The 111,257-nt window shown below is 64.1% G+C and carries 109 protein-coding genes, 1 tRNA gene and 1 riboswitch (1 of these 111 running past the window's edge); of the genes, 52 read left to right on the top strand and 58 right to left on the bottom strand.

The window, feature by feature from the left end; all coding sequences use genetic code 11:
- Positions 1-223 precede the first annotated feature (223 nt).
- Positions 224-1,426, bottom strand: a complete 1,203-nt coding sequence (locus FJ425_RS22250) for an aromatic ring-hydroxylating dioxygenase subunit alpha (protein WP_140633086.1) — start codon at positions 1,424-1,426, stop codon at positions 224-226.
- A 440-nt stretch (positions 1,427-1,866) separates the two neighbouring features.
- Between FJ425_RS22250 and FJ425_RS22255 the strand changes: the two genes are divergently transcribed.
- The gene (locus FJ425_RS22255; protein WP_140544281.1) at positions 1,867-2,277 is read left to right on the top strand and encodes a hypothetical protein; all 411 of its coding nucleotides are present in this window, start codon (positions 1,867-1,869) and stop codon (positions 2,275-2,277) included.
- A gap of 274 nt (positions 2,278-2,551) precedes the next feature.
- On the opposite strand, the gene FJ425_RS22260 is transcribed toward FJ425_RS22255, so the two are convergent.
- A complete protein-coding gene (locus FJ425_RS22260) occupies positions 2,552-4,654 on the bottom strand; it encodes an ATP-binding protein (protein ID WP_181176012.1) in 2,103 nt (700 codons plus the stop codon).
- A 139-nt stretch (positions 4,655-4,793) separates the two neighbouring features.
- Positions 4,794-5,522: a response regulator transcription factor gene (locus tag FJ425_RS22265; protein WP_246677982.1), complete on the bottom strand. Its 729-nt coding sequence runs from the start codon at positions 5,520-5,522 to the stop codon at positions 4,794-4,796.
- A gap of 93 nt (positions 5,523-5,615) precedes the next feature.
- On the opposite strand from FJ425_RS22265, the gene FJ425_RS22270 reads away from it, so the two are divergent.
- Positions 5,616-6,317 (top strand): response regulator transcription factor, encoded by a 702-nt coding sequence (locus FJ425_RS22270; protein ID WP_140692892.1) that lies wholly within the window; start codon positions 5,616-5,618, stop codon positions 6,315-6,317.
- Between the two features lie 75 nt (positions 6,318-6,392).
- On the opposite strand, the gene FJ425_RS31640 is transcribed toward FJ425_RS22270, so the two are convergent.
- Positions 6,393-6,557: a hypothetical protein gene (locus FJ425_RS31640; RefSeq protein WP_181164944.1), complete on the bottom strand. Its 165-nt coding sequence runs from the start codon at positions 6,555-6,557 to the stop codon at positions 6,393-6,395.
- A 176-nt stretch (positions 6,558-6,733) separates the two neighbouring features.
- On the opposite strand from FJ425_RS31640, the gene FJ425_RS31645 reads away from it, so the two are divergent.
- The gene (locus tag FJ425_RS31645; protein WP_181176017.1) at positions 6,734-6,961 is read left to right on the top strand and encodes a hypothetical protein; all 228 of its coding nucleotides are present in this window, start codon (positions 6,734-6,736) and stop codon (positions 6,959-6,961) included.
- 308 nt (positions 6,962-7,269) lie between these two features.
- The gene (locus tag FJ425_RS22280; protein WP_140726111.1) at positions 7,270-7,725 is read left to right on the top strand and encodes a L,D-transpeptidase; all 456 of its coding nucleotides are present in this window, start codon (positions 7,270-7,272) and stop codon (positions 7,723-7,725) included.
- Between the two features lie 139 nt (positions 7,726-7,864).
- On the opposite strand, the gene FJ425_RS22285 is transcribed toward FJ425_RS22280, so the two are convergent.
- Complete coding sequence (locus FJ425_RS22285; protein ID WP_140726114.1) at positions 7,865-10,948, bottom strand: efflux RND transporter permease subunit; 3,084 nt, start codon at positions 10,946-10,948, stop codon at positions 7,865-7,867.
- On the bottom strand, positions 10,945-12,246 hold the full coding sequence (locus FJ425_RS22290) for an efflux RND transporter periplasmic adaptor subunit (protein WP_246677983.1): 1,302 nt from the start codon (positions 12,244-12,246) through the stop codon (positions 10,945-10,947). The genes FJ425_RS22285 and FJ425_RS22290 overlap by 4 nt, the downstream gene beginning before the upstream one ends.
- 144 nt (positions 12,247-12,390) lie before the next feature.
- On the opposite strand from FJ425_RS22290, the gene FJ425_RS22295 reads away from it, so the two are divergent.
- The 3 genes from FJ425_RS22295 (at position 12,391) to FJ425_RS22305 (ending at position 15,799) form a co-directional block, all read left to right on the top strand.
- A complete protein-coding gene (locus tag FJ425_RS22295) occupies positions 12,391-12,924 on the top strand; it encodes a TetR family transcriptional regulator (RefSeq protein ID WP_140692872.1) in 534 nt (177 codons plus the stop codon).
- 151 nt (positions 12,925-13,075) lie between these two features.
- On the top strand, positions 13,076-14,686 hold the full coding sequence (locus FJ425_RS22300) for an inorganic phosphate transporter (RefSeq protein WP_140544293.1): 1,611 nt from the start codon (positions 13,076-13,078) through the stop codon (positions 14,684-14,686).
- 84 nt (positions 14,687-14,770) lie between these two features.
- Complete coding sequence (locus FJ425_RS22305; protein ID WP_140633074.1) at positions 14,771-15,799, top strand: transporter; 1,029 nt, start codon at positions 14,771-14,773, stop codon at positions 15,797-15,799.
- 48 nt (positions 15,800-15,847) lie between these two features.
- Here the strand turns inward: FJ425_RS22305 and FJ425_RS22310 are convergent, their stop codons facing one another.
- Both FJ425_RS22310 and FJ425_RS22315 read right to left on the bottom strand, forming a co-directional pair.
- A complete protein-coding gene (locus FJ425_RS22310) occupies positions 15,848-17,008 on the bottom strand; it encodes a patatin-like phospholipase family protein (protein ID WP_140544297.1) in 1,161 nt (386 codons plus the stop codon).
- The gene (locus FJ425_RS22315; protein WP_140633071.1) at positions 17,001-17,789 is read right to left on the bottom strand and encodes an acetoacetate decarboxylase; all 789 of its coding nucleotides are present in this window, start codon (positions 17,787-17,789) and stop codon (positions 17,001-17,003) included. The genes FJ425_RS22310 and FJ425_RS22315 overlap by 8 nt, the downstream gene beginning before the upstream one ends.
- A 241-nt stretch (positions 17,790-18,030) precedes the next feature.
- Here FJ425_RS22315 and FJ425_RS22320 point away from each other — a divergent pair, with 241 nt between their 5' ends.
- The 6 genes from FJ425_RS22320 (at position 18,031) to FJ425_RS22345 (ending at position 24,748) form a co-directional block, all read left to right on the top strand.
- The gene (locus FJ425_RS22320; protein ID WP_140726117.1) at positions 18,031-18,819 is read left to right on the top strand and encodes a 3-hydroxybutyrate dehydrogenase; all 789 of its coding nucleotides are present in this window, start codon (positions 18,031-18,033) and stop codon (positions 18,817-18,819) included.
- A 175-nt stretch (positions 18,820-18,994) separates the two neighbouring features.
- Positions 18,995-19,810 (top strand): sulfurtransferase/chromate resistance protein, encoded by an 816-nt coding sequence (locus tag FJ425_RS22325; RefSeq protein ID WP_140544303.1) that lies wholly within the window; start codon positions 18,995-18,997, stop codon positions 19,808-19,810.
- Positions 19,810-21,195 (top strand): chromate efflux transporter, encoded by a 1,386-nt coding sequence (gene chrA, locus FJ425_RS22330; RefSeq protein ID WP_140726120.1) that lies wholly within the window; start codon positions 19,810-19,812, stop codon positions 21,193-21,195. The genes FJ425_RS22325 and chrA overlap by 1 nt, the downstream gene beginning before the upstream one ends.
- 468 nt (positions 21,196-21,663) lie before the next feature.
- On the top strand, positions 21,664-22,233 hold the full coding sequence (locus tag FJ425_RS22335) for a sigma-70 family RNA polymerase sigma factor (protein WP_140726123.1): 570 nt from the start codon (positions 21,664-21,666) through the stop codon (positions 22,231-22,233).
- Positions 22,220-23,134, top strand: coding sequence for an anti-sigma factor (locus tag FJ425_RS22340; protein WP_140726126.1), 915 nt, complete (start codon positions 22,220-22,222; stop codon positions 23,132-23,134). The genes FJ425_RS22335 and FJ425_RS22340 overlap by 14 nt, the downstream gene beginning before the upstream one ends.
- A 207-nt stretch (positions 23,135-23,341) precedes the next feature.
- Positions 23,342-24,748, top strand: a complete 1,407-nt coding sequence (locus tag FJ425_RS22345) for an NAD(P)-dependent oxidoreductase (RefSeq protein ID WP_246677984.1) — start codon at positions 23,342-23,344, stop codon at positions 24,746-24,748.
- A gap of 43 nt (positions 24,749-24,791) precedes the next feature.
- Here FJ425_RS22345 and FJ425_RS22350 read toward each other — a convergent pair.
- Both FJ425_RS22350 and FJ425_RS22355 read right to left on the bottom strand, forming a co-directional pair.
- Positions 24,792-24,868: transfer RNA gene (locus FJ425_RS22350), tRNA-Arg, on the bottom strand.
- An 86-nt stretch (positions 24,869-24,954) separates the two neighbouring features.
- Positions 24,955-26,118: a M20 aminoacylase family protein gene (locus tag FJ425_RS22355; RefSeq protein WP_140726134.1), complete on the bottom strand. Its 1,164-nt coding sequence runs from the start codon at positions 26,116-26,118 to the stop codon at positions 24,955-24,957.
- Between the two features lie 220 nt (positions 26,119-26,338).
- Here FJ425_RS22355 and FJ425_RS22360 point away from each other — a divergent pair, with 220 nt between their 5' ends.
- A complete protein-coding gene (locus FJ425_RS22360; RefSeq protein ID WP_140726138.1) occupies positions 26,339-27,505 on the top strand; it encodes a D-alanyl-D-alanine carboxypeptidase family protein in 1,167 nt (388 codons plus the stop codon).
- A gap of 8 nt (positions 27,506-27,513) precedes the next feature.
- Positions 27,514-28,620: a GTP-binding protein gene (locus FJ425_RS22365; RefSeq protein WP_140726141.1), complete on the top strand. Its 1,107-nt coding sequence runs from the start codon at positions 27,514-27,516 to the stop codon at positions 28,618-28,620.
- On the opposite strand, the gene FJ425_RS22370 is transcribed toward FJ425_RS22365, so the two are convergent.
- The 5 genes from FJ425_RS22370 to FJ425_RS22390 form a co-directional block, all read right to left on the bottom strand.
- A complete protein-coding gene (locus tag FJ425_RS22370; protein WP_140692794.1) occupies positions 28,617-28,886 on the bottom strand; it encodes a sulfurtransferase TusA family protein in 270 nt (89 codons plus the stop codon). The two genes, FJ425_RS22365 and FJ425_RS22370, sit on opposite strands and share 4 nt — an antisense overlap.
- Before the next feature lie 50 nt (positions 28,887-28,936).
- A complete protein-coding gene (locus FJ425_RS22375; protein WP_140726144.1) occupies positions 28,937-30,232 on the bottom strand; it encodes a murein L,D-transpeptidase family protein in 1,296 nt (431 codons plus the stop codon).
- A gap of 222 nt (positions 30,233-30,454) precedes the next feature.
- A complete protein-coding gene (locus FJ425_RS22380) occupies positions 30,455-31,405 on the bottom strand; it encodes an acetyl-CoA carboxylase carboxyltransferase subunit alpha (RefSeq protein WP_140726147.1) in 951 nt (316 codons plus the stop codon).
- A gap of 99 nt (positions 31,406-31,504) precedes the next feature.
- Positions 31,505-32,419: a site-specific tyrosine recombinase XerD gene (locus FJ425_RS22385; protein WP_140726150.1), complete on the bottom strand. Its 915-nt coding sequence runs from the start codon at positions 32,417-32,419 to the stop codon at positions 31,505-31,507.
- A 36-nt stretch (positions 32,420-32,455) separates the two neighbouring features.
- Positions 32,456-32,608, bottom strand: a complete 153-nt coding sequence (locus FJ425_RS22390; protein WP_042643428.1) for a hypothetical protein — start codon at positions 32,606-32,608, stop codon at positions 32,456-32,458.
- A 190-nt stretch (positions 32,609-32,798) separates the two neighbouring features.
- Between FJ425_RS22390 and FJ425_RS22395 the strand changes: the two genes are divergently transcribed.
- The 3 genes from FJ425_RS22395 to FJ425_RS22405 are packed head-to-tail and all read left to right on the top strand — an operon-like array spanning position 32,799 to position 35,457.
- The gene (locus FJ425_RS22395) at positions 32,799-33,428 is read left to right on the top strand and encodes a shikimate kinase (RefSeq protein WP_140726153.1); all 630 of its coding nucleotides are present in this window, start codon (positions 32,799-32,801) and stop codon (positions 33,426-33,428) included.
- A complete protein-coding gene (gene aroB / locus FJ425_RS22400; protein ID WP_140726156.1) occupies positions 33,425-34,564 on the top strand; it encodes a 3-dehydroquinate synthase in 1,140 nt (379 codons plus the stop codon). Before FJ425_RS22395 ends, aroB begins: the two co-directional genes overlap by 4 nt.
- On the top strand, positions 34,561-35,457 hold the full coding sequence (locus FJ425_RS22405; protein ID WP_140692777.1) for a transporter associated domain-containing protein: 897 nt from the start codon (positions 34,561-34,563) through the stop codon (positions 35,455-35,457). The genes aroB and FJ425_RS22405 overlap by 4 nt, the downstream gene beginning before the upstream one ends.
- Before the next feature lie 408 nt (positions 35,458-35,865).
- Here the strand turns inward: FJ425_RS22405 and FJ425_RS22410 are convergent, their stop codons facing one another.
- Genes FJ425_RS22410 through FJ425_RS22420 form a run of 3 tightly spaced genes read right to left on the bottom strand, consistent with a single transcriptional unit; the run spans position 35,866 to position 40,721 of the window.
- Complete coding sequence (locus tag FJ425_RS22410; RefSeq protein ID WP_140726159.1) at positions 35,866-37,413, bottom strand: SpoVR family protein; 1,548 nt, start codon at positions 37,411-37,413, stop codon at positions 35,866-35,868.
- Positions 37,414-37,441: 28 nt separating this feature from the next.
- Positions 37,442-38,752, bottom strand: a complete 1,311-nt coding sequence (locus FJ425_RS22415) for a YeaH/YhbH family protein (protein ID WP_140726161.1) — start codon at positions 38,750-38,752, stop codon at positions 37,442-37,444.
- Positions 38,753-38,771: 19 nt separating this feature from the next.
- Positions 38,772-40,721 (bottom strand): PrkA family serine protein kinase, encoded by a 1,950-nt coding sequence (locus FJ425_RS22420; RefSeq protein WP_140726164.1) that lies wholly within the window; start codon positions 40,719-40,721, stop codon positions 38,772-38,774.
- 276 nt (positions 40,722-40,997) lie between these two features.
- Between FJ425_RS22420 and FJ425_RS22425 the strand changes: the two genes are divergently transcribed.
- Positions 40,998-41,804 (top strand): alpha/beta hydrolase, encoded by an 807-nt coding sequence (locus FJ425_RS22425; RefSeq protein WP_140726167.1) that lies wholly within the window; start codon positions 40,998-41,000, stop codon positions 41,802-41,804.
- Positions 41,805-41,808: 4 nt separating this feature from the next.
- On the opposite strand, the gene FJ425_RS22430 is transcribed toward FJ425_RS22425, so the two are convergent.
- Positions 41,809-42,111 carry a BolA family protein gene (locus tag FJ425_RS22430; protein ID WP_095767436.1) on the bottom strand — a complete coding sequence of 101 codons (303 nt, stop codon included), beginning with the start codon at positions 42,109-42,111 and terminating at the stop codon, positions 41,809-41,811.
- A 136-nt stretch (positions 42,112-42,247) separates the two neighbouring features.
- On the opposite strand from FJ425_RS22430, the gene FJ425_RS22435 reads away from it, so the two are divergent.
- From FJ425_RS22435 to FJ425_RS22455, 5 genes are all read left to right on the top strand, one after another.
- Positions 42,248-42,871, top strand: a complete 624-nt coding sequence (locus FJ425_RS22435) for a J domain-containing protein (RefSeq protein ID WP_095767437.1) — start codon at positions 42,248-42,250, stop codon at positions 42,869-42,871.
- Between the two features lie 125 nt (positions 42,872-42,996).
- Positions 42,997-43,983 (top strand): cobaltochelatase subunit CobS, encoded by a 987-nt coding sequence (cobS, locus tag FJ425_RS22440; RefSeq protein WP_140726172.1) that lies wholly within the window; start codon positions 42,997-42,999, stop codon positions 43,981-43,983.
- A gap of 9 nt (positions 43,984-43,992) precedes the next feature.
- The gene (locus FJ425_RS22445) at positions 43,993-44,463 is read left to right on the top strand and encodes a hypothetical protein (RefSeq protein ID WP_140726175.1); all 471 of its coding nucleotides are present in this window, start codon (positions 43,993-43,995) and stop codon (positions 44,461-44,463) included.
- Positions 44,464-44,472: 9 nt separating this feature from the next.
- Positions 44,473-46,371, top strand: a complete 1,899-nt coding sequence (gene cobT, locus FJ425_RS22450; RefSeq protein WP_140726178.1) for a cobaltochelatase subunit CobT — start codon at positions 44,473-44,475, stop codon at positions 46,369-46,371.
- A complete protein-coding gene (locus FJ425_RS22455; RefSeq protein WP_140726181.1) occupies positions 46,368-47,384 on the top strand; it encodes an esterase-like activity of phytase family protein in 1,017 nt (338 codons plus the stop codon). The genes cobT and FJ425_RS22455 overlap by 4 nt, the downstream gene beginning before the upstream one ends.
- 51 nt (positions 47,385-47,435) lie before the next feature.
- Here FJ425_RS22455 and FJ425_RS22460 read toward each other — a convergent pair whose 3' ends face one another.
- From FJ425_RS22460 to rpmB, 5 genes are all read right to left on the bottom strand, one after another.
- Complete coding sequence (locus FJ425_RS22460; RefSeq protein WP_140542551.1) at positions 47,436-48,239, bottom strand: hypothetical protein; 804 nt, start codon at positions 48,237-48,239, stop codon at positions 47,436-47,438.
- 220 nt (positions 48,240-48,459) lie between these two features.
- Positions 48,460-50,235, bottom strand: a complete 1,776-nt coding sequence (locus tag FJ425_RS22465) for a GtrA family protein (protein WP_140726184.1) — start codon at positions 50,233-50,235, stop codon at positions 48,460-48,462.
- 114 nt (positions 50,236-50,349) lie between these two features.
- The gene (locus FJ425_RS22470; RefSeq protein WP_140726187.1) at positions 50,350-51,024 is read right to left on the bottom strand and encodes a hypothetical protein; all 675 of its coding nucleotides are present in this window, start codon (positions 51,022-51,024) and stop codon (positions 50,350-50,352) included.
- A 29-nt stretch (positions 51,025-51,053) separates the two neighbouring features.
- Complete coding sequence (locus FJ425_RS22475) at positions 51,054-51,734, bottom strand: queuosine precursor transporter (RefSeq protein WP_140726190.1); 681 nt, start codon at positions 51,732-51,734, stop codon at positions 51,054-51,056.
- Between the two features lie 113 nt (positions 51,735-51,847).
- The gene (gene rpmB, locus FJ425_RS22480; protein ID WP_095767449.1) at positions 51,848-52,144 is read right to left on the bottom strand and encodes a 50S ribosomal protein L28; all 297 of its coding nucleotides are present in this window, start codon (positions 52,142-52,144) and stop codon (positions 51,848-51,850) included.
- Between the two features lie 255 nt (positions 52,145-52,399).
- Here rpmB and FJ425_RS22485 point away from each other — a divergent pair, with 255 nt between their 5' ends.
- Genes FJ425_RS22485 through FJ425_RS22495 form a run of 3 tightly spaced genes read left to right on the top strand, consistent with a single transcriptional unit; the run spans position 52,400 to position 54,776 of the window.
- Positions 52,400-53,188, top strand: a complete 789-nt coding sequence (locus tag FJ425_RS22485) for a DUF3108 domain-containing protein (protein ID WP_140726193.1) — start codon at positions 52,400-52,402, stop codon at positions 53,186-53,188.
- A 32-nt stretch (positions 53,189-53,220) separates the two neighbouring features.
- A complete protein-coding gene (locus tag FJ425_RS22490) occupies positions 53,221-54,108 on the top strand; it encodes an EamA family transporter (protein WP_140726195.1) in 888 nt (295 codons plus the stop codon).
- Positions 54,105-54,776: a lysoplasmalogenase family protein gene (locus FJ425_RS22495; RefSeq protein WP_140726198.1), complete on the top strand. Its 672-nt coding sequence runs from the start codon at positions 54,105-54,107 to the stop codon at positions 54,774-54,776. The genes FJ425_RS22490 and FJ425_RS22495 overlap by 4 nt, the downstream gene beginning before the upstream one ends.
- 97 nt (positions 54,777-54,873) lie before the next feature.
- On the opposite strand, the gene FJ425_RS22500 is transcribed toward FJ425_RS22495, so the two are convergent.
- Both FJ425_RS22500 and gloB read right to left on the bottom strand, forming a co-directional pair.
- Positions 54,874-55,299, bottom strand: a complete 426-nt coding sequence (locus FJ425_RS22500) for a cupin domain-containing protein (RefSeq protein WP_140726201.1) — start codon at positions 55,297-55,299, stop codon at positions 54,874-54,876.
- A 53-nt stretch (positions 55,300-55,352) separates the two neighbouring features.
- On the bottom strand, positions 55,353-56,120 hold the full coding sequence (gene gloB / locus FJ425_RS22505; protein ID WP_140632980.1) for a hydroxyacylglutathione hydrolase: 768 nt from the start codon (positions 56,118-56,120) through the stop codon (positions 55,353-55,355).
- Positions 56,121-56,254: 134 nt separating this feature from the next.
- Between gloB and FJ425_RS22510 the strand changes: the two genes are divergently transcribed.
- From FJ425_RS22510 to FJ425_RS22520, 3 genes are all read left to right on the top strand, one after another.
- The gene (locus tag FJ425_RS22510; protein WP_095767455.1) at positions 56,255-57,031 is read left to right on the top strand and encodes a methyltransferase domain-containing protein; all 777 of its coding nucleotides are present in this window, start codon (positions 56,255-56,257) and stop codon (positions 57,029-57,031) included.
- A gap of 114 nt (positions 57,032-57,145) precedes the next feature.
- Positions 57,146-58,975 carry an ABC transporter ATP-binding protein/permease gene (locus tag FJ425_RS22515; RefSeq protein ID WP_140726204.1) on the top strand — a complete coding sequence of 610 codons (1,830 nt, stop codon included), beginning with the start codon at positions 57,146-57,148 and terminating at the stop codon, positions 58,973-58,975.
- 53 nt (positions 58,976-59,028) lie between these two features.
- A complete protein-coding gene (locus FJ425_RS22520) occupies positions 59,029-59,829 on the top strand; it encodes a DUF1194 domain-containing protein (RefSeq protein ID WP_140726207.1) in 801 nt (266 codons plus the stop codon).
- Positions 59,830-59,845: 16 nt separating this feature from the next.
- Here the strand turns inward: FJ425_RS22520 and FJ425_RS22525 are convergent, their stop codons facing one another.
- Complete coding sequence (locus FJ425_RS22525; protein WP_140542563.1) at positions 59,846-60,775, bottom strand: glycosyltransferase family A protein; 930 nt, start codon at positions 60,773-60,775, stop codon at positions 59,846-59,848.
- Positions 60,776-61,109: 334 nt separating this feature from the next.
- On the opposite strand from FJ425_RS22525, the gene FJ425_RS22530 reads away from it, so the two are divergent.
- Complete coding sequence (locus FJ425_RS22530) at positions 61,110-61,514, top strand: DUF1330 domain-containing protein (protein WP_140632968.1); 405 nt, start codon at positions 61,110-61,112, stop codon at positions 61,512-61,514.
- Here FJ425_RS22530 and FJ425_RS22535 read toward each other — a convergent pair.
- The 4 genes from FJ425_RS22535 to FJ425_RS22550 form a co-directional block, all read right to left on the bottom strand.
- Positions 61,447-62,439 (bottom strand): glycosyltransferase family A protein, encoded by a 993-nt coding sequence (locus FJ425_RS22535; RefSeq protein ID WP_140542565.1) that lies wholly within the window; start codon positions 62,437-62,439, stop codon positions 61,447-61,449. The two genes, FJ425_RS22530 and FJ425_RS22535, sit on opposite strands and share 68 nt — an antisense overlap.
- A gap of 97 nt (positions 62,440-62,536) precedes the next feature.
- Complete coding sequence (locus FJ425_RS22540; RefSeq protein ID WP_140632965.1) at positions 62,537-63,340, bottom strand: Stf0 family sulfotransferase; 804 nt, start codon at positions 63,338-63,340, stop codon at positions 62,537-62,539.
- The gene (gene metW, locus FJ425_RS22545) at positions 63,289-63,903 is read right to left on the bottom strand and encodes a methionine biosynthesis protein MetW (protein WP_095767561.1); all 615 of its coding nucleotides are present in this window, start codon (positions 63,901-63,903) and stop codon (positions 63,289-63,291) included. Before metW ends, FJ425_RS22540 begins: the two co-directional genes overlap by 52 nt.
- A gap of 58 nt (positions 63,904-63,961) precedes the next feature.
- Positions 63,962-65,131: a homoserine O-acetyltransferase gene (locus tag FJ425_RS22550; protein ID WP_140632962.1), complete on the bottom strand. Its 1,170-nt coding sequence runs from the start codon at positions 65,129-65,131 to the stop codon at positions 63,962-63,964.
- Between the two features lie 96 nt (positions 65,132-65,227).
- A riboswitch (SAM riboswitch) is annotated at positions 65,228-65,305 on the bottom strand.
- Positions 65,306-65,451: 146 nt separating this feature from the next.
- Here FJ425_RS22550 and hisC point away from each other — a divergent pair.
- Together hisC and FJ425_RS22560 are read left to right on the top strand one after the other, a co-directional pair.
- Positions 65,452-66,555 carry a histidinol-phosphate transaminase gene (hisC, locus tag FJ425_RS22555; protein WP_140632959.1) on the top strand — a complete coding sequence of 368 codons (1,104 nt, stop codon included), beginning with the start codon at positions 65,452-65,454 and terminating at the stop codon, positions 66,553-66,555.
- Between the two features lie 6 nt (positions 66,556-66,561).
- The gene (locus tag FJ425_RS22560) at positions 66,562-67,497 is read left to right on the top strand and encodes a prephenate/arogenate dehydrogenase family protein (protein WP_181164943.1); all 936 of its coding nucleotides are present in this window, start codon (positions 66,562-66,564) and stop codon (positions 67,495-67,497) included.
- 347 nt (positions 67,498-67,844) lie between these two features.
- On the opposite strand, the gene FJ425_RS22565 is transcribed toward FJ425_RS22560, so the two are convergent.
- The gene (locus tag FJ425_RS22565; protein WP_140633249.1) at positions 67,845-68,777 is read right to left on the bottom strand and encodes a sugar kinase; all 933 of its coding nucleotides are present in this window, start codon (positions 68,775-68,777) and stop codon (positions 67,845-67,847) included.
- Between the two features lie 89 nt (positions 68,778-68,866).
- Positions 68,867-69,865 (bottom strand): DUF2125 domain-containing protein, encoded by a 999-nt coding sequence (locus tag FJ425_RS22570; RefSeq protein ID WP_140632953.1) that lies wholly within the window; start codon positions 69,863-69,865, stop codon positions 68,867-68,869.
- Positions 69,866-69,982: 117 nt separating this feature from the next.
- On the opposite strand from FJ425_RS22570, the gene FJ425_RS22575 reads away from it, so the two are divergent.
- The 3 genes from FJ425_RS22575 to FJ425_RS22585 all read left to right on the top strand — a co-directional run bounded on the left by FJ425_RS22575 (position 69,983) and on the right by FJ425_RS22585 (position 72,359).
- Positions 69,983-70,504, top strand: coding sequence for a gamma-glutamylcyclotransferase (locus FJ425_RS22575; RefSeq protein ID WP_140632950.1), 522 nt, complete (start codon positions 69,983-69,985; stop codon positions 70,502-70,504).
- Positions 70,505-70,707: 203 nt separating this feature from the next.
- A complete protein-coding gene (locus tag FJ425_RS22580) occupies positions 70,708-71,655 on the top strand; it encodes an aldo/keto reductase (protein ID WP_140726210.1) in 948 nt (315 codons plus the stop codon).
- An 83-nt stretch (positions 71,656-71,738) separates the two neighbouring features.
- Positions 71,739-72,359 carry a LysE family transporter gene (locus FJ425_RS22585; protein WP_140632944.1) on the top strand — a complete coding sequence of 207 codons (621 nt, stop codon included), beginning with the start codon at positions 71,739-71,741 and terminating at the stop codon, positions 72,357-72,359.
- A 4-nt stretch (positions 72,360-72,363) separates the two neighbouring features.
- Here the strand turns inward: FJ425_RS22585 and FJ425_RS22590 are convergent, their stop codons facing one another.
- On the bottom strand, positions 72,364-73,158 hold the full coding sequence (locus tag FJ425_RS22590; RefSeq protein ID WP_140632941.1) for a 1-acyl-sn-glycerol-3-phosphate acyltransferase: 795 nt from the start codon (positions 73,156-73,158) through the stop codon (positions 72,364-72,366).
- Between the two features lie 81 nt (positions 73,159-73,239).
- Positions 73,240-74,142 carry a LysR family transcriptional regulator gene (locus FJ425_RS22595; RefSeq protein ID WP_140632938.1) on the bottom strand — a complete coding sequence of 301 codons (903 nt, stop codon included), beginning with the start codon at positions 74,140-74,142 and terminating at the stop codon, positions 73,240-73,242.
- A gap of 101 nt (positions 74,143-74,243) precedes the next feature.
- On the opposite strand from FJ425_RS22595, the gene FJ425_RS22600 reads away from it, so the two are divergent.
- A complete protein-coding gene (locus tag FJ425_RS22600) occupies positions 74,244-74,864 on the top strand; it encodes a pyridoxamine 5'-phosphate oxidase family protein (protein WP_140632935.1) in 621 nt (206 codons plus the stop codon).
- Here the strand turns inward: FJ425_RS22600 and FJ425_RS22605 are convergent.
- The 3 genes from FJ425_RS22605 to ftsE all read right to left on the bottom strand — a co-directional run bounded on the left by FJ425_RS22605 (position 74,861) and on the right by ftsE (position 77,386).
- Positions 74,861-75,535, bottom strand: a complete 675-nt coding sequence (locus FJ425_RS22605; RefSeq protein WP_246673439.1) for a YdcF family protein — start codon at positions 75,533-75,535, stop codon at positions 74,861-74,863. The two genes, FJ425_RS22600 and FJ425_RS22605, sit on opposite strands and share 4 nt — an antisense overlap.
- A 212-nt stretch (positions 75,536-75,747) precedes the next feature.
- Positions 75,748-76,734 (bottom strand): ABC transporter permease, encoded by a 987-nt coding sequence (locus tag FJ425_RS22610; protein WP_140632929.1) that lies wholly within the window; start codon positions 76,732-76,734, stop codon positions 75,748-75,750.
- Positions 76,727-77,386 (bottom strand): cell division ATP-binding protein FtsE, encoded by a 660-nt coding sequence (gene ftsE, locus FJ425_RS22615; RefSeq protein WP_140632926.1) that lies wholly within the window; start codon positions 77,384-77,386, stop codon positions 76,727-76,729. Before ftsE ends, FJ425_RS22610 begins: the two co-directional genes overlap by 8 nt.
- Positions 77,387-77,566: 180 nt before the next feature.
- On the opposite strand from ftsE, the gene FJ425_RS22620 reads away from it, so the two are divergent.
- From FJ425_RS22620 to FJ425_RS22630, 3 genes are all read left to right on the top strand, one after another.
- The gene (locus tag FJ425_RS22620; protein ID WP_140632923.1) at positions 77,567-78,199 is read left to right on the top strand and encodes a hypothetical protein; all 633 of its coding nucleotides are present in this window, start codon (positions 77,567-77,569) and stop codon (positions 78,197-78,199) included.
- Positions 78,200-78,376: 177 nt separating this feature from the next.
- The gene (hpt, locus tag FJ425_RS22625; protein ID WP_140542580.1) at positions 78,377-78,919 is read left to right on the top strand and encodes a hypoxanthine phosphoribosyltransferase; all 543 of its coding nucleotides are present in this window, start codon (positions 78,377-78,379) and stop codon (positions 78,917-78,919) included.
- An 81-nt stretch (positions 78,920-79,000) separates the two neighbouring features.
- The gene (locus tag FJ425_RS22630; RefSeq protein ID WP_140632920.1) at positions 79,001-79,372 is read left to right on the top strand and encodes a response regulator; all 372 of its coding nucleotides are present in this window, start codon (positions 79,001-79,003) and stop codon (positions 79,370-79,372) included.
- On the opposite strand, the gene FJ425_RS22635 is transcribed toward FJ425_RS22630, so the two are convergent.
- Positions 79,355-80,320, bottom strand: a complete 966-nt coding sequence (locus FJ425_RS22635) for a DMT family transporter (protein ID WP_140632918.1) — start codon at positions 80,318-80,320, stop codon at positions 79,355-79,357. The two genes, FJ425_RS22630 and FJ425_RS22635, sit on opposite strands and share 18 nt — an antisense overlap.
- A 188-nt stretch (positions 80,321-80,508) precedes the next feature.
- Between FJ425_RS22635 and FJ425_RS22640 the strand changes: the two genes are divergently transcribed.
- Positions 80,509-81,393, top strand: coding sequence for a LysR substrate-binding domain-containing protein (locus FJ425_RS22640; protein ID WP_140632915.1), 885 nt, complete (start codon positions 80,509-80,511; stop codon positions 81,391-81,393).
- Between the two features lie 51 nt (positions 81,394-81,444).
- Here FJ425_RS22640 and FJ425_RS22645 read toward each other — a convergent pair whose 3' ends face one another.
- Entirely contained in the window at positions 81,445-82,464 is a 1,020-nt protein-coding gene (locus FJ425_RS22645; RefSeq protein WP_210241701.1) for a permease, read from the bottom strand.
- A 73-nt stretch (positions 82,465-82,537) separates the two neighbouring features.
- Between FJ425_RS22645 and FJ425_RS22650 the strand changes: the two genes are divergently transcribed.
- Complete coding sequence (locus FJ425_RS22650; RefSeq protein WP_140632909.1) at positions 82,538-83,410, top strand: LysR family transcriptional regulator; 873 nt, start codon at positions 82,538-82,540, stop codon at positions 83,408-83,410.
- Positions 83,411-83,435: 25 nt separating this feature from the next.
- Here FJ425_RS22650 and FJ425_RS22655 read toward each other — a convergent pair whose 3' ends face one another.
- From FJ425_RS22655 to argH, 5 genes are all read right to left on the bottom strand, one after another.
- A complete protein-coding gene (locus FJ425_RS22655) occupies positions 83,436-86,051 on the bottom strand; it encodes a TIGR02302 family protein (RefSeq protein WP_140632906.1) in 2,616 nt (871 codons plus the stop codon).
- A gap of 115 nt (positions 86,052-86,166) precedes the next feature.
- Positions 86,167-87,108 (bottom strand): threonine/serine dehydratase, encoded by a 942-nt coding sequence (locus tag FJ425_RS22660; protein ID WP_140726212.1) that lies wholly within the window; start codon positions 87,106-87,108, stop codon positions 86,167-86,169.
- A 28-nt stretch (positions 87,109-87,136) separates the two neighbouring features.
- Positions 87,137-88,405 (bottom strand): diaminopimelate decarboxylase, encoded by a 1,269-nt coding sequence (gene lysA, locus FJ425_RS22665; protein WP_140632900.1) that lies wholly within the window; start codon positions 88,403-88,405, stop codon positions 87,137-87,139.
- A gap of 55 nt (positions 88,406-88,460) precedes the next feature.
- Positions 88,461-88,667: a lipoprotein gene (locus FJ425_RS22670; RefSeq protein WP_095767477.1), complete on the bottom strand. Its 207-nt coding sequence runs from the start codon at positions 88,665-88,667 to the stop codon at positions 88,461-88,463.
- Between the two features lie 153 nt (positions 88,668-88,820).
- Entirely contained in the window at positions 88,821-90,221 is a 1,401-nt protein-coding gene (argH, locus tag FJ425_RS22675) for an argininosuccinate lyase (RefSeq protein ID WP_140632897.1), read from the bottom strand.
- 32 nt (positions 90,222-90,253) lie between these two features.
- On the opposite strand from argH, the gene FJ425_RS22680 reads away from it, so the two are divergent.
- The gene (locus FJ425_RS22680; RefSeq protein ID WP_140632894.1) at positions 90,254-90,943 is read left to right on the top strand and encodes a TlpA disulfide reductase family protein; all 690 of its coding nucleotides are present in this window, start codon (positions 90,254-90,256) and stop codon (positions 90,941-90,943) included.
- Between the two features lie 3 nt (positions 90,944-90,946).
- On the opposite strand, the gene FJ425_RS22685 is transcribed toward FJ425_RS22680, so the two are convergent.
- Positions 90,947-91,987, bottom strand: coding sequence for an endonuclease/exonuclease/phosphatase family protein (locus FJ425_RS22685; RefSeq protein WP_140542590.1), 1,041 nt, complete (start codon positions 91,985-91,987; stop codon positions 90,947-90,949).
- Positions 91,988-92,227: 240 nt separating this feature from the next.
- Here FJ425_RS22685 and FJ425_RS22690 point away from each other — a divergent pair, with 240 nt between their 5' ends.
- From FJ425_RS22690 to FJ425_RS22710, 5 genes are all read left to right on the top strand, one after another.
- On the top strand, positions 92,228-93,580 hold the full coding sequence (locus tag FJ425_RS22690; protein ID WP_140632891.1) for an extracellular solute-binding protein: 1,353 nt from the start codon (positions 92,228-92,230) through the stop codon (positions 93,578-93,580).
- A 167-nt stretch (positions 93,581-93,747) separates the two neighbouring features.
- Positions 93,748-94,632 carry an ABC transporter permease subunit gene (locus tag FJ425_RS22695; protein WP_140542592.1) on the top strand — a complete coding sequence of 295 codons (885 nt, stop codon included), beginning with the start codon at positions 93,748-93,750 and terminating at the stop codon, positions 94,630-94,632.
- Between the two features lie 8 nt (positions 94,633-94,640).
- Positions 94,641-95,555, top strand: coding sequence for an ABC transporter permease subunit (locus tag FJ425_RS22700; RefSeq protein WP_140632888.1), 915 nt, complete (start codon positions 94,641-94,643; stop codon positions 95,553-95,555).
- A gap of 11 nt (positions 95,556-95,566) precedes the next feature.
- The gene (ugpC, locus tag FJ425_RS22705) at positions 95,567-96,667 is read left to right on the top strand and encodes a sn-glycerol-3-phosphate ABC transporter ATP-binding protein UgpC (protein ID WP_140542594.1); all 1,101 of its coding nucleotides are present in this window, start codon (positions 95,567-95,569) and stop codon (positions 96,665-96,667) included.
- A gap of 48 nt (positions 96,668-96,715) precedes the next feature.
- Positions 96,716-97,513, top strand: coding sequence for a phosphodiesterase (locus tag FJ425_RS22710; protein ID WP_140542595.1), 798 nt, complete (start codon positions 96,716-96,718; stop codon positions 97,511-97,513).
- A 3-nt stretch (positions 97,514-97,516) separates the two neighbouring features.
- Here the strand turns inward: FJ425_RS22710 and FJ425_RS22715 are convergent, their stop codons facing one another.
- The 5 genes from FJ425_RS22715 to FJ425_RS22735 form a co-directional block, all read right to left on the bottom strand.
- Positions 97,517-97,915 (bottom strand): type II toxin-antitoxin system VapC family toxin, encoded by a 399-nt coding sequence (locus FJ425_RS22715; protein WP_140542596.1) that lies wholly within the window; start codon positions 97,913-97,915, stop codon positions 97,517-97,519.
- On the bottom strand, positions 97,912-98,187 hold the full coding sequence (locus FJ425_RS22720; RefSeq protein ID WP_140542597.1) for an AbrB/MazE/SpoVT family DNA-binding domain-containing protein: 276 nt from the start codon (positions 98,185-98,187) through the stop codon (positions 97,912-97,914). The genes FJ425_RS22715 and FJ425_RS22720 overlap by 4 nt, the downstream gene beginning before the upstream one ends.
- Positions 98,188-98,241: 54 nt before the next feature.
- Positions 98,242-99,324, bottom strand: coding sequence for an ABC transporter ATP-binding protein (locus FJ425_RS22725; protein ID WP_140632885.1), 1,083 nt, complete (start codon positions 99,322-99,324; stop codon positions 98,242-98,244).
- Complete coding sequence (locus FJ425_RS22730; protein ID WP_246677986.1) at positions 99,321-100,877, bottom strand: iron ABC transporter permease; 1,557 nt, start codon at positions 100,875-100,877, stop codon at positions 99,321-99,323. The genes FJ425_RS22725 and FJ425_RS22730 overlap by 4 nt, the downstream gene beginning before the upstream one ends.
- A gap of 193 nt (positions 100,878-101,070) precedes the next feature.
- Positions 101,071-102,075 carry an iron ABC transporter substrate-binding protein gene (locus FJ425_RS22735; RefSeq protein ID WP_140726218.1) on the bottom strand — a complete coding sequence of 335 codons (1,005 nt, stop codon included), beginning with the start codon at positions 102,073-102,075 and terminating at the stop codon, positions 101,071-101,073.
- Between the two features lie 204 nt (positions 102,076-102,279).
- Between FJ425_RS22735 and FJ425_RS22740 the strand changes: the two genes are divergently transcribed.
- The 3 genes from FJ425_RS22740 (at position 102,280) to FJ425_RS22750 (ending at position 105,590) form a co-directional block, all read left to right on the top strand.
- Positions 102,280-102,822 carry a sigma-70 family RNA polymerase sigma factor gene (locus FJ425_RS22740; RefSeq protein WP_140542601.1) on the top strand — a complete coding sequence of 181 codons (543 nt, stop codon included), beginning with the start codon at positions 102,280-102,282 and terminating at the stop codon, positions 102,820-102,822.
- Positions 102,819-103,457 (top strand): NrsF family protein, encoded by a 639-nt coding sequence (locus FJ425_RS22745; RefSeq protein WP_140726220.1) that lies wholly within the window; start codon positions 102,819-102,821, stop codon positions 103,455-103,457. The genes FJ425_RS22740 and FJ425_RS22745 overlap by 4 nt, the downstream gene beginning before the upstream one ends.
- A 243-nt stretch (positions 103,458-103,700) precedes the next feature.
- The gene (locus tag FJ425_RS22750; RefSeq protein ID WP_246677985.1) at positions 103,701-105,590 is read left to right on the top strand and encodes a PAS domain S-box protein; all 1,890 of its coding nucleotides are present in this window, start codon (positions 103,701-103,703) and stop codon (positions 105,588-105,590) included.
- Between the two features lie 30 nt (positions 105,591-105,620).
- On the opposite strand, the gene FJ425_RS22755 is transcribed toward FJ425_RS22750, so the two are convergent.
- The 7 genes from FJ425_RS22755 to FJ425_RS22785 form a co-directional block, all read right to left on the bottom strand.
- Positions 105,621-106,499 carry a 3-hydroxybutyryl-CoA dehydrogenase gene (locus FJ425_RS22755; RefSeq protein WP_140632869.1) on the bottom strand — a complete coding sequence of 293 codons (879 nt, stop codon included), beginning with the start codon at positions 106,497-106,499 and terminating at the stop codon, positions 105,621-105,623.
- Positions 106,500-106,699: 200 nt separating this feature from the next.
- Positions 106,700-107,629, bottom strand: a complete 930-nt coding sequence (locus tag FJ425_RS22760) for an electron transfer flavoprotein subunit alpha/FixB family protein (RefSeq protein WP_140632866.1) — start codon at positions 107,627-107,629, stop codon at positions 106,700-106,702.
- Positions 107,630-107,653: 24 nt separating this feature from the next.
- Complete coding sequence (locus FJ425_RS22765) at positions 107,654-108,403, bottom strand: electron transfer flavoprotein subunit beta/FixA family protein (protein ID WP_140632863.1); 750 nt, start codon at positions 108,401-108,403, stop codon at positions 107,654-107,656.
- A 162-nt stretch (positions 108,404-108,565) separates the two neighbouring features.
- On the bottom strand, positions 108,566-109,369 hold the full coding sequence (locus FJ425_RS22770; RefSeq protein ID WP_140632860.1) for a rhomboid family intramembrane serine protease: 804 nt from the start codon (positions 109,367-109,369) through the stop codon (positions 108,566-108,568).
- Positions 109,370-109,390: 21 nt separating this feature from the next.
- Positions 109,391-109,972 carry a cob(I)yrinic acid a,c-diamide adenosyltransferase gene (locus FJ425_RS22775; protein WP_140632857.1) on the bottom strand — a complete coding sequence of 194 codons (582 nt, stop codon included), beginning with the start codon at positions 109,970-109,972 and terminating at the stop codon, positions 109,391-109,393.
- Between the two features lie 20 nt (positions 109,973-109,992).
- Complete coding sequence (locus tag FJ425_RS22780; protein ID WP_095767495.1) at positions 109,993-110,184, bottom strand: twin transmembrane helix small protein; 192 nt, start codon at positions 110,182-110,184, stop codon at positions 109,993-109,995.
- Positions 110,185-110,209: 25 nt separating this feature from the next.
- Positions 110,210-111,076 carry an SDR family oxidoreductase gene (locus tag FJ425_RS22785; protein WP_140632854.1) on the bottom strand — a complete coding sequence of 289 codons (867 nt, stop codon included), beginning with the start codon at positions 111,074-111,076 and terminating at the stop codon, positions 110,210-110,212.
- A 58-nt stretch (positions 111,077-111,134) separates the two neighbouring features.
- Between FJ425_RS22785 and FJ425_RS22790 the strand changes: the two genes are divergently transcribed.
- A protein-coding gene (locus FJ425_RS22790) for a YihY/virulence factor BrkB family protein (RefSeq protein WP_140632851.1) crosses the window boundary here: on the top strand, positions 111,135-111,257 show its beginning. 729 nt of this gene lie beyond the right edge of the window; the window shows 123 of its 852 coding nt (coding positions 1-123); its start codon is at positions 111,135-111,137; its stop codon lies off the right edge, out of view.

Genomic DNA, 111,257 nt, shown 5'->3' on the forward strand with positions numbered 1-111,257 from the left:
AAGGTGCCCAACGGGCGGATGAGGGGCGGCACCGCCATTGGCGATTGGCCGCACATGAGGGGACTTCATCCTGATCTAACCGGCCTGCGCAGCGCCGGCTTACAAGATTTCAGTCAGACGACACCTTTTTGAGGTCGAGGGCAAGCCAATCGCGAGGCGCTGGCGCCGCCCCTCATCCGCCCTTCGGGCACCTTCTCCCCGTGGAACGGGGAGAAGGAAAGGGCTACCCCCTCGACCGCAGCGCGTCGTTCAATCCCCAAATGTCCTTTTCCTCGGGCGCCGTCTCCAGGTTCAGAACCGGGATCTGCCTGCGCAGGTGGTCGTGGTGGGTGCGCACGCCGTATTCGAGGTCGGAGAGGTAAAAGCCCTCGAAAGCTTCCGACAGCATGGATTCGTTCGACCACACCGAGAGCTGCACGTCCTCGCTCATCGTGTCGCGGTCGATGCGATAAGCGAGGTAGCGGGCCGCTGCCTGTTGGCGCGTCTCGTTCTTGTAGCGGTAGATGGCGCCGCGCAGCAGCGTCTCGCCGGTCGACAGCGGGAACTCCTGATAGAACTGGACGGATTCCGGCATGATCGACAGCGCGTTGTTGGGGAAGATGCCGTAATAGATCCAAGCCTTGCGCAGATGTTCCGGCAGATGCGTGGCCTCAGGCCCGAGCTTGATGTACTCGCGAACGCTCCAGCGCCGTCCGGCGTACGGATTATAGGTGGCGAAGGATCGCGACACGCCATTGATAAAGGGCTCGTCGAAATAGGTCGCGCCATAGAGGTCCTGCAACGCAGGGTGCGCCATGGCGACGTGGTAGCCTTCATTGTCGACGTCGCGCACCGACTTCCAGTTGACGGGCGATTTCTGGGTCCAGATGCCCCAGGACGGGACCATGTCGGCGACATTGTAATGCGCCATCTCGGCCTCGATCGGCTTCAGCAGCTCGGCCACCGAAGGCTGCGGGCCGCCCTTGCGGAAGCGGATGAAAATGAAGCCCATCCAGATTTCGAGGTCGAGCGGCATCAGGCCGAACTCGGTCTTGTCGAGCTCGGGAAAGGAGCGCGGACGGGCAGCACCGCGCAGCGTGCCGTCGAGATTGTAGACCCAGCCATGGAATGGGCACACCAGGGCGTTCTTGCAGGTGCCCTTGCTGTCGGCGACGACGCGGCTGCCGCGGTGGCGGCACATGTTGTTGAAGGCGCGCACGACGCCGTCCTTGCCGCGCACGATCAGTGCGCGCTCGCCGACGACATCCATGGTCAGATAGTCGCCCGGTTTAGGCACGTCGGAAACATGGCCGGCGATCTGCCAGTGGTTGCGGAAGACATATTCCTTCTCGAGCTCGAGAAGGGCGTTGGAATGGTAGCTCCACCCCGGCAAACCCCGCCGGTCCCAATCGTTGGGGATCGCCACGTCACGGAGGTGCGGGTTCATGGATATGCTCTGCTTTTTGTTGAATACTCATTCAATATAAGCATATTTTTCATTGAAATGCAATGGCTTGTGGAAATGTGAAAATTCCATGGCGGCGAATCCGGCCCCGCCCGAGGAAGCGGAACGGCAATTCAGAAGGCGGATACCCGTCTCGGAGAAGGCGTGTTTCGACGGTCACGGGCGTGCATAGACAGCGGCGGAGCGCTCGATTCAGGCGTTGCTGTGTGAGGCTGTTTACAGTCGGGCCGGCGCGGCAGGCGCATATCTGCGCTGACCATTTCGATGGCTGCTCAAATGGTTGCCTCGGATTGGGAAGGCTGGCGCGTCCGGCATCTGTTTCAATCCTGTTACACAGGCAATCATCGCCGACCATCCGGCAGTTACCTGGTGCGATTATGTTCGTTTCATAGCAAAAAGAAAGATAACGAAGGGAACAACCGATGTTTGCGAAAGTTCGCGCCGCCGATGCCAATCGCCGCCTGGCCGCCCCGGAACGCAATGACCGCCGGCCGAAGCTTGCGCTGCGGCAGCGTGCCAGCGACCATCCGATGGCGATGTTCATGCTGATCGGCGCCTGCGCCTTTGTTGCTATGTTGGCCGCGCCTGCCTCAGGGCCGGCTTTCGCCTCGATCAATCCGCCGGCCAATGTCGTCGAGGGCGCGCAGACCACGCTCAAGACCGCCCGTCTGCCGGAATCCACGATCGACTTTGCCTGCAAGGGTCAGAACTGGGGCGCCGAGAGCCTTGAGTGCCTGCGCGCCATCGCCGAACAGTCCGGCCAGCACAGGGAGCGCGCTGTGCGCATGATCGCCAACGCCGCGCCGCTCACCAACACGCCGAACGTTTTTTAAGACCTCCCCTGAGCGCGCCCTCCTGCGCTCCAGTCAGGCTCCCGCCGTGGAAATCGGTTGGGAGCCTCTTTTTTCGGCTCCGTCGATATTCAGGTGAGGCTGGTCTGCAAATGGCGACTTCCTGTGCTTCCGGTACTCACGTACTTAAAGTACGTTCCGTTCCGGTTCTCGGAAGTCACCATTTTCGACTCAGCCTGACCTGAATCTCGACGAAGCCGGCGACGGCGAGTTTAGGTTTACATTCCGCCTACCTGGTGGTCCCAGGCTAACCTGCTCAGATGTGGGCGCTGTTGTCGGCGGCGGCTTCGTCGGCAATGGTCGAGAGGATGCCGCGGACGTCGAGCGTCGAGAATGGCTTTTCCAGGATGTGCGGGCGCTGCTGCTGCGGCAGCGCTTCGATTTCCGCCTTGGCGCCGATCAGATCGCCGGTGACCAGCACGAAGCGCTGCGCCAGCGCGGGCCGCTGAGAAAGCAGTTCGCGGTAGATCGCAATGCCGCTGATGCCCGGCATGCGCAGATCGGAAAAGACGATGTCCGGCGGCATATAACCGTTCAACACGTCAGCCGCCGATGTCCAGCTTGCCACGACGCGCGACTTCACGCCCATCAGTTCGAGTATGTCGGACAACGAGCCGGCGACGTCCGGCTCGTCGTCGATCACCAGTGCATGGCGCAGCCCGCTCGAACGCGCCGGACCTTCGCCGGGCGCGGCGCTGCCGCCCGCGATCGCCGGCAACTGCACGACGAAGCGCGCACCTTGCGGCTCGACCTCCTCGAACCAGATGTTGCCTTTGTGACGCTCGACGATCGATTTCGAGATCGACAGGCCGATGCCGGTGCCGACGCCGACCGGCTTCGTGGTGAAATAGGATTCGAAGATGCGCGAGCGGATCGCCGCGGGGATACCCGGGCCGTTGTCCTCGACGGAGAAGCCCGGATTGCCGTGCTCGTTGCGGAACGTCCGCACCTTGATGCGCCGCTCGCCGGCGATGCCGGCAAGCGCATGCTGGCTGTTGATGAGAAAGTTCGCCGCGACCTGCGTGACGTGGTCGGCGTCGGCCATTGCAAGCAGCGGCCCGCCGGCGAAATCGGTGTCGATGATGATGCCGCTGGAGCGCGCGCCATAGGCGGTGACTTCGAGCGCCGAGCGCACCACCTGGTTGAGATCGGTCTCGGCCTGCTCGGTCGGGTGCAGGCGCACCATCGACAGGAAGCTCTTGACGATGCGGCCGCAACGCTCGGCGGCGGCGCGCACCTTCTCGGCGCGGACCTTGGTCTGCGGATCGCCGGCGAATTCGTGCAGCAGCGTCGACTGCGCCACAACCACCGCCAGCGGGTTGTTGAGCTCATGCGAGACGCCGGCAAGCAGCGAGCCCATCGCCGCCATCTTCTCGTTCTGGTGCAGCTTCTCGCGCTGGCGGTTGATCTCTTCCTCGGCCTGCAGTTTTTCGCGCAGGTCGCGGATCGAGCCGAAGATCAGGCGGCGGTCGGCAACGCGCATCTCGGTCGCCGTCAGCTCGATCGGGAAAATCTCGCCGGCAGCGTTCTGCGTGACGGTCTCCAGCCGCTGGCCGACCATCGGCGCGCCGCGGCCGGCCATGTATTCGGCGCCGGAGGCATAGCCTTTGCGGTAGTATAGCGGAACGATGGTATCGAGCAGGTCCTTGCCGAGGATTGCGCTGCGCTGGAAGCCGAACATCTTCTCGGCGGCCGGATTGAATTCGATGATCGAACCCGTCTCGTCGATGACGATGATGGCGTCCAGTGAGGCCTGCAGCATGGTGCGGCGGATCACTTCACTGGCATGCGCCTCCGATGGCGAGCGCTCGATGGCGTCGCCGATCGCCAAAGCGATGATGTGCAGCGTCGCTTCTTCCTCATCCGTCCATTCGCGCTCAGCGATGCAGTCATTGATGGCCAGCGTGCCCCAAAGGTGGCCATGCGCGAACACGGAGACGGACAGGAACGACTTGATGTTCTGCTTCTCGAAATCGGCTCGCAGGAAGCCGTCGAGGTCGCGCGTGTGGCCGGAGAAAATCTTGCCTTGCCGCTCGTCCTCCTGCAACTGCTCCAGCAGCGAGTCCGAGTTGATGATCGACTGCATGATCACCGTGGGCGAGGCCAGCTCGCCGCCGAAGTCAGGGTCGATCCAATAGGCGGCGACGGACTGGGCGAAGCCTTCGCCCGGCAATTCACGCAGGCGGAAGAGAATGCCGCGCTGGCAATCCATCTTGCGGCACATCGTCCCCAGTATGTCGTCCATCTCGCGCTGCCAGTCGCCTGCCTCGCGCAGGCGGCGCACGACATGGACAGCCGCCATCGCGGCGCCGCCCGGACGCGAGCCATGCATATCGGGGCGTGCTGCATCGGCAGTCATGGTCGGCCGTCTCTCGGAGCCCGCTTAAAACGCGTCGCGTCGAAACGCATTCGAGCGAGGCGCTTCAAGTCTGTATTTTCGATGCATGTCGTTTTTTCAAAACCGCTGCGCGCTTTTGTGCAATATGCATTGGGCTGGTTCAATTGCTGTCGCCGCTCGGCAGCGAGAAGATATAGCCTTCGCCGCGCACCGTGCGCAGGAATTTCGGATTGGCGGGGTCGGCCTCGATCTTCTTTCGCAACCGCATGATGCGGATGTCGACCGCGCGCGAGGATTCCGGATCCTCGACGAAGCCGATCGCTTCCGAAATCGCCGCTCGCGTCAGAAGCCGGTTGGCGCGGGTGAGAAAAACCTCGAGCACGTCGAACTCGCTTTTGGCCATCTCGATGACCGCGCCATTGGCGCCGATGACCAGACGGCCGTCGAAATCGGCCTGAAAGCCGCCGAAATTCACGAAGCGGCGATTGCTGGTTTCGGCCTTCGCCGGCTGCAGCTCGGCCGGCTGCGGCACGCGGCGCAGCACACTGCGCACCCGCGCCAGCACCTCGCGCAATTCGTACGGCTTGACGATATAATCGTCGGCGCCGAGCTCCAGCCCGACGATGCGGTCGAGCGCGGTGCCGGCGGCCGTGGCGTAGATGACGCCGATCTGCGTTTTCGAGCGCAGCCAGCGGCCGAGCGACAGCCCGTCCTCGCCAGGCATGGCGATGTCGAGGATGGCGAGGTGGAAGGACTGCGTCTCGAACAGCATGCGCGCGGCGGCCGCATTCTCAGCCGTGACGACGTCATAGCCGCTGGCGCCGAGATATTCGGCCACAGCCTCCCTCAGGTCCGGTTCGTCCTCGACGACGATGATGCGTGCCTTCACGACGCGCTCGCTCCCGCTTTCAGCGGAAAGTAGATTGGGTATAAACATGATGTCCAGCACTCATCTCGAGTTGTCTGTGGCGGGGTGAAGAAAATGGCCGCACGATCCGTCATTGCGCTTGTGTCCGTCGCCGAGGTGGTGGCCAAAAATCTCGCCGACCATCTCGAACGGCGCGGGCACGATGTGCGCCAGGCGCGCCAGCCCTGGGAGGCGGAGACGCTGCTTTCGGCCGGCGGCATCGATGTCGTGGTCGTCGGCGACGACGTCACCCAGGCCGAGGGCCGCGAACTGCTCAGGCGTTACAGCAGCCAGGGCGGGGGTGGCGAGGGCGGTCCCGACTTCATCCTGATCTGCCGGCCGCGCGACCTCGTAGACAAGGTGCTGGCGCTCGAGCTGGGCGCCGCCGACGTCATCGAAAGCCCGCTCAACGTGCGCGAGCTTGCCGCGCGCATCGGCGGCCTGCTGATGAGACGCGGCAGGGCAGGCGGCGAGCTGATCGTGCTGGAAAACGCCACCGTCGACCTGCGGTCGGCCATGGTGATGCATCGCTCGGGCGCGGAGGAGCAGCTTTCCCCGGGCCAGGTGGCGCTGCTCAAGCTGTTCCTGGCCAGCCCGCGCAAGGTGCTGACGCGCGACGACATCATTGCCGCGGCGCCGGCCGAGAATGCCGACGCTTTCGATCGTTCGATCGATTCGCGCATCGTGCGGCTGCGCCGTAAGCTCGACACCGAGACCATCACCACCATCAGGGGCGCCGGCTATCGTTTCGATCCGCCGGTTCCACGCAACGAGTAAGCTTTGATCAGCGAGGCTTTTGAGCATCGGATTCCCCAAAGCGGTGGTCATTCTGGGTCCGACAACGCCTGGCGTTCAGCGCACGACGATAACCGAGGGTCCAGTTGGAACGTTCGCGCTGACTGTTATCCCGGCCTGGGCGCGCTCCTTTAGCAATACAGTCGCAAGAGCGGCAAAGCCCAGCAAACCCTGCGCGTAAAGCAGCGCGGAAAGCACCGAGGCGGCAAATTTCGTCTTCATCTCTTCAAATCCCTAATCTCGAAATCGTCGGTGCTTCAGGAAACTCCCGAAGCGCCCGCGCCGCTGACGGAGCCCCCCGCTGCGGCGCGGGCCTTCGGTCCTCTCGGCAGCAAGTAGCCGGAGGGGCCGCGCGTCCTCATCAACCGGAGGCCGACCCGCCAGAAGGCCTTCAGCCGGTGGACGCGCAGGCTGGACAAAATCCAGACCGTGGCGATGAACAGAGCCATGTGCAGCGTCGAAACCTCGCCGGAAGTCATCGCCGCCAGCGTCGTCGCCGGCTTGCTACCGAGCCGGCGCCGCCGAGCACGATCGCCGCGACGCTGATCCTGGGAAGCCAGGAGCGGAGTTTCGATTTCCTGCCCACTTTCGTTTGCGGATGTCTGTTCCCGTTGCGTCAAATCTGACGCCGGCCTGTATCCAAATCATGCCGCCGGAGACGCACTTTGTTGCAAGTCGGTTTCGAAAATGAGCCCAAGTCTTTCATATGCGGACGAAATGAACTTTCGTTTTTGGCTTAAGCCGATTGTACGACGCCTGACCGCCACGTCTCGAAGAGATCCGCGGTATCGTTCAACTGGTCCCGTTGTTAATTTGTGGAAACGAATTCGAAACAGAAACGAGCATCAAGCGAAATAGGTCTGAAACGGACGAGCACGATAAGAGCCCATCGAAATTGAAGCCGGACACAACGGCAAAAAACAGAGGGATCGTCATGCACTGCGCCAATTCCGCCAAGCTCATCAACATCACCGCCGCCGCGCTCACTGGCGCGGCGCTGCTCTTCGGCGCCGGCAACGCCGCCCACGCCAACCAGATCGTCGCCAAGGTTTCGCTGTCGCAGCAGATCATGGAAGTCACGGTCGATGGCCGTCCGACCTACACCTGGAAGGTGTCGACCGGCGACAAAAGGCACATCACGCCGACCGGCTCGTTCAAGCCGACCCGCCTGCATGAGATGTGGTATTCGAAAAAATACGACAACGCGCCGATGCCGCATTCGGTGTTCTTCAGCGGCGGCTACGCCGTCCACGCCACCTATGCCATCGGCCGTCTCGGCCGTCCCGCTTCGCATGGCTGCGTGCGGTTGCATCCCGATGCAGCGGCCGATTTCTATCAGTTGGTCGAGGTGTTCGGCCCCGGCAACACCAGCATCGTCATTGTCAAGTAAGGCTTGGCCAAAGTAACCGGCTGGGTAAGAGTAGCAGGCAGGTTGCCGCCTTCCACGATCGCGAAGCTGTGAGGCAGCCGCCAAAAAAAGAGGCCGGAATTTTCCGGCCTCTTTTGTTTTTTTCGCTTCGGTTGCCGTCTCAGCTCGGCAGCGCCGGCATCAGATTCGGATCGGGCTTCTCGGCGAGATGCGGCAGGTCCTTGCTGGCGATGAAGGTGTAGAACATCGGCACGACGAAGAGCGTGAACATGGTGCCGACCAGGATACCGGTGAAGATGACCAGGCCCATCGAATAGCGCGCGGCTGCACCGGCGCCGCTGGAGACGATCAGCGGCACGACGCCGAGCGCCATGGCCGCCGTGGTCATCAGGATCGGCCGCAGGCGCACCTTGGCCGAAGCGATGATGGCGTCGCGGCGCCGCATGCCGTGGATTTCACGCTGCTGGTTGGCGAATTCCACCAGCAGAATGCCATGCTTGGTGATCAGGCCGATCAGCGTGATCAGGCCGACCTGGGTGTAGATGTTCAGCGTCCCCAGGCCGATGTTGAGCGGTACGATCGCGCCGAAGATCGACAGCGGCACCGCCATCATGATGATCAGCGGATCGCGGAAGCTCTCGAACTGGGCCGCCAGCACCAGGTAGATGACGATCACCGCCGCCGCGAAGGCGATCAGGATCGTGTTGCCCTGTTCCTTCTCCTGCCGCGACTGGCCGGAATAGTCGACGAAGAAGGTGTCGGGCAGGGTCTCCTTAGCGAGATCCTCCAGCACCTTCAGGCCGTCGCCGGTGGTCACGCCGGGCAGAGGCAAGGCCGAGATCGTCGAGGAGTTCAGCTGGTTGAACTGCTCGATGGCCGCCGGCGAGGCATTGGTCGAGATCTTCACGACCGCCGACAGCGGCACCATCTTGCCGTCGACGCTGCGCACGAAATACTCGCCGAGCTTGTCGGGATTGTCGCGGAATTCCTGCGGCACCTGCGGGATGATGTCGTAGCTGTTGGAGTCGCGGTCGAACTGCGCCACTTCGGAGCCGCCCACAAGCAGCGTCAGCGTATTGCCGATATCGGCGATCGGCAGGTTCAATGCTGCCGCGCGCTCGCGGTCGATCGTGACGGTCACCTGCGGCGCATCGTAAGACATCGAGTTCTGCACGACGATGAAGCGGCCGGAGGCCTGCGCCTTGCTCTTGATCTTCTCCGCCTGCTCGAAGACCTCCGAGGGAGCTCCGGTGGAGCGCACCACCATGGAAATCGGCAGCCCGCCGCCGGAGCCGGGCAGCGTCGGCGGTGCGAAGACGAAGGCTTCGACACCGGCGACCTTGGCGAGGCGGCCCTGAATGTCGGCCTGGAGCTCCTTCGAACTGCGCTTGCGCTCTGCCCAATCCTTGAAGGCGAAGCCGACGAAGGCGCCGTTGGTCGCGCCGCCGAAGGCGACGGCGGAGAATTGCGCCCTGGTCTCCGGAATGTCCTTCACCAGGCCAAGCATCTGATTGACGTAGGCCTCGGTGTAATCCGATGTGGCATAGCGCGGCGCGGTGACGATCGAAAGCAGGAAGCCCTGATCTTCTTCCGGCGCCAGCTCGGTCGAGGTCTTGGTGAACATGAAGCCGGTCAGCGCGACGAGGGCGATGACGATGATCAGCGTCACCGGGCGGTTCCTGAGCGAAGCGGTGACCGCCCGTTCGTAGACGCGCTCGACGCGGCTGAAGGTTCCGTCGACGATCCGCTGGAAGCGGCCGTGCTGGCCCGGCTTGAGCAGACGAGCCGACATCATCGGCGTGATGGTCATGGCGATGACGCCCGACAGCACCACGGAGCCGGCCAGTGTCACCGCGAATTCGCGGAACAGCGCGCCGGTGAGGCCGCCGGTGAAGGCAAGCGGGGCGAACACGGCGGCCAGCGTGATGGTCATCGCCACGATGGCCGTCGCGATCTCGCGCATGCCGTTGAAGGCCGCCTGCATCGGCGACATGCCGTCTTCCTCCATGTGGCGGTGGATGTTCTCCACCACCACGATGGCGTCGTCGACGACAAGGCCGATCGCCAGCACCATGGCCAGCAGCGACAGAAGGTTGATCGAATAACCGACCGCAAACAGGATGAAGCAGACGCCGATCAGCGACAGCGGGATCGTCACGATCGGCATCATCACCGAGCGGAACGAGCCCAGGAACAGGAGGATGACCACGATAACGATGGCGACCGCCTCGCCGATGGTCTTGAACACTTCCTCGATCGAGGCGCTGATCTGGCCGGTCGCGTCGTAGACGACCTCGATCGTCATGCCTTTCGGCAGCGTATCCTGGATCTGCGGCACGAGCCGGGTGACCGCGGCCGCGGTCGTCAGCGGGTTGGCCGCAGGTGTTGGGAAGATGGCCAGGAAAGTTCCCGGCTTGCCGTTGAAGCTCACCCTGGTGTCGGTGTTTTTCGCGCCGAGCTCGACATGCGCGACATCGCGCAGGCGTACCACCTGGCCATCCGTCGACCGTATCGGGAGCTGGGCGAAGGCCTCGGGCGTCTGCAGGGTCGAATGCACGGTGATCGAGGAGACCACATATTCGTTCTGGGTGTTGCCGGGCGCCGACAGGAAGTTCGAGTTGTTGATCGCGGTCAGCACGTCCACGGCGGTGGCGCCGCGGGCGGCAAGCCTGATCGGGTCGATCCAGACGCGCATGGAATATTCCTGGGCACCGAAGATCTGGACGTCGGCGACACCTTCCACGGTCGAGATGCGAGGCCGGATGACGCGCTCGATATATTCGGTGAGCTGCTCCTTCGTCATGTTCGGGTTCTGCATCGAGATGTACATCATCGCGAACTGCTGGCCGGTGCCTTTGACGATGACCGGATCCTTGGAGGCGTCCGGCAAGGTGCCGCGCACGCCCTGGACCTTGGACAGCACCTCTGCCAGCGCGACGTCCGGATTGGAGCCGAGCTTCATCTGCACCGTGACCGTGCTCGAGGACGGACGGCTGGACGAGGTGACGTAGTCTATGTTTTCGGTCGAGGCGACGGCGCGCGCGATCGGGGCCGATATGAAGCCCTGGATCAGGTCGGCGCTGGCGCCGGGATAGGCCGTGGTAATGGTGATCGCCGTCTCGTCAACCTTGGGATATTGACGGATCGACAGGCCGAAGATGCCCTGGAAACCGAGCAGCAGGATCAGGCAGGCCAGCACCGTCGACAACACGGGCCGGCGGATGAAAAGGTCGGAAAAGCTCATTGCTGAACCTGTTTGTTCGCCGATTTGCTAGGGTCGATGGTGTTGTCGACGGCAACCGACATGCCGTTGAACAGCCGGTTCTGGCCGGCCGTGACGACCTGGTCGCCGTCCTTGAGACCCTCGACGATCTCGACCATGCCGTTGTTGCGGCGGCCGAGCTTGACGAAGACCTGCGAGATGGTGAGCGCAGCCTGCTGCGCGGCCTCGGCCGGCTTGGCGGCGTCGCCGGCCGCTTTGTCGGCCGGCTTCGCATCCGTCGGCTTTGCGGCGTTGTCGGCTGGCTTGGTGGCGTCCGCCTGCGGTTTGGCGGCATCGCCGGCCGCCTTGTCGGCGCCGGCCTTCTGCTCATCCGGCTTCGCCGGCGCAGCAGCGGCAGCGGGCTTCGCCGGCTCGACCACGAAGACATAATCGCCATAGAGGCTGGTCGTCACCGCCGTCTGCGGCACGGAGATGACATTGTTTTCCTGCGGCAGCTCGACACGGATCTGGACGAATTGGCCAGGCGTCAGCTTGCCTTCCGGATTGGCGACCTCGCCGCGTATCGAGACCAGCCGGCTGGCGGGATCGATCTTGGGGTCGATGCCGCGAATGGAGCCGGCAAAGGACATGTCGGCGAGATTGGTGCCGAGCTTGATGGTCTGGCCGATCTTGAGCAGCGGCAGCTGCTGTTCGGGTACCGTGAAGTCGACCCGCATCGTGTCCAGGTCCTGGATCGTCACCACCGCGTTGCCTGGCGCCAGATACTGGCCGATGTCGATCTTCGGGATACCGACCGTGCCACCGAAGGGCGCGGACAATTGCTTCTGGTCGAGCACCGCCTGCAGCTTGTTGACTTGCGCGGCCGAGGCGTCCGCCGCAGCACGCGCGGCGTCAAGCGTCGCGTCGGTGCCGACGCCGCGCCGCTGCAATTCGATCGCGCGGGTCAGCGCCGCCTGGTCCGAGGCGGCCTGCGCCTTCTGCGCCACCAGATCGGCTTTCTCGACGGCATCGTCGAGCTGCACCAACACCGCGTCGGCGGCAACCTTCTGGTTGGCGTGGAAAAGGATGTCCCTGACGATGCCGCTCGTCTCGAGGGTGAGATCGACGCCGCGCACGGCGTTGACGGTGCCGATGGCCTCGATGCCGGGGGTCCATACCGAAGGCTTGACCGTCACTGTCGAGACCGTCGCGGCCGGCGGCTTCATGGTGGCGAAATACTGCTTGATGCCGGCATCGCGCATGAAGTTGAAGCCAACGATGCCGACGCATACCAGGGCAAGCAGCAGCAAGAATCCGGCGATGATGAAAAAGCGCTTCACGGGCAGTCCCCTCGAGCCGGCAGCCGGCAAAAACAATCGATGCCGGGACACATATCGACGATAAGTCCCGATTTCAAATGGCGCGCCTTACTGTACCGGCTGGACGGTCTTGTCAATTCCGCCTAGGCTAATGTAGGGGAAGCAATGAGAGTACCCAGGGCGAACTCACGCGAGAAGATACTTGCCGCCGCCGCCGATGTGGCGCGCGAGGCTGGTCCGGGAAGCCTGTCGCTCGAGGCGGTCGCCAGCCGCGCCGGAGTGTCGAAAGGCGGCCTGCTCTATAATTTTCCGACCAAGGCCAAGCTGATGCAGGGCCTGGTCGAAAGCTATCTCAGCGACTTCCAGAAGGCGCTGGAAACGCGCGCCACCGAGGCCGGCCACGAGAGCGTCCTCTCAGCCTATATCAAGCTGTCGGCCGACGACTGCGAGCGGCCGAAACCCTCGGCGTCGTGGATGTTCTCGGCGATCGCCGAAGATCCCGATTTTCTGACGCCGATCAAGGCCTTCAAGCGCCAGCTGTTCGAACGGCTGAAAGGAGAGACGGACGACCTCGGCTCGCTGCTGGTCTGCTATCTCGCCATTGAGGGGATGCGCAGCATGAACCTGTTTGATTCAGACGTGCTGTCCGAAGACGAGCGCAGGCTTCTGGTGTCCTCGCTCCTGAAGATAGCCGGATAGGTCACCAAACGGTTTGGTAGTGACCAAACGGCTTGGTAGTGACCAAGCGGTTTGGTGGTGACCAAACGGTTAAGAGCGTCACACCAGCTTCATCCTAGGGACATAGCGTCCTCCCCGGTTCTTTGCTGCAATGCAAAAGGAGTGGGACACAATGGTGGACGTAGTTTCGAGTGAGGCGGGGATCCCAAGACCGGATCATCCCCTGGAACAATCGGGCGGTGCCAAATGGTTCCTGCCGGCTTTCGGCGTGCTGGTGCTCGTCGGCATCGTCTATGTCGGCTATGCGCTCAGCCAGGATCTGGCCATCGCCAAGACGGTGCCCTGGATCCTGCTCGGCATCGCGCTTCTGATCGCGCTGGGCTTCGAGTTCGTCAACGGCTTTCACGACACCGCCAACGCGGTCGCCACCGTCATCTACACGCGCTCGCTGCCGGCCGAATTCGCCGTCATGTGGTCGGGCGTCTTCAATTTCCTCGGGGTGCTGACCTCGAGCGGCGCGGTGGCCTTCGGCATCCTGTCGCTGCTGCCGGTCGAGCTCATCCTGCAGGTCGGCTCGTCATCCGGCTTCGCCATGGTGTTCGCCCTTCTGGTCGCCGCGATCCTGTGGAACCTCGGCACCTGGTTCCTCGGCCTGCCGGCTTCGAGCTCGCACACGATGGTCGGCTCGATCATCGGCGTCGGCCTCGCCAACCAGTTCATGGCCCCGGCCGGAAGCGCCACCAGCGGCGTCGACTGGGGGCAGGCGACCAATGTCGGCATCACCTTGCTGGTCTCGCCGATCGTCGGCTTCTTCGCCGCCGCCATCCTGCTCTATGCCATGAAGCTCCTGGTGCGCAATCCGGCGCTCTACGAAGCACCGAAGGGCAATGCGCCGCCGCCATGGTGGATCCGCGCGCTGCTGATCTTCACCTGCACCGGCGTCAGCTTCGCGCACGGCTCCAATGACGGCCAGAAGGGCATGGGACTGATCATGCTGATCCTGATCGGCGTGGTGCCGACGGCTTACGCGCTCAACCGCACGCCCGACATCAACTATCTCGACGCCTACAAGTCGGCCTCGGTGTCTGTCGAGCAGGCTCTGGGCAAGTACGTCAAGCCTGGCGTCACCGTCGCTGATGCCAATGCCGCAAAGGCTGCCGTGCAGGAGGCCGTGCGCAGCAAGAGCTGGAACGATCAGACCACGATCGCGCTGCAGACCTATATCCACAACACCACCGCCGGGCTGCAGCCTTACGCCTCGGTTGACAACGTGCCAACCGACCTGGTCAGCAACGCGCGCAACGACATCTACCTGATCGGCGAAGCGCTGAAGCTGATCGACAAGAAGAAGCTGCTGCCGATGCAGGACGCCGATCTCAAGGCGGTGACCGACTACCACAAGGCGGTCGACAACGCGACGAAGTTCATTCCGCTCTGGGTGAAGATCGCGGTGGCGTTGGCGCTCGGCCTCGGCACCATGGTCGGCTGGAAGCGCATCGTCGTCACCGTCGGCGAGAAGATCGGCAAGAGCCACCTGACCTATGGTCAGGGCGCCGCCGCCGAGCTGGTCGCGATGATCACCATCGGCATGGCCGACCGTTTCGGCCTGCCGGTGTCGACGACGCATGTGCTGTCGTCCGGCGTCGCCGGCACCATGGCAGCCAACGGCTCCGGCCTGCAGTGGTCGACCGTGCGCAACCTGCTGCTGGCCTGGGTGCTCACGCTGCCCTGCTCGATCGCGCTGGCCTTCGTGCTGTTCGTGATCCTCCGCCACGTTTTCTGAGCGGCGGTTCATGCCTGATCGCCAACATCGACGGCGCCGGTTTCGGCGCCGTCTTGCTTTCGAGCATGTGATTGAGTGGCAGCCATGAATGACGCATCGCATCTGACGCTGCTTGCCTGGGACGACAGCCGGCACCATGCGCCCGGCCTGATATGGGCCTATCGCGGCAAGGCCGATGCACCGGCCGAGCCGATCGCGCCAAAGGATATCGAGGCGGTCCTTGCCGAGCCGGATGGCTGGGTGTGGCTGCATGTCGACCTTATCGACCAGCGCGCCCATTCCTGGATCAGCCATGCCTGCGCGCTGCCGCAATCGGCGCATGCGATCCTCGAAGGCCATGAGGACAGCATGGCGCTGGCGCATGAAAAGGGTGTCGTGCACGGCATCGCCGCCGATCTGCATGGCGAGATCGGACGGAGGTCGACCACCATCGGCCGGCTGCATTTCGCCGTGACGGATCGGTTGCTGGTGACCGGCCGGCGCCATTCGCTGGCCGCCGTCGAGGACGTCAACAAGACGCTTTCTGAAGGATTCAAGCCCGCCTCAGCCTTCGAGCTGTTCGCCGCGATCGTGCTCGCCTTCTGCAGGAGCGCCAGCGAACGCCTGGCGCGGGCGACCAAGCAGTTGGACGAGGTCGAGGATCATCTGGTCACCGAGCGGCTGGCCGACGAGCGGCGCCGGATCAAGGACGTGCGTCGCCTAACCGTCTCGCTGCACCGTCCGATCTCGGCGCAGGTGGCGCTGTTTCTGGACGAGAACCGTGCCGGCTGGGAGCTGTCGGCGGGCGCCCACGAGATACTGGGCAAGCTGTCGGCACGCCTCAAAAGGCTCGACCGCGAAGTTGTCATGGTCAACGACCGGGCAAGGCTGCTGCAGGAAGAAGTTGCGGCCGAGTTGGCGGACGAATCCAACCGCAGCCTGAAGGCGCTGGCGGTGATGAGCGCGCTGCTCCTGCCGGGAACGCTGATCGTCGGCATCTTCGGCATGAACACCGAGGGGCTGCCGCTGACCCACACGCATGGCGGCTTCCTGCTGGCGATGCTGCTTGCGGGCGGCGCGACAGGCTTGTTCTATTGGCTGCTGCTGCGAGCCGGCGCCGATCTCAAGTTCTAGGATGCCGATCGGTCCGGATCCCGAAACGGCCCGGGCGGGTACAACTTGTCAGGTCGGGTCTTCGCGATGCAGGTCGTGGATGGTGACGCCGTCGGCATTGTCGGGCAGCATCAGCCACTTCTTGTGGCGCAGCGTGCGCTCGGTGTCTTCCAGGCCCATCTCCCAATGCTCGCGCATCGAGGTGCCGGAGAACTCATAGTCCTTGGCGTGGCCTTCATAGCCTTTGTGCTGGTAGATCAGGTGGACGATGTTGACGACGCCGGCGTCGGAATAGTCGGCTATCAGTTCCTTCTCGCCGTCCTTGAGCTGGTCCGGCGGCACGCGCTTCAGCGCGTCGAGCAGCTTCATCTTGAGCGCATGGATGCGCTGGAAGTTGTCGGTGTTCTGGCGCGTGCGGCTGGAATACATGATGTCCTTGTGGCGCGACAGGACGTCGGCCAAGCCGCGCGGCAGCACGCCGCGGGCGCTGAACAGATCGACCTGGAACACCAGCGAGGAGCGGTCCTCCTCCTGGTCGAGCAGATATTGCAGCGGCGTGTTGGAGACGATGCCGCCGTCCCAGTAATACTCGCCTTCGATGCGGATCGAGGGGAAGGCTGGCGGCAGCGCGCCGCTCGCCATGATGTGCTCCGGCCCGATGCGCACCTTGTCGGTGTCGAAATAGACGAAGTTGCCGGTCCTGACATTGACCGCGCCGACGCTCAAGCGCTTCTTGCCGTCGTTCAGCACGTCGAAGTCGATCAGGCTCTCCAGCGTGTCCTTGAGCTCGGCGGTATCGTAGAAGCTGGTGGCGCCTTCGGCTCCCGACAGCTGGAACCAGGGGTTCGGGCTGCGCGGCTTGAAGAAGCCCGGCTGGCCCATCGTCATGGTCATCAATGACGAGGTCTGGTTGCGGATATCGCGATAGATGTCGCCTTCGGGCGTATAGGCCCAGATCTTGCGGCCCGAGATCGTCTGCCAGAACTGCTCCAGCCGCTGCAGGCGGCGGCTCGGCTCGTTGCCAGCGATGATCGAGGCGTTGATGGCGCCGATCGAGACGCCGGAAAGCCAGGTCGGCTCGCAGCCGGCGTCGGCAAGCGCCTGATAGACCCCTGCCTGATAGGCGCCGAGCGCGCCGCCGCCCTGGAAGACCAGGGCGATGCGGTCATATTGCGCAGTGATTTCCTGGATGGTGGCGGCGGCCGCCTTGTTGCGGGTACGCTCAAGCACCGGCTTTCTCCAGTTCCTTCGCGCCGGCAGCCGATCGGCCGCGGTCCGCGAGATAATCATGCACGACTTCGCCGAGACCCAGCGTCAGATCGGCGGTGAAGTGAACGGCCGAGACGATATCGAGCACAGGCAACTTGGCGACATCGGCCATGACATGCGGCCGAAGGTCGAGCGCGGCGGGCGCCGTCCAGGCTTCCTTCAGCGTGATGTCGGTGAGGTAGTAGCGGACCAGTTCGCAGATGCGCGGGCTGCCGTCGACATGCGGGATGATCTTGATGAGGAAGTTGGGCGCGGCGAGCGAGGCGAGCACCTGGTCGTGGTCGGCTTCGCGGTGCTTGTAGCCCATGGTGCCGGTGGCGCACAGAACGCTTCCATAGTGCAATGTGCCGACCACCACCTCGCCTTCATGCACGATCTTGGGGTTGGCGAGCTTTTTCGGGAAACCCCAGAGCTCGCGGCCGCCGGCGATCGGCGCGTCATCGTCGAGATACATGGAATGTACATAGCCGCCGTGCTGGCCCTTGTAGCGCACCGGGATGACCTGGCCGGTCTCGGTGTAGTCGCCGAAACCGGTCGAATCCGGCATGCGGATGAATTCGTATTTGACCAGCGGCTCGTCTATCTCGAGCGGCGCCGGCACGACGGCTTCCAGCGCTTCGCGCGTCGTGCGGTAGGTGATGATGATGTATTCGCGGTCGAAGAAACGATAAGGGCCGGGCGGGAATGACGGGTTGGTGAGCGGCATGGCATAGGCGCGCTTCACGACATCGGCGATTTCCATGGCTGGTGCCCCAGTAAGCTTTGAAATGACCCGCGCGAATGCGCTGGCAAATATGTTGCATGGCAGCATGACAGTGCCGTGTCAGCCCGGCGACACGCCGCCATGGAGCCGGCAAATGGCGCTGCCGCTCTGTAATCGAGCCGACACATGGCCGTGCCATTGTCGTGCTGCATTGCACCAACTATCTGCTCTCCCAACTCGTTGCGTTGATAAGTCCCTCCCACCTCTTGCGAGATCTCCCATGGGTTCCCTGTCTTCGAAGAATGCGCTCGTCACCGGCTCGACCAGCGGCATCGGCCTTGCAATCGCCCGTGCCTTCGCCGCCGAGGGCGCCAACGTCACCATCAACGGCCTAGGCGACGCGGCGGCGATCGAGCAGGAGCGGGCCGGCATCGAAAAGGATTTCGGCGTCAAGTGCCGCTATTCGGGCGCCAACATGATGGACGGCGCCGCAGTCACCGCCATGATCCACGAGGCCGAGGCGGCGTTCGGCAGCCTCGACATCCTGGTCAACAATGCCGGCATCCAGCATGTCGCGCCGATCGAGGAATTTCCCGACGACAAGTGGGAAGCCATCATCCGCATCAACCTTCTGGCCGCCTTCTACGCCATCAAGGCGGCGGTGCCCGGCATGAAGAGCCGCAAATGGGGCCGCATCATCAACACGGCTTCGGCGCATGCGCTGGTCGCCTCGCCGTTCAAGTCGGCCTATGTCTCGGCCAAGCACGGCATCGCCGGCCTGACCAAGACGGTGGCGCTGGAAGTGGCGCAGGACGGCATCACCGCAAATGCGATCGCGCCTGGCTATGTCTGGACGCCGTTGGTCGAGAAGCAGATTCCCGACACGATGAAGGCGCGCGGCATGACCGAGGAGCAGGTCAAGCACGACGTGCTGCTTGCGGCGCAGCCGACCAAGGAATTCGTCACCGTCGAGGAGCTGGCGGCGCTGACTTTGTTCCTGTGCTCGGACGCCGCCAGGCAGATCACCGGCACGACCCTGCCGATGGATGGCGGCTGGACGGCGCAGTAAGGCCATCCGCCGCTTCAGGTAAAGCGAGGGACGGAGCTTCCGCCCCTGGCATTTGAATTCTTGACAATCGCGGGGGACCGTTCCAGCATTCCGGCAAGGGGTTCCCCGCGACGACCCCGTGAGGCGTCAGCCCAACGATCGCGTCCAAACTCTCTCTGTTCAGGAGGTGGACGCCATGCCGTCAACAACCGCAATCACCGTTCCGCAGCTTTCCCGTCTCGTCGGCTTGCCCGATGCGCCTTGCCTGGTCGATGTGCGCGTCGACGAGGACTATGAAGCCGATCCGCGCCTGTTGCCGGCGTCATGCCGGCGCGATTTCAGGTCTGTCTCAAGCTGGGCGTCGGAATTCTCGGGACGCAAAGTCGTCGTGATCTGCCAGAGGGGGCAGAAACTCTCGCAAGGCGTTGCCGCGTGGCTGCGCCACGAAGGCATTCCGGCGGAATCGCTTGAAGGCGGCTTCGAGGCCTGGGTCGCCGCCAGGGCGCCGTTGGTCAGCGCCGGCGCGATCCCACCCCGCGCTGAGAAGGGACGTACGGTATGGGTCACGCGTTCGCGGCCGAAGGTCGACCGCATCGCTTGTCCCTGGCTGATCCGCCGCTTCGTCGATCCCGAGGCGGTTTTCCTGTTCGTCGATCCAGCCGAAGTGCCTCTTGTGGCGGACCGCTTCGCAGCGGTTCCCTTCGACATCGAAGGCGTGTTCTGGAGCCATCGTGGGGATCGCTGCACTTTCGACACGATGATCGAGGAATTCGGCCTGCGCGTCGAAGCGCTCGATCGCCTGGCGCTGATCGTGCGCGGCGCCGATACGGCGCACCTCGACCTCGTGCCGCAGGCGGCCGGGTTCCTCGCCGCCTCGCTCGGCCTGTCGCGCATGTTCCGCGACGACCTCGAGCAGCTCGAAGCCGGCATGCTCCTCTATGACGCCTTCTTCCGCTGGTGCCGCGATGCCGCGGACGAGACGCACAACTGGCCGGCAGGAGGCAAGGCGTAATGACCGCACTTGCCAAGAACGACGCCGCGCCGCTGGTCGATGTTCCGACCGTGCCGAGTTTTCGCGAGGCGACGCGGCTGTGGGCAAAGATCGGCCTGCTGTCCTTCGGCGGGCCGGCCGGGCAGATCGCGCTGATGCACAAGGAACTGGTCGAGGAGCGCCGCTGGATCGGCGAGGAGCGGTTCCTGCACGCGCTCAACTACTGCATGCTCCTGCCTGGGCCCGAGGCCCAGCAGCTTGCCGTCTATATCGGCTGGCTGCTGCACCGGACGGCAGGCGGTCTCGTCGCCGGCAGCCTGTTCGTGCTGCCGGGCGCGCTGGTCATGCTGGGCTTGAGCAGCTTCTATATGCTTTACAACGACGCACCGGTCGTCGAGGCGCTGTTCTTCGGCGTCAAGGCGGCGGTGCTTGCCGTCGTCGTCGAAGCGGTGATCCGCATCGGCAAGCGGGCGCTGAAGAACCGTGCGATGGTGGCGATAGCGGTGGCGGCCTTTCTCGCCATCTACGTCGTGAAGCTGCCGTTTCCGCTGATCGTGCTTGCGGCAGGCCTCATCGGCTGGATCGGCAATCGATTTGCGCCACGGCTGTTTTCCGGCTCGGCACATGGCAAGGGCAGGGTCGCCGATAACAAAGGCGCGGTCGACCTGATGTTCGAGCGCGGCGAGCTCGGCCACACCGTGCCGACCAGACGGCATGCGGCCCGCACCATCGCCATCTGGCTGCCGCTCTGGCTCGGACCGGTGGCGCTGATCGCCTTGCTGGCGGGGCCCGGCAGCGTGTGGGCGCAGATCGGCGGCTTCTTCAGCCTGATGGCCGTGGTCACCTTCGGCGGCGCCTATGCGGTGCTCGCCTATGTGGCGCAGGCGGCGGTGACCTCGTTCGGCTGGCTTTCGCCCGGCCAAATGGTCGACGGGCTGGGGCTTGCCGAAACGACGCCCGGGCCGCTGATCCTGGTGCTGCAATTCGTCGGCTTCGCCGCCGCCTATCGCCATGCCGGCGCGATCAATCCCTTGCTTGCCGGATCGCTCGGGTCGGCGCTGACACTCTGGGCCACCTTCGTCCCCTGCTTCTTCTGGATCTTTTTGGGCGCGCCCTACATCGAGCAGCTCAGGCAGAACAAGGCGCTGGCGGCGGCGCTGGGCGCGATCACCGCGGCGGTGGTGGGCGTCATCATGAACCTTGCACTGTGGTTCGCGCTGCACGTCGTCTTCGGCAAGGTCGCAAGCGTTGGCTGGGGCGTGGAGGTTCCGGTCCTGTCCTCGCTCGACTGGCGCGCCGCGCTTCTGTCGGCGGCGGCGATGGTCGCCATGTTCAGGCTGAAACTCGGCATGCTGCCGACGCTGGCGGGATCCGCGCTGGCGGGGCTTGCGCTGCAGGCGCTGTAGGCCCGCACGCCGTTCGATCAAGTTAGCGTGAACGAAAAAGCCGACCGGCCGGGAATAAACCGCCCGGTCTGCGGGTCTCCAGGGCATGCGCCATTTGTGCGCAACAGCAGGAGATCATCATGAAGCGGCACCAAGACAGATACGCGTGGGCTGAAGAGGGCGAAGGCGTCAGCCGCCGGCGTCCCCTGGAGCGGATGAGCCGGGCGCATCCGCTCCGGGCGATACCGCCCCGCCGCCGGCCGTGATCCCTGCCGATCGCAACCATCGAGATCCACGACCATGACGGCGCCCCGGTTGCAGCCAGCGATGCGCCGTCCTCTTCCGAGGCACGCCTTGCTTCCGAGACACTTGACTCCGGTGACACCAATGCCTTCTCCTCCCTCGAAGCAGGCGCCATCGCCTGCGGTCGCGATCTTCGCCCACACGAGCAGGGACAGATCGTCGCCTCCCGCTGAGGGCGGCAAACCCATGGCGGGAGCGCCCGACGGCGGAACGGTGTTGAGCGAAAAGATGCTGGCAGCGCGTTTTGCCGAAGTGGTGCTGCCGCATCTTAGCGATGCGCTGTCGCTTGCCCGCTGGCTCACGGGCAATCAAGCCGACGCCGAGGATGTGGTGCAGGAGGCCTGCCTCAAGGCGCATGCGGGCATTGCAGGGTTCGCTGGGGGAAACCCCCGCGCGTGGCTGCTCACCATCGTGCGCAACGCTTCCTACACATGGATGGCGCGCAACCGCCCGCGCAGCGTGGTCGCCGTCGGCGACCTCGCCGATCTCGACGACGTGTCGCCGCCGCCCGACACTGACGCCGACAGCCCGGAGGCGGCGCTGATCGCCAAGGCCAATTCGGCGGCGGTGGAAGGGGCGATTGCCAAGCTGCCGCAAGCCTTCCGCGAAACACTTGTGCTGCGCGACATCAACGGTCTCAGCTACCGCGAGATCGCCGCCATGCTCGGCGTGCCGCAGGGCACGGTGATGTCGCGGCTGGCGAGAGCCCGCGGCCTCTTGATGACGGAACTTGGAGGGCGCCATGAGCCCGCATGAAAATCGCCCGCGTGAGGATGGATTGCCGCAAGACCCGCAGGATATGAAGCTGATGATCCACGCCCTTGTCGATGGCGAGCTCGACGCCGCGGCCGCCCTGGCGGTCGAGCGGCGCATGGCCGCCGATCCGGAGCTTGCCGCCGAACACGCGCGCCTAGTGGCGCTGCGCGGCGCTGTCGCCAATGTGCCGCGCCAGACGGTCCGCGACGACTTTCTGGCCCGCATTGCGGCCATCGCTGAGGTGAGTGGGACCGACGAAGCCGTCCAATCCACAGCCGTAAAGGCGCAGTCACAGCCGCAACAGCAGCAAGGCAATGTCGTCGAGATGCGGCCGCGCGCGGCACGCTGGTTCAACTCCTTCGACTGGCGCCAGATGGCGGCCTCGATCGTGCTGACGGCGTTTCTGGCCAGCGGCGCGACGCAGTGGCTGGCGACGGCGGACAATAGGGCCGACAGCTTTGCCGTGGCCGTCGCCAACGGCCATCGCCGCAGCCTGCTCGCGGCGACTCCAGTCGACATCGTCTCGTCCGACCGCCACACGGTGAAGCCATGGCTCGACGGCCGCATCGGCGTCTCGCCGGCGGCGCCCGATATGGCCAAGGATGGTTACGCCCTGCTTGGCGGACGCGTCGAGGTGATCGGCGACAGGCCGATGCCGGCTCTGGTCTACCGCCATCACGAGCATCTGATCACGTTGGTGGCCGCACCCCGGCAGAACGAGGCCAAATCGGTGCCGGTGGCGGACGATCTATCGGCAGGCGGTTTCCTGCTGGTCCACTGGACAGACGACGCCTTCTCCTACTGGGCGATCTCGGATGCCGAACGCCCTGCGCTCGACGATTTCGTCGCCCGCTTCCGGGCCGCGATCATCGCCAATCCGGCCGCCGGCAGCCCGGGCTGAGCATCACGGCAGGTGTAGCCGCCTTCGATCGGAAGGTGGACGCCGGCGATCATCGAGGCGGCACTTGAACGCCACCAGCGGTCGAGCGCGGCAGGTCCAAATTTCCGGACGAATCTCTCGCTTGCGACCCGGATATGCCGCTTCGCGTCGGTCTATCGGATGACGGATTGGAGTAGCTGGAGGGAGCTGCAGGGGAAACCGCGCTCCATGACTTCAGCCAATATTCTGATTTGCGACTTTGTCGGCCTCCGCTTTGGCGGGGACGGCGATCCCGATCACAGCGAGATCAAGGCTTATATCGAAGCCAAGGGTGGCGTGTTCCACCAGACAGGCATCGCCAAGGCCGGCGCCCCTGGCCCCGGCAAGCTGCATTTCTTCTACCAACCTCAATTGAGCACGCGCGACGAATTGTCGGCCGAGGCGGGCGACGGCCGCTACGACGCCGTCATCGCCGCCGCGACGTTCATTCCGGCGGAGACCAGGTTCCGCCTCGGCGGCGTGCGCATCGGCGCCGGCACCGGCAATATGGGCTCGGCATCGTGGGGTGGGGGCAGCGGCGAAGGCGGCGAAGCGCCGTTGATGAACACGCCGGGCATCAACAGCCGCGCCACCGCGCAAATGGCCATGAAGGCGCTGCTGAAAGTCAGGCCGGATCTTCCCGTGGACAGGCTCAACGCCCTGGTCGCCGGTGGGCAATTCGATACCGGAAAAGACCTGCGGCATTACCCGACCGAGAAGCTCGAAGGCAAAAGACTGGCGGTGATCGGCTATGGCAATATCGGCCGGGAATTCGCCAGGCTCGGCCAGGCCTTCGGCATGCGGGTCGCCATCCATGCGCGGTCCCGTCACCGCAAATGGATCGAGCTGGAGGGTTTCGACTACGCCGCGACCATGGTGGACGCGGCGCGCGGCGCGGACGCGCTTTCGGTCCATCTTGGCCTGGGTGCCTTCGATGCCGGCCAGCAACGTTACGCCAACACCGGGCTGATCTCAGACGGGGTGCTTTGCGCGCTCAATCCAGGCGCCGTGCTGATCAACTACGACCGGGGCGAACTGGTCGATGTGGCAGCGCTGGAGCGCGCGCTGGAATCGGGTCGTGTTTCCCACGCAGCGATCGATGCCGACCTTTTTACCGACGGCGCCGCGCTTTCAGGGCCGATGCTGCCTTATCTGAAGCTGGTCGAGCGTTATGGCCAGCGTCTGGAACTTCTCCCGCATGCCGCGGCCGACACGGACCATCCCTCCCGTGTCGCGGGCGCCAAGCAGGCGATCGATCAGATCTACGCCGCCGTCACCGAGCACCGAGTCTACAATCTGAAGGGATCGCTGCCTCCGGGTTTTGTCGACATGGGAGCGAAGGTCCCGCCCGGTATCGGCGGCATCAATCCCCAGCATCTGGCGGCGCTGGCCGACGATCAAAACGCGGCCGCCGATCTCGCCCAGTCGAGCGCCGTCGTCGCCGCGTTCTGGGAACGCGTCCTGGCTGCGCCCGAACAGGAAAGACCGGCGCTGATCGCTTCCGGAGGCGAGACATTCGCCGAGGCCGCGAACCGCCTCTCCACACATTTGCGCAGGCACCATCTTTCGGGGCCGTTCTCACAAGGATCGACCTGACACCCACCATGCGGCGACTTGCTCGCCAAGCCATTGAAAAGCATGGTGATCCCGACAGGAATCGAACCTGTGACCTACAGATTAGGAATCTGCCGCTCTATCCTACTGAGCTACGGGACCACGCGGCCCGACACATAAACGCTTCGGGCCGGTTCGCCAAGAGGCGAGAAGGCGATGGGAACGCCGCCGCCTTCGCCTGCGTGCGCTCAGGCGGCGAGCGCGGTCTCGGCCAGCTTCACCCAATAGCTCATGCCGTGCGGGATGACCTCGTCGTTGAAGTCGTAGGCCGGGTGATGCAGGCCGGCCGAGTCGCCATTGCCGATGAAGATGAAGGCGCCGGGGCGGGCTTCCAGCATATAGGAGAAATCCTCGCCGCCCATAACCGGCTGGATGGCGCGGTGGACGTGGCTGTCGCCGGCGATGTCGGCGGCGATATCGCCCGCAAACACGGTTTCCTCGGCATGGTTGAAGGTGACAGGGTAGTTGGCGTCGTAATCGACCTCGATGGTAGCGCCGAAGGCGGAGGCGAGGCCGGCGCAGAGTGCGCGAATGCGCTCTTCCGATTTCTTGGCCACTTCTTTCTTCAGCGTGCGCACGGTGCCGGCGATCTCGGCGCTTTCGGGGATGACGTTATAGGCGTCGCCGGCGTGGAACTTCGTCACCGACACCACCACGGACTCGACCGGATCGGTGCTGCGCGAGGCAATGGTTTGCAGCGCGCCGACCAACTGGCTGGCGATGACGATCGGGTCGATCGTGCCGTGCGGCATCGCGGCATGGCCGCCGCGGCCCTTGACGGTGATGGTGAATTCGGCGGTCGCGGCCATGATCGGGCCGGGCTTGATGGCGAACTGGCCGACCGGCAGGCCCGGCATATTGTGCATGCCGAACACTTTCTCGATGTCGAAGCGCTCCATCATGCCGTCCTTGACCATTTCGTTGCCGCCGCCGCCGCCTTCCTCTGCCGGCTGGAAGATCACCGCCACAGTGCCAGCGAAATTGCGCGTCTCGGCCAGATATTTGGCGGCGCCCAAGAGCATGGCGGTGTGGCCGTCATGGCCGCAGGCATGCATCTTGCCGCGCACGGTCGAGGCCCACGGCTTGCCGGTGATCTCGTCGATCGGCAGCGCGTCCATGTCGGCGCGCAACCCGATGGTCGGGCCATCGCCCTTGCGGCCGTGGATGATGCCGACGACGCCGGTCTTGCCCAGTCCCGTCACCACCTCGTCGCAGCCGAAGGCCGTCAGCTTCTCGGTGACGAAGCCGGCTGTCTGGAAGACGTCGAAATTCAGCTCTGGTGTCTGGTGCAGATGTCGTCGCCAGCCGGCAACTTCTTCCTGCATTTGCGCGGCGCGGTTCAGAATCGGCATGGTCGGTCCATCTCTTGGTTGACTGGCGGCAGTCGGTTCAGAGCCACTGCTCAGCAATTGTGAATATATGGCACTTTGCCATTTTGGCGTCACATAGGGTAAATAGCACCGCAACAATGCGGCTCGGGATCGAGGGTCGGCCCGCATTATGCTGGCGATGGGTAACGAAATCTTACGGAGCCAGCGGCGATCACGGCAAGAGGCGATTTCGGATTTGATCATGCGGCAAAGGCATTTCCTCAACCTGTTGCTGGCAGGCGCGCTGGCGCTTCCGGGGCTTGCCGGCACGGCGCGCGCCAATCCGGTCGTGCTTTTCGACCTCAAGAGCGGCACTGTGCTGGAGCACCAGGACGCGTTCAAGCGTTGGTATCCGGCCTCGCTCAGCAAGCTGATGACGGCCTATGTCGCCTTCCGCGCCATCCAGGCCGGCGAGGTGGCGCTCGATTCGCCGATCAAGGTGACGAAGCACTCGGCCGGCGAGCCGCCGAGCAAGATGGGCTTCAAACCGGGTTCGGTGATGCGGCTCGACAACGCGCTGAAGATGATGCTGGTCAAGTCGGCCAACGACATAGCCATGGCAGTCGGCGAGAATATCGGCGGGTCGCAGGCCGCATTCGCCGAGCGCATGAACGCCGAGGCTGCCCGGCTCGGCATGGTGGGCACGCATTTCGTCAACCCGAACGGACTCTATTCGCCGGAACAGTATACGACCGCGCGCGACCTTGCCGTGCTGGTGACGGCGTTGCGCAATGATTTTCCGCAATATGCCCCGTGGTTCTCGATCGAAGGCCTTGCCGTCGGCAAGAAGGCGCTCCCGAATTACAATCTCCTGATCGGCCGCTATCCGGGCGCCGACGGCATGAAGACCGGCTTCGTCTGCCCGTCCGGCTTCAACATGATCGGCTCGGCGACGCGCAACGGGCGCACGCTGGTCGCCGTGGTGCTTGGCGAGAAATCGGCGATCAGCCGCGCCGAAGCGGCGGCAAAGCTGCTCGACCAGGGTTTTGAGATGCCGGCGGCGGGTTCGACCACGCTGGCCGCTCTCAAGCCCTATGGTGACACGCTGTCACCCAACGACATGCATGACGAGATCTGCGGGAAAAAGCCGAAGGCGGAGCAATCGGAGGCGGCGCCCGAAGTTGCCGCAAAGGACAAGCCGAAGTCGCCTTACCAGGTGAAGCTCACCCACCCTACGCTCATCGCGGTCGGCCTCGGCGGCGCCACGGGACCCGCGCCCAAGGCGTTCGTCGACCAGACTGACCAGAACTATGCCGATGTGCCGCTGCCGATCTGGCGGCCGGACAGGCCGGCGCCGCCCGGCGCCGAGCCGCTGGCGACCGCCGCTGCCGGAGCGCAGGGCGACCAGCCCGTCAAAGCTGCCAATTAGGCAAACCAATGAGCAGCTTTCCCATTCCCGTTTCGGTGCTCACCGGCTTTCTCGGCGCCGGCAAGACGACGCTGCTCAATCGGCTGCTCAAGGATCCGGCGCTTGCCGATACGGCGGTGATCATCAACGAGTTCGGCGAGGTGGCGATCGACCATCTGCTGGTGGAGCAGGCTTCCGACGGTATCATCCAGCTTTCCGACGGCTGCCTCTGCTGCACGGTGCGTGGCGACCTTGTCGATACGCTCGCCGATCTGGTCGACCGGCTGCAGACCGGCCGTATCGCGAAATTGGCCCGCGTCGTCGTCGAGACGACGGGCCTGGCCGATCCGGCACCGGTGCTGCAGTCGATCATGGCGCATCCGGCGCTGGTGCAGGCGTTTCGGCTCGACGGCGTCATCACGCTGGTCGACGCCGCCAACGGCGAGGCGACGCTCGACGCCCATGTCGAGGCGGTGAAACAGGCCGCAGTGGCCGACCGCGTCGTGCTGACCAAGACAGACCTTGTGGACGCGGCCGCAGTCGAGGCGTTGCGGGCAAGGCTCAAGCAGATCAATCCGGGCGCCGTCGTGCTCGATGCCGACGAGGCCGGCGCCGCGGCGCTGTTCAATTGCGGCCTCTATGATCCTGAAACCAAGTCCGCCGACGTGCGGCGCTGGCTTGGCGAAGAGGCGGCGCACGACCATGATCACGACCATCACCACCATGACGGCGACCATGATCCTCACCACCATCATGAGCATCGCCACGACACGCGCGTGCGCTCGCACTCGCTTGTCCATGACGGCCCGGTGCCGTTCTCGGCGATCGAGATGTTCCTCGACCTCCTGCGCTCGACGCATGGCGAGAAACTCCTGCGCATGAAAGGTGTCATCGAACTCGCGGAGGATCCCTCGCGGCCGCTGGTCATCCATGGCGTGCAGAAGATCCTGCATCCGCCGGCGAGACTGCCGGCCTGGCCCGACGGCCAGCGCGGAACCAGGCTGGTGCTGATCACGCTCGACATGCCTCAGGACTATATCCAGCGGCTGTTCGCGGCCTTCACCAACAAGCCGTCGATCGACACGCCGGACCGCGCGGCGCTGGAAGCCAATCCGCTGTCGATTGCCGGGCTTTAAGCTGAAGCAAGCAGGTCAGCCGCGTTGCCGCGCTCGACCAGGAAACGGTGGCCGCCAGTGACGGCCGCCGTCTCGAGCAGCTGGTGGCCGGCATCGGCGCAGAAGGCCGGGATATCGATCACTGCCAGCGGATCGGTGGTTTCGAGCCACAGCCGGGCGCCAGGTCGCATCGCGGCCAGCCGCTTGCGGGCCTTCAGCACCGGCAACGGACAGTTCAGTCCCTTGAGATCGTAGATGGCGGGCGGCTTTGCCTTTTGTTCATGCATGTCGTTATCCCAAAACCGCCTTCCACTTTTGGGCGACATGCATAAAAATCTCAGCCGCCGAACATGCCGAGAAGCTTCTTCTTCAGCTTCGACACGGTGCCCTGGTCGGCGTCGGCGGCCTGCGTTTCCTGCGCCGGCTGGGCGGGCGCGGCTTCGACGCCAGCGGTGACGACCGGCTGCTGCGCCGCCTGCTTGGCGGCCTCCTTCTCGGCCAGCGCCTGCGCCCTTGCCTGTGCCTTGGCGGCCTTGGCCGCCTCGATCGCCGCCAGGCGCTGCTCTTCGGCCTTGCGCTTGGCTTCCTTTTCCGCGTCGGCTGCCGCCATCTTGCGGCCGAGCGGGGAATCGATGCGGCCCATGCGGCTAGTTTCGGTCACCGAGCCGTCGGAATTCAGCGATGGCGGGTCGATCGGCACACGCTCGCCGCGGGCGCGGCGCTTCGACCAGTCTGAAACGATGCTGGCTTCCTTGACGCCGGCAATCGTCGGCTTCGGCGGCGGCGTGCTCGAATTCACGGCCGAATTGAAGGCCGCGTCGTAGCTCTTCTCGTAATTGGCATAGGCGGTCCTCAGCGAATCCGGCTGGGTCATCGCGGGGCAGGGGCCTGTCGGGTCGAAGGTCGTGCCTTCGGGCGCGACCTGGTTGAAGACGTAGCGCTTCTCGCAGACGTCGACCTTCGGCGGCACCTTGGTGATCTCGAAATTGTCGTAGCCGACCTTCAGCATCTTCCAGAACTCGTAGTTCGGGTCGTTGCGGTAGCGCGCCATGTTGGCGGCGGTCATGCGGAACGGAAAGGCCTGGATCTGGAACTCGGTCTGGCCGCCCTGGAAGGCGTCGCGGCCGAAGGCATAGATCTGCTCGATCTGGGCATCGGTCATCGAATAGCAGCCGGACGACGAGCAGGCGCCATGGACCATCAGGTTCTGGCCGGTGCGGCCATTGGCGCGGTCGTAGGCGTTGGGGAAGCCGATGTTGAAGGACAGGTGGTAGCTCGAGCGCGGGTTCATCTGCGAGGGACGGACCGTGTAGAAACCTTCCGGCGCCTGGCGGTCGCCCTCGGTGTATTTGGGGCCGAGCTTTCCCGACCATTTGCAGATGTCGTAGGTGGCGACAAGATCGTAACGGCCATTGGTCTTGGCCTTCCAGATCTCGAGCTTGCCCTCCTCCTTGAAGATGCGCGCCATCACCGAGGAGGTGCGCACCATGCCCTTGGCCCTCATGTCGGCGAGGATCTTGTCGGGCAACGGCTTGTTGGCCTCCGGCGCGAAGTCCTTCATCGACGAATCGTTGCAGCCGGCGATGCCGATGGCGGCGATCAGGATTCCGGTGCGGGCAAGCTTGGCAAACATCGATACGGCTACGTCTCTATCTCTCGGGCCAACGGCTCTCGGCATGGCCGGGCCCATAGGCTGAACACCAGTGGACCGTAAGCCCGTTAACCTTGAAAATTCCTTACCGCAAGCCTTGGCAAACCCCTCGCGGCGATTTCCATTGAGCCGAATCCGGCGGCATTTTTGTGGCGGAATTGCTTATTCCGGCCACAGTTGAACGTCTTGCCGGGATTTGAGAGGTCAGAGGCTGCGGCCCATCGCCAGGTATTTCTCGCGGCGCTGCTCGCGGAAATCGGTGTTGGCGCCGGCGAAATCCTTCATCGTCCTGGCGATGAGGTCGCCGGTGGACGCAATCACCGTTTCCGGCGCGCGCTGGGCGCCGCCCATCGGCTCGGGAATGATGGCGTCGATGATCTTCATCTCGAGAAGATCCTGCGCGGTGATCTTCATGTTGGTCGCCGCGTCCTTCGAGCGCGTGGTGTCGCGCCACAGGATCGAGGCGGCGCCTTCGGGCGAAATCACCGAATAGATGGCATGCTCCAGCATATAGACGCGATTGGCGGTGGCGATCGCGATGGCGCCGCCGGAACCTCCTTCGCCGATGACCACCGAGATCGACGGCACTTTCAGCGCCAGGCAGGCCGAGGTCGAGCGCGCGATGGCTTCGGCCTGGCCGCGCTCCTCGGCGCCGACGCCGGGATAGGCGCCGGCCGTGTCGACCAGCGTCAAAAGCGGGATCTGGAAGCGGTCGGCCAATTCCATCAGCCGCACCGCTTTGCGGTAGCCCTCTGGCCGCACCGAGCCGAAATTGTGCTTGATGCGGCTTGCGGTGTCCGAGCCCTTTTCCTGGCCGATGATCGCCACCGGCTCGCCGCGAAAACGCGCGAAGCCGCCGACGATCGCCTGGTCGTCGCCGTAATTGCGGTCGCCGGCCAAAGGCGTGAAATCGGTGAACAGCGTCTTGATGTAGTCGACGCAATGCGGGCGGTCTGGATGGCGCGCGACCTGCACCTTCTGCCAGGGCGTGAGCGCCTTATAGAGATCGCGCAAAGCGTCGCGCGAGCGCTTTTCCAGCCTGCTGATCTCTTCGGCGACATCGACCGCCTCGCCGTTCTCGGCAAGCTTCTTCAGCTCAAGGATCTTGAGCTCCAGATCCTGCACCGGCTTTTCGAAGTCGAGGTAGTTGTACATGCTTGGGCGGACCGATCCGTCGGAAGGCAATGGCTGGCGGAACCGCTGAAATGCCGGCTCCGGGCGGTGGAACGTCGCCCTCACATAGCGATATGAGGCCTAGTCGGCAAGCGGGTGATGATCGTTGACCAGCCGCACCAGCCGCTCCTCCAGCACGTGGGTGTAGATCTGCGTGGTCGAGATGTCGGCATGGCCCAGGAGTTGCTGAACGGCTCTGAGATCGGCGCCGTTCTGCAGGAGATGGCTGGCAAAAGCATGGCGAAGCACATGCGGCGAGATTTTTGCCGCTTCTATCCCCGTCCGCGCGGCCAACCCCTTGAGATCGCGGGCGAAAACCTGCCGGGAGAGATGGCCGCTGTCGGAAGAGGCCGGAAACAGGAACGGGCTCTCGGCAAAGGCCGGCCGCTCGGCCCTTGCGGCGAGCCAGGCGCGCATGGCGGCGCGCGCCTTGGTCGAGAGCGGCACCATGCGTTCCTTGTCGCCCTTGCCGCGCACCATGAAGAAGCGATCGTCGCGCAACGCCACCGTGACCGGCAGGCCGACCAGTTCCGACACGCGCAAGCCCGTTGCGTAGAGCACTTCGACCAGCGCGTGCAGGCGCAACGCGGCCAGCCTGTCGCTATCCGGCCCGGATTCTCCGGCTTCCTGCGCAGCCCGGTCGAGCAGGCGCCCAGTCTCGGCTTCGCTCATCGTCTTCGGCAGCGGCCGGCCCTTGCGCGGGCTGTCCAGCGTGCCGGTCGGGTCGTCGCCGCGCAGCCCTTCGGCATAGAGGAATTTGAAGAACTGGCGGATGGCCGACAATTTGCGCGCCTGCGAGGTCGGCGCGAAGCCACGTGCGGCGATGTCGTCGAGATAGGCACGGATGTCGGCCGATCCCGCGCCCGCCAGTCCGCCCTTGATCGCTTCGGAAGCATCCTCCAGGTCGCGACGATAGGACGAAAGCGTGTTGTCGGCCGCGCCTCGCTCGGCGCTCATCATCTCGAGGAAGGCTTCGATGCGGGCGGCGCTGTTCATCGGGCCGGGATCAGCTCTTTGTCGGTTTTTCGTGGGTCAGTTTTTCTTCGGGTTGAGCTTTTCAGCCGGAATGCGGATGCTCATTTCGGCCTTTTTCGGCTCCACGAACATCGCCAGCGCGAACATCGCGCCATAGGCAATGCCTGCAAGAACCGCCAGCGTCACGACGAAGCGAAACAAAGTCGGCATTCAATTTTCGCCCGTCTTGTTGTTCTGCGTTTCCAAAGCCCTGTGCCCTTATGGGACGCCAATCCGGCCAATTCAAGCACGAAGCATTTCGCTGAACAGGAGGTTTTGCCGGGGAAGCTTCGCGGCCGTTTGTCCGGCCGTGCTTGACGCAAACAGGCTTTTGATGTCGATACGGCGCAAAGAGGCCCCGATGAACGCTCTGCCATCAAATCCGACAGACGAAGGCCGCGCCGCGCTGATCGAACGGCTCGGAAGCCGGTCGATCGTCTTCGTCGGACTGATGGGCGCCGGCAAGACCGCGATCGGCCGCAAGGTGGCGACGATGCTGTCGCTGCCCTTCATGGACAGCGACCAGGAGATCGAAAGCGTCTCGCGCATGACGGTGCCGGAGTTGTTCGAGCGCTATGGCGAGCCGGAATTCCGCGCGCTGGAGCAGCGGGTGATCCTGCGTCTGCTGGAGAACGGACCGCAGGTGCTGTCGACCGGCGGCGGCGCCTTCATGAACGCGCAGACGCGCGAGGCGATTTCCGCGCATGGCGTATCGGTCTGGCTGAAGGCCGATCTGGACCTGTTGATGGAGCGCGTTTCGAAGAAGCAGAACCGGCCGCTCTTGAAGAATCCCGATCCGCGTGGCGTGCTGGAGAAGCTGATGGGCGAGCGCTATCCGGTCTATGCCATCGCCGACCTGACGGTGCCGACACGCGACGACCGCAAGGAGATCATCGCCGGCGAAGTCGTCGCGGCGCTTTGCGCCCATCTCGGCATCGACGCGATCGCAACGGGCGCTACAAGCGCCACAACTGACGAGGTTCAGTCGTGAGCGAACCGGTGAAGGTCGAGGTCGGGCTCGGCGACCGCGCCTATGATATTCTGATCGGCTCAGGATTGCTGGCGCGTTCCGGCGAGGAGATCGCACGCCGGCTTCCTGGTACCCGCGCGGCCATCGTCACCGACGAGAATGTCGCCGCCGCGCATCTCGACACGCTGAAGGCTGGGTTGGACAAAGGCGGCATCCAGTCCGTTGTCATCACGCTGCCTGCGGGCGAAAAGACCAAGAGTTTCGTCCATCTGGAGGAAGTGGTCGACGGCGTGCTCGCGGCAAGGCTCGAACGCCGCGACGTGGTGATCGCGCTCGGCGGCGGCGTCATCGGCGACCTTGCCGGTTTTGCTTCCGGCATCGTGCGCCGAGGCATGAATTTCGTTCAGATACCGACCTCGCTGCTGGCGCAGGTCGATTCTTCCGTCGGCGGCAAGACCGGCATCAACAGCGCGCGCGGCAAGAACCTCGTCGGCGTCTTCCACCAGCCCAGGCTGGTGCTTGCCGACACCCAGTTGCTCGATACGCTGACGATCCGCGAGTTCCGCGCCGGCTATGCTGAGCTTGCCAAATACGGGCTGATCGACCGCCCGGCCTTCTTCGCCTGGCTTGAACAGAACTGGGGGCAAGTCTTTGCCGGCGGTCCGGCGCGGGTCGAGGCGATCGCCGAGGCCTGCCGCGCCAAGGCCGACGTCGTTGCCCGCGACGAGTTCGAGACCGGCGACCGCGCCCTGCTCAATCTCGGCCACACTTTCGGTCATGCGCTCGAAGCTGCCACGCAGTATGATGGGAGCAGGCTCGTCCATGGCGAGGGCGTCGCCATCGGCATGGCGCTGGCGCACCGTTTCTCGGCGCGTCTCAACCTGGCGAGCCCGGACGACGCGGAGCGCGTCGAAGCGCATCTGCGCGCCGTAGGCCTGCCCTGGCGGATGGCCGACATTCCAGGCGAGCTGCCGAACGCCGAGGCGTTGCTCGGCTTCATCACCCAGGACAAGAAGGTCTCGCGCGGCGCGCTGACCTTCATCCTGACGCGCGGCATCGGCCACGCTTTCATCGCCAAGGACGTGCCGTCGTCGGAAGTGCTCTCCTTCCTCAAATCGAACCATCCCGGATGGCTCGAGGTGAGCCATCCCGGATGAACGGCGCCGGCTGGATCGTCGCCGCCGTCCTTGCCGCCATCGTGCTTTTGGCGCTTTTCTTCCGCGCCCGATTGCTTGCCGCTTGCGGCTATGCGCTGCGGCCGATCGAGCCGGCGCAGCGGTCCGAGCGCAACGGCAAGGATGAAGACGGCGACGAACCTCGCCGCGAGGGCGCGGCTGCCGGTGAGGAGCGCAATCGGCTCGAGGGCCTGTTCGACCTCGATGAGCTCGAAGTCTCGGACGTCATGGTCCACCGCACCAATATGCGCTCGGTCAATGCCGACAATGCGCCGGAGGCGGTGGTGCGCGAGATCCTGCAGAGCCCGCACACCCGCATGCCGCTATGGAAGGGCTCGCTCGACAACATCGTCGGCGTGTTGCACGCGAAGGATCTGCTGAGGGCCCTCAACGAGGTCGGCAACGATTTTTCGCGGATCGACGTCATGAAGATCGCGGCCAAGCCGTGGTTCGTGCCGGACACCACCACCTTGCAGGAACAGCTCAACGCCTTCCTGCGGCGCAAGGCGCATTTCGCCATCGTCGTCGACGAGTATGGCGAGGTCGAAGGGCTGGTGACGCTGGAGGATATCATCGAGGAGATCGTCGGCGAGATCGCCGACGAGCACGACATCGACATGCAGGGCGTCAAGAAAGAGGCCGACGGCTCGGTCGTCGTCGACGGCACGGTGCCAATCCGCGATTTGAACCGCGCGCTCGACTGGGATCTGCCCGACGAGGAAGCCACCACGATCGCCGGCCTCGTCATTCATGAGACGCAGTCGATCCCGGAGGAGAAGCAGGCCTTCACCTTCCACGGCAAGCGTTTCGTGGTGATGAAGCGCGAGAAGAACCGCATCGCCCGATTGCGGATACGTCCCGCCAGCGAGGGCTAGTGCCCCGCCAGCGAGGGCTAGTTCACGAACGCAGAAATCTTGACTGGTCGGCCATGTCGCGTTGGCAGGTGGTATGCCTTGGAGGTTGGCCGAAACGGTCCGGCCTCGTCATCCACGGGCGGAGCAAGGAGCGTAGCGACGCGCGTAGACCCGAGGATCCATGCCGGGACGCATGAGCGCTGCTGCGATGCAGAATTCTGCTCCGCTGCGTTCTTCGATCAAGGCCACGGAATGGATTCCAGGGTCTCCGCGACGCCGCTTTGCGGCTGCTCCGCCCTGGAATGACGAGGTTGGAAGGCTTCAGCCAATCCCCAACCGTGTGCGCTGATTTCACCGAAGCGAACGGTGCCGCCCGACAACCCTTCAAAATCCCTACGCCGAAGAAACCGGCCGTCTCAGAGACCCGGCTCAAAGCTCCTTGGTCCAACGCTCGCTGAGCATCGCGCCGGTACCGGCATCGATTGCCGCCAGGCTGACATCATAGCCCCATAGGTTGCGGATATGGCGCAGCGTCGCGTCGCGGCTCTGGCCCTCGAGCATGACGCCATCCTTGACCACGTGCTGGAGCCGCAGATGCCGGTCGCCGAGCAGGTCGACGTCAACCACCTGGATATCGGGACGGTTGGCGCCGATATCGTAGCTTTGCGCCAACGCCGACCTTATCTTGCCATAGCCGCGCTCATTGTGAATCGAGGCCACTTCATAGTGCGGCTCGTCGGCACCGTCGGCCAGCACGAAGAGCCGCCATTTGCGGATCAGCCTTGGGCTCAGATACTGCCGGATGAAGGATTCGTCGCGGTGGTTGGCCCAGGCGTCGAGCAAGGTGTCGCGCCAGTCGCCGTGGCCGGCGATGTCGGGAAACCAGTCGCGGTCCTCGGCGGTCGGCGCGGTCGAGATACGCTGGATGTCCTGCATCATGTCGAGACCCAGCGCATAGGGATTGATGCCGGAAAAGCGCGGGTCGTCATAGGCCGGCTGGAAGACCACGTTCGAGTGGTTGCGCAGGATTTCGAGCATGGCGCCTTCGTTGATGCGGCCACGGTCGAACAGCATGTTCATGAGCGTGTAATGCACGAAGGTCGCGCAACCTTCGTTCATCACCTGGGTTTGCCGCTGCGGATAAAAATATTGCGCGATGACGCGCACGATCCTGACGATCTCGCGCTGCCAGGGCTCGAGGACGAGACTGTTCTTCTCGAGGAAATAGAGCAGGTTCTCCTCCGGCAGATTGAGCGATTTCTTCCGCTCGGCAGCGTCGTCGTCAGCGGCTGTTTTGGTATCGTCGCTCTCTTGCGAAGGCGGTAGTGTCCGCCAGAGATCGTTGAACGAACGCTCCTCGTATTCCAGGCGCTCGCGCAGCCCTTCGCGCTGCTGCTCGGACGACAGTCTCGGCGGCCGATGATAGCGGAACACACCCTGCTCCATCAGCGCGTGGGCCGAATCCAGGATAGCCTCCACGGCCGCCAGGCCATGCCGTTCCTCGCATCGGGCTATGTAGCTCTTGGCAAAATCCAGATAGCTCAGGATGCCGCCGGCGTCCGTCCATTGCCGGAAAAGGTGATTGTTCTTGAAGAAATGATTGTGTCCCAGCGCGGCATGCGCCGTCACCAAAGCCTGCAGGGCCATGGTGTTTTCTTCCATGAGGTAAACGATGCAGGGATTGGAGTTGATGACCAGTTCATAGGCCAGACCGCGTGCGCCCTTACGGTAGAGCAGTTCGTTATAGAGGAAGTGCTTGCCGAATGACCAATGCCGGTACATCAGCGGCATGCCCACCGACGAATAGGCGTCGAGCATCTGCTCGGAAGAGATGATCTCCATCTGCACCGGGTAGATGTCGAGGCGAAGCTCTTCGAGGCCGATCGCTTCGATCTCGTCATAGACCCGGGACAGCTTGTTGAAATCCCAGTCCGACCCGGAAAACAGCAATTCGGATTTGTGCGCCTGGCTGACCATCGGCCTATGTCCCTTCGAGCCTCAGTCCTCAAGCGCTCTTGCGCAGATCAGGTTGCCTGGCGAAGAGCTCGCGGAAGACCGGATATATGTCGGCCGGCGCGGCGATGCGCCTCATCTGGAAATTCGGCCATTTCCCGTCGACGGCATTGTAGGCGCGCCAGAGCGACGTGCCGTTCTCGGTCGAGCCGAAAATGTGGCTTTCCCGCTCGTCGATGATCTCCACATAGGCGAAATACTGGCAAAGCCGCATCAGCTTGCGGTCGAGCAGTTCTATGCAGCGCTCGGAATCGGTGGCGAAATTGTCGCCGTCGGAGGCCTGGGCGGCGTAGATGTTCCATTCGGCGACCGGGTAGCGTTCCTCGATGATGCGGTGCATTTCCTCGAGCGCGGTGGAGACGACCGTGCCTCCGCTTTCGGTGTGGTAGAAGAACGTATGCTCGTCCACCTCCTTGGCTTCGTGGGTGTGGCGGATGAAGACGACCTCGGTGCGTTCGTAGCGCCGTGTCAGAAACAGATGCAGCAGCACGAAGAAGCGTTTGGCCAGATCCTTCTCGCGCTCTCCCATCGAGCCGGAGACGTCCATCAGACAGAACATCACCGCGCTGGCGTTCGGCACCGGCTGGGGATCGAAGCGGTTGAAACGGATATCGACCGGATCGACATAGGCAATTCGCCTGCGCCTGCGCTCGACCCGGTCGAACTCCTCGCGCAGGGCAGCGATGCGTTCGCTCATCGCCGCGCTTGCCGGCTTCGCTTCAAGCTCGGCAATCTGCAGGGCGATTGCGTCCAACTCCGCCTGCTTGGGACGCCTGAGCGCGATGCGGCGCCCATGGCTGTTGCGCATCGTGCGTCCGACATTGATGTTGGTCGGCGCTCCGCTTGCCGTGAAGCCTGCCCGTCTCGGCTTGAAGCTCAGTATCTGCTTGAGATTGAGCTTAACCAGATCCGGCAGTTCGAGGTCCTCGAAGAAAAGATCGAGCACTTCCTCGCGTGACAGCACAAAGCGGAAGTCGTCTTCGGATTCCGTGGTCCCTGGAGCCGATCCGTAGCCTCCGCCGCCGCCCGGTTTGGAGATAAGATCGCCAGGGCTGAATGTCCTGTTGCCGGGCAGGATGTGCTGGCGCCTGCCGCTTTCCTTGTCGTCGCCGAAGGTGGGTTCGCTGGTGCCCTTACGAGGCATCGGCACGGCATGCTCGCGGTCAATGTCGGCGATACGACCTGTCCGGACGTGGTCGCGGATGCTGCGCTTGAGATCATCACGGGCGCGTCGGAGGAAGCGCTGGCGATTGCCCAGGCTCTTGTCCTTCGGGTTCAGGCGGCGGTCGATGAAGATCGGCATGGAACCGTCCCGGTTTTGCTCAACCCGCCTTGTTCACGCGCATGTACCAGTCGACCAGCCGGCGAACCTGCCGCTGGGTGTAGCCGCGTTCCACCATACGCTGCACGAATTCGTTGTGCCGCTTCTCCGTGACGCTGTCCTGCTTGGAGCCGAAGCTGATCACCGGCAGCAGGTCCTCGACCTGGCCGAACATGCGCTTCTCGATGACCTCGCGAAGCTTTTCATAGCTCGTCCAGGAGGGATTGCGGCCATGGTTGCGCGCCCGGGCACGCAAGGTGAATTTGACCACTTCGTTGCGGAAGTCCTTAGGGTTGGCGATGCCGGCCGGTTTTTCGACCTGCGACAATTCCTTGTCCAGCACCTCGCGGTTGAGGATTTGGCCGGTGTCGGGGTCCTTGTAGTCCTGATCCTCGATCCAGGCGTCGGCATAGGCGATGTAGCGGTCGAAGAGGTTCTGACCATACTCGCTGTAGGATTCCAGATAGGCCTTCTGGATCTCATGGCCGATGAACTCGGCATAGCGCGTCGCGAGTTCCGATTTGATGAATTCGAGGAAGGCGGCTTCCGTTTCTTTCGGGAATTGCTCGCGCTTGATGGCCTCTTCGAGGATGTACATCAGGTGCACGGGATCGGCCGCCACCTCCTTGGTGTCGTAGTTGAACGTCTGCGACAGGATCTTGAAGGCAAAGCGCGTGCTTACCCCGGTCATGCCCTCGTCGACGCCGGCGGCGTCGCGATACTCCTGGACCGATTTGGCCTTGGGGTCGATCTCCTTGAGGTTCTCGCCGTCATAGGCGCGCATCTTGGTGTAGAGCGGTGAGTTCTCGTGCTCGGCAAGGCGGGTCGAGACGGTGAAGCGGCTGAGGATGTCCAGCACTTCGGGCGCGCAGGGGCTGTTTGCCAGCTCGCTCTCGCGCAGCAGCTTCTCGTAAATATGCCTCTCCTCGGTAACACGAAGGCAATAGGGAACCTTGACCACGAGGATGCGGTCGAGGAAGGCTTCGTTGTTCTTGTTGTTCTTGAACTGCTGCCATTCCGATTCGTTGGAATGGGCCACGACGATGCCCTGATAGGGGAAGGCACCGAAATTCTCGGTGCCGTTGTAGCTGCCTTCCTGGGTTGCCGTCAGCAATGGGTGCAGGACCTTGATGGGCGCCTTGAACATCTCGACGAATTCGAGCAGCCCTTGCGTGGTCCGGTTGAGGCCGCCGCTGTAGGAGTAGGCGTCCGGGTCGGACTGGCTGAAGTGCTCCAACTGCCTGATGTCGACCTTGCCGACCAGGGCCGAGACATCCTGATTGTTCTCGTCGCCGGGCTCGGTCTTGGCGATGGCGATCTGGCGCAGCCGCGACGGCATCAGCTTGACCACGCTGAATTTGGAGATGTCGCCAGACAGTTCGTCGAGGCGCTTGGCCGCCCAGGGCGAAATCAATCCGTTCAGGCGGCGGCGGGCGATGCCGTATTTGTCCTCCAGCAGATCGCCCATGCGATCGGGATGGAAAAGGCCGAGCGGCGATTCGAAGACCGGGCTGATCTTGTTGCCGACCTTGAGCGTGTAGATCGGGCGCTCCTCCATCAACTTCTTCAGCCGTTCGGCCAGCGAGGATTTGCCGCCGCCGACCGGGCCGAGGAGATAGAGGATCTGCTTGCGCTCCTCGAGGCCCTGCGAGGCATAGCGGAAATATCCGGCGATGCGCTCGATCGTATCCTCCATTCCGTAGAAGTCGGAGAAGGAGGGATAGACCTTGATGGTGCGGTTGGAGAAAATGCGGCCGAGCCGCTCGTCCTTGCTGGTGTCGACGAGGTTCGGCTCACCGATCGCCTCGACCATGCGCTCGGGCGCCGACGCATACATGGTTTTGTCTTCGCGGCAGGCCAGGAGATATTGCTGCAGGCTGATCTCTTCCTGAGCCGCGTTGGAATAAATCTCCGAAAACAGATCGAAGACGTCTGATTGGTTCTCGCGCATGGTGCTTTGCCTCGGAGCCGGTGGGCTGCCAATCGGCTCATCGCTGCATCAACTGCCGGAAAGCACTGTTTGTTCCCTTCACACGAAGGATAGCGCATGCAATCTGGCATTGACCCGGGGGATACCCGACGCGGCCGAAAATGCTCGCCCCAGAAATACGTGGTGATTGCCGGCGGAGCTTCAAGGTCCTGATTTGGTTTGCTACCCACAAGTTGTCATTATTAATCCAATCGAGGTGCGCGGCACGCTTGCGCCGTAACCTGGCCGGAGATGACGATGATCGATCGACGCGGCTTCATCGCGGCATCGCTGGGGGCGCTGCTCCCGGCAGGTGCGTCAGCCGCCAGTCGTCCGGGCCGGCAGGCACCGCAAACCCTCGATTACGGTCCGGCCAAGCTCGATATCTACGCGCCGGACGACGCGAACAAGCTGCCGGTGGTCTTCTTTGTCCATGGCGGCGCCTGGCGGTTCGGCAAACGCGGCCAGGTCGGCTCAAAGCCGGACTTCCTGCTCGCCAATGGCTTCGCGTTCGTCTCGATCGATTACCGCATGCTGCCGGAAGCCGATGTCGCTACCCAGGCCCGCGACGTCGAAAAGGCCTACGGCTATGTGCGCGCCAACATTGCCCGATACGGTGGCGATCCCAGTCGCATCGTCGGCATGGGCCATTCGGCCGGGTGCCATCTGATCGCGCTGACCGGCATGCGCGGCGGGTTGCCCGGTGTCGCCGCGCTGATCCTGGACGATACCAGGGCCTATGATCTTGCAGCGCTTTCCAGGAATGGCGGCATGGTGGGGGCCTATGCGCGTGCCTTTCCCGACCCGACACAATGGGCGGCGCTATCGCTGTCGACCCATGTCGACGGCAGGAAACATCCGCCGACCTTCATCGCCTATTCGCGCGCTCCCGGGCGAGGCGAGGCGTCGAAGGCTTTCGCGGAACGCCTGCGCGCCACCGGCGCCAAGGTCACGCTGTTCGACGGCAGCGCCTATACGCATATGTCGATCAATCGCGATCTCGGCCAGGACGGCGACGCCTTGACCGCGGCTGTGTTGGCCTTCCTCAAGGCGAGCGTCGGCTGAGAGCTTACCAGCGCGTCTTCTCGCCGGGTGCCGCCGGCTCGATTGCCAGCGCATGCACGCCGGCCTTCAGTTCGTCCGCGAGCAATTCGTTGACGGCACGGTGGCGCTCGATGCGAGCCATGCCGGCAAAGCTCGGCGAGACGATGCGAACGCGGAAATGCGTCTCGCCGGCGCCGTCGAACGTCGCGTGGTGGCCGGACTCGACGTGATGATGACCGGCGTGAAGGTGGCTCTCATTGATGACCGCTAGCCGTTCGGGCGAAAATGCTGCTTTCAGCTTGTTTTCGATTGTCGACTGTATGGACATCCGGGTTTCCCTTCCCCACATCTGCGGCACAGCCGCAAAATCTTGAATTTCGACCGCTTTTAAGCCGCGATTCAGCGGTTAGGGCGATCATCGGCGAAATGTCAATTCTTGTTTCGCATATGCGAACAGCCCATAAATGGGTGAGATGAAAGCGTATCCCAAATATTTCGAGAAAATTCGAATTCGGCCGGAGAAGGACGCGGAGCTGAAGTCGCGCGCGCCGATCTGCCAGTGGGACGGCTGCAACGAGGCCGGCACGCATCGCGCGCCGGTCGGGCGCCTCAAGGAGGGCGAGTATTTTCGCTTCTGCTTCGACCATGTGCGCGAATACAACAAGGGCTTCAATTACTTCTCCGGCGTGTCGGACACTGAGATCGCCCGCTTCCAGAAGGAGGCGCTGACCGGCCACAGGCCGACATGGCGCATGGGCGCCAATGGCGGCGGAACGCGCTCGGCGCCGGATTTCGCGCAGCAGCGTTCGGGACGGGCCGGCTACTACAACCGCATGCGCGATCCCTTCAATCTGTTCAGCGGCGGAGCACGCGAGCCGCGCGAGCGCAAGGCAAAGCCACTTGAGGCCAAGGCGCTGGAAACGCTTGGCCTTGACACAAAGGCGACTGGTCAGGACATCAAGGCGCGCTATAAGGAACTCGTTAAGCGTCACCATCCGGATGCGAATGGCGGCGACAGAGGTTCGGAAGACCGGTTCCGCGATGTGCTGCAGGCCTATCGCGTGCTCAAGCAAGCAGGATTGTGCTGAGCGGCCCCACGGTACCAAGTCGTTTTTCCAACTTTCATAAGGTTGGAAAAGGCTCTAAGACCGCCCCCGGACAAAATTGATTGCCGGCGAAACGCGGCGTTTCGCCCGTGGAGACGTTGATAGTGATGAACAAGGTCGATCGCGACATCGCCAACCTGCCCGACACGACGGTGTCGGTGAAGGAGAAATTCGGCTTCGATTCCAAGATGGTCGTTCCCGCCTATTCGGCGGCGACGGAGCATGTACCGGACATCGACCCGGATTATCTGTTCGACAAGGCGACGACATTGGCGATCCTCGCCGGCTTTGCCTACAACCGCCGCGTCATGGTGTCGGGCTATCACGGCACCGGCAAGTCGACGCATATCGAGCAGGTCGCGGCGCGGCTCAACTGGCCCTGCGTGCGCGTCAACCTCGACAGCCATGTCAGCCGCATCGACCTCGTCGGCAAGGATGCCATCGTCGTCAAGGAAGGGCTGCAGATCACTGAATTCCGCGACGGCATCCTACCCTGGGCCTATCAGCACAATGTGGCGCTCTGCTTCGACGAATATGATGCCGGCCGTCCGGACGTGATGTTCGTCATCCAGCGCGTGCTGGAATCGTCGGGCCGCCTGACCCTGCTCGACCAGAGCCGGGTCATCCGCCCGCACCCTGCATTCCGGCTGTTCGCCACCGCCAACACGGTCGGCCTCGGCGACACCACGGGCCTCTATCACGGTACGCAGCAGATCAACCAGGCGCAGATGGACCGCTGGTCGATCGTCACCACGCTCAATTACCTGCCGCACGACAATGAAGTGAACATCGTGCTGGCCAAGGCCAAGCACTATCGCGACAGCAAGGGCAAGGACATCGTCAACAAGATGGTGCGCGTCGCCGACATGACGCGTTCGGCCTTCATCAACGGCGACCTGTCGACCGTAATGAGCCCGCGCACCGTCATCACCTGGGCCGAGAACGCCGAGATCTTCGGCGACATCGGCATGGCGTTCCGGCTGACCTTCCTCAACAAGTGCGACGAGCTGGAGCGTTCGGTGGTGGCCGAGTTCTACCAGCGCGCCTTCGGCGAGGATCTGCCGGAGAGCGCCGCGAACGTGGTGCTGGGGTAGGCGGAGCCCATGCAACCAGCCCTGCGGACATTCCAGTGGGGTTTGCTGATTTTTTGCTTATCTGTCTGTCAGGTAGCTATGGCTCAAACCAACCCGTTCAAACCCGGGCAGATTTGGACTTACCGCGGAGCGGTACCTGCTTCATCTCGGGTAATCGTCGGTGCGGTTGACAGCTTCGATGGCAATCAACAGGCCATCGTGTCGATCTCTGTTACAGACGCGCCGATACCGACCGGCGAAAAACAACTGCAAACCGTTTCTCATATGCCCATTTCGGCGGAAGCTCTGAGAGCAAGTGTCGTTGAACTTGAAGGCGTCGCTCCGATCCCAAGTGGTTTTGAAAATGGATACCGTCAGTGGCGACAGGCTTATGACTCCGGAAAAGGGGGCTATTTCACAATTCCGGTGAAGGAAATTGTCGGAATTCTCCGTACTCAGTTTGACCAGCCGACACCAATCCAACAGCCGGAACTAAAATAGAGACGTATCATGGCGGGTCCAGGCGACAACACGCGCAACAAGCCGAAGAACGGGTCTGAAGCCGACAGCTTCAAGCGCGCGGTGACCGTCTGCATGCGCGCCGTCGCCGGCGACAAGGACCTCGAGGTCGGTTTTGCCAAGGACCGGCCGGCTTTGGCCGGCAACCGCGCTCGCCTGCCCGAACTGCCGAAGAAAGCGTCCCGCAATGACATTGCGATCACGCGCGGCCTGGGCGATTCCATGGCGCTGAAGCGCGCCTGCCACGATCAGCGCATCCACAACAGGCTGGCGCCGGAAGGCAAGCTAGCGCGTTCCATCTTCGACGCGGTCGAGCAGGCGCGCGTCGAGGCGATCGGCAGCCGCGCCATGCAGGGCGTGGCCGATAATATCGGCTCGATGCTTGAGGACAAATACGCCAAGGCGAACCTCGTCGACGTCAGGGACAAGGCGGACGCGCCGCTCGAGGAAGCGATTGCGCTGATGGTGCGCGAGAAGCTCACCGGACGTTCCGTGCCGAAGAGCGGTGAGCGGCTGGTCGATCTCTGGCGCCCCTGGATCGAGGAGAAGGCGAGCAGCGACCTAGAGGGCCTGTCGGCCAAGCTCGAGGACCAGCAGGCCTTTGCCCGCGTCGTGCGCGACATGCTGGTTTCCATGGAAATGGCCGAGCAACTCGGCGAGGACCAGGAAACCGACGACTCGGAGGAAAACGAAGAGAACGAGCAGCAGGGCGAGGAACAGAGCGAGGAAGGCGGCGAGGAGGATTCAGGCTCCGAGCAGTCGCAGTCGGAAGATGCCGAAGCCTCCGCCGACGACGAAGAGTCGGCCGAGACCGAAGCGACCGACGCCACCTCCGACGACCTGTCCGATGAGGACGACGCCGACGCCGAGACGCCGGGCGAGGCCAAGCGAAACGACAACCCGTTCCTGAACCTGCCGAAAGAGATCGACTACAAGGTCTTCACCACCGCCTTCGACGAGACGGTAGGCGCCGAGGAACTTTGCGAGGAAGAGGAGCTCGACCGGCTGCGCGCCTTCCTCGACAAGCAGCTTGCCAACCTTTCCGGAGTCGTCGGGCGGCTCGCCAACCGGCTGCAGCGCCGGCTGATGGCGCAGCAGAACCGCTCCTGGGATTTTGACCTGGAGGAAGGCTATCTCGATCCGGCCCGCCTGGTGCGCGTCGTCATCGACCCGATGCAGCCGCTGTCCTTCAAGCAGGAGCGCGACACCAAGTTCCGCGACACGGTGGTGTCGCTGGTGCTCGACAATTCGGGCTCCATGCGCGGCCGGCCGATCACCGTCGCCGCGACCTGCGCCGACATTCTGGCGCGCACACTGGAGCGCTGCGGGGTTTCGGTCGAAATCCTCGGCTTCACCACGCGGGCGTGGAAAGGCGGGCAGGCGCGCGAGAAGTGGCTGAAGGATGGCAAGCCGCCTAACCCCGGCCGGCTCAACGACCTGCGCCACATCATCTATAAATCCGCCGATCATCCGTGGCGGCGCGCGCGGCGCAATCTCGGGCTGATGATGCGCGAGGGCCTGCTCAAGGAAAACATCGACGGCGAGGCGCTGCTATGGGCGCATAACCGGCTGATCGGCCGGCCCGAGCAGCGCAAGATCCTGATGATGATCTCGGATGGCGCGCCGGTCGACGATTCCACGCTGTCGGTCAATCCGGGCAATTACCTGGAACGCCATCTGCGGGCGGTCATCGAGTTGATCGAGACGCGCTCGCCGGTCGAGCTGCTGGCGATCGGCATCGGCCACGACGTCACGCGCTATTATCGCCGCGCCGTCACCATCGTCGATGCCGAGGAACTCGCCGGCGCCATGACCGAGCAGCTCGCCTCGCTGTTCGGCGAGGAAAGCGCGCGCGACACGCGGCGCGGCGGATTGCGACGCGCCGGATGATCCTTTCGGGGCGGTGTGCGCGGCGGACGCTTTTCGCCTGCGTGCTGGCCTGCGCATCGCCGGCAGTTGCCGTTCCGGGAACTCCCGTCGAAACAATCGAGATTTCGGCGCGGCCGATCAGCCAGTTCCATATCGGCCGCGACGAGACGCGGTTCGGCCCGCTTGAATTCGTTGGCGGGCTGGAGATGACTTCGCAGGCGCGCGATTTCGGCGCGCTGTCGGCCTTTCGCTTTCTGAAGCCGGGCAGCGATTTCATCGGCGTCACCGACACCGGCTTCTGGTTCTTCGGCACGATCACCCATGACGCCGACCGACGTCCGTCCGGCGTTTCGAACTTCCGCCTGCAGCAGATGGTCGACGCTTCGGGCCGGCCGATCGACCGGAAATGGGAGGCCGACGCGGAAGGACTCGCGGTCAGGGACGGTATCGCCACCGTCGGCTTTGAGCGCGACCAGCGCGTCGCCCAGTTCAAGATCGATCCCGACAATATGAAAGCCCCGGTCAGGCAGCTCGACTATCAGGTCCCCGCCGAGGAGCTGCGCCAGAACCGCGGTTTCGAGACCGTCACCCATGCCAACGCTTATGGGCAGCACGCGGGCGGCCTGATCGTGGTCTCGGAGAGGAGCCTCGATGAAGCTGGCAACGTCTATGCCGCCATCATCGAGGGGCCGCATAAGGGCGTCTTCACCGTCAGACGCGACGGCGATTTCGACGTAACCGACGGCGCCTTCCTGCCGGACGGCGATCTGCTGCTGCTGGAGCGCAGTTTTTCGATCGCGCGCGGGGTGAAGATGCGGCTGCGGCGCATCTATGGCGAAAGCGTCGAGAAGGGCGCGGTCGCCGACGGGCCGGTGCTGATGGAGGCCGATATGGGCTACCAGATCGACAATATGGAAGGGCTCGACGTCTGGACCCGCGACGACGGCGCGCTGATGGTGTCGCTGATATCCGACGACAACCATTCGATCCTGCAGCGCAACCTCTACCTGGAATTCATCCTGCACCAGGATTGACGACGGCTGGCCGGCATGGATTCAGCCGTGCCGACGGCGGGCGCCGAGAGATTACCGGCCGACGTGGCGGACTTCGTTCATCACGAAATTGGCCGCGCGCTTGCTCCGGTTGCGGATCTTGAGCGTCGCGGTGTTGTCCACGAAATAGGTGTGAAGGATGCTGTCGCGGGTGCGGACTTCCGGTCCGACGGTGTCGACCGCGTGCCAGGTGTCGGTGCCGACCGCAAAGGCGTAGCCGGTGTTCGGCGAAAACGACATCCGGTGCGAATTCTCGAAACGCCCGTCCGGCATGCGCTCGGCGAAGCGGGTGCCGATATGGTTGATCGAGTCGTCCTCCGGCAGGTAGAACTGGACCGTGATCCCTTTCCATTTCGTGTCGGTGTGGAAGCCGATCTTGTAGCCCGCCACGTCGCGCGTCAGCATCGGCACCGGATACATGCCGACCTTCATGAAGTCCGAGCCGAACCGGCGCTCCAAGCCCGGGGCAAGGCGGCGCATGAATGCGTCCTTCAGCTGCGGCGCATGCAATGCCTTGCCAACCAGGGACCAAATCGCCCGCTTCTCCTGCGGCAGATGGCGGATGTATTCGGGGTAGAGGTCGATCTTGATGCGCGTCGGGGTGCCGTCGGCCTTGATATTCACATTGTTGCGCCCCTTGAGCGCACGATATTCGCGCGCCTCCGGCATGGCGGCGCGCATGCGCTGATAAAGGTCCGCCGGGAAAACATCGGTCATTTCCAGATGCCAGAAAGGCTTTTCCACAAAGGCGGCGCGGTTCACGGCGTCCACCATGTGGGAGATAACATGCTGCAGCGTGGCTGATGCTGGCGCCGCCGCGCCCTCTATGGCCGACATGGATGTCTTCTCCCCAAGCTAAAACCCCGAATTCAAATTTCTTGAATACATATATCGCCGCCCGAGCGAAATGCTAACCAAAGCACAGGCTGGACTGCAACGATTCACGGACTGATTTCGATAGCGGTTTTCTAAATCACGCAGTGAAATTGCATCAGCGCAAAGCAGGCGTGTTGCGAGGGGCGCTGTCGACGATGCTGATATGGCCGCGGGCCGATATTCAACGGACCTTGTAGATCTCGATCGGCTTTCCGGCGGTAGACTGGTCCAGTTCGAGCCATTCCGGCAGGTCGCCCCGCAGCAACGCCGCGACAAAACCCTTCGGCGCGTCCAGAGCCAGCGATATCTCTTCCGTGTTGCCGCGGCAGATCGCGACTAGCCCGACATGCTCGCGTTCGATGACGGCGCGGGCGGCGTCCGGCGTCCCCATGAACGCGTCGAGCATGGCGAGATTGCCGCCGACATTGCGGTGGTAAGGGCCGGCCAGCGCCCGGTGGCCGGTGAACGTCAATATTCCTGAGCCGAGATTGGACGAGGCAAGCACCGTCGTCGCGGGCATCGCGGCAAGATCGTGGAAGTCGCCCGGCTTGCCGCAGGTCACGGCATGGTCGGGGTCGGAATTAACCCGCTGCGGCGCCTGCTGGACCACGGACTGCGCCGCCACCGCGACCCCGGCCCACGTCGCGTTGAGCGAGACCAGCCACGCCATGACGATGCCGGTGGAAAGGCGCCACGAGGGCGCGGCGTTCGCCCGCAGGCGGATTCTCGCGATCCAGGCCGAGAGCGGCAGCACGGCGAAGGCGACGGAGAATGTCGAGCCACGCACCTGCCAAAGGCTGACGCCGAAGGCGGCGACGAGCAGGATGGCGGCGAGCACCTCGGCGCGGCGCAGGCGACGGGTTCGGAGCTGAAAGCCGACCAGCAGGATCGCGATGAAGGGGGTCACATAGCGCGCCGCCATCAGCTTCGGCTGGTGGATAGCGACGCTCCAGAAGGGCTGCGCTTCGACCACGTCGGCCAGCCAATAAATGCGGATACGTTCGTCCATGCCTGCATAGGGCGATGCCAGGCATTGTGGGAAGAACACGATCACAACGACCGCGACCACCGCCATCAGCGCCAGCATCGAAACCAGCCGCGCCCGGCGGCTGGATGCGGCAAAGGTACTGGCGATCACGAGGCCGAAGCCGGACAATGCGGCAACAGCGAACTGGAAGGAGGAGAAGGCGTCGCATTGGGCCACGCCCCAGTCGGCCGGCCGGATGGTCGCCACGAAGACCAGAGAGGCGATGCCGGCAAATCCGAGGCCGAAGCCTCGCGCCGTGACGCGCTCCTTGTCGTCGAGGATGAACAGGACAGCGGCGCAGATGCCGAGCACCGCCACATAGGGAGCGGTCTCCATGCCGACCGCGAGCGTCAGGCTAGCGCAAATACCCGACAGAAGGGCAGCGGGCCGCCAGGAGGGCACTTCCATCAGAAGCCAGAGGCTGGCCGCCGTCAGCAACAGCTGGACGTTGTGGTGATCGATCACCCCCGGGCTGTAGATCACCAGATAGAACAGCGCCGCCGTCGACAGGATGACTGCCGGCATCGCGACATTCGCAGCGGCGAAGCGCTGCGAGGCGCGCATGAGCACGAATATGGTCAGCCCGTAGAGGAGGGTCGGCCAGATGATCTGCGCGGCGCGCTCGGCGGTGGCCGTGCTGGCGCCCAGCGCATCGAAGGCCATGATGATCAGCGCGAGCGGCGTATCGACAAGCCGCGACCAATGCATGACGAAGCCGCCCGAGGTTCCCATCCTGTATTGGTGGAGATCGAACCAGCCCTGCCCGCCGAGCAGGTCGCGAACCTCGACCAGCCGCAGCATGCTGTCATTGTCGGCGCCATAGTCGCCGAGGGTTGGAAAACCGGAAACGGCGTTGATCGTCAGCACCACCAGCGTAGCGCACAGCGCAAGCAGAAGGTCGTTTTTCCAACCGTTGCCTGGCATGGTCATGCTGGTCGCGATGCCCTGGAGAATTTTCGCGATCCTGCACGATCGGGCGTAACAAAGCGTAAAGCCGCCGCGGCTGTAGCTGAAAGGGTCAGGCCTGGTTGGCTGCGATCCAGATCACAGCCCCTTGGCTGCGATCCAGATGACGTGGCGGGCGCCGCGCTTGCCGTTGGCCCGGATGTTGATCTCCTCGACCGCGAAGCCGGCCTGTTTCAGCCGCCGGGTGAAGCCGCTGTCCGGCCCTTGCGACCAGATCGCCAGCACGCCGCCGGGCTTCAACGCGGCGCGCGCGGCCGCAAGGCCGGCGGCGCCATAGAGCGTGTCATTGCCCTTGTGGACGATGCCTTCCGGACCATTGTCGACATCGAGCAGGATCGCGTCCCAGGCGGCTTTCTCCGCCCCTATCACCTGGCCGACATCGGCCTCGCGAATGGTGACGCGGGGATCGTCGAGGCAGCCACCGAAGATTTCCGCCATGGGGCCGCGTGCCCAGGCGACGACCGCGGGGACGAGTTCGGCAACGGTGACGGCAGCGTCTCGATCGAGCGCGGCGAGAGCGGCGCGCAAGGTGAAGCCCATGCCGAGCCCGCCGATAAGGATGCTTGGCCGCTCGCGTCCGGCGATACGCTGGCAGGAAAGCCTGGCCAGCGCTTCCTCGGAGCCGCTGAGGCGGCTGTTCATCAGCTCGTTGGTGCCGAGCATGATCGAGAATTCAGCGCCGCGCCGCTTCAGGCGCAGCTCCTGGCCGCCATCGGGCGTGCGGGCGGAGTCAAGCTGAACCCAGGGGATCACGGCCTGATTCCGCTTGCCGGGTTCATGGCCTAGAACGCGACTGCCGGCTGGCTCCAGCGCGCAGCGAGCAGCCGGTAGGGGATCAGCGCCACCACGGCGATGATCAGCTTCACCGAAAGGTCGCCGAGCGCCCAGGAGACCCAGCGCATCGTCTCGACCGGCAGCACGCCCACCAGCGGCGCGGTCTCCAGCGCGAAGCTGTCGTTGGGACCGGCAAAGGCGAAGGCGGCGGAGAAGGCGACGCCGAAGAAAACGACGGTGTCGAAGATGGAGCCGACCAGCGTGCCGACGATCGGCGCGCGCCACCAGCTCTGCCGGCGCAGCCGGTTGAAGACGGTAACGTCGAGCAATTGCGCGGCGAGGAAGGCAGCTCCCGAGGCGGCTGCGATGCGCACCAGCCGGTCGGCGGCGGTTTCGAACTCGATCAGCCCGTGACGGAACAGGAAGGGAGGGATCAGGATCGAACAGGTCACCGCGGTCATGAAGCCGACGAACACCACCTTGCGCGCCACGGCCGGGCCGTAGCGGCGGTTGGCGAGGTCGGTGACCAGGAAGGAGAAAGGATAGGTGAAGGCGCCCCAGGTCAGCAGGTCCGCCAGCGACAGGCCGCCGACTTGGCCCTGCATCGGGAACTGCACGAGGATGTTCGACGCCACGACGACAAGCGCCATGGCGGCCACGAAGGGCAAATATCGCGTCGGGAAATACATTTTTTTATCCTGGGTAATGGAACCAGCCGAGTGTCACGCCGACGCTCGCTCCTGTTTCGAGCATCGGCCTGGCCGAGCTCGAGGCGGTCGTCCCCCGCCTGAAAGCTGCTGCTTTAAGCGGCCGACTGCTCGGCCAGCTTCTTGGCGATCTGCTTCTTGAGCAGACGGGCGCGCTGCGACAATTCCTTGACGTCGGCCTTGGCCAGGAAAGCGTCGAGGCCGCCGCGGTGCTCGACCGAACGCAGCGCGTTGGCCGAAATGCGCAGGCGAACGTTCTGGTTCAGCGCTTCGGAAATCAGCGTCACATTGACCAGGTTCGGCAGGAAGCGACGCTTGGTCTTGTTGTTGGCGTGGCTCACATTGTTGCCGGTCTGGACTGCCTTGGCAGTGAGTTCGCAGGTGCGGGACATCTTGTCTAACCTCAGTTCTAAGCCTGCCAAACCATTCTGCCCGCGCCGGGCGGCGCGCGGTCTCGGTCAGGCGGCCTTTGGAAAAGTTGGCGTTCCATAGTGGCATTTCACCACTGCGTCAAGCTCCGGCACGCGCCCCGTTGTCAGGCACGCTCCATATAAAGGCCGGATTTCACAGTATAAGCCCATCGCGAAGGGATATGCCAGGCTGGAGCCGCTGCGTTCCGGCCGAACGCCAGGGATCAGCCAGCCGCCATGCTCCGTCCTTCTCATGCATTCGCCGCCCTGCTTTCCGTCGCCGCACCGGCAACGAGCTTCGCCGCCGCGCCGCAGTCCTTCAGGGGCGAGTATACGGTGTCCTTTCTCGGCCTTTCGATCGCCAGGGCGACTTTCTCCAGCCGCTACCAAGGCGACACCTATGCCATCGATGGGACCGTCTCGGCCGCCGGCCTCGGCAAATTGTTCGACGACACGAAAGGCACGATTTCCTCAAAAGGCACCATTTCCGGCAAGCAGATGCAGCCGCATGCATTCCGGGCCGACTATACGTCCGGCAAGAAGGCTTCGATGGTCGACATCCGCTTCAACAACGGCGCCGTCACCTCCACGCAAGTCGTCCCCGCGCCAAAGAAGCGCGATCCGAAGAGCTGGGTGCAGCTGGGCGATAGCGACCTGAAATCGGTGCTCGATCCGATGGCCGCGACCGTCATCCATGCCGACAGCCTGGACAAGGTCTGCGGACGCACGGTCAAGTTCTATGATGGCGAGATGCGCGCCGACCTGACCTTGACCTATGCCTCCAAGGGTTCGATCTCGGTGCCGGGTTACAAGGGCGACACGGTGACCTGCAAAATGGGCTTCGAGCCGGTGGCGGGCTATCGCAAGGGCCGCAAGGCTTTGAATTTCCTGAAGAACAAGAGCCGCATGCTGGTGACGTTTGCACCGCTCGGCCAATCCGGCATATATGCGCCGATCCGCGCCACGGTCGGGACCCAGATTGGCCCGCTGACCATCAGCGCGAGACGGTTCGAAGCGGTAAATTAGGACAGGCGCCACCGCGCGCCGGCGGGGGCAATATGGGGCGCGCAACACTGATCGGGTTTTCGGCGGTCGCCATGTGGGCGCTGCTGGCGCTGCTCACCAACGCTTCCGGACAGGTGCCGCCCTTCCTTTTGTCGGCCATCACCTTCGCCATCGGCACCTGCGTCGGCCTTGCGGCGCGGCTGGTGATGCCGGCCCCGGACCGGGGCCGGAAGATCCCGCCGCAGGTCTGGGTGATCGGCATAGCCGGTCTGTTCGGCTACCACTTCTTCTACTTCACGGCGCTGCGCAATGCGCCGGCGGTCGAGGCGAGCCTGATCGCCTATCTGTGGCCGCTGCTGATCGTGCTCGGCTCGGCGCTGATGCCGGGCGAGCGGCTCGCCTGGAACCACGTCGTCGGCGCGCTGCTCGGCCTTGCCGGCACCTTCCTGATCGTCACCAAGGGCGGCGGGCTGGCCTTCGACGCGCGCTACGCCTTTGGCTACGCGATGGCCGCCGTCTGCGCGCTGTTGTGGTCGTCCTATTCGCTCTTGTCGCGGCGTTTTCCGTCGGTACCGACCTCGATCGTCACCTGGTTCTGCGCGGCGACGTCGGTGCTGTCGCTGGCCTGCCACCTGCTGCTTGAGAAGACGGTTCTGCCGGACAGCCTCGGACAATGGCTGGCCGTCATCGGGCTCGGCCTGATGCCGGTGGGCGCGGCCTTCTATGCCTGGGATATCGGCGTCAAGCGCGGCAACATCCAGGTGCTGGGCGCCGCAAGCTACGCCGCGCCGCTTCTGTCGACGCTGGTGCTGATCGCCGCCGGCGTCGCCGAGCCGTCGCTGCGCATCCTCGCGGCGTGCGTGCTCATCACCGGAGGCGCCGCGCTCGCGGCGAAGTCGCTGCTGATGCGCAAGCCGGTGGCCAAGGAGGTCAACGCATGATGCCGTTTTCCGGCGGCATCGAGGCCAATGCCAACGCGACGCTTTTGTTCTCGTTCGTCGCGGCCGTGATCTACGCCTTTGCGCTCGACATGCCGCCGAAATGGACGCGCACGGCGGCAAAGACGTTTGCCGTGGCTTTGCTGGCCGTGCTTGCCGCCATGCAGGGCGGTCCACTGCTGCTGGTCGCGGCGCTGGCACTCAGCGCCGTCGGCGACGCCTTCCTGTCGCGCGACGGCGAAAAGGCCTTTCTCGGCGGGCTGGCAAGCTTTCTCGCCGGTCATATCGCCTATGTCGCGCTGTTTTCGCAGGCAGGCGGCGGGCTCAGCCTGTTGAGGGCCGAATCCTGGCGCGGCGCGATCGCCTTGGCCATGGCCGCATTCAGCATCGTCATGCTTGCCGCGCTCTGGCGCCGCGTCGGCCCCCAGCTGCGCGCGCCGGTCGCCGTCTATGTCGCGGCGATCCTCGCCATGGGCATTTCGGCGCTCACCACGGACTATCCCTGGGTGGTCGCCGGCGCGGTGCTGTTCATCGCCTCGGACGGGCTGCTGGCAGCCGAGCGCTTCCTGCTCGCGGCGATCTCGCCGCATCGCGTCTGGATGCGCCATGCAGTCTGGGTGCTTTACTACGCCGCCCAGCTGGCGATCACGCTGGGATTTCTACTCGCCTAGTGCGTTTCACCGTTTCACGGAAAGGACGAAACGCCCTATCTCTTTGTTTTTTACCAATTTCAGACGGAAAACCGCCCACACTTTTCCTGGAATTGCTCTAGACCGGCTGCCAGCCCGGCTCGGCCAGCTCGAAAGCGGCGAAATCGAAGCCCGGCGCCACGGTGCAGCCGACCAGCGTCCATTCACCGAGGCTGCGCGCCGACTGCCACCAGCCGGCCGGCACGACGATCTGCGGCCGCTCGCCGGCGGTAAGGGCCGTGCCAAGCACCTGCTCGATGATGGCGCCTGCGCCTTCCTCATGCGTCGTCAGCGCCAGCGGCGCGCCGGCGTAAAAGTGCCAGACTTCGGCGGCGTCCTTCACCCGATGCCAGGCCGAAAGCTGGCCTTGCTCGAGCAGGAAGTAGATCGCGGTCGAATGACCGCGCGGGCCACCCGCGGCGTCGCGAAAGGTCTCGGCGTACCAGCCGCCCTCGGGATGCGGCTTGAGGCCTAGCGTTGCGATAATCTCGGCGGCGCTGGTCATTGGCGGTCTTTGCTGCGACGAACGTCGAGCCTTTTGGTCGACATATGGTGGAACTAAAAATTGTCCTTGCGCTTGCGGATCTCGGCAAACACCTCGGCGTCCGAGGCTTTCTCCATGCCGAGATGCTTACGGATCGCCGGGTCGTGCCAGCGCAAGAACGGGTTGGTCGACAATTCCTCGCCGATGGTCGTCGGCAATGTCGGCTTGTTGTCGGCGCGCAGCGCCTCGATCCTCGCCGCGCGCTGCTTCAGCGCCGGGTTGCTCGGGTCGACCGTCACCGCGAAACGGGCATTGGCCAAGGTGTATTCGTGACCGCAATAGATGGCGGTTTGCGCCGGCAGCGCCGCCAGCTTCTTCAAAGAGTCATACATAACCGGCGACTTGCATTCGAACAGGCGGCCGCAACCCAGCGCAAACAGCGTGTCGGCGGTGAAGGCCACTTTCGAAGCCGGCAGATAGTAGGAGACGTGGCCGGCGGTATGGCCGGGCGTCTCGATGACCTCGATGCGTTCCTCGCCAAGGAGCACGACCGAGCCTTGGCTGACCGTCTCGTCGATGCCCGGGATCTTCGCCTTCTCGGCTTCCGGGCCGACGATGCGCAATTTGAAGCGTTCCTTCAGCGCCAGATTGGCTTCGACATGGTCGGCATGGTGGTGCGTGGTGAGGATCAATGTCGGCGTCCACCCGGTGCGCTTGATCGCCGCCAGGATCGGCGCTTCTTCCGGCGCGTCGATGATTGCCGTTTGTCCGCTTTTCGGATCGTGGACCAGCACGCCGAAATTGTCGGTGCGGCACATGAACTGCTCGATTTCGACCGGCATCGCATGTCTCCCTTTGTCGTCGCAGACATAGGGCGGCCGGCAGCCGATGTCATCCGGGTTTGTTGCACTCGGCGCCTTTGTTGAACTTTCCGCCTTTGTTGAACTTGGGCCCCTTCGCGGCTACCGTCGCGCGCATGCATTCGGATATCGTCGACCTGCGTTCCTTCTATTCGACCACGCTCGGGCGCCTGGCCGAGCATTCGATAACCATGGCGCTGTCGTCCGTATGGGCGACCGTTCCCAATGAGCGGCTGGTCGGCCTCGGCTATGCGCTGCCATGGCTGGAACGCTTCGGCACCGATGCCGAGCGCGTCTTCGCCTTCATGCCGGCAACGCAAGGCGCGGTGGTGTGGCCGGTGTCGGGGCCGACGGCGACGGCGCTGGTCTTCGACGAGGAGCTGCCGCTGGTCGATTCCTGCATCGACCGCGTGCTGCTGGTGCATTCGCTCGAACATGCCGAAAACCCGCGCGAGACGCTGAACGAGATCTGGCGGGTGCTGTCGCCGGCGGGCAGAGTGGTCATCGTCGTGCCCAACCGGCGCGGCGTCTGGGCGCGGTTCGAGCACACACCCTTCGGCAATGGCCGGCCGTTCTCGCGCGGCCAGTTGACCGAGCTGCTGCGCGAGGCGAATTTCACCCCGGCGACATGGAGCGATGCGCTGTTCTTCCCGCCGTCGCCGCGGCGTTTCATGATGCGCTTCCACAATGTGCTGGAGAAGGCCGGCCGGCGATTCTGGCCGATCTTTTCCGGTGTCATCGTCGTCGAGGCGCAGAAGCGGCTCTACCAAGGTGTGCCGGTCGCGCAGCGCGCCTCTCGCCGCGTCTTCGTGCCGGTCTTCTCGCCGCAGGGCGCAACGCGGCTTGGCCGGCGTGCGGCTGACGCCGCGCCTGGCCAAGTGACGCGTTCGTGATCGCCGCGCCTTGCATCGCGCGGCAATCGTCACCCTATCTGAGGCATGCCCGATCTAAGGCATGCTCGCTCGGCGCGGTATTCATGACCGAAGCGGAAACCAGGAATATCCTTCATGGACGACCAGACCGATAGAAGGCCGGGCCCACAAAAATCCGCCGTCTCGGTGGAGGCGAGCAGCCTCGCCGACCAGGTGGCGACGATCAAGCTGGGGCTGAAGTCCTCGCCGGTGCGCAGGCAACTTGCCTGGGTCTCCATCGGCATTGTCGCAGTCATCGTCGCAACCTCGATCGGACAAGTCCTTCTCAATCGCTGGAACCAGCCTTTCTACGATGCGCTGGCTCGGCGCGACATGACGGCCTTCCTGCACCAGCTTCTGGTCTTTGCGATGATCGCCGGGGGCCTTCTGGTGCTCAATATCGGCCAGACCTGGCTCAACCAGATGATCCGTCTTAGGCTGCGCGAGGCGCTGACGCTCGACCTGATCGATCAATGGATGCGCCCGGCGCGGGCCTTCCGGCTGGCCAATGCCGGCGCCATCGGCGTCAATCCCGACCAGCGCATGCAGCAGGACGCCGCTCACTTGTCGGATCTGTCGACGGATCTTGGCGTCGGCCTGCTGCAGTCCTTCATCCTGCTGGTCTCCTTCATCGGCGTGCTGTGGGAGCTGTCTTCCGGCTTCATGTTCCATGTCGGCGGCTATTCGCTGGAGATACCGGGCTACATGGTCTGGGCCGCGTTCCTCTATGCCGGCATCGCGTCGTGGCTGAGCTGGCTGGTCGGGCGTCCGCTGATCGGCCTCAACAGCGAGCGCTACACCTGCGAGGCGGAGCTGCGCTCCTCCATGGTGCGGGTCAACGAGAATGTCGATGCGATCGCGCTCTATCATGGCGAGCCCGACGCAAGGCGCCGGCTCGAGCTCGATCTCGGCACGGTTCTGGGCGCCATGCGGCGCATCTTCGCCGCGCAGATCAATCTCGCCTGGGTGACCGACACCTATGGCTGGATAACGGTGGTGGCGCCCATCCTGGTGGCGTCGCCGGTCTATTTCTCGGGCGACATCTCGTTCGGCGGGTTGATGATGGCGGTCGGCGCCTTCAACCAGGTTCATTCGTCCCTGCGCTGGTTCATCAACAACATCGGCAGCATAGCCGACTGGCGCGCGACGCTGATGCGCGTGGCCGATTTCCGCATCGCGCTCACCGAAACCGACGCGCTGCATGACACGGAAAAACACATCCAGTTCGGCGAAAACGCCAATGGCAGCCTGACTTTCGACACGCTTCAGGTGGCTTCGCCGGAAGGCTGCACCAAGCTTGCCCAGACGGATGTCGAAATTCACGCCGGCGAGCGCGTCATGATCACCGGCGAGCCGGGCGCCGGCAAGACATTGTTCTTCCGCGCCCTTGCCGGCCTGTGGCCATGGGGGAGCGGGCGGATCGGCCTGCCGGCCGGCGAGACCCCCATCTTCGTGCCGCGCGTGCCCTATTTCCCGGCCGGCACGCTGCGCGAGGTGCTCGATCATCCGAACGGCGAGGCCCCGGCCAGCGATGCCGAGATCGCGGCCGTGCTTGGCGAGGTCGGCCTCGATCCACTGGCAACCACCCTTGACCGTTCCAGGCGGTGGGAACGCGAGCTCGGCGATGACGAACAACGGGCGCTGGCTTTCGCCAGACTTGCCTTGCGCAAGCCAAAATGGGTTATCATCGACGAAGCCCTGGATGCGTTCGACGGGCCGACGTTGCGGCGGGTGCTGGCCATGCTGCAGAAGCGCCTGCCCGAAACCGCGATCATCAATATCGGGCGGGGCCAGCACAACACTCAGTTCTTCCCGCGCGCGCTGAATATCGTGAAGGATACCGGCGCACCGGCTTTGAAGCCGGTCCGTGTCCGCGCCGGCGCGATCGAGCCGCCACCCATCGCTGCCCGTCACGGGAAGAAATAGCTTTATTTTCGCCGCGATCGCCGGGAAAATCCGCCGGGTCGTTCGAGGCTGCCATGCTTGCGATGCTCGGCCTGCTTGTGCGCCTTGCCTGCGCCGAGGCGGCGCCATTGCCCATGCCGGGCAAAGGCGCGCCGGTGGACGTGGAACTTGTGCTTGCCGTCGACATCTCGCAGTCGATGGACCAGCGTGAACTCGCCCTGCAGCGCGCCGGCTATGTCGACGCGCTGCGCCACCCCGACTTCATCAACGCCGTACGCTCGGGTCCACATGGCCGCATTGCGCTCGCCTATTTCGAATGGGCGGGCGTCGTGCGCGAGGACGGGGCCATCGCCTGGCAGATCATCGACGGGGAGGACAGCGCCCATGCCTTCGCCGACAAGATCGCCACGCGGCCGTTCCGCAGCTTCCGCGGCACCTCGATCTCGGGCGCCCTCGGCTTCGGCGCGGGGCTCCTGGAGAGAACCGGCTTTTCGGCGCCACGCCGCGTCATCGACATATCGGGAGACGGGCCCAACAATAGCGGGCTGCCCGTCACGGTAATCCGCGATGCCGCCGTTGCCAGCGGTATCGTCATCAACGGCCTACCCATACTGATCAGTCCGTCGCCGAGTGTCGCCCGTCTCGACCGCTACTACGCCGACTGCGTGACCGGGGGAGCCGGTTCGTTCGTGCTGCCGATCTACGCGGCGTCCGAATTCTCGACCGCCGTCCGCCGCAAGCTGGTCCAGGAAGTCAGCGGCCTGACGGACGCCAGATCCTTCCATGTCGAGGATGCGACGCCGGTCGATTGCCTGCTTGGCGAGCGCTTGCGGCAGCGGTTTTCCGATCCTTATTTTCCGGAACTCGACAGATAGCCGTCTTGCGGTTTTCTCAGACCGCCCGGGCGCCGTATTTGGCACGGAACTCGTCGTAGCAGTCGCGCCGCCAGCGGCGGCCGACGACATAGCCGCGCAAGAGTTCGGCGGGCGAGTAGCCGAGCGACTTGGACGACCGGTTGGCATGATAGCCCGAAAACGCCTGCGGCAACCTGCCCTTGAGGATATCGGCGATGATCTGGCGCGCTATCATGTAAGGCGGAACGTCGGGATAGCGGTCGGCGATATAAGGATGCTTGTCGATCAGACTGGCATAGGCCTCGACATAGCCATCGCGGCGACCGGAGATCGAATTCTCCGAATTGTACTTCTTCCAGTCGATGTCCTCGGACAGCAAGGCGCCGCCGCGTTGGGCAAAGCGCAGCAGCAATTCGCGATCCTGCATGCGCGTGATGTCGCTGTCATAGCCGCCGATCGCGAGCAGCGACTCGTGTCTTGCGGTGATCGCCGAGCCGGCAATGAAGATGGTCTGCGAGACCAGGGCGCGCTGCAGCGTGCTTTTGTCGAGGAAGGCGTCGCGATTGATGCATTTGGTGCTGCGGCCGCCCTTCAGCGATACGAACGAGCTGATGAGGACTTCGAGCGAGGGGTTCCCGTCGAAGCGCGCCAGTGTTCGTTCCAGCCGGTCGGGCAGATAGACGTCGTCCGAATCGAGGAACGTCACGACCGGCGCCCGCGCGCGCTCGATGCCCGCATTGCGCGCGGCATTGGCGCCGCGCCATTTGGCGCCGACATAAATCAGCCTCGGGTCGCGGATTTCGGCGAGCGCGGCGGCCGTCCCGTCGGTCGAACCGTCGTCGACCACAATGTGCTCGAAGCGGGTAAGTGTCTGCGCCAGAACGCTTTCCACCGCGCGCACGACCTGGCTGCGGCGGTTGTGGGTCGGCGTGATCACTGAGATCAGCGGAACCTCTTGGTTCGGCATCGAGCTGCCACCACCGGTCGGATCTGGCGTTTGTCGGATAGGTCTGACGGCTATCTTCGTGTCCACCTCTGATTTGCGGCCGACGCTACAGAAAAGCCACCTTTGTGTCACGCCAGGCCGGCCCAGAAATGCCGAAATTGGCGGTTTTTCCGCAACATTGCGGTCTGATGGCAACACAACTGGGCTTCCTGTTAATTCGGCGGTTCCGCCAACAGGAACCAACGGGCGGCTTTGTCCCGATGACGTCTGAGGTAATCGACCGAACTACCTGGTTCCCGCATGGTGATCTCCAAGAAGCCGACCGATCGGCTTTGTTTCATCAAGGAGCAGGATCATGACCGCTTACGCCGTTGCCCATATGCGCCAAGTCACCCCGGGTCCCTGGATAGTCGAATATCTCGAGAAGATAGACGCCACCCTGGCGCCGTTCGGCGGGCGGTTCGTCGTCCATGGCGGCGACGTCGAGGTCGTCGAGAACAGCTGGCCCGGGCACCTGATCGTCATCGAATTCCCCGGCAGGCGGCATGTGCGGGACTGGTACAATTCACCGGCCTATCAGGCGATCCTTTCGCTGCGCACCGAGAACTCGCAGTCCGACGTGATCTTCGTCGACGGCGTCGAGCATCCGCACAATGCTACGGATGTGCTTGGCCAGCGGGAAAAGATTGACGTTAGCTGTGCCCGATATGGTCCGGCACCATTTCGACCTCGTCGCGAACAAGGCCGGCCGCCAGGCTGAAATGGCCGAAAAACGCCAGCGTATAGAACGCCAGTCCGACAATGACAGCAAACGGGATTTGCCAGAACGGCATGCCGGTCTGCCGCGCATGGCCTGTCACTCGCCGGATCGTGCGCCAAGACATAGTCCCCCAGCGCGTGAAGGATTTGACGATACGCTGAGCTCTGCCAGGTGCATGAAGCTCGACGAATTTTCGATCGGCGTCCCTGCCGGTTACCAGCGCGCGCCAAAAGAAGAACCCCCAGCCCCGCGGCGAGTAGTGGTGAACGCGTGCGTCCACGTTGACTATCTTGTGGCCTTCGCTCCAAAGCTGGTGCATCAGCAACGTGCACGAGACCTTAAAGCCGTTGTGGGCTGGAAATGGGTGACTGGATATCCAGTCGTGCCGGAAGGCGATGTTGTTGGCGTTGAGAGCACGCTTCGAGGCGAATCTCTCGTCTCCCTCAGCCATCGGGAAAAACCAGATCAACGCGAAAGTTCGCGAGAAGAAGTCGTCGTATGAAAGATAGGTGTGTCCATTCACACAGATGGTTTCAGGCTGGTCGACGAAGGGTTTCAGTAGAGTTGAGAGCCAGTTCCTTTCCGGAACTGTATCGGAATCGAGAAAAACAAGGACGCTCCCTTCGCACGAGGGAATGCCGTTGTTCTTGAGGTCGTAATATCTGCCGCCAGGGCACGACGCGAAGGCCAGATCGGCAACCTGCTCCAGTTGTGGCGCTTCAGCTCCAATGCTGCTTCGCAGTGAGACTGCGTCAGTTTCGACGCCGCCATGCGAGATTATGACCTTCGGCTTCGAAAATCCGGTAGCGGAAGCCTGGGCGATCTCGCGCGCCAAGGCCTTCAGGCCAAGGCCAATCTCGTCCCAGTCGATGGATTTGGCATTCTCCATCTCCAAGACGATAGAATAGGTGGGATGTCCAGCCATCGCGGCACACCGGTTAATCAAACCAGTGGCTATAGCCGTGACGGCATGCTGTCAAACGATCGGGATGCAATTATGCGCTGCGAATTTGTCAGTTAAGCTATCTTATCATTCGGTATCGGAAGCTGGACGGGTCGGCATATTCGGACAGGAAACGCTTTCGCCATTCTTTATTGATTGCATCGCGCTGGATTTCGAGACCCGATCGCAGGTCGGTTTCCCAGTTGGGTTCCACATCCACCAGCTGCGCGAGTTTCGTCAGGCTGTCTGCCGGATCGCGCTGAATCTGCTCGTAGGTCAGGGAAAGGCAGAGCAGGCCGTTCTTCGCGAACCAAGCATCCCATGCGAGGTTCTCCATCAGAATTTTATCCAGAGACTCCACGATTGCCCGGCCGTTATAGCGTGGCGGCAGATGACTGATCTCGGTGGATCGGAATTCGCGGGTTTGACGCGCACGTGCCCATGAGATCGCCTGGCCGAGCAGATCGTCACGTGTTAACCGCACATAACTCAAATTCGGAAGGCTGGCTGGCAGCTTCACCTTCTTGGCAAGTTGTGCGAACTGGCTCGCAAAGAGCTTGATTGCGTAGACGCCGGTAGAGGACCGCCCCTGTGTCAGCGCACGCAGAAGCTGGGCGCGGGGATCTCGCGGATAATCCGGCAGCTCCAGCAGACGTCGCCCGCCGAACCATTCCAGCGGATGGCCCAGCCCGGCGGAAGCCATCAAACCTGCAAGATGATTGCTACCGCTGCGCGGCGATGTGCAAACGAGAATTCCCGCCCGTATTTCAGAACGAATGTTCGGAGGGATTTCCACCACTGCCGGCGACCGACGAAAGAAACGCATTTCCGTCATCGCCTCAACAAAAACACCGCTTGCTGACCAAAAAAATTCCAGAACCACCAAGGCATCGACAGGCCGATCTTCTGGCCGTTGGCGTCGAGCGCGGTCGCCTTCTCGACAGTCGCGCCGAGTTCCTCGCACAGGTTGACGAAGTCGCGGATGGTGCAGAAATGGATGTTGGGCGTGTCGTACCAGGAGTAGGGCAGGTCCTTGGTGACCGGCATCCTGCCCTTGACCAGCAGCGAGAAGCGCACGCGCCAGTGGCCGAAATTGGGGAAGGAGACAATGGCGCGGTTGCCGATCCGAAGCAACTCGTCGAGCACCAGCTTCGGGTTGCGGGTCGCCTGCAGGGTCTGTGAGAGCACGACGAAATCGAAGCCCTTGTCGGGATAGAATTCGAGGTCCTTGTCGGCATCGCCCTGGACGACGGAAAGGCCGCGCGCCACGCATTCGTTGACGCCGCGCTGAGACAGTTCCAGCCCGCGGCCGTCGACCTGCTTGGTCTCCTGCAGGAGCTCCAGAAGCAGTCCGTCGCCCGAGCCGACATCGAGGACACGCGAATTGGCCGGGATGAGATCGGTGACGACCTCGAGGTCGACACGCTGGGCGCGATTGACGCTCATGGCTTCGCCTCCTGCATGGCGCATGATCCCGGTCCAAAAGGTCCGCGACTTGTCGGGGTCATAGGCTGAGCCCCCTGGCGCGGGCGGCGGAGGCGATGAAGCCGTTGATGGCCGCGAACAGTTCCGGCTCGTCGAGCAGGAAGGCATCGTGGCCGCGATCGGTCTCGATCTCGACGAAGGAGACGGAAGCGCCCGCCGCGTTCAAGGCATGCACGATCGATCGGCTCTCCTCGGTCGGGAACAGCCAGTCGCTGGTGAAGGAGACCAGGCAAAAACGCGTCTTGGTGCCGGCGAAGGCGTCGGCGAGGCGCCCACCGTGATCGGCGGCAAGGTCGAAATAGTCCATCGCGCGGGTCAGATAGAGGTAGGAATTGGCGTCGAAGCGGTCGACGAAAGTCATGCCCTGATGGCGCAGATAGCTTTCGATCTGGAAATCGGCGTCGAAGCCGAAGGTGAGCGCCTCGCGGTCCTGCAGGTTGCGGCCGAACTTGCGGTGGAGCGCGGCTTCCGAAAGGTAGGTGATGTGAGCGGCCATGCGCGCGACGGCGAGCCCTTTTTCCGGCCGCTTGCCGAAATCGAGATATTTGCCGCCATGCCACTCCGGATCGGCCATGACGGCCTGTCGGCCGACTTCATGGAAGGCGATGTTCTGCGAGGAATGGCGGGCGCCGGTGGCGATAGGCAGGACGCAGAACACGCGCTCCGAATGGCTCGCCGCCCATTCCAGAACCTGCATGCCGCCCATCGAGCCGCCAAGCACGCAAAACAGCTTCTCGATGCCGAAATGATCGATGAGCATCGTCTGCGCGCGCACCATGTCGCGGATGGTGATGATCGGCAGGTCGAGCCCGTAAGGCTTGCCGGTCGTCGGATTGGTGGAGGCCGGACCAGTCGAGCCGAGGCAGCCGCCGACGACGTTGGAGCAGATGACGAAGAAACGGTTGGTGTCGATGATCTTGCCGGGACCGATCAGCACCTCCCACCAGCCCGGCTTGCCTGTCACCGGATTGGTGTTGGCAACATGCTGGTCGCCGGTCAGCGCGTGGCAGACGAGGATGGCGTTGGAGCGCGCGTCGTTGAGCGTGCCGTAGGTCTGGTAGGCGATCTGGAAAGGCGCAAGAAAGGTGCCGGCGTCGAGCTTCAGCGGCTTGTCGGGGCCGAACTGCAGCACTGGGCTCGACGGATGGTCGGCCTCGTCGTTGGTTCTTGCAGCGCGCTGAGCGGCCATGTCCGTCCTCATCCTGTCCCGCATCGGTCTCGTCCCGACGCGGTGTCCGGCCGGCAGCGGACAACAAAAAACCGGCATTGCCGTCGCAAAGCCGGTTACAGGTTGCAAACGGCCCTTTAGCGAGTTGTTTAACGTGGCTGCAAGCCGACCGGCCAAATCACCACGGGAGTCTGGCAATCCTTCTAGGACCAGCGCCGCGCTTCGTCAACGGGTGGCCTCCTCGCGACCGGATGCGGGTGCCGGGCGCCGGTACTCGACATTCCAGCCCGTGGCCTGTATTTCCGCTGCGGCCTTGAAGGCCTTCTCGACGGATTTGTGACATGAAGCAGGATCAGCCCCGTCCGACGCCCCGCGCGGGCATCATGGACATCGAGGCCTATGTGCCGGGAAAAAGCACCGCGCCGGCCGGCGTGACGAAAGTCTACAAGCTGTCGGCGAACGAAAACCCGCTTGGGCCCTCGCCGAAGGCGATCGAGGCGGCACGCGAAGTGGCGGCGAAGCTCGATGCCTATCCGGACGGCTCTGCCCGCCGGCTGCGCGAGGCGATCGCCGAGGTGCATGGGCTGAATCCGGCCAACATCATCTGCTCCAACGGCTCCGACGAGATCCTGGGGCTGCTGGCGCAGAGCTATCTCGCGCCGGGCGACGAGGCCGTGTTCACCGAGCACGCCTTCATGGTCTACAAGATCTATATCCAGGCGGCGGGCGCCAAGCCGGTAGCGGTGAAGGAGACCGACGAGCGCGCCGACATCGACGCGATTTTGGCCGCGGTGACGCCGGCGACGCGGATCGTGTTCCTCGCCAATCCCAACAATCCGACGGGCACCTATGTGCCGTTCCAGGAAGTGCGCCGGCTGCACGCTGCATTGCCGAAGAACGTGCTCCTGGTGCTCGACGCGGCCTATGCCGAATATGTGCGGCGCAACGACTACGAGGCCGGCATCGAGCTCGCAGGCAGTTCTGAAAACGTGGTGATGACCCGCACCTTCTCCAAGCTCGGGCTCGGCGGCGCGCGCGTCGGCTGGATGTACGGGCCGGCGCATATCGTCGATGCGATCAACCGCATTCGCGGCCCCTTCAACGTCAACGCCACCGCGATCGAGGCCGGCATCGCCGCGATCCGCGACCGCGCCCATATCGAGCGCAGCGTGGCGCATAACGAGAAATGGCTGGCCTGGCTCAGCGGGGAGCTGACCGGGCTCGGCCTGCGCGTCACGCCCAGCGTCGGCAATTTCGTGCTGATCCATTTCCCCGACGGTAAGAAACATTCAGCGGCGGCGGCGGACGATTATCTGAGCGCGCGCGGCTACATCCTGCGCCGCGTCACCGGCTACGGCTTCCCCAACGCGCTGCGCATGAGCGTCGGCACCGAGGAAGCCAATCGCGGCGTCATCGATGCGCTCAAGACCTTCCTGAAAAGCTAGAACACCATGGCGTCACCGATGTTCGAGAAAATAGCGCTGGTCGGCATCGGCCTTATCGGCTCGTCGCTCGCCCGCGTCATCCGCCGCGAGGGCCTGGCGCGCCATATCGCCATAGCGACGCGCAGCGCTTCGACGCTCAAACGCGCCGAGGAGCTTGGCCTTGGCGATTCTTACAGCACCGACGCCAGCCAAGCGGTGCGTGACGCCGATCTCGTCATCGTTTCGGTTCCCGTCGGCTCGTCCGGCGAGGTCGCGGCCGAGATCGCGCCAGCGCTGAAGAAGGGCGCCATCCTCACCGATGTCGGCTCGACCAAAGCCTCCGTCATCGCGCAAATGCAGCCGCATGTGCCGGAAGGCGTGCACTTCATCCCCGGACATCCGCTGGCCGGCACGGAAAAGTCCGGACCCGATGCCGGCTTTGCCGATCTCTTCGAGAATCGCTGGTGCATCTTCACGCCGCTGCCGGGCACCGATCCCGCCGCGCTCGATACGCTTTCGGAATTCTGGCGGCGCTGCGGCTCCAACATCGACACGATGGACCCGCAGCACCACGACATGACGCTCGCGATCGTGTCGCATCTGCCGCATATCATCGCCTACAACATCGTCGGCACGGCGGACGATCTGGAAGCGGTGACCAAGAGCGAAGTCATCAAATATTCCGCTTCCGGTTTCCGCGACTTCACCCGTCTTGCCGCCTCCGACCCGACCATGTGGCGCGACGTGTGCCTGCACAACAAGGATGCGATCCTGGAGATGCTGGCGCGGTTCTCGGAGGATCTGGCCTCGCTGCAGCGGGCGATCCGCTGGGGCGACGGCGAGAAGCTGTTCGACCTCTTCACCCGCACCCGCGCCATCCGCCGCTCGATCATCGAGGCCGGCCAGGATATTGATGTGCCGGATTTTGGTCGCCAGGCGGTCGAGCACCCAGCCAAGACCTAGGCTTTTCCCTGGTTCGCCGGCGTGGATTTGACCTGCCGCTCGGCCAGCCTTGGCAGGTGCAGGCGCTGAAGATTGGCCGAAACGCGCATCGCCATCGTCATCCACGGGCGGAGCAAGGAGCGAAGCGACGCGCGCAGACCCGAGGATCCATTCCGTGACTTCCGAGCGCTGCTGCGGTGCAGAATTCTGCTCCGTTGCATCCACGGCTCAGGTCGCGGAATGGATTCCAGGGTCTCCGCGACGCCGCTTCGCGGCTGCTCCGCCCTGGAATGACGAGGTTGAGGGGCTTTAGCCAATCCCCGGCGTTTGTGCCGATTTCGCGGAAATAGTCGAGATAATCTTGCGTTCTAGCCCTGGGCTGGCGGCCAGTGCGCCGCCATCATCGCCAGCGTCTCGGCCCGATCCGGCGCGCCGAGGCGGCCGCCGAAGCGCAGGCATTTGAGCGCCGCGGCGGCGCTGGCAAAGCGCAGGGCCTCTTCCACGGGCATGGCTTCGGCGAGGCCGACGGCGAAGGCGCCGTGGAAGACGTCGCCGGCGGCGAGCGTATCAATCGCCTTGACCTTCGGCGTCTCGACATGGCGCACGCGCCCGGTCGCCCGATCATGCCACCAGGTTCCGGCGGCGCCGCCGGTCACCGCGACAAAGGCGTCGGTGCGCGAGGCGAGGTCGGCGCAGGCGCTTTCGGGGTCGAGCGCGTGGCCGCAGACGATGCGCGCAGCCGGTTCGGAAGCGACGATGTGCGAGGCCAAGGGCAAGAGCCGCTCCAGCACCTCGACCGGCGCGGTGTCGGCATCCAGGATCGCCGGACGGCCGACCGATCTGGCCGCGCCCAAAGCCAGCGCCGCGGCGCCCGGCCAGCGGACATCCACCAGCACGGCGCCAAAGCCGGAGAGGTCGGCAAGCGGCAGGGCCTCGGGATCGGCTTGCGCCTTTTTATCGTAGAAGGGGACGATGACGCGCTCGCCATGCGCATCCACCAGGATCGCGGCCAGCGCCGATCGCGCGCCGGCGACGCGACGGATGAGGCTGCAGTCGATACCTTCGGCCTGAATGTCGGCGATAAGCTGGTCGCCGACCGGATCGTCGCCCGCGCTCGCCCATAGCGAGACTTCGGCGCCCAGACGCCGAGCGGCGCAGGCGGCGCTTGTCGCCATGCCGGAAGCGATCTGGACGCCGTCGCTGGCGATGAACTTGCCTTGATGCGCGGGCAGCGTTTCGACGCGAAGGATCGTGTCGAGGGTGAAGGCGCCGACGCTGAGCAGTCTGACCGGCGGCGGCATCGTTGCGTTACTCGTCTCAGTCAGCATGGTCTCACCCGAAAACCGGTTCCCACCTTTTGCTACGCTGACCTTCGGTTCGGGACCATGCTCTATTCAAGCGGCTTGATCTTGCCGAGCGGGATGAAGCCCAGCGAGGCCTTGCCCTTGACGATCTTGAGCGGCAAGGAGGGTTCCTTGCCAAACATGGCAATGGCAGAAAAACCCTGCTCGATTTCGCTTTTATGCTCGGGAATCGCGCCGGCAAGGATAGATGCCACCGCTTTCGGGTCCTTGAGCTTGATTGTCAGGTCGCCGTTGACCAGCCCTTCCGCGTCGACGGAGACCGGTCCGGACACGGTGATACGCGCCGTACCCGACGACAGGTCGAGCTTAGCGATCTCGATCGACTGGCCGCGCAGGCTCTTCGGGGGCACTGCGATCAGCGCCACGCCGTTCTTCAGCGTCACGTCGCCGCTGCCGTCAAGCGCCGGCAGCACGCGTCCGTCGATGGCATCCGCGTTGATCTCCAGGTCGCCGAAGCCGCCGACATAGTTGATGTCCTGGCCGGCCGGCTGCAATTGGCCGGCCGCCTTGCCGGCGCTGAACAATTGCATCGGATCCGTGTCGTCCTGCGGATCGGTCTGACCGTTCAGGCCTTCAGCCTGCAGGGAAACGCTCCTTGGCAACGGCCACCACACTTTGACATTGGCCTGCAACCGGTCCCAGTCGATCCAGAGCGGCGGCATGCCGGGCGCCATCGTTCTCAGCGGCCCGCGCAGGTCGGCGACCGGCGACAAGGGTCCGGCGATCCCGGCGACGGCGTTGAAGCTTCCGGTGGAGGCGGCGACCTTCCGGGCGTCGTCTTCATAGGCGATGTTGTCGCAGGAGACCGTGAAGCTCATTGGATAGCCACTGACGGCGAGGTTGGCGCAGCCGGCTGCGATCCCTTTGCTGCCCAGTCTCGCCACCGCCTGATCGGCCTCGGTCTTGAGCCTGTCGGCGAGATAGAACCAGCCGCCGCTGTAAATGGCGAACAGCACGAGGATGAACGCCGCAAGCCAGAACAGCCGGCGGCGAAGTTTGGGCGATCGCTCGTCACTTGACGTCATGCTGCGGCTCTCGTTAACCCGGCGAGCGGGCATTTACCAATACGCAAACAGCGGGGGCCAGAAGAAGCACCTTGGCGGTGCGGTGTCGTTCACTCGAATGCGATCAGGCTTGGCGATATGGGCGATTTTTGGGTTTTTGGCTATGGGTCGCTGATCTGGCGGCCCGGATTTGCCCATGTCGAGACGCGCCGCGCCCGGCTTTACGGCTATCGCCGCTCGCTTTGCGTCTATTCCTTCGTGCATCGCGGCACGCGCGGACGGCCGGGCCTGGTGCTCGGCCTCGACCGGGGAGGCTCCTGCGTCGGCCTCGCTTACCGTGTCCCCGGCAATCTGCGCGACGAGGTGCTTTCCTATCTGCGCGAGCGCGAGCTGGTCACCAGCGTCTATCTCGAACGCATTCTCGATGTCCGGCTGGATGGCGGCGGCTCGGTCGAGGCGGTCGCCTACATCGTCGACCGCCGGCACGAGCAATATGCCGGCGCGCTCGATGCCGATCATGCGGCAAGGATCGTTCGCGGCGCGGTCGGCCAATCCGGCCGAAACGAGGACTATGTCTTGAGCACGCTCAAGCACCTCGATGCGCTCGGCATCCGCGATCACTGGCTGGAGGAGGTGGGCCGTCGAGTCGCGTCTTCGTGAAGCGCATTTTCGGCGAAATAATTTCGCCTCCAATGCTCTATCTCACGCAATTCCAGACGCAAAACCGCGACGCACTTTTGCTGGGGCTGCTCTGGTCCGATCAAAAAGCAAAACCGTGCCTTTGACCTCGCCCGGCCGCGACCTAGCTTAGCGGCATCGCATCCTTGGGCGTCAGGCCCATTCCAGCATCACGGAGATCAGTCTTGCAGAAACGTCGTCTCGGTCGCACCGATCTTTCCATCGCGCCGCTGGTCCTGGGCGGCAATGTCTTCGGCTGGACCGCCGACGAGAAGACCTCCTTCGACCTGCTCGACCGGTTCGTCGCTGCCGGCTTCAACGCCATCGATACGGCCGATGCCTATTCGCGCTGGGTGCCGGGCAACAAGGGTGGGGAATCGGAAACGATCATCGGCAATTGGATGAAGAGCCGCGGCAACCGCGATCAGGTCATCGTCATCACCAAGGTCGGTTCGGACATGGGCCAGGGCAAGCGCGACCTCTCCGCTGCCTATATCGAAAAGGCGGTCGACGCTTCACTGAAGCGGCTGCAAACCGATGTCATCGACCTCTATCTGTCGCACTGGCCGGATCCGGCCACGCCTTACGAGGAAACGCTCGGCGCCTATCAGCGGCTGCTCGAAAAGGGCAAGATCCGCTATCCCGGCTGCTCCAATCTCGATGCCGGCCAGCTGCGCGCGGCGCTCGACGTCGCCAGCCTGCGCAGCCTGCCACGTTACGAGGTGCTGCAGCCTGAATACAATTTGTACGACCGCTCGTCGCTCGACGGACCGCTGCTCGACCTCTGCAAGGCAGAGGATGTCGGCGTCATCACCTATTTCAGCCTCGCCAAGGGATTTTTGAGCGGCAAGTACCGCGGCAAGGCCGATCTCGGCCAGAGCGCACGCGGCGAAGACGTCGCCGAATATCTCAACGAGCGCGGCATGCGCATCCTTTCCGCGCTGGATGCCGTGGCCGAGCGCCATTCGGCCAAGCAAGCCGAAGTGGCGCTGGCCTGGATCATCGCGCGGCCGGGCGTCACCGCGCCGATCGCCAGCGCCACCACGCCGGCCCAGATGGACAGTCTGATCCGCGCCGCGTCGCTCAAGCTTTCGGCGGACGACATCGCGGCATTGGACCGGGCCAGCGCCTGATACGGGCGCTGCGCACGATCGTTCAAGACGGCCATGACGATCTCTCCTAAGTCCTGCCACATCGCGGCAGGAGGAGGTTCGGCATGGCTGGTGGTGTTCTGGGCGCGGCACAGCCTTGGCAGCAAGTGCTGGCGCTTATCGTGGCCGCGACTGTCGTCATGGGCAGTCCGGGACCGGCGACCATCAGCGTGACCGCCGTCGGCGCGGCTTTCGGTCTGCGCCCTTCCCTGGGTTACACGTCTGGCGTGGCGCTTGGCACGATCGCCGTGCTTCTGGCGGTGGCGGCCGGGATTTTCGGCATGCTGACCTCGGTGCCGGGAGTGGCGCCGGTGCTGGCGGTCGCCTCGGCAGGCTACATCCTTTATCTCGCTTTCAGAATAGCGACAGCGCCGCCGCTGGCGGAGCGCGGGAGCACCGGGACGAAGCCCGATTTTCTCGGCGGCTTCATGCTCGCCGTCGCCAATCCGAAAGCCTATGTGGCGATCGCAGCCGTTTTCGCCGGCGCCGCGGCGCAGGCCGATGCGCTCGGCGTCTCCACCAGGCTGCTGGTGCTTGCCGCGATGATCGTCGCCATCCACGTCGTGTGGCTGCTTGCCGGAACGGCGTTCGCGCGCGTCCTGCGCCATCCGCTGGCCTCGCGGATCATCAACCTGGTGTTTGCCGGCACGCTGGTGCTGACGACCCTGCTGGCGGTGCTGCGGTAGCCGATCAGGTCTTCGCGGTTACGCCGAGTTCCGCCAGCCGCTTTACCGCCGTCGGCGGCATGGGCGGCGGGTTCGGCGCCTGCGCGGCCTCGACGAGCATCTGGTCGCAGGCGGCTTCGGTCTCGCCGATCAGCCGCTGCATGAATTCCTCCTTCTCGAGGCCCGGCGGGATCGGCGGCAGGAAGCGGGCCTTGATGGTGCCCGGATAGCGCAGGAACTTGCGGCGCGGCCAGTAGAGGCCGGCGACATGGGCGACCGGCACGACGGGAACGCCGAGCTGCGTGTAGAGCTCGACGATACCGTATTTGTAGGACGGCTCGGCGCCCGGCGGGCGGCGGGTGCCTTCGGGATAGATGATGAGCTGGCGCGGATTGCGGTCCATCTCCTGCCTGGTCGCGGTGACGACCGCTTTCAGCGCTTTCGAGCGGCTGCCGCGATCGACCGGGATCATACGCATCTTCAAGATGTACCAGCCGAAAAAGGGGATCCAGGTCAGCTCGCGCTTCAGGATGTAGAGCGCATCGTCGAGATAGGGGAAGAAGGCGATCGCGTCCCAGAAGGACTGATGCTTCGGCGCCAGGATGAAGGAGCCTTCGGGCAGGTTCTCGACACCGGTGATCTCGCTCTTCGTCGCGGAGATCTTGTCATAGAGCCACATCGAGGTCCGCGACCAGAATTTCGGCACGAACCAGGCGCGGTGGCGCGGCGACAGGAAATAGAAAGGCGTCCAGAAGATCATCTGGACGATCAGGCTGAGATAGAAGACGAAGTTGAACGCCAGCGAGCGGATGATGAGCATGCAAGGGGCCCGTGAGGAAGTGTGCGTTGGTTACACCAAGCGGCGCCAAAAAGGAAACGCCGCCATTGTCAAATGGTGCCGCTAGAGTGACCGAGCCAGCCGTTCCTTGAGACGCGGCGCGGCGAAATCGAGGAAGGCGCGCAGCTTCACCGGCAGCCGGCCCTGGCCGGCATGGACAAGGCTCACCGGCCAGGGCGGCGGCTCGAACGGCTCCAGCACCACCCGCAACGCGCCGGCGCGCACGGCGGCATCGGCCTGATAGGAGAGCACTTTTGTCAGGCCTAGGCCGGCAATCGCAGCATCGATCGCCGCCTCGGCGGTGTTGACCTGCAGGCGCGAGCGGACCGCGACGGTGGTTTCCGCCTTACCCGCTCCGAAACTCCATGTCGCAGGGGCGGCAAGACCTTCGAAGGTGACACAGTCGTGGCCGGCAAGGTCCTGCGGGGTCGCCGGCGTGCCATGCAAGGCGAGATAGGCGGGGCTTGCGCAAACGATACGGCGGATCGAGCCGACGCGGATTGCAACCATGGCGGAATCCGGCAGCTCGCCGATACGCAGGGCGAGATCGATATGCTCCTCGACCAGTTGGGTGATCCGGTCCGACAGGGTCAGGCGGACATCCACTTGCGGGTAGACGGCGAGAAAGCCGGTGATCACCGGCAGCACGTGCAGGCGGCCGAACACGACCGGCGCCGTGATGACCAGCTCGCCGGTCGGGCTCGAATATTCGCCGGCGGCATCGCGCTCGGCCTCGCTCACCTCGTCGAGGATGCGACGGCAGGCGGCAAGATAGGACTGGCCGGCATCGGTCAGCGTCAGCCGCCGCGTCGAGCGGTTGAGCAGGCGCGTCTTCAAGTGCTTCTCCAGTTCGGAGAGCTTGCGGCTCACCGTCGGCAGCGGCACGCCGGCGCGCTTGGCTGCAGCGGAAAGGCTGCCGGCCTCCACCGTGGCGACGAACAGGGACATAGCGTCGAGGCGGTCCATTATTCTTCCGAAATATGGAAAGATAGATTGCAAACATGCTCTCTACATCCGGTTTTCGGAAGAGCCTAATTGATGTGCGATCCTGTCCGCGGAGCGCCAGCATGAACGAATTCACCAGCGACGTCGCCTTCACGCCGACCGTCAAGGCCATCCAGTCCCGCAAGGGGTCGCGCGATTCCTATGCGCGCGTCGAGCATCGCGGCGGCTGGCGGGCAACCATCACAGCGGATCTAGCCGCCTTCATCGAAGCGCAAACCAGCGTGTTCCTGGCGACGGCCAACGCCGAAGGCCAGCCCTACATCCAGCATCGCGGTGGGCCGGCCGGTTTCCTCAAGGTGCTGGACGAGCACATGATCGGCTTTGCGGATTTTTCCGGCAATCGGCAGTTCATCACCCAGGGCAATCTCGAGGACAATGACCAGGCCTTCCTGTTTCTGATCGATTACATGCTTAGGCAGCGCATCAAGATCTGGGGCAGGGCGCGTGTCGTCGAGAATGACCCGGAGCTGACGGCGAAGCTGATGCCCGCGGACTACAAGGCGCGGCCGGAGCAGGCGATCCTGTTCACGGTCTCCGCCTGGGATGCCAATTGCCCGCAGCACATCCCACAACGCTTCGAGGCGGCGGATGTCGCGGCCGCACTTGCCGAGCGCGACCGGCGCATCGCCGGCCTGGAGCAGGAGATTGCGCGCCTGCGCGGCGGCGCGCCAGGCGAAGTCTAGTTCTTGACCACCGTCGTGGCTTCGGCGAGCGTGACGCCTTCGGGCGTCGCGCGCAGCGGAAGGAAGCCGCGCGCCAGAGACAGCACATATTTGCTGTATTCGGTAAGCAGCACACGCAGGGCCTCCGGCTTGGTCAGCCAGCCGCCGTTGCCAAGATTGGTGTTGACCACCGGATAGGGCTCCAGGCGCGCGCCATGCAGCAGCCGGCCCATCTCGAGCAAGCTGCGCGGCATGTGATAATTATTGGTGACGATGATGATGCTGCCATAGGCGTGGTTCTCCACCCATTTGGCGCTTTCTTCGGCATTGCCGATGGTGTCGAGCGCGGCGCGGTCGATATCGACGCAGCAGGAAAAGAGCTGCTTGTCGCCGCCCATCGCCGCCTGCAGCTGGCGCTTGGTAGCCGACGGATGGACGCCGCTGATCAGCAGTCGTTCGCCCTTGCCGGAGGCCAACAGGTCCATCGCCGCGTCAAGCCGCGACTGCCCGCCGGTGAGCACGATGATGGCGTCGGCCCTGGCCGGATTGGCCGGAGTCGTCATATGGCTGACCTTGTCGGCAAACCAGCCGAAGCCGCCGGCAAAAAGCACCAGCGCGGCGAGAACCACGAAACCGCAGACGCGCAAGGCGAGCCGCAGACGACCAAACCCGGCGGAGGCAGCGCTGCGCATACGCATCGCCGGCATCCGTCCAGCCGTCTCGATCGAATCCCGCGCTTCCATCATCCCCAGGTTAATCCTGAAAGCTTCTAATGGTTAACTCCGAAATGCGGCCGTTGATAGGTGAGACGGCGCACATTGCGTTACGGCAAGTGTCCCGCGTGTGATCGTTGTCTTGCTTGATTATACGCGCTTTGCGCCGGTTTCCGGATTGATCTCATGGGTCAGCCCGCATCCGGCTGACGAACGTCGATGTCGCTGAGATAAGCGACGACGGTCGCATGCGAGGTGGCCGCGGTCAGCGCGCCGATCACCAGCACCATCAGGCCGACGCCGAGATAACCGGCCGAACCGATGGCGAAATTGCCGAACAAAGCGGTCGCCTGGTCGGCCTGGGGCGTCGCCATGTTGCGCGACGACCACCAGGAAAAGACGATGAAGACGGCGATCGCCAGGGCGCCGCCGGCGGCCGCGCCCTTCATGCCGGTGACCAGGAAATGCCAGCGGAATTCGCGCGCGATGAAGCGCGCCTCGGCACCGACGAAGTGCAGCACCTCGATGATGTGGCCGTTTCCGGCCATGGCGCCGCGCGTGGCGAACACCACCGTCAGCACTGTCGCCGACAGCATCAGCACCAGAACGGCAATGCCGATCGTCACGGTCGTGCGCGCCATGGCGACCAGACGGTCGACCCAGGTGCGGTGGTCGTCGAGCGCGGCGGTCGGTATTTTCGGCGTGATGGCGGCGCGCATGGCGGCAAAGTCGGGCGGGCCGGCCTCATCAATGGTGACGATGATGAGGCGCGGCACCGGCAGTTCGTCGATGTTGAGGCCGCTGCCCAGCCACGGTTCCAGAAGACGCGCGGTCGCCTCGCGGTCGATGATCTTGGTGCCCTTCACGCCGGGGAAGTCGCTGGCGATCTGCGAGGCCTGCGCAAGGGCCGCCTCCATGTCCAAACCGTCGGCCGGCTTGATCTGGATCGTCGCCTCGCGCGATATCTGGTTTTCCCAGACGGAGGCGGTATCGCGCACCAGCGTCACGGCGCCGAAGGTGAGGCAGGACAGGAAGGTCATGATGGCGATGACCAGCACCAGCGCCCGTCCAGCGATGTTCTGCGCCGGCACGATCGGCGCCGTCTTGCGCTGGACACGCCGGACCGTCGTCGTCTCGAGCGCTTCGTGCTGGAGGTGATCGGCCGGAAGGTCAGTCATAAACGTCCAACCTTCCACCGGCCAAGATCATGCGGCGCGCATCGACCTGCTCCATCAGGCCGAGGTCGTGGGTGGCGATCACCACGGCGGTGCCCAACCGGTTGAGCTCGATGAACAGCCGGAGCAGCCGGCGCGCCAGCGGCGGGTCGACATTGCCGGTCGGCTCGTCGGCAAGCAGGATCTCCGGTTGCTCGATCAAGGCCCGGGCAATCGCGGCGCGCTGCTTTTCGCCGCCCGACAGCACCGGCGGCAGCACATGCATGCGGTCGCCGAGGCCGACCCATTTCAGCAGCTCGGTGACGTCGGTGCGGTAGGTCGCCTCCTCGCGCCCGCGCACGCGCAGCGGCAGCGCGACATTCTCGTAGGTCGTCATATGGTCGAGCAGGCGGAAATCCTGGAACACCACGCCGATGCGGCGGCGCAGCAGCGGCAGTTCGCCGCGCGAAATGCGCGAGCGGTCCTTGCCGAAGATGGTGATCAGGCCGCGCGTCGGCTTCAGCGACATGAACAAAAGGCGCAGCAGGGTCGTCTTGCCGGCGCCCGAAGGGCCGCTCAGGAACTGGAAGGAGCGCTCCGGAATGTGCAGGGAGATATCGCGGAGGATCTCCGGACCCATGCCATAGCGGAGGCCGACATTTTCGAAGCGGATCACGTTCGGCGACCTGAAACTCTCGGCGGCGACGCGCCACAATCTATCTTAACAGACCATCGGCCGGCATGGTTAACCGGCGGTTAATTTTGCAACGCCCAGCATGCATCAAAGCCATTCCGGTGGGGAAGCGTTAACCAATTGCGTTTACGCAAAAGAAACGAAGACTGCACTGGTGCCGTAATGGCTGACGAGAGAACCGCGCGCCCTGTTTCCGGCGAAATCATGACCGGCACGGCAACAAATGCCGCGCCGGAACGCGTCATGTTCGATGCGGCCGACATCGTCGATGCCGACTATGTGGTGCTGCCGCGTTTTGCCGCTTATCCAGAATCGGCACCGCCGCCGCAGATGCCGTCGACGCCATCGATCGGCGGCATGGGCATGCTGCGCAGACCGGAGGTGGCGCCGTCGCGATCCTCGCGTGGCGGTCCGTTGTTCTGGATAGCCGGCGTCGGCATAGCGCTCGCATCCTTCTGGGTGTCGGGTGGTCATGCGCTGGTCCGGCAAAGCCCCTTTTGGACGACCGCCGCGCCGGCGAGTGCGCTCACCATTTCCGGCGTAACGTCACGCATCGATGCGTCGGGCTTGAAGCCGGTGCTGTTCGTGGATGGCGAGGCCGCGAATGACGGCATGAGGTCGGAAACGCTGCCGCCGCTCGAAATCCGCGTTACCGACAACAATTCCAACATCATCCGCTACAGGCTGGGGACATCCAACCGTTCGTTGAGCCCGGGCGAAAGATTCGGCTTTTCGAGCCGCTTCGATGTGCCTAAAGACGGCGTCAGAACCGTCGCAGTCATTTTCGCCGGCTAGACGGGTCGATATTCAGGTGAGGCCGGCCTGCAAATAGCGGCTTCCCACGCTTCCGGTGCTCACGTACTGAAATGTACGCTCCGCTCCGGTTCTCGGCAGCCGCCATTTTCGGCTCGGCCTGACCTGAATCTCAACCCGTCTATCGACACCGCTGCCGTTTTTTTGAAGGAAGAAGCTATGCCAGTCGTGCGCGGCAAGGACATCGAGGTCCTGTTTTCGGCGTCGGCGATCGCGCGCCGCAATCTCGAGCTCGCCAAGGAAATCGCCGGGCGCGATTACCACGACTTGCTGGTAATCTCGATCCTCAAGGGCTCATTCGTCTTCGCCGCCGATCTCATCCGCGCCATGCATGATGTCGGCCTGTCGCCGGAAGTCGAGTTCATCTTCATCTCCAGTTACGGCGCCGGCACGACCAGCGGCGAGGTCAGGGTGCTGCGCGACATCGACAACGAAGTCGCCGGCCGCGACGTGCTGTTGATCGACGACATACTCGAATCCGGCAAGACGCTTTCCTACACCCGCGACCTGATGCTTTCGCGCGGCGCCAAGAGCTGCGCCGTCGCCGTGCTGCTTGACAAGCGGATGCGCCGCCAGACCTCGCTTAACGCCGACTATGTGGGCTTCGACTGCCCGGACTATTTCGTCGTCGGCTACGGCATGGATGTCGCCCATGCGTTCCGCGAGCTGCCGTTTGTCGGGGTGGTGAAAGGCGACGCCTGAGGAGGCGGGGACCGTTCCGAAAAGCCGCCGATCGTTAGAATTTTCAGAAAACATCAACGTTTCGGCGGCATCAATCTCAGCATGGCAAAGCTTCTGATCGTCGAGGACGATGAGTCCGTCCGCACCCTCGCTGCCCGCGCGCTCGAGCGCGATGGCCATAATGTCACCATCGCCACCGACGGCGCGCAGGGGCTGGACATGATCCGGCAGGCGCGCGGCGGTTTCGATCTGGTGGTGTCCGACATCCGCATGCCGGAGATGGACGGCATCGAGATGGCGACGGCGGCTGCAAAAGAGTTTCCGACCATGCGGATCATGCTGATGACCGGCTATGCCGACCAGCGCGAGCGCGCCGAGGAGCTCAACGGCATCATCCTCGACGTCGTGCAGAAGCCGTTCACGCTTGCCGAGATCCGCGCCCGCGTCGGCAAGGCATTAAGCTGCTTCGCTTGAGACCGCGTCGGTCGTGACAGGGGCGGCCGGCGCTGCACTTCGCCGACGCCCGCCGCTCAGCGCAAGCAGGCCGGCGCCGATGATCAGCGCGGCGCCGAGCACGGTCGTCTCGCGCGGCACCTCGGCGAAGAACAGGAAGCCCCACAGCGGCGACCACAGGATGCCGGTATATTCGAAGGTGGCGACGCGGTTGGCCGGCGCCATCCGGTAGGCCTGCGACAGCAGGATCATGCCGGCCGAAGCGACGAGGCCGCAGGCGGCCATCTTCAGGAAATCCGGCATTGCCGGCCATACCCATGGCCGCACCAGGAATTCGACGCTCGGATGCGCCGCATGGGTGATGCCGGCGAGATGAAAGACGGCCGCAACGGCAACGGCGCCGCTGAGATAGGCGCCGTTCTGGTAGAAGGCCATCACCGTCGACGATTCGGTGTCGCCGATGCGGCGCGCCATCAGTTGCGAAAAGCCGTAGAGGAAGGCCGAGCCCAGCGACAGCAGCGCCGCCCAGTCGAACACGCCGCCGCCGGGCCGCACCATCACAAGCACGCCGACCAGGCCGATCAGCACCGTCGACAGGGTTTTCCATGAGACGCGCTCGCCGAGATAGGGACCGGCCATCGCCATGATGAACAGCGGCGCCATGAAATAGAGCGCCACCGCATCGGCCAGCGGCAAGGCGGCGATCGCCAGATAGTAGACCGTGTAGGACGAGAACTGGATGAAGGCGCGCAGTGTCAGCATGCCGAAGCGCTTCGACAGCACCGCCTTCAGGCCGACATCAGCCTGGACGAGCACGATCAGGATCGGCAGCGCGACGATGGCGCGGATCGCCATCACCTCTGTCACCGGATAGCCGCCCGAAACCGCCTTCACCAGCGGATCCTGCAGCGAAAAGACCAGCACGCCGAGACAGAGACTCAGAATGCCAAGCACCGTCCGGTTCTGCATGATCTATCCAGCGAAAAAGAACCCGCCACCATTTTCAGGCAGCGGGTACGAGTGAGGACTCTTCGATTGGTCCGCGACCGATTTCGCGGCCGCATATCCAATGGGTGTCATGACTATCCTGCGGCGTTTGACATCTGGCAAACGAATTGGAATGATGCCAGCAATCAACTTTGCTTATGGCGACCTCGATGAGACCAGTCCTCGACAGCGACCTCTTGCGCACCTTCGTGGCGGTGGCCGAAACCGGCAATTTCACCCGCGCGGCGGAGAAAGCCGGGCGCACGCAATCGGCCGTGTCCATGCAGATGAAGAAGCTGGAGGACATGGTCGGCGACAATCTGTTCGAGCGCGGCTCGCGCGGCGTGGCGCTGACGCGCCGCGGCGGCGAGCTCATCGCCAACGCGCGCCGGATCGTCTCGCTGCTGGACGAGACCGCTGCCTCGCTGGTGGCGCCTCCGCTCGGCGGGCTGGTGCGCATAGGCATCCCGGCCGAATATGGACGTTCGATCCTGTCGCGGGCGCTGGGCGAATTCGCCAAGCGGCATCCGCGCGTCGAGGTCACGGTGCGCTACGCGCATTCGGATTCGCAGGTGCGGGCGCTCGCGGCCGGCGAGCTCGATCTCGCTGTGGTGTTCGAATGGGAGGGCTCTTCCGGCGGCGAGGTGTTGATGCACGACCCGACGGTCTGGGTGACGTCGACGCTGCACCACATGCACGAGGAACGGCCGGTGCCGATCGCGCTCTACAGCCGCAACGGCTGGTGCCGCGACTTCGCCATCAAGTCGCTGCAGCAGCGCGGCCTCGACTACCGCGTCGCGTACACCAGCGACACCAATGGCGGCCTGACGCTCGCCGTCACGTCCGGCCTGGCAATCGCGCCGATCTCGCGCAGCAACATCCCGCCTGATTGCCGCGAACTGACGGCCGCTGACGGTTTCGGCGACATCGATTCCTCCAACGTCGTCCTGCACCGCAATCCGCTGGCGACCGGCGAAGCGATCGACGGCATGGAGAACGCCATACGCGAGGCGTTCATGCTGACCAGGCAAACCGGCGTGGCGGCCGGCCTTTAGAGCCGGAGTGCGCTCAATCAGGCGGTCATCTGTTCCTGCGGCTTTCGGTGCTCATGAAAAATGCGTCCAGAGCGCCTGGAAGACATAGCCAATGACCAATGATCCGGAAACGGCGAGCGCGACGAACAGGACGATCGTTGCGGGTCTGAGGACCAAAGCGACTGCCATGACGCCCCAAATGCTCACCGCGCCCCCTGAGACGAGGAGCGCCATTGCCGCACCGGGTGACATGCCGAGAGCAAGCAAACCTTGAACCAAAGGCAGTGCCGCAAGACCATCGAGATACATCGGTGCGCCGACCAGCACGGCAAGGGGGATGGCATAATGAGAGTCTGCACCGACATAAGCGGTGAGGGCCTCGGGCGGCAGAAGATCGCGCAGCAGGAATTCAGCCGAAAAGGCAAACGTCAAACAAGTCACGACGGTTCTAGTCGTGGAAACGAGATTTTCTCCAAATACACGCACACGCGCCGGGTCGCGCCAAATTCTGAAAGATAAGCCCGTTGGCATGCATGTGCCACACAGTCCCACCTGGCTGGTGCCCGATGCCCGCAACGGGTTTTGGACCATCTGCGTGCGGGCCAGCAGAGCTGTCATCGCGCCAGAAAAGATTCCTAGCGCAAACGCCGCAAGCAACTTTCCAATGGCAAATCCAGGGCCGAGTAGCGCCCAGGTCGCGGTGAGCATCGTGGGTCCGGTAACAGACGAGGAAAGCCAAAATGCCATAATGGGCGCAAGCGGAACGCCCGAAGCAAGAAGCCCTGTTGTGAGTGGCAGCACCGTCACGCCGCACACGGGGATCACGGTGCCGATTGCCGATGAGATAAAAACAGTTGCGACCGGGCGCCCTTTGAACCATCGCGCTGTAATGGTCGCCGCTCCACTGGCTGCGATCCATGCCGAGATGATTAGCCCAGCTGCAATCATCAACGCGACGTCCATAAAACTCTGCAGGACGAAATGGAGCGTCCCATATGCCCGTTGCGGCCACGTGAGCGCGACAGCAACTGTCACAGCGGCGGTCGCCCACATGAGTTGCCTTCTTTGAAGCCTCGCGAGCGTGACGATCACGGCATTACTCTCTTTGTGGCATCTATAGATCGCCTGTCTTCCATATGTGAAACGAATAGCTTAAATATCAGCTATGAGCATTGACGATGGGAAAAGCACTCAACTGGACAGCGAATTGCTGCGTACGTTCCTCTCTGTGGCCAAGGCAGGGAGTCTTAGCGGCGGCGCGGCCCGCCTGTTCCGAACGCAGTCCGCTATCAGCCTCCAGGTGCAGAAGCTGGAGAGTGCCATCGGGCAACGCGTATTTGAAAGGCATGGGCGCGGAGTTGCCATGACTGCTGCCGGCGAGCGCTTACTACCCGTCGCCCGCGATGTCGTAGAAATGCTGAACCAGGTGGTGGCCGATCTGCGCGGGTTGCCAGCCGAGGAGGAAGTCCGACTCGGTATACCCGAGGAATATGGCGACACGATTCTACCGTCTATTTTGGCCACCTTCACGGAGGAGGAGCCTGCAGCTCGAATTTTCGTGCGATGCAGTTCGAGCATGGAGTTTCCGCATGCGCTCGCTGCCGGCGAATTGGATATCGCCTTGCACTCGCCTGAGCGTGTCTCGAACGGCGACGTCGTTGTTCATAGTGAGCGAGCCGTGTGGGCCGGCTCCGCTTTCCACAGTGTCGAGACCCGGCGACCTCTGCCCGTGGCGCTGTTCGACAAAGCTTGCTGGTGGAGAGAGCGCTGTCTCGACCTCCTTCGGAAATCCGGACTGGACTATCAGATCGTTTGCACCAGTCAGAGCGTCTCAGGGGTTCGGGCCGCGATTGCTGCGGGAGTCGCGATCGGCGTATTGCCGCAAAGCACCCTGACCGATCGTATCAGGGCGCTGGGCGATGAGAAGCTGCCTCAGCTAGGCGAAACGCATCTGGTGCTCAGCGGCTCATCGAAAGCTCCTCGACACCTAGCCGACAAATTGGCAGCGATCATCTCACGGACATTCGTGGGAAGTTAGCGGTGCGCAACGGAACGGGTGAGCTTTATTTCAGCTCCAGCAGCCGTTCGAGATAGCTGCGCTCGATATCGGGGCTGAGCGCGTTGCCGAGCCGCTTGCGGATCGCGTCGAGGATCTGGCGCGCACGCTGGACGTCGATCTCGTCGGGAACCTTGACGGAGGTGCCGTCATCGGGGCCGTTGGTGGCGCGCGGACGTCCCAGCGGATCGCGATCGGCATTCTGCTCGCGGCCGCCCTGCTCGCTGCCGCCCTGGTCGCCCTGCATGGCCTGCATCTGCTTCATCATTTCCTTGGCGCCGCGGCGCAGCGCTTCCAGCGCGCGGCCCTGATGGCCGACGGCCTGGTCGCCGTCGCCCTGGCCAAGCGATTGTTCGGCATTGCCCATCGACTTGCCGGCCTCGCCAAAGCCCTCATTGGGCTCCATGCCCATGCCTTCGAGGCCTTTCTTCAACTGATCGAGCTCGCTCTGCAACTGGCCCTGGCCTTCCTGCAGCTGCTTCAGCGCATCGGCCAAATCCTTCGGCGACATTTTCGGCCGGCCCAGCGGATCGCGGTCCTGGCCGGGCCCGGGCCGCTGCTGCTGGTCGTCGGACTGGCCCTGTTCGCCATCCTCGCCAAGCTGCTGCTGCTCGCCGCCTTCGCCACGCTGCCCGCGCTGCATCTGGTCCAGCCGGAAGGTGTCGTTCATCATTTCCTGCTGGCGGCGCATGATGTCGCCGAGCTTGTCCATCTGCTGGCGCAGCTCGCTGTCCTGCTCGCCGCCCGGCTGCTGGCGGCCGGCCTGCAGGTTGTTCATCATGTCCTGCAGTTCGGAGAGAAGCTGCTGGGCTTTGTCGCGATCACCCGATTTGGCCAGATTCTCGATCTGGTCCATCATGCGGTCGATATCGCTCTGGCGCAGCTCGCGACCGTTCTGCTGCATCTGCGGCGCGTTCGGGTTCTGCTGCGCGCGCTGGGCGAATTCCTGCAGGAACTGGTTCATCGCCTCGCGCAGTTCCTTCATCGCCTTTTCGATCTCCTGATCGCTGGCGCCGTTCTTGATGGCGTCCTGCAACGCCTGCTGCGCCTGGCGCAGCCGGCGCTCGGCGGCCGACAAATTGCCTTCCTCGATGCCGAGCGCGATCTCCCACAGATAGGACACGACGTTGCGCAACTGATCGTCGCTCTCGGAGAGCTTCAGACGGCTCCTCGCGCTCATGATGGCAAGATAGTTCGACATGTTGTCGAACGTGTCCTCGGGACGCAGCGTGACCGCATCCATCAGGTCGAGAACGCGCGGCTTGGCATTGGTGTCGAGCGCCACCAGCCGGCGCTGTTCGATGACCGCTCTAGCCAGCGGATTGGCGAAGGGCCGCTCGGGCATGACAAGCGTTTTGGTTTCGCTGGTCGCGGTGTGGCCGGCGTCGTCCGTGGCAGTGAGCGTCAGCTTGATGTTGCTGCCGGCCCAGACATGCTCGGTCAGGTCCTTGGTCGTCTTGGCCGCGCTCGGCTTGCCGCCGCGGCGCGGCAACGTCAATGGCATGTCGGGCGCGCCGTAAAGCGGATGCGCGTTGGCGGCGGGTCGATCCGACAGCTCGAAAACAGCCTTGGCGGAGGCTGCACCATAGTCGTCGGCGATCTCGTAATTGAGCTCGATGGCGCCGTTGACGGCGCGCTTCGGCTCGCCGACGAAGCGGATCGTCGGCGGCTTGTCGGGAATGACGGCAAAGGCCCAGTGGCCGAGATCGCCTTCGCCGGATTTCAGCGTCAGCGTGCCGTTGGTGTTCAGCTTGCCGGAGAACTGGCGCACTTTTGGTGCGGTCTGGCCGGCGGCAGGCGCGGGGCCTTTGGGCGCGGCGGGCTCGATGGCGCGGTCATTGCCGCCTTGATCGGCATAGCTCAGCGTCTCCTCGCCCGAACCGCCGGTGACGCGCAGCGAGATGTCGCTGCCTTGCGGAACGGAAAAGGTCTGGACGGCCTGGTTGGCATCGGCCGTCAGGAACACCGGCGCCTTGCCGGTATAGGCAGGCGGCGTCACCCAGGCGTCGATGCGCGGCGGCACGGCATCGTGCGAGGCGCGCGCGACAAAACCGTCGCTGATCCTGCCGCCAAAAGGTCCGAAGGAGAAGGCAAGCGCCGTGACGAACAGCAGCCCCGCCACGGCGCGCAAGCCCCAGCGGTCGTAGTCCGGCACGCCGGTGCGCGGCCGGTCGGCGCCGAGGCTCGAAAGCCGCTCGGCCATGCGCTTCTGGTGCTCGCGCCACAGCGCCTGCGAGAAGATGCTCTCGGCGCCGCTCGGTCGGTCGGTCTGCACCTGCACCGGGCTGTGCAGCAATTCGTTCGCCGCCTCGATGCGCCGGTCGATCTCGGCTGCCGAGGGCATGCGGAAGAAGCGCAGCGGATAGAGCGCTGCGACCGCCGCCAGCCCGAACAGGGTCAGAAGGCCGACGCGCGCCGCGTCCGGCAGGCGCGGGAACAGGCCGAACCACGAAAAGCTGAAGAACAGGCTGGCGACGACCAGCAGCGGCAGCACGAGTGGCCAGGCGCGCTCGAAGGTCATCGAGGCCCGCGTCGCCAACCGGCTGAGCGCCAAGCGCCCTGCAAAGCCGCGTCCATCGCTGGTCCGGCTGCGTTCGCCGCTGGAAATGGGTCGTTCGGTCATCGGCCCTTCCTGCCCGGGCACGATAGCCCGGACGTCATCGCCAGAAGGATACCAGCAAACACGGCAAAGGCGAGGCGGGTTCCAAAAAACGTGAAGCGGTTTGGCCGGGTTATGATCAGAAATTGGCGAGATTCGTGTTCGAGCCGCAGACGAGGACGGCCACGCGCTCGCCGTCTCCGGGCACATAGCGTCCGGAAAGCATGGCCGCGAAGGCGGCGGCGCCACCCGGCTCGGCAATGATTCGCACGCGGTCCCACAGCGCCTTCTGCGCCGCGACGATGTCGTCGTCGCCGACCAGGATCGAGCGCTCGACGAAGGCTTCGGCGATCGGAAACATCATTTCGCCGACGCGCTTCGGCGCCAGCGAATCGGCGGCAATGCCCTCGGCGGGCGCATCGACCGGCTGGCCGGCCTCCAGGGCGCGGTAAAGCGTCGGCGCCCCTTCCGGCTCGATGGCGACGATGCGGATGCGGCCAGCGAACCAGGCGGCGATGCCGCCGATAAGGCCGCCGCCGCCGACCGCGACCAGCAGCGTGTCGATCCCACGCAGATCGGCCTCGATCTCCAGACCGAGCGTGCCCTGGCCGAGCAGCGTTTCCTCCTGGTTGAAGGCGTGGATCTGCAGGGCGCCGGTCCTGGCCGCGAAGTCTTCGCTGGCGGCCAGCGCTTCGGCATAGCGGGCGCCGCCGACGATCAGCTCGGCGCCGTAGCCGCGAATGCGCATGAGCTTCGCCGGCGGGCTGACTTCGGGCACGAAGATGGTCGCCTTGTGCCCGAGCTTCATGGCGGCGTAAGCGACGGCGGCGCCATGATTGCCGCCGGACGCGGCGACCACGCCGGCTTCGGGCACCTGGCGTTCGAGCAGGTTGGCGAAGGCGCCGCGCACCTTGAACGAGCCGGAATGCTGGAGACATTCGAGCTTCAGGTCGACCGGAAAGGCGGGCCGGTTGAAATCCGCCATGTCGACGCGCATGACCGGCGTGTGGCGCACATAGGGCCGGATGCGCGGCTCCACGGCGGCGATGCGTTCGCGCATGATCGTCTTTTTTTCCAGCATGGCCAGCTCCTTAAGGCGCGCCGCTCGGTTACTTCAGCCAGTCGGGGACCGAATCCAATCCAATCAGGTCCTCATAGGTTTGGCGCGGCCGCACGACGTGAAAACGGTCGCCGTCGACCAGCACCTCGGGCACCAGGAGCCTGGTGTTATAGGTGCCGGCCTGCACCGCGCCATAGGCGCCGGCGGTGGAAACCGCGATCAGGTCGCCCGACTTCAATCTCGGAAGATCGCGGTCGAGGCCGATGAAATCGCCGGTCTCGCAGACCGGCCCGACGACGTCGACCTTCATACGCGGCGCCGAAGCAGGCGGCTGCACCACCGGTCTGATGTCGTGGAAGGCGTCATAGAGCGTCGGCCGGATCAGGTCGTTCATGGCGGCGTCGACGACGAGGAAGTTCTTGGCGTCGCCTTCCTTCACATAGATGACCTCGGACACCAGGATGCCGGCATTGCCGACGATCAGGCGGCCGGGCTCGAACATCACTTTCAGGCCGAGCCTGGCGACGTGCTTCCTGACGATCTCGGCATAGGCGTCGGGCAAAGGGGGCGGGCTGTTGTCGACGCGGTAAGGAATGCCGAGGCCGCCGCCGAGATCGACATGCTCGATCGCATGTCCGTCGGCGCGCAGCGCGCCGACCAGCTCGACCAGCAATGCGAAGGCATCGTCGAAAGGCTGCAATTCGGTGATCTGGCTGCCGATATGAGTGTCGATGCCGGTTATCTTGATCCCGGGCAGTTCAGCCGCGCGGGCATAGACCTGCCGCGCGCGCTGCCAGGGAATGCCGAACTTGTTCTCGGCCTTGCCGGTCGAGATCTTCTTGTGCGTCCTGGCATCGACATCCGGATTGATGCGCAGCGAGACGGGCGCCACCTTGCCGAGGACCACGGCGCGCGCCGACAAAAGCTCCAGCTCAGGCTCGGATTCGACGTTGAAGCAGAGAATGCCGGCATTGAGGGCAAAGTCCATTTCCCGCGCGGTCTTGCCTACGCCGGAAAACAGGATCTTGCCGGCAGGGATGCCGGCGGCCAAAGCGCGGCGCAATTCGCCTTCGGAGACCACGTCGGCGCCTGCGCCCTGCCTGGCCAGCGTCCTCAGCACGGCCTGGTTGGAATTCGCCTTCATGGCGTAGCAAACCAGCGCGTCGAGGCCGGAAAAAGCCTCCTTGAAGACGCGGAAATGCCGGGTCAGCGTCGCCGTCGAATAGCAATAGAAGGGCGTGCCGACCTCGGCTGCAATGTCGGGAATGGCGACGTCCTCGGCATGGAGCACGCCGTTGCGGTAGTCGAAATGGTTCACGGGTGTTGGTTCCGGAAAGTTGAAGCTCGATGAGACCGGATCGATCTCACCGGCTCTAGAGCAGGGGATCGAGGATGAATTTCCTGTCCTTTACGGGTTTTTCCGGCTCGGGCGGCACCGGCTGCTTGGCGCGTTCGGCATCCTTGCGTGCCTGTTCCGCCGCCTCATAAGGCGTGTCGAGGCCGGTCTTCCTGCCGCAGGCCGTGACGGTGACAACCGCAGCCAGCAGCGCCAGCGTCACCAAAATCCTGCTACGGGTCATCGATCCATCCGTTCGAAACTGATTGCGTGCTGCGCTTTTAGCCGAGTTTTCAGCGCTTTGCATCCCGGCAATTTAAAGCGCGACGCGCTTTAAATCTTTGTTTTAATGCATGTCGTTGTCCCAGAACCGCTGCACACTTGTGGGCGACATGCATTAAGGCTTGGCAAGCCGCTTTTTCCAGTAGCGGATCTGCTTTCGCACTTCCGACGGCGCGGTGCCGCCGAAGCTCGTGCGGCTCTTGACCGAATTCTGCACGGCAAGCACCGAGAAGATGTCGTCGGTGATGCCCGAATGGATCGAGCGCAGGTCGTCCAGCGAGAGCTTTTCCAGCCCGAGCTTCTTCTCCTCGGCCAGCGCCACGGCGCGGCCGGTGACATGGTGGGCTTCGCGGAAGGGGAGGCCCAGATTGCGCACCAGCCAGTCGGCAAGATCGGTCGCGGTGGCGTGACCGGCGCCTGCCGCCTTCTTCATGGCGGCGGCGTTGACGGTCATGTCGCGCACCATGCCGGCGGTCGCCGCCAGCATCAGGTCGAGTGTCTCGGCGGCGTCGAAGACCGCTTCCTTGTCTTCCTGCATGTCCTTGCCGTAGGTCAGCGGCATGCCCTTCATCACGGTCAGCAGGCCGACGAGATGGCCGTTGACGCGGCCGGTCTTGCCGCGCACCAGCTCGGCAGCGTCCGGGTTCTTCTTCTGCGGCATGATCGAGGAGCCGGTGGAGAAGGAATCCGACAGGCGGATGAAGCCGAATTGCGGCGTCGACCAGATAATGATCTCCTCGGCGAGCCTGGAGAGGTGCGTCGCGCAGATCGCGGCAAGGCTCAGGAACTCGAGCGCGAAATCGCGGTCCGAGACGCTGTCGAGGGAATTGCGCGTCGGCTCGCGGAAACCCAACGCCTTCGCCGTCATGTGTCGGTCGATGCCGAAGCTCGTGCCGGCAAGGGCCGCGGCGCCCAGCGGGCTTTCATCCATGCGCTCGATGGCGTCGCGGACGCGCGAGAGGTCGCGGCCGAACATCTCGATATAGGCCATCAGGTGATGCCCAAAGGTCACCGGCTGCGCCGCCTGCATATGGGTAAAGCCGGGCATGACGGTCGCCGCATGCTCCTCGGCGCGTTCCAGGAACGCGGCGATCAGGTCCTTCAGCGCCCGAGCGATACGCTGGCATTCCTGCTTGACCCAAAGCCGGAGATCGACCGCCACCTGGTCGTTGCGCGAGCGGGCGGTGTGCAGGCGTCCCGCCGCCGGGCCGATCAGGTCGGCAAGGCGGGCCTCGACATTCATGTGGATGTCTTCGAGCTTGGTCGAGAATTCGAACGTGCCGGCCTCGATCTCTTTCAGAATAGTGTTCAGCCCGTGAGCGATTTTTTCTTGATCGGCGGCCGAAATAATGCCCGTTTCAGCCAACATCTCGCTATGGGCGATCGATCCGCTTATGTCCTGCGCATAGAGCTTGCGGTCGAAGCCGATCGACGCGTTGATCGCTTCCATGATCGCGGCCGGACCCGAGGCAAAACGTCCGCCCCACATCTGGTTGCTGGCCTTCTTGTCGCTCATCGCTATAACCCGTGCTCCGGAGCAGTTTGAAAATGGCAGACGGCAAGAGATTCTTTTTTCCGGCTACGCGCCTCATCCTCGCCGCTTTGGTGGCGGGCGTGCTGGCCGGCGCGGTCGCGGTATATGTCAGCGAGAGCGGTTCTGGCAACAACGCTCCCGAGAAGGCCGTCGCGGCCGCCGGCAAGGACGATGCCGCCTGCGAGGCCAAGGCCGGACGGGCCAAGCAGGTCGCCGCCAAGGCCGTCGGCCAGGTCGCGGCGCTGCAGCCGGCCGATCCGCCGCAGTCGCTGAAGAGCTTGGCCTTCAACGGCCCCGACGGCAAGCCAATGACAATCGCCGACCATGCCGGCAAGACCGTGCTGCTCAATCTGTGGGCCACATGGTGCGCGCCGTGCCGCGCCGAGATGCCGGCGCTCGATGCGCTGCAGAAGGAGAAGGGCAGCAAGGAATTCGAGGTGATCGCGGTCAATGTCGATACCGGCGACGACGCGAAGCCGAAGAAGTTCCTCAAGGAGATCGGCGTCGAGACGCTCGGCTTTTACCGGGACCCGACGATCGCCCTGTTCAATGAGGCGAAGACGCGCGGGCTGGCGCTCGGGCTTCCCGTGACCATGCTGATCGACGGCGAAGGCTGCCTGATCGCGCATATGAACGGCCCGGCCGAATGGTCGAGCCCTGATGCCAAGCGGCTGGTGGAAGCGGCGCTCGAACCCGGATCGTGACCGCTATCTTACCCGCACCGTAACCACCAGCGCCTCGTGGTCGGCGCTCGGGCTGCCGTCCGGCAACACCGCCGGCAGTGTCGCCGATGCGCTTGCCGCGAGGCCGCGGGTGAAGAACCAGTCGATATGTCCGGTGGGCGTGGCGTCGCCCGCCGGGCGCCGCTGCGTCGGCTTGTCCAGCGTGTTGGCGTCGCGCCAATCGTAGCCACGCCCGGCCATGATGGCGAAGAGGGGCTCGTGGCGGTCGGGGCACATCAGCCGGTCCGGTTCGGCGTCGATGTGCGCCTGCCATGCGGCCGGATCGGCGTGACGCTCTTCATAGGTGGCGGTCAGCGTGTTGAAATCGCCGCCGATCAGCACCGGCGCTTCCGCGTCATATCTGTCGATGGCGTCGAGCAGATGCCGCGTCTGGTCGGCGCGGCCGGCAGGGGTCGTACGGTTCTCGAGATGCACCGAGACGACGGTGACCCGATGGTCGCCGACCATCACCTGGCCGCCGAGCGCCATGCGGCCGCCGATGCGCGGTTGGCCGTGCTCCGGCAGGAACCAGGCGCCAGCGGCGTCCAGGCGAATGAGAAAGGGCCGCAGCAGCGGAACGGCACTGGTTATGGCGTTGCCGTGGAAGCCCTCGATGTTCTCGGCGCCGCCATTTGCCGCCTGCTCGGTCTCATTGCCGGCGCCGAGTTCGAGGAATTCGACGCCATAGGCGTAGGAATGGCCTAGACGATCGGCAAGCCGGCTCAAAAGATGGCCGTTGCCGGAGCGCGCCATGCCCTTGTCAACTTCCGAAAGCAGCACGACGTGTGGCGCCCGGCCGGCGATCGTTGCGGCGATGGCATCGACATGGCGCAGCCGCTCGACGTTCCAGGCCATGACGGTCAGGCTCTCGCCGGTGCTCTCGCGTGACGCCCGGCCGCCGATCTCGATCTCGCCGAGGGCGCGAACGGCGGCCGCGTGGCGCAGATGAGTAGCGCTGTCGCGCGGTCCGTCCCGCATCGCGTTGCGGGCGGCGACGGGCACGTGCGTGAGCTGCGGGACCAGCATGTCTCTTCTCATCCAGTTAGCCGGTTAATCACGGAGGTCTTTTCGACGCTTCGCAGCGCCCTAGCTTCCTAGAGCGCCGATGTGACGTTTTCATGCCGGCGCAACCGCTGCCGGGGGAGGAGAGACTGGCTGTCCACAGGGCTTCGGGCCCACAACAGAACTGTCACATACCTTCTCTATGAGAGCGGGCAAGGACTTGCGCAAAAACCTTGTCACACTGCCACTCAAGAGGGAAAAACCATGACGATCATCAAGCGGGGCTTTGCCGCCCTTGCCGCCGGCGCGCTCAGCACCGCGCTTGCGATTCCTGCCTTTGCCGAGCCGGTCAAATTCGACTTCTGGTTCGGTCTTTCGGGCGACCTCGCCCGCGTCGTCGACACGCTGTGCAAGAACTTCAACGATTCCCAGAAGGACTACCAGGTCGTCTGCACCAGCCAGGGCAATTACGACGCCACGCTGCAGAACACGATCGCCGCTTTCCGCGCCGGCAAGCAGCCCACCGTCGTCCAGGTCTATGACGTCGGCACCGCCACCATGATGCTGTCGGGCGCCTACAAGCCCGCCGACAAGCTGATGGAAGAGAACGGCTACAAGATCGATTACAGCGACTATTTCCCGGGCATCGCCCGCTACTACGCGACGTCGAAGGGCGAGATGCTGTCGTTCCCGTTCAACTCGTCGACGGCGCTGATGTACTGGAACAAGGACGCCTTCGCCAAGATCGGCAAGACCGAGGCGCCGAAGACCTGGGAAGACGTCGCCGCCGACCTCAAGGCGCTGAAGGACGCCGGCTATGATTGCCCGATGGCGATCAACATCTCGGCCAACGAAAGCTGGCAGCTGATGGAGCAGTTCTCAGCGCTGCACAACCAGCCGATCGCGACCAAGAACAATGGCTATGACGGTCTCGACGCTCGTCTCGAAGTCAACAAGACCAAGTTCGTCCAATACGTCACCGATCTCAAGAAGTGGTATGACGCCGGCCTGGTCAAGATCAAGTCCAAGGACCTCGGCCAGGACATGGTTCAGGCCTTCGCCACCGGCACCTGCCAGCTCATCCTGACCTCGGTCGGCGATCACGGCACGGTCGGCCGCACCCAGAAGGAAGGCATGAAATGGGACGTGGCCGAGCTGCCGGTCTATGCCGGCACCGAGCGCAAGAACTCGCTGGTCGGCGGCGCTTCGCTGTGGGTGCTGTCGGGCAAGTCGGACGCGGAATACAAGGGCGCGGCCGCGTTCCTCAACTTCATCCACGACCCCAAGACCGCTTTGTTCTGGTCGACCAACACCGGCTACATTCCGGTGACGAAGTCGGGCTTCGATTTCATGAAGTCCGACGGCTTTTACGACAAGGCGCCCTATAAGGGCCGCGAAGTGGCGATCGCCAGCCTGACCGCGTCGGAGCCGACCGAGATCACCCGCGGCATCCGCCTCGGCAACTTCACCCAGATCCGCGCCGAATTCGGCACGCAGATGCAGGCGATCTTCGCCAACAAGGTCAGCGTGCAGGAAGGCCTCGACGCGCTGGTCAAGAATGGCGACGCGATCCTCGAGCGCTTCCAGCAGACCTATCCGGGTAAGACCCTGCCCTGATCCCGGATATTGGAACGGCCGCCCGCCGAGCATCGACGGGCGGCCATTTCATAGGGGTTTTTGAGTTGGGCACGTCTTTGTCGCGAAACCGGTTCCCACTTTCGGGAGACATGCCTTAGTCTTGTGCCGCGCGAGCGGGTTGGCGGTTCAACGACATCGGCGGATCGATGGAAAAACGCGTCACTTTCAGCAAATGGACGATCGGCATCCTGTTCGCGGTGCCGCAGCTTATTCTGATCTTCACCTTCTTCTACTGGCCAGCCGGGCAGGCCGTGTACTGGTCGCTGACGCTGCAGCAGCCCTGGGGCGGCGGCAATATCTGGGTCGGGCTCGACAATTTCCGCTCGATCCTGTCCAACGCCAGCTACTGGGACTCGATCACCGCCAGCATGATCTTCGCCGGCATCAGCACGGGACTTGCGATGACAATCGCGCTGGTTCTCGCCGCCTTGACCGACCGCCAACTTGCCGGCTCATGGCTTTATCGCGTGGTGCTGATCTGGCCCTACGGCATCGCGGCACCGGCGCTGGCGCTGGCGTTTCGCTTCATCCTGGCACCGGAAGCCGGCTTCATGGCCGTAGTCAACCAGGTCTGGCCCGGCTTCTGGGACCCTGGCCTTGACGGCACCGACGCCATGGCCTCCATCATCATCGCCTTCTCGTGGAAGTATGTCGGCTACAATTTCATTTTCTTCCTCGCCGCCTTCCAGGCAATTCCGCGCTCGCTGATCGAGGCGGCGGCGATGGATGGCTCCGGCGTCATCAGGCGCTTCTGGGATATCCAGTTCCCGCTGATCACGCCGACCATCTTCTTCCTGCTGGTCATCAACATCACCGAGAGCTTCCAGGATTCCTTCGGCATCGTCGACATCATGACCGCAGGCGGACCGGCCAACGCCACCAATCTGATGGTCTACAAGATCTATTCCGACGGCTTCAAAGGTTTGGATTATTCAGGCGCCGCCGCGCAGAGCATCATACTGATGCTGCTCATCATCGCGCTCACCATCGTCCAGTTCCGCTTCATCGAGCGGCGCGTGCATTATCGTTGAGGCGGGCCATGGTCGAGCGCACCCCGATCCTCAATTTCTTCACGCATCTGATCCTGTTCGTCGGCTTCGTATTCTGCGTGGCGCCGTTCGTGATCGTAGCGATCGCCGCCTCGCACAATCTGAAGGACGTCAACGACGTGCCGATGTCGCTGCTGCCGGGCAGCGACTTCTGGGTCAACATCAAGACGGCCTGGACCACCGCCGATCTCGGCCCGAAGCTGCTCAACTCCTTCATCATGGCGTTCGGCGTCGCCGCCGGCAAAGTCATCATCTCGGCGCTGACCGCCTTCTCGATCGTCTACTTCCGCTATCCCGGCCGCATGCTGATGTTCTGGCTGATCTTCATCACACTGATGCTGCCGCTCGAGGTGCGCATCGTGCCGACCTACGCGGTGGTCGCCAACGTGCTCGAGCCCTATCAGGCGATCATGGACCTGACCGGCCTTTCCTGGCTCATCGAGAGGGTCTCGGGCGTGCAGGTTTCGCTCAGCCTGGGATTGCTCAATTCCTATAGCGGCCTGATCCTGCCGCTGGTCGCCACCGCCACCGGCACCTTCCTCTACCGCCAGTTCTTCCTGACCGTGCCGGACGAATTGACCGAGGCGGCGCGCATGGACGGAGCCGGCGCGCTGCGCTTCTTCGTCGATATCCTGCTGCCGCTGTCGCGCAACAACATGGCGGCGCTCGGCACCATCATGTTCCTGTGGGCCTGGAACCAGTATCTGTGGCCGTTGCTTATCACCACCGACCAGTCGCATGCGATGGCGGTGACAGAGCTGAAGCAGCTGATACCCAATGTCGGCGGCGCGCCGGAATGGCATATCGCCATGGCCGGCACTCTGATCGTCATGCTGCCGCCGCTGATCGTCGTGGTGCTGATGCAGCGCTGGTTCGTGCGCGGCCTGATCGCCACCGAAAAATAAGGAGACGGAAAATGGCCTCCATCACCATTCGCGGCGTCAAGAAGAACTACGCCAAGACGCAGGTCGTGCATGGCGTCGACCTCGACTTCGCGTCGGGCGAATTCGTCGTCATCCTCGGACCCTCCGGTTGCGGCAAGTCCACGCTGCTCAGAATGATCGCCGGGCTGGAAGAGATTTCCGATGGCACGATCGCGATCGACGGCACGGTGGTCAACAAGCTCGAGCCGCGCGAGCGCGGCTGCGCCATGGTGTTCCAGAACTACGCGCTCTACCCGCATATGAGCGTGGCCCAGAACATCGGCTATTCGCTGAAGGTGGCCGGCGTTCCGTCGGCCGAACGCGCCCAGCGCGTCCAGGCGGTGGCGCGCGTCCTGGAGCTGGAGCACCTGCTCGACCGCAAGCCGATGGCGCTCTCCGGCGGCCAGCGCCAGCGCGTCGCCATGGGCCGCGCCATGATCCGCGAGCCGAAGGTGTTCCTCTTCGACGAGCCGCTCTCAAACCTCGACGCCAAGCTGCGGGTGCAGATGCGCTCCGAAATCCGCAAGCTGCACCGGCGCCTCAGCGCCACTTCCGTCTTCGTCACGCACGACCAGGTCGAGGCGATGACGCTGGCCGACCGGCTGGTGGTGATGAATGGCGGCCGCGTCGAGCAGGTGGGCACACCGGCGGAAGTCTACAGCCGGCCGGCGAGCCGCTTCGTGGCCACCTTCGTCGGCGCGCCGGCGATGAACATGCTCGAAGGCACCGTCACGCTCGACGGGCTGTCATTGCTCGGCGGCAGCCGCAAGCTCAACGTGTCGCGCACGGGCCTGCCGGTCGGCGCGAAAGTCGCTGTCGGCGTCCGGCCGGAGGCGGTGCGCATGGTGGCGCCGGGCACGCCCGGAGCGCTCGCGGCGACCGTCGACCTCGTCGAGGAATTGGGCGCCGGCCGCGTCGTCTATGTCGATCTCGACGGCGCGCCGTTCTCCATCGTGACGTCCGAGACCGTCCACCCCGAACCGGGCAGCACGGTCGGCCTGCAGTTCGCCGAAGCGGACCTGCACTTCTTCTCCTCGGAGACGGGCGCCAGGCTCGACGTTTTCAAGGCTTCGGTGCCGGAACCGGTGCTGTAAGGCGGGCCTTGCAAGGCTGACTTTGCAAATTATCTGAGGGTTCACGGAATGAAGATCATCCAGGTCACCGACATCCATCTCGATCGTCGGCGCCAGATGCGCTACGGCGCGGATCTGAATGAGCGGCTCGATCGATGCATAGATCATATCAATGCGCGGCATGGCGATGCGGCGCTCTGCATCTTCACCGGCGATCTGGCCGACGACGGCGAGGCCGAGAGCTATGCCGATTTGAAATCGGCGCTGAGCCGGCTCACTGTGCCTTACCAGCTGCTGCCTGGAAACCATGACCGGCGCGCCAATCTGATCGCCGCCTTTCCGGATAACGGGACGGACGGCAACGGTTTCGTGCAGTCGGTGCTCGACACGCCGGAAGGGCGCCTCGTTTTTGTCGACAGCCTGGCGGAAGGCCGCGTCACCGGCGAGTTGTGCGACAACCGGCTTGCATGGCTCGACGCACGGCTTGGCGAGGCGGCGGGCAAGGCCGCCTATATTTTCCTGCATCATCCACCGGTTGAGCTCGGGCTCACGCTGCTCGACCCGCTCGGCCTCGAACAGCCGCAGCGGCTCATCGACGTGCTGACCCGCCATGGCAATGTCCGCTACATCTTCTTCGGCCATGTCCATCGCGACATCGCCGGCACCGTCGCCGGCATTCCGTTTTCGGTGCAGCGCGGCCTGCATGCCCGCTTCATGCTCGACCTGGTCGGCGACGAAGTGGTCGAGCAGGCGCCGCCCGCCTATTCGATCATCCTGATCGATGGGCAGCGCGTGGTCATCCACAGCGTTGATTTCCTGGAGCAATGGCCGCTTTGGTCGCCGGCGACCGGGCAGCGCGTGCGGTAGAAATCACCCGAGCAACAGCGTGGGCGTTCCCAACCCTTCGACGAGCTTTGCCGCTCTCTTGTCGAAGGACACGAAAGTTTCGCCGCCGAGCCACTGGCCGTCGAACGCGATCACGCCATCCGCGAAATCGCCACCGGCGTCGAGCACGGCCAGGCCCGCTTCGATCGTTGGTCGGTTGGCTACGACGTTGCGCATATCGAGGGTGCGGCGGATCGAGGCGGATATGTCGGGCCGCGCGACCCGGTAACTTCTGTCCAGCACCCAAACAAATTCACAGAGCGCTTGAACGCTGATCGCGACCAGCTCGGCTGCTTCCAGGGTCTCGGCTGCGGTCCGTTGCTGCGCTTCGTCGTCCCCGACGACAAGGCGCAACAGCACGTTGGTGTCGAGGCCGATCTTCACTTGCGCTCGATTCCGCGCATCCCGCTCGAAGCGCCGGCGTCGGCGATCGCATCGTTGATCTCATCGATCGAAAGCCGTGCGCCGTTCGTCTTGGCCTTGAGCATCCCGCTCAGCTCTTGCCAGGAGCCCTTGCCCTGGTCGGCTTTCAGCTCCGCCCGCCCGCCGGGTAGAAGATCAAGCCTGATCTTGTCGCCGGGCTGGATGCCGAGATGCTTGAGCACGTCCTTCCGGAACGTGACCTGACCCCGCGCAGTAACCGTCAGTGTCGTCATAATGGCCTCCTAGCTCAAGAATAATGCAGAATTGCATTATTCTCAAGGTGGAGATCAAGCAAAGACATGCGCCTTGCCGGTGACGGTCAAGCGCACGATCTCGCCGATCTCCGGCGCGTCCATGCCTGTCCTGCGCAGGATCAGCGGCGTGTTGCCGATGGCGGCAGCATCGGGCGGGTCCGGGCTGTTGAGCAGCCGCACCGCGACGGTGCAGACCGAGCCCGCGAACTCGCAGTCCGTCACTTCGCCGAACAGCATGTCGGGTGTGCCCGACATGCCTTCGCGCGAGGTCCGTTTGAGCAGGATCTGCTCAGGCCGCAGCATGATGCGGGCGACATCGCGCCGTCCCTTCGTGTCGACGGCGACGCGGCCGAGCCGCGATACGGCGAAGCCATCCGCGATCCTGGCCGGCACGATGATGGCGTCGCCGAGGAACTCGGCGACCATCCTGTCCCTGGGTTGGAAATAGAGCTCGCGCGGCGTGCCGACCTGCGAGAACAGCCCTTCGCGCATAACCGCCACCTGGCTGGCGAAGGACAGCGCCTCGGCCTGGTCGTGCGTGACCAGGATGGTGGTGATGCCCGCCTCTTCCAGAAGCTCGGCCACCGCCTTGCGCATCGAAGCGCGAAGCCCGGTGTCTAGCGCCGAAAACGGTTCGTCGAGCAGCATCAGCCTGGGCTTCATCGCCATGGCGCGGGCAAGCGCCACGCGCTGCTGCTGGCCACCGGAAAGCTCGTGCGGCCGGCGCTTCAGGATCGCCTTGTCCAGCCCGACGATGTAGGCGAGCTCGACAATATGCTCGGTTCGCTTGTCGGCATTCCGCGGGATGCCGAAGCCGATATTGTCGGCGATGGTGAGATGCGGGAACAGGGCACCGTCCTGGGCCACCACGCCGATGCCGCGGCGATGCGCCGGCACGGCCGCGCCGCCATTGGCGAGCACCTTGCCGTCGAGCGCGATGCGGCCGCGATCCGGCGCCTCGAAGCCGGCGATCAGCCTGAGCAAGGTGGTCTTGCCGCAGCCGGACGGCCCGACGATCGCGGTGCGGCTGCCGCTTTCGACTTTCAGGTCGACGCCGGCGAGCGCCGTCACCGGGCCGTAGCTCTTCGCGACGCCGCTGAGTTCGAGAAAGCTCATCGTCCGGCCATCCGCTTCGATTGGATGTAGAGCCACCAGGTCATCGGCAACGACATCGCCACCATGATCAGCGCGTAAGGGGCGGCGGAGGCGTAGTCGATCTCGCCGCTGTAGGACCAAAATGCCATCGCCAGCGTGCGGGTGCCGTTGGGCGCCAGCATCTGGGTGGCGGTGAGCTCGTTGGTGATGCCGAGCGCCACCATCGCCATGCCGGCCGCGGCGCCCGGCGCCGAAAGGCGGATGGTCGTCGACCACAGCGCCTTGACCGGCGGACGGCCGAGGCTGGAGGCGGCGCGCTCCAGCTCCACCGGCGCCTGCGCGATCGAGGCACGCAGGCTTATCAGCGCGCGCGGCAGGAACATCAGCGCGTAACCGAACAGGATGGTGAACAGCGTCTGGTAGAGCGGCAGCGCGACGCGCACGGTGATGGTCACCAGTGCCAGCGCGATGACCACGCCCGGCAACGCGCCGACGATATAGTTGCAGCTCTCGAGCAGGCGCTGCAGCGGCCCCGGCGCGCGGATCGAGATCCAGGCCATGGGCATGGCGGCGACCGTTGCGAGCACCGCGCCGGCGATGGCGAGGAACAGCGTCTGGCCGAGCGCCAGGCCGATCTCGTCCCAACGCCAGACTTCCGTGCCGCCGGCGAGCAGCCAGCGGCTGATCGTGACGAAGGGCACGCCGAGCGACAGCAACGCGACGCCGGCCGGCAAAAGCAGGCAGGGCAAGGCGGCGCGGCCGAGGCGAGCACGCTGCTGCTTGCGCGCGGCGCCGGAACCGACGCGGGCATAGCGCTCCTCGCCGCGGATCGTCACCTCGAGGGCGAGCAGGAAAAGGCAGCAGACCACCAGCACGGCGGCCAGCATGTTGGCTGCCGGACCGTTGAAGGTCGACTGGAATTGGTCGACGATCGCGGTGGTGAAGGTGTCGAAACGGATGAAGACATAGAGGCCGTATTCAGCAAGCAAATGCAGGCCGACCAGCAGCGAGCCGCCGCAGATGGCGAGCCTGAGCTGCGGCAGGACGACACGCGCGAAGACCCGCCACGGGTCAAGACCGAGCGCTGCGGCCGCATCCTCCAGCGCCGGATCGAGGCGGCGCAGCGCGGCGGCGATCGGCAGGTAAAGGAATGGGAAATAAGCGATGACGGAGACCAGCACGCCGGCCCACAGCCCGTGCAGGCCCGGAACGAAGCTGATCCAGGCATAGGAGTGCACGAAAGCGGGGATGGCGAGTGGCGCGACCGAAAGCCACGACCACCAGCGATTGCCGGGCAGGTCGCTGCGCTCGGTCAGCCAGGCGAGCGCCACCGACAGCACGATGGCGATCGGCACCGTGACGACCACGAGGAGCATGGTGTTGACCAGCAATTCGCCGACGCGCGGGCGGAAGATCAGCGCCACCACGGTGCCCCTGCCGGTCTGGATCGCGGCCCAGACGATGAAGGCGAGCGGCAGCAGCGCGGTGAGAGAGATAAGGGCTGCAGCGAGCGTGATCCACGACGCGGACCGGCGTTTCTTCATTCCCGCCGCCGCCAGTCTTGCCGGCGTCATGTCGAGCGCCGATTGCATCAGGCAGGCCGCTGGGTCGCCTCCGCCTGCCGGCGGAAGCGGTGCGATGTGACACTCAGGCGGGTCGAAGCGCAGTCGATTATCATCGACGAAGCGATCTCCAAACAAAAACGCTCCCGCGGAAGGCAAATTCCCGCGGGAGCACGGTCGTTTGCCCTTTTAGGACGAACGCGAACTAAAGCAAGCCGGCTTGCGTCATCAGGTCGATGACCTTCTTGGAATTCAGCATCGCCGGATCGACTTTCGGCGCCTGCAGGTCGGTCAGCGGCACCAGCTTAGGGTTGGATTGGGCATCCTTGCCGATCGCATATTCATAGGACGTTCCGGTCTTCAGCACATCCTGGCCGCCCTTGCCGGTCACCCACTTCAGGAATGCCTGGGCTTCCTTCGGATGCTTGCTGGAAGCCAGCACGCCGCCGCCCGACACCGAAACGAAGGCGCCCGGGTCCTGGTTCTTGAAATAGTGCAGGCCGACATTCCCGCTGTTCTCGCCGGTCTTGGCCTGATCGCCAAAATAGTAATAGTGGTAGATCACGCCGCCGTCGATCTCGCCGGCATTGACCGCCTTCATCACCGTTGAGTTGCCCTTGTAGGCGGTGAAATTCTCCTTCATCGCCTTCAGCCAGTCGGCGGTAGCGGCCTCGCCCTTGAGCTCAAGCAGGGCGCTGACAATGGCCTGGAAGTCGGCGCCGGACGGCGAAGCGGCCCAGCGGCCCTTCCAGCTCGGATCGGCAAGATCGAGCAGCGACTTCGGCAACTGGTCTTCCTTCAGCTTGGCCTTGTTATAGGCAAAGACGGTGCTGCGGGCGGCAACGCCGACCCACTTGCCAGTCGACGGCTGGTATTCCTGCGGCACCTGCGCCAGCGTATCGGCGTCGACCGGCGCGAACAGGCCGGCGGCCTCGACCAGCGCCATTGCCGGCGAATTCTCGGTCAGGAACACGTCGGCCGGCGAGGCCGCTCCCTCGGCGACGATCTGGTTGGAGAAGTCGCTGTCGCCGCCGTTGCGCAGCGTAACCTTGATGCCGGTTTCCTTGGTGAAGCCCGCTGCCCATTCCTTGGCGAGGCTCTCATGCTGGGCATTGTAGACGACGATGCCTTGATCCTTGGCCATGGCGGAGCCTGCGGTCAGGCCGAGCGCCAGCGCGGCGCCGGCGAGCGTGGATAGGGCAATTTTCATGGGCATCGTCCTCAATTCGAGACAGGGGTTTTGGGCACGGCTGCACCTATCAATACATGATTGTAATAGTCAACATTGTGACCCTGCTTCAATCGGTCGCCGTTCCGCAAACTTTCGTGATTTTGCGGCAGTTTGGCTTGGACATTATTTCGCCGGCCACGTAACAAACCAGGGCCGAGACGCGAACATTGGGGGTGAACTCTTGTGACCGGCAAGGATGAGGCCGAGCTTTCCCGGCTGCTCAGGGCCGCGATCGCGGGAGACGAAAGGGCTTATGCCGACTTTCTGCACGGGATCGCCGCCCTCGTTCGCGGCTTTGTCCGGCGCAAGATCGTTCAAGGCGGGGTCGATCCCGAGGATGTCGTGCAGGAAACCTTGCTGGCCATTCATGTCAAACGCCACACCTGGCGGCCGGATGCGCCGGTGCTGCCCTGGGTCTATGCGATCGCCCGTTTCAAGCTGATCGACGCGTTCCGCCGCCGCGGACGGCGCATCGAGGTCGAGATCGACGAGATCGCGGAAACCTTCGCCGAGCCGGAGACGGAAACGGTGAGCGAGCGCGACATCAACCGGGCGCTAGACGGCCTGCCGCCGTCGCAACGCTCCGTGGTCTCCTTGATCTCGGTCGACGGGCAGTCGATCGGCGAGACGGCGGCCAAGCTCGGCATCAGCGAGACGGCGGTGCGCGTTTCGCTGCATCGCGGCCTGGCCGCGATCGCCAAAAGATTTGGACGAACAGCGACATGAGGACAGAGGATCTCATCAAGGCGCTCGACGCCGATGCCCGCGACGAGGCGATGCCGATGGGCAAAGCCTGGTGGCTGGCGGTCGGCGTGGCCATGGTGATCGCGGCGGCGGTCTTCTTCGCGACCATCGGGCCGCGTCCCGACATCATGCCCGCTATGCACACGATGCGCTTCATGTCCAAATTCGTGTTCACGCTGACGCTCGCGGTGAGCGCCTTCGCGCTGATCCGCGCGCTGTCGATGCCGGGCGCCTCGACCAGGCGCGCAATGGCCCGGATGATTGCCGCGCCGCTTCTGGTGGTGCTGGCGGTGGTTCTCGAGCTTTTCGTCGTGCCCGAGGCCGATTGGGGCAAGCGGCTTATCGGCTCGAACATGATGATCTGCATGAGCTTCATCCCGCTGATCGGCATCGGCCCGCTGGCGATCTTCCTCGGCATGCTGCGCTATGGCGCGCCGACGCGGCCGGTGTTGGCGGGCGCGGTGGCGGGCCTGCTCGCGGGCGGGCTCGCGGCTACCTTCTACGCCGCGCATTGCTTCGACGATTCGCCGCTCTTCGTCGCCACCTGGTATACGGTCGCGATCGCCTTCCTCACCGCGCTCGGCGCGCTTGGCGGGCGGTTTTTCGTCCGCTGGTAGGATTACACACCGATCCTTCGGTACAGTTTTGAAACAGTACCTTAATCATACCGGCAATTGTTTGCCGGTTATCGGAGCGGCCGCTGCCGCTCGTGCAACCATTCCTTAAAATCGATCCGCCAGGGTTGTGGCAACGCGCAGTCGCGCATTGGGTGGGATCGCATTGTGGCGTGGTTGAGTTGGAAAGGTCTGCGGGCCGGCAAGCGCGCCGTGCCCGTCTTGATGGCAGCCGGACTCGTTGCCTTGACGGCATCGGTCCTGTTGCCGGCGCTGGAACTCGGCACGGACGCGCTGAAGATCTGCCTGCAGATATCCGTCGCCGTCACGGCCGTCACGCTGTTTGTCTCGGCGCTGTTCATCCGCAAGATCATCGACGACCGCCGGCAGATTGCCGAGAGCGAGCAACGCTTCCGCCGGGCCATGGAGGATTCGGCGATCGGCGTCGCCATTGTCGGCCTCGATGGCCGCGTCGTTCAGGCCAACCCCGCCTTCGCCGACATGCTCGGATACACCCGCGCGGAGATCGAGGCGCTGACTTTCTTCCAGATCACGCATCCCGACGACCTGCAGATCGGCCGCGAGACGATGACGAGCCTGAAGGAAGGCAAGATCCACTCCTTCCATTTCGAGAAGCGGTATCTGCGCAAGGACGGCACCCCGGTCTGGGCGCAGCTCGCCGGCTCGGTCATCCGTGAAGAGGAGACAGGTCGTCCGCTCTATCTGGTGTCGCAGATCGAGGACATCGATGCGCGCAAGCAGGCCGAAGCGCGCATCGCCGAGGCGGAGGACCGGTGGAATTTCGCGCTCACCAGTGCCGGACAGGGTATCTGGAGCCTCGACATGCGCAGGGGCGGCACCACCTATTCCGAAACCTGGGTGAAGATGCTGGGCTATGCCGATGGCGAGCTCGACGGCGACCCCGATCGCTGGCTGACCATGATCCATCCCGACGACCAGGAACGCGTTGCCGAGGCGGATCGCGCGCATCTTGCCGGCGAGACGCCCTTTTTCGAGGCCGAGTTCCGGATGCGCCACAAGGACGGCCGCTGGGTCTGGATTCTCGACCGCGGCAAGGCGATCGAGCGCGACGGCGGGGGCCGGCTGATCCGGGCAATCGGCAGCCTGACCGATATCACGGAACGCAAGGAGGCCGAGGCGCGGCTGATGGTTTCGGCGGCTATGCTGGCCGACGAGAAAGAGCGTCTCAGGGTGACGCTGCAGTCGATCGGCGACGCGGTGATCTGCACCGATGCCGCCAACCGCATCACCTTCATGAACCCGGTCGCGGAAAAACTCACCGGCGTCGAAGTCGGCGAGGCCCTGGGCAAGCAGCTCGGCCATGTCTACTGGGCGGTCGACGAGGAAAGCGGACAGAAAATCGCGCTCTCGCGCCCTTCCACGAGCGAGCGGCCGCACTGCGACCAGAACACGCGCGCTGTCCTTGTCCGGCGCGACGACACGCGCTGCAGCATCCGCCAGGTGGTGTCGCCGATCATGAACGACCGCCACGAGTTCTGCGGCCTCGTCATCGTCTTCCAGGATTTCAGCGACGCGCGCGCCCTGCAGCGCCAGCTGGCCTACGCCGCCGCCCACGACGCGCTGACCGGGCTCGCCAATCGCTCGAGCTTCATCCGCATCATGGAGGACCTGGTCGACCAATGCCGCCTCAATGGCGGCGAGCATCAGTTCATGTTCGTCGATCTCGATCACTTCAAGGCGGTCAACGACACCGGCGGCCATGCCGCGGGCGATGCGCTGCTCAAGCGCGTGGCCGACGCCCTGCGCAATGTGCTTGGCCCGGAAGACATCGTTGCGCGGCTTGGCGGCGACGAGTTCGCCGTCGTCCTCAAATCGGGCGCCGCGGCGCACGGGCCGATTGCGGCGCGCTCGATCATCGACGCCATCGGCAACCTCGACTTCAGCTGGGACGGGCGCCCGCATTCGATCGGCGCCAGCATCGGGCTTGCGCCGATCCGCGCCGGTTGCGGCGAAGTGGACGAGATCATCGCCCGCGCCGACGCCGCCTGCTATGCCGCCAAGGCGGCCGGGCGCGGCTGCGTTTCCGCCGCGCCCGACGAAGACGAAATTTCGAAAGTCGGCGTGCCACCTCCGCCGCTCGCCGCGGCGTCCTGAGCCGTTTCGAAAGGGTTCAGCCGGGGAAGATCAGCGCGTCGGCACCGGATGGTCGCCGCGATAGTCGTAGAAGCCGCGGCCGGTCTTGCGGCCGAGCCAGCCGGCCTCGACATATTTCACCAGCAGCGGGCAGGGGCGGTATTTCGAATCCGACAGGCCCTCATGCAGCACCTGCATGATCGACAGGCAGGTGTCGAGGCCGATGAAGTCGGCAAGCTGCAGCGGTCCCATCGGGTGGTTGGCGCCGAGCCGCATGGCGGTATCGATGGCGTCGACCGTGCCGACGCCCTCATAGAGCGTGTAGATCGCCTCGTTGATCATCGGCAAAAGGATGCGGTTGACGATGAAGGCCGGGAAATCCTCGGAAACGGTGATCGTCTTGTCGAGGTGCTTCACATAGCTCTTGGCAGCCTCGAAGGTCTGGTCCTCCGTGGCGATACCGCGCACCAGCTCGACCAGCTTCATCACCGGCACCGGGTTCATGAAATGAATGCCGATGAAGCGTTCCGGCCGGTCGGTCTGCGCGGCAAGCCGGGTGATCGAGATCGACGAGGTGTTTGTCGCCAGGATCGCTTCCGGGTTGAGCTGCGGGCAAAGCTGCGCGTAGATCTTGCGCTTGACCGTCTCGTCCTCGGTCGCCGCTTCGATCACCAGATCGGCGGCCGCTAGATCGGCCATGGTCGGGGCGGCGGAAATACGCGCCATTGCTTCGTTGCGCGCCTTCTCCTCGAGCTTGCCGGAACCGACCTGGCGCGCCATGTTGCCGCTGATGGTGGCGATGCCCTTCTCGATACGGTCGGGCGACACGTCGTGGATCAGGACCTTGTAGCCGCCCAGCGCCGAGACATGGGCGATACCGCCACCCATCTGACCCGCGCCGACAATGCCGATCGTCTCGATCTTGCTCATGACCCCGATCCCGTCCGGAGCATCTTCCGCTTCTTGAAGCGCGGAAACGCTCCTGTTGTTCATTTCCTGCAATCCGGACGCAAAACCGCCGGATTGGCTTCAGGCCTTGATGGCCCGCTTTTTGTGCAGTGCAAACTAAAAGGGCGGGGCGACTTCGTCTACCCCACCCTTCCGATTTTAATATGCCAGAACCGCTGGCGTCAAAGCGCCTTTTGCAGCTCCGGCAGGATGACGAAGAGATCGCCGACCAGGCCGTAATCGGCGACCTGGAAGATCGGGGCTTCCTCGTCCTTGTTGATGGCGACGATCACCTTGGAATCCTTCATGCCGGCCAGGTGCTGGATGGCGCCGGAAATGCCGACGGCGATGTAGAGGTCGGGCGCGACCACCTTGCCGGTCTGGCCGACCTGCCAGTCGTTCGGCGCGTAGCCGGCGTCGACCGCGGCGCGCGAGGCGCCGACCGCGGCGCCGAGCTTGTCGGCGACCGGCAGGATGACTTCCTGGAACTTCTCCGACGAGCCGAGCGCGCGGCCGCCCGAGATGATGATCTTGGCCGAAGTCAGCTCCGGACGATCGTTCTCGGAAAGCTTGTTCTCGATGAAGGAGGAGAGGCCCGGATTGGCGGCGGCGCCGACCGTCTCGACCGAGGCCGAGCCGCCTTCGGGCGCCGCCGCGAAGGACGCGGTGCGCACCGTGATGACCTTCTTGGCGTCGGTCGCCTGCACGGTCTGGATGGCGTTGCCGGCATAGATCGGCCGCTTGAAGGTATCCGGCGAGACAACTTCGATGATCTCGGACACCTGGGCGACGTCGAGGAGTGCCGCCACGCGCGGCGCGATGTTCTTGCCCGACGAGGTCGCGGGCGCGACGATCGCGTCATAGGAGCCGGCGAGCGAGACGACCAGCGCCGCCGTCGGTTCCGCGAGACGCTCGGCAAGCTCGTCGGCCTCGGCGAGCAGCACCTTGCGCACGCCTTTCAACTTGGCAGCGGCATCGGCAGCTGCCTTGGCGCCCTTGCCGGCCACCAGCACGTCGACATCGGAGCCGATCTGGAGGGCGGCCGACAGCGCCTTGGCGGTCTGGTCGGAAAGACTTGCGTTGTCGTGTTCTGCGATGAGGAGAATTGCCATTTTCTTTGTCCTTTTCCGATCGCTTTAAAGCACGCCGGCTTCGTTCTTCAGCTTCTCGACCAGCTCGGCCACGCTCTTGACCTTGACGCCCGCCTTGCGGCCGCCTGGCTCCTCGGTCTTGATCACCTTGAGGCGCGGCTTGACGTCGGCGCCGTAGTCGGCCGGGCTCTTCTCGTCGAGCGGCTTCTTCTTGGCCTTCATGATGTTGGGCAACGAGGCATAGCGCGGCTGGTTGAGGCGAAGGTCGGCGGTGACGATCGCCGGCATCTTCAATTCCACCGTCTGCAGGCCGCCGTCGACCTCGCGCGTCACCTTGGCCTGATCGCCTTCGAGCACGATCTTGGACGCGAAGGTGCCCTGCGACCAACCAAGCAGTGCCGCCAGCATCTGGCCGGTCTGGTTCGAATCGTCGTCGATCGCCTGCTTGCCGAGGATGACGAGGCCGGGCGCCTCCGCCTCGACCACGCCCTTCAGCACCTTGGCGACGCCCAGCGGCTCGGTCTGCTCGTCGGTCTTGACCAGAATGGCGCGGTCGGCACCCATGGCGAGCGCGGTGCGCAGCGTCTCCTGCGCCTGCTGCGGGCCGATCGAGACGACGATGATTTCTTCCGCCTTGCCGGCTTCCTTGATGCGGATGGCTTCCTCGACCGCGATCTCGTCGAACGGGTTCATCGCCATCTTGACGTTGGCAAGCTCGACGCCCAGTCCGTCGGCCTTCACCCGGACCTTGACGTTGGCGTCCACAACCCGCTTCACGGGCACAAGGATCTTCATTTTCCTGTCACCTCTCCTGAGATAGTCGGGGCGCTATAGCAGCGTGCGCCCTGTCAGAGTTGTCGAAAGCCGACATCACGGACGGAATATCCGCCCAACTGTGCCGTTTCCGTAGTGGCGACAAATCGGCGCGTCAATATCCCACGACGCACCCAAATCGGTTCAGTCCCGGGGCGCCGCTGCTCCACGGCCCCATTGCGCCGCCGGCTGCGCCGGATCGCTCGCGGCCGGCTCGACAGGAACGGGCGGCTGCTGGATGTTGGGCGTCGGGTCCGGCTCGCCGTCGGCGCCGGCCAGCAGCGGCACGCCGCGGCTGCGCAGCACCAGCACCAGGATCGATCCGGCGATGATGCCGCCGATATGGCAGGCCCAGGAGATCTGGTCCTCGCCGCCCGCGGCAAACATCACGACCTGGAACAGGATCCACAGGATCAGCGGAATGAAGGCCGGGATGCGCAGCGGAATGCGGGCAAAGGCCAGCACCCAGACCTTCACCCGGGGGTAGAGGATCAGATAAGCGGCGACGACGCCGGCGATGGCGCCCGAGGCGCCGATCAACGGCACCTGCGAATCCCAGGCCACCAACCCCTGGAAGAAGGCGCCGGCGACGGCGCAGGCGAGGTAGAAGATCAGATAGCGGATATGGCCGAGCGCATCCTCGACATTGTCGCCGAACACCCAGAGGAACAGCATGTTGCCGCCGAGATGGAAGATGTCGGCATGCAGGAAGGAATAGGTGAGATAGCTCAGGCTCTCGGGGATGACGACGAATTCGGGCGAGAGCTCGACCTTGTCGTGAACCACCGACGGGATGAAGCCGAGACCGAGAACCGCGGCATTGGTGAAGTTTTCACCGCCGAGCGTGGTCGCCAGGTAGACCAGCACGTTCGCCACGATCAGGCCGATCGTCACATATTGCAGCCGGATGTGGCGCAGCCTGTTGGTGTCGTAAAGCGGGATGAACATCGGACCCTCCCGCCTCCGGATTCAGCGGTTCTTGCCGGGAACCCATAGCACGTCGGCCTTTCCATTGTCATTGACCGCGCGGGCGGCGACGAACAGGAAATCCGAGACGCGGTTGATGTATTTGAGCGCCTCGGGGTTGACATGCTCGGCCGGATCCTGCGCCAGCGCCACCATCAGGCGCTCGGCGCGGCGCGCCACGGTGCGGGCAAGATGGAGGGCGGCCGCGGCCGCCGTGCCGCCGTTCAGCACGAAGGATTTCAGCGGCTGCAGTTCCTTGTTGAGCGCGTCGATATCCTGCTCGACGCGATCGGTCTGGGCGGCGACGATGCGCAGCGGCTCGTGTTCCAGCGGCCTGCCGTCGTCCGGCACGGCGAGGTCGGCGCCCAGGTCGAACAGGTCGTTCTGGATACGCGACAGCATGGCGTCGATCGCCGGATGCTCGGCGCCGGTGTGGACGCGGGCCATGCCGATGCAGGCATTGGCCTCGTCGACGGTGCCATAGGCGTCGACGCGCAGGTCGGATTTCAGCCGCCGCTCGCCGGTGCCGAGCCCGGTGGTACCGTCGTCGCCGGTGCGGGTGTAGATCTTGTTGAGCTTGACCACGCCGTCCCCTCTGAGATCCTCTATTTGCGCGTGAAATAGACAACCAGTAACAGCAGCGCCAAGGCCACGGCCTGCAGCATGATGCGCGCCTGCATCAGCTTGTTCGAGGTGAAGCCGGAGCCGCCGCGCATCATGTTGATCAGGCCGCGGACCAGCACGATCACCACGGCGGCCATCGCGACGATGGCGAGAATCTTGAAGATGATGAGCATCTGGCTGGCTCCGGTTCAGGTTCGGTCAGGCGCGCCTGGCGAGCACGCGGTAGAGCAGGGAGGCCGGCAGGATGCGTTTCAGCGCCGCGCCGATCCTGGCCGGTACCGTTACCACATAGTGCGGGCGCGGGCGCTGTGACAGAAGCGCGTGGCGCAACGCCCTGTGCACGATCTCCGGTCCCGGCTTCAGCTTCGACACGCTGCCGCCGGCCTGAAGCCTTGCGAGCTGCGCCTGATAATCGGCGCGGTGGACGGAATTCTCGACGTCGATATTCTTCACGAACCAGGGCAGGCCATTGCTGGCGATCTTCGACCTCACCGGTCCCGGTTCGATGAGGGAAAGATGGATGCCGCTGCCTTCGAGCTCCTGGCGCATGCACAGCATCAGGCCTTCGATGGCGTGCTTGGAGGCCGAATAAGCGCCGCGGAAGCGGACCGGCGCCAGTCCGAGGATCGAGGAGCAGTGGACGAGCCGGCCGTGCCCCTGGCGGCGCATGACCGGCACGACCCGCCGGGTGAGATCGTGCCAGCCGAAGAAATTGGCCTCGAACTGCTCGCGAAGTGCTGCGACCGGCAGGTCCTCGACGGCGCCGGGCTGGGCGTAGGCGCCGTTGTTGAAGAGCGCGCCAAGCGTGCCGCCGGTCCGCTCCAGCACCGCATCGACCAAGGCGGCGATGGATTCGGGCTCGCGATAGTCGAGATAGAAGGCCTCCAGGCCGTCGGCCTCGAGGGCCGCAATGTCGGCCGGCCTGCGCGCCGTGGCGAAGACCCGCCAGCCTTCCGCCTTCAACGCCCGCGCGCAGTAGGCGCCGATACCGGAGGAGGCGCCGGTGACGATGACGGTGCGCAACTCTTCTGCCGCGGGGCGCGTTGTGAGACCTGGGGTTGCCATTTACCGCAATCACTTCCCATATTCGCGGCGTCGACACAATCGAGCGGAGCGCGGGTCCTTGCTGCGGAATATCGTTGCCCTCAAGCGCGTGCTCTACGATGCGATTGGCCATTTCAATACCGATGACGGCTGGGCGATGGCCAGCCATCTGGCGATCACCTCGCTGATGGCGCTGTTTCCG

Source organism: Mesorhizobium sp. B2-7-2 (assembly GCF_006440775.1).
Lineage (GTDB): Bacteria > Pseudomonadota > Alphaproteobacteria > Rhizobiales > Rhizobiaceae > Mesorhizobium.

What these genes read in the sequence shown, in the direction of transcription:
- FJ425_RS22315 (WP_140633071.1), bottom strand. Translation starts at nt 17,789, where the DNA reads ATGGAAATCGCCGATGTCGTGAAGCGCGCCTATGCCATGCCGCTCACC.
- FJ425_RS22630 (WP_140632920.1), top strand. Translation starts at nt 79,001, where the DNA reads ATGGCAAAGCTTCTGATCGTCGAGGACGATGAGTCCGTCCGCACCCTC.
- FJ425_RS22635 (WP_140632918.1), bottom strand. Translation starts at nt 80,320, where the DNA reads ATGCAGAACCGGACGGTGCTTGGCATTCTGAGTCTCTGTCTCGGCGTG.
- FJ425_RS22530 (WP_140632968.1), top strand. Translation starts at nt 61,110, where the DNA reads ATGACCGCTTACGCCGTTGCCCATATGCGCCAAGTCACCCCGGGTCCC.
- metW (WP_095767561.1), bottom strand. Translation starts at nt 63,903, where the DNA reads ATGAGCGTCAATCGCGCCCAGCGTGTCGACCTCGAGGTCGTCACCGAT.
- FJ425_RS22600 (WP_140632935.1), top strand. Translation starts at nt 74,244, where the DNA reads ATGAACGAATTCACCAGCGACGTCGCCTTCACGCCGACCGTCAAGGCC.
- FJ425_RS22585 (WP_140632944.1), top strand. Translation starts at nt 71,739, where the DNA reads ATGGCTGGTGGTGTTCTGGGCGCGGCACAGCCTTGGCAGCAAGTGCTG.
- FJ425_RS22430 (WP_095767436.1), bottom strand. Translation starts at nt 42,111, where the DNA reads ATGTCCATACAGTCGACAATCGAAAACAAGCTGAAAGCAGCATTTTCG.
- FJ425_RS22720 (WP_140542597.1), bottom strand. Translation starts at nt 98,187, where the DNA reads ATGACGACACTGACGGTTACTGCGCGGGGTCAGGTCACGTTCCGGAAG.
- FJ425_RS31640 (WP_181164944.1), bottom strand. Translation starts at nt 6,557, where the DNA reads ATGAAGACGAAATTTGCCGCCTCGGTGCTTTCCGCGCTGCTTTACGCG.
- FJ425_RS22455 (WP_140726181.1), top strand. Translation starts at nt 46,368, where the DNA reads ATGATCCTTTCGGGGCGGTGTGCGCGGCGGACGCTTTTCGCCTGCGTG.
- FJ425_RS22405 (WP_140692777.1), top strand. Translation starts at nt 34,561, where the DNA reads ATGAACGGCGCCGGCTGGATCGTCGCCGCCGTCCTTGCCGCCATCGTG.
- FJ425_RS22320 (WP_140726117.1), top strand. Translation starts at nt 18,031, where the DNA reads ATGGGTTCCCTGTCTTCGAAGAATGCGCTCGTCACCGGCTCGACCAGC.
- FJ425_RS22620 (WP_140632923.1), top strand. Translation starts at nt 77,567, where the DNA reads ATGGCTGACGAGAGAACCGCGCGCCCTGTTTCCGGCGAAATCATGACC.
- FJ425_RS22395 (WP_140726153.1), top strand. Translation starts at nt 32,799, where the DNA reads ATGAACGCTCTGCCATCAAATCCGACAGACGAAGGCCGCGCCGCGCTG.
- FJ425_RS22425 (WP_140726167.1), top strand. Translation starts at nt 40,998, where the DNA reads ATGATCGATCGACGCGGCTTCATCGCGGCATCGCTGGGGGCGCTGCTC.
- FJ425_RS22760 (WP_140632866.1), bottom strand. Translation starts at nt 107,629, where the DNA reads ATGGCAATTCTCCTCATCGCAGAACACGACAACGCAAGTCTTTCCGAC.
- FJ425_RS22360 (WP_140726138.1), top strand. Translation starts at nt 26,339, where the DNA reads ATGCGGCAAAGGCATTTCCTCAACCTGTTGCTGGCAGGCGCGCTGGCG.
- FJ425_RS22500 (WP_140726201.1), bottom strand. Translation starts at nt 55,299, where the DNA reads ATGACCAGCGCCGCCGAGATTATCGCAACGCTAGGCCTCAAGCCGCAT.
- FJ425_RS22655 (WP_140632906.1), bottom strand. Translation starts at nt 86,051, where the DNA reads ATGACCGAACGACCCATTTCCAGCGGCGAACGCAGCCGGACCAGCGAT.
- FJ425_RS22690 (WP_140632891.1), top strand. Translation starts at nt 92,228, where the DNA reads ATGACGATCATCAAGCGGGGCTTTGCCGCCCTTGCCGCCGGCGCGCTC.
- FJ425_RS22700 (WP_140632888.1), top strand. Translation starts at nt 94,641, where the DNA reads ATGGTCGAGCGCACCCCGATCCTCAATTTCTTCACGCATCTGATCCTG.
- ugpC (WP_140542594.1), top strand. Translation starts at nt 95,567, where the DNA reads ATGGCCTCCATCACCATTCGCGGCGTCAAGAAGAACTACGCCAAGACG.
- FJ425_RS22345 (WP_246677984.1), top strand. Translation starts at nt 23,342, where the DNA reads ATGACTTCAGCCAATATTCTGATTTGCGACTTTGTCGGCCTCCGCTTT.
- FJ425_RS22250 (WP_140633086.1), bottom strand. Translation starts at nt 1,426, where the DNA reads ATGAACCCGCACCTCCGTGACGTGGCGATCCCCAACGATTGGGACCGG.
- FJ425_RS22670 (WP_095767477.1), bottom strand. Translation starts at nt 88,667, where the DNA reads ATGACCCGTAGCAGGATTTTGGTGACGCTGGCGCTGCTGGCTGCGGTT.
- FJ425_RS22335 (WP_140726123.1), top strand. Translation starts at nt 21,664, where the DNA reads ATGGCGGGAGCGCCCGACGGCGGAACGGTGTTGAGCGAAAAGATGCTG.
- FJ425_RS22285 (WP_140726114.1), bottom strand. Translation starts at nt 10,948, where the DNA reads ATGAGCTTTTCCGACCTTTTCATCCGCCGGCCCGTGTTGTCGACGGTG.
- argH (WP_140632897.1), bottom strand. Translation starts at nt 90,221, where the DNA reads ATGAGCGACAAGAAGGCCAGCAACCAGATGTGGGGCGGACGTTTTGCC.
- FJ425_RS22375 (WP_140726144.1), bottom strand. Translation starts at nt 30,232, where the DNA reads ATGTTTGCCAAGCTTGCCCGCACCGGAATCCTGATCGCCGCCATCGGC.
- FJ425_RS22610 (WP_140632929.1), bottom strand. Translation starts at nt 76,734, where the DNA reads ATGACTGACCTTCCGGCCGATCACCTCCAGCACGAAGCGCTCGAGACG.
- FJ425_RS22755 (WP_140632869.1), bottom strand. Translation starts at nt 106,499, where the DNA reads ATGAGCAAGATCGAGACGATCGGCATTGTCGGCGCGGGTCAGATGGGT.
- rpmB (WP_095767449.1), bottom strand. Translation starts at nt 52,144, where the DNA reads ATGTCCCGCACCTGCGAACTCACTGCCAAGGCAGTCCAGACCGGCAAC.
- FJ425_RS22495 (WP_140726198.1), top strand. Translation starts at nt 54,105, where the DNA reads ATGATGCCGTTTTCCGGCGGCATCGAGGCCAATGCCAACGCGACGCTT.
- FJ425_RS22650 (WP_140632909.1), top strand. Translation starts at nt 82,538, where the DNA reads ATGAGCATTGACGATGGGAAAAGCACTCAACTGGACAGCGAATTGCTG.
- gloB (WP_140632980.1), bottom strand. Translation starts at nt 56,120, where the DNA reads ATGCCGGTCGAAATCGAGCAGTTCATGTGCCGCACCGACAATTTCGGC.
- FJ425_RS22660 (WP_140726212.1), bottom strand. Translation starts at nt 87,108, where the DNA reads ATGCTGGAAAAAAAGACGATCATGCGCGAACGCATCGCCGCCGTGGAG.
- FJ425_RS22735 (WP_140726218.1), bottom strand. Translation starts at nt 102,075, where the DNA reads ATGAAAATTGCCCTATCCACGCTCGCCGGCGCCGCGCTGGCGCTCGGC.
- FJ425_RS22710 (WP_140542595.1), top strand. Translation starts at nt 96,716, where the DNA reads ATGAAGATCATCCAGGTCACCGACATCCATCTCGATCGTCGGCGCCAG.
- FJ425_RS22780 (WP_095767495.1), bottom strand. Translation starts at nt 110,184, where the DNA reads ATGCTCATCATCTTCAAGATTCTCGCCATCGTCGCGATGGCCGCCGTG.
- FJ425_RS22445 (WP_140726175.1), top strand. Translation starts at nt 43,993, where the DNA reads ATGCAACCAGCCCTGCGGACATTCCAGTGGGGTTTGCTGATTTTTTGC.
- FJ425_RS22305 (WP_140633074.1), top strand. Translation starts at nt 14,771, where the DNA reads ATGAATGACGCATCGCATCTGACGCTGCTTGCCTGGGACGACAGCCGG.
- FJ425_RS22680 (WP_140632894.1), top strand. Translation starts at nt 90,254, where the DNA reads ATGGCAGACGGCAAGAGATTCTTTTTTCCGGCTACGCGCCTCATCCTC.
- FJ425_RS22535 (WP_140542565.1), bottom strand. Translation starts at nt 62,439, where the DNA reads ATGGCTGGACATCCCACCTATTCTATCGTCTTGGAGATGGAGAATGCC.
- hpt (WP_140542580.1), top strand. Translation starts at nt 78,377, where the DNA reads ATGCCAGTCGTGCGCGGCAAGGACATCGAGGTCCTGTTTTCGGCGTCG.
- FJ425_RS22525 (WP_140542563.1), bottom strand. Translation starts at nt 60,775, where the DNA reads ATGCCGAACCAAGAGGTTCCGCTGATCTCAGTGATCACGCCGACCCAC.
- cobT (WP_140726178.1), top strand. Translation starts at nt 44,473, where the DNA reads ATGGCGGGTCCAGGCGACAACACGCGCAACAAGCCGAAGAACGGGTCT.
- FJ425_RS22270 (WP_140692892.1), top strand. Translation starts at nt 5,616, where the DNA reads ATGGCCGCACGATCCGTCATTGCGCTTGTGTCCGTCGCCGAGGTGGTG.
- FJ425_RS22510 (WP_095767455.1), top strand. Translation starts at nt 56,255, where the DNA reads ATGCATTCGGATATCGTCGACCTGCGTTCCTTCTATTCGACCACGCTC.
- FJ425_RS22520 (WP_140726207.1), top strand. Translation starts at nt 59,029, where the DNA reads ATGCTTGCGATGCTCGGCCTGCTTGTGCGCCTTGCCTGCGCCGAGGCG.
- FJ425_RS22765 (WP_140632863.1), bottom strand. Translation starts at nt 108,403, where the DNA reads ATGAAGATCCTTGTGCCCGTGAAGCGGGTTGTGGACGCCAACGTCAAG.
- FJ425_RS22590 (WP_140632941.1), bottom strand. Translation starts at nt 73,158, where the DNA reads ATGCTCATCATCCGCTCGCTGGCGTTCAACTTCGTCTTCTATCTCAGC.
- FJ425_RS22695 (WP_140542592.1), top strand. Translation starts at nt 93,748, where the DNA reads ATGGAAAAACGCGTCACTTTCAGCAAATGGACGATCGGCATCCTGTTC.
- FJ425_RS22435 (WP_095767437.1), top strand. Translation starts at nt 42,248, where the DNA reads ATGGGTGAGATGAAAGCGTATCCCAAATATTTCGAGAAAATTCGAATT.
- FJ425_RS22280 (WP_140726111.1), top strand. Translation starts at nt 7,270, where the DNA reads ATGCACTGCGCCAATTCCGCCAAGCTCATCAACATCACCGCCGCCGCG.
- FJ425_RS22325 (WP_140544303.1), top strand. Translation starts at nt 18,995, where the DNA reads ATGCCGTCAACAACCGCAATCACCGTTCCGCAGCTTTCCCGTCTCGTC.
- FJ425_RS22730 (WP_246677986.1), bottom strand. Translation starts at nt 100,877, where the DNA reads ATGACGCCGGCAAGACTGGCGGCGGCGGGAATGAAGAAACGCCGGTCC.
- FJ425_RS22380 (WP_140726147.1), bottom strand. Translation starts at nt 31,405, where the DNA reads ATGTACAACTACCTCGACTTCGAAAAGCCGGTGCAGGATCTGGAGCTC.
- FJ425_RS22460 (WP_140542551.1), bottom strand. Translation starts at nt 48,239, where the DNA reads ATGTCGGCCATAGAGGGCGCGGCGGCGCCAGCATCAGCCACGCTGCAG.
- FJ425_RS22465 (WP_140726184.1), bottom strand. Translation starts at nt 50,235, where the DNA reads ATGACCATGCCAGGCAACGGTTGGAAAAACGACCTTCTGCTTGCGCTG.
- FJ425_RS22370 (WP_140692794.1), bottom strand. Translation starts at nt 28,886, where the DNA reads ATGCATGAACAAAAGGCAAAGCCGCCCGCCATCTACGATCTCAAGGGA.
- FJ425_RS22570 (WP_140632953.1), bottom strand. Translation starts at nt 69,865, where the DNA reads ATGACGTCAAGTGACGAGCGATCGCCCAAACTTCGCCGCCGGCTGTTC.
- FJ425_RS22410 (WP_140726159.1), bottom strand. Translation starts at nt 37,413, where the DNA reads ATGGTCAGCCAGGCGCACAAATCCGAATTGCTGTTTTCCGGGTCGGAC.
- FJ425_RS22770 (WP_140632860.1), bottom strand. Translation starts at nt 109,369, where the DNA reads ATGTTCATCCCGCTTTACGACACCAACAGGCTGCGCCACATCCGGCTG.
- FJ425_RS22295 (WP_140692872.1), top strand. Translation starts at nt 12,391, where the DNA reads ATGAGAGTACCCAGGGCGAACTCACGCGAGAAGATACTTGCCGCCGCC.
- FJ425_RS22565 (WP_140633249.1), bottom strand. Translation starts at nt 68,777, where the DNA reads ATGCCGCCGCCGGTCAGACTGCTCAGCGTCGGCGCCTTCACCCTCGAC.
- FJ425_RS22605 (WP_246673439.1), bottom strand. Translation starts at nt 75,535, where the DNA reads ATGCGCAGCGCTGCCTCCGCCGGGTTTGGTCGTCTGCGGCTCGCCTTG.
- FJ425_RS22340 (WP_140726126.1), top strand. Translation starts at nt 22,220, where the DNA reads ATGAGCCCGCATGAAAATCGCCCGCGTGAGGATGGATTGCCGCAAGAC.
- FJ425_RS22640 (WP_140632915.1), top strand. Translation starts at nt 80,509, where the DNA reads ATGAGACCAGTCCTCGACAGCGACCTCTTGCGCACCTTCGTGGCGGTG.
- FJ425_RS22390 (WP_042643428.1), bottom strand. Translation starts at nt 32,608, where the DNA reads ATGCCGACTTTGTTTCGCTTCGTCGTGACGCTGGCGGTTCTTGCAGGC.
- FJ425_RS22385 (WP_140726150.1), bottom strand. Translation starts at nt 32,419, where the DNA reads ATGAACAGCGCCGCCCGCATCGAAGCCTTCCTCGAGATGATGAGCGCC.
- hisC (WP_140632959.1), top strand. Translation starts at nt 65,452, where the DNA reads ATGAAGCAGGATCAGCCCCGTCCGACGCCCCGCGCGGGCATCATGGAC.
- FJ425_RS22255 (WP_140544281.1), top strand. Translation starts at nt 1,867, where the DNA reads ATGTTTGCGAAAGTTCGCGCCGCCGATGCCAATCGCCGCCTGGCCGCC.
- FJ425_RS22685 (WP_140542590.1), bottom strand. Translation starts at nt 91,987, where the DNA reads ATGCTGGTCCCGCAGCTCACGCACGTGCCCGTCGCCGCCCGCAACGCG.
- FJ425_RS22550 (WP_140632962.1), bottom strand. Translation starts at nt 65,131, where the DNA reads ATGGCCGCTCAGCGCGCTGCAAGAACCAACGACGAGGCCGACCATCCG.
- FJ425_RS22415 (WP_140726161.1), bottom strand. Translation starts at nt 38,752, where the DNA reads ATGCCGATCTTCATCGACCGCCGCCTGAACCCGAAGGACAAGAGCCTG.
- cobS (WP_140726172.1), top strand. Translation starts at nt 42,997, where the DNA reads ATGAACAAGGTCGATCGCGACATCGCCAACCTGCCCGACACGACGGTG.
- FJ425_RS22420 (WP_140726164.1), bottom strand. Translation starts at nt 40,721, where the DNA reads ATGCGCGAGAACCAATCAGACGTCTTCGATCTGTTTTCGGAGATTTAT.
- FJ425_RS22490 (WP_140726195.1), top strand. Translation starts at nt 53,221, where the DNA reads ATGGGGCGCGCAACACTGATCGGGTTTTCGGCGGTCGCCATGTGGGCG.
- FJ425_RS22785 (WP_140632854.1), bottom strand. Translation starts at nt 111,076, where the DNA reads ATGGCAACCCCAGGTCTCACAACGCGCCCCGCGGCAGAAGAGTTGCGC.
- FJ425_RS22560 (WP_181164943.1), top strand. Translation starts at nt 66,562, where the DNA reads ATGGCGTCACCGATGTTCGAGAAAATAGCGCTGGTCGGCATCGGCCTT.
- FJ425_RS22485 (WP_140726193.1), top strand. Translation starts at nt 52,400, where the DNA reads ATGCTCCGTCCTTCTCATGCATTCGCCGCCCTGCTTTCCGTCGCCGCA.
- FJ425_RS22515 (WP_140726204.1), top strand. Translation starts at nt 57,146, where the DNA reads ATGGACGACCAGACCGATAGAAGGCCGGGCCCACAAAAATCCGCCGTC.
- FJ425_RS22725 (WP_140632885.1), bottom strand. Translation starts at nt 99,324, where the DNA reads ATGAGCTTTCTCGAACTCAGCGGCGTCGCGAAGAGCTACGGCCCGGTG.
- FJ425_RS22355 (WP_140726134.1), bottom strand. Translation starts at nt 26,118, where the DNA reads ATGCCGATTCTGAACCGCGCCGCGCAAATGCAGGAAGAAGTTGCCGGC.
- FJ425_RS22475 (WP_140726190.1), bottom strand. Translation starts at nt 51,734, where the DNA reads ATGTATTTCCCGACGCGATATTTGCCCTTCGTGGCCGCCATGGCGCTT.
- chrA (WP_140726120.1), top strand. Translation starts at nt 19,810, where the DNA reads ATGACCGCACTTGCCAAGAACGACGCCGCGCCGCTGGTCGATGTTCCG.
- FJ425_RS22575 (WP_140632950.1), top strand. Translation starts at nt 69,983, where the DNA reads ATGGGCGATTTTTGGGTTTTTGGCTATGGGTCGCTGATCTGGCGGCCC.
- FJ425_RS22260 (WP_181176012.1), bottom strand. Translation starts at nt 4,654, where the DNA reads ATGACTGCCGATGCAGCACGCCCCGATATGCATGGCTCGCGTCCGGGC.
- FJ425_RS22745 (WP_140726220.1), top strand. Translation starts at nt 102,819, where the DNA reads ATGAGGACAGAGGATCTCATCAAGGCGCTCGACGCCGATGCCCGCGAC.
- FJ425_RS22595 (WP_140632938.1), bottom strand. Translation starts at nt 74,142, where the DNA reads ATGGACCGCCTCGACGCTATGTCCCTGTTCGTCGCCACGGTGGAGGCC.
- FJ425_RS22365 (WP_140726141.1), top strand. Translation starts at nt 27,514, where the DNA reads ATGAGCAGCTTTCCCATTCCCGTTTCGGTGCTCACCGGCTTTCTCGGC.
- FJ425_RS22300 (WP_140544293.1), top strand. Translation starts at nt 13,076, where the DNA reads ATGGTGGACGTAGTTTCGAGTGAGGCGGGGATCCCAAGACCGGATCAT.